The organism is Chitinophaga cymbidii (assembly GCF_007992715.1).
Classification (GTDB): domain Bacteria; phylum Bacteroidota; class Bacteroidia; order Chitinophagales; family Chitinophagaceae; genus Chitinophaga; species Chitinophaga cymbidii.
On sequence record NZ_BKAU01000001.1, the window covers coordinates 173,015 to 288,357 of the forward strand.

General features: G+C 53.8%; 88 protein-coding genes and 2 tRNA genes (2 of these 90 running past the window's edge). 42 read left to right on the top strand and 48 right to left on the bottom strand.

Annotated features, from left to right (window positions below; all coding sequences use genetic code 11):
• The 10 genes from CCY01nite_RS00735 to CCY01nite_RS00780 form a co-directional block, all read right to left on the bottom strand.
• Positions 1–370, bottom strand: partial view of a M20 family metallo-hydrolase gene (locus CCY01nite_RS00735; protein WP_146857392.1) — the 5' end (the start) only. The gene continues 695 nt to the left of window position 1, outside the view; the window shows 370 of its 1,065 coding nt (coding positions 1–370); the start codon lies at positions 368–370; its stop codon lies off the left edge, out of view.
• Between the two features lie 2 nt (positions 371–372).
• Entirely contained in the window at positions 373–1,155 is a 783-nt protein-coding gene (gene argB, locus CCY01nite_RS00740; RefSeq protein ID WP_146857393.1) for an acetylglutamate kinase, read from the bottom strand.
• Complete coding sequence (locus tag CCY01nite_RS00745; RefSeq protein WP_146857394.1) at positions 1,156–2,109, bottom strand: Rossmann-fold NAD(P)-binding domain-containing protein; 954 nt, start codon at positions 2,107–2,109, stop codon at positions 1,156–1,158.
• Positions 2,110–2,116: 7 nt separating this feature from the next.
• Positions 2,117–3,244 (bottom strand): aspartate aminotransferase family protein, encoded by a 1,128-nt coding sequence (locus tag CCY01nite_RS00750; RefSeq protein WP_146857395.1) that lies wholly within the window; start codon positions 3,242–3,244, stop codon positions 2,117–2,119.
• A 23-nt stretch (positions 3,245–3,267) separates the two neighbouring features.
• Complete coding sequence (argC, locus tag CCY01nite_RS00755; RefSeq protein ID WP_146857396.1) at positions 3,268–4,257, bottom strand: N-acetyl-gamma-glutamyl-phosphate reductase; 990 nt, start codon at positions 4,255–4,257, stop codon at positions 3,268–3,270.
• A gap of 15 nt (positions 4,258–4,272) precedes the next feature.
• Complete coding sequence (argG, locus tag CCY01nite_RS00760) at positions 4,273–5,469, bottom strand: argininosuccinate synthase (RefSeq protein ID WP_146857397.1); 1,197 nt, start codon at positions 5,467–5,469, stop codon at positions 4,273–4,275.
• Positions 5,470–5,534: 65 nt separating this feature from the next.
• Complete coding sequence (locus CCY01nite_RS00765) at positions 5,535–6,302, bottom strand: GNAT family N-acetyltransferase (protein ID WP_146857398.1); 768 nt, start codon at positions 6,300–6,302, stop codon at positions 5,535–5,537.
• 482 nt (positions 6,303–6,784) lie between these two features.
• Complete coding sequence (locus tag CCY01nite_RS00770; protein WP_146857399.1) at positions 6,785–8,839, bottom strand: alpha-L-fucosidase; 2,055 nt, start codon at positions 8,837–8,839, stop codon at positions 6,785–6,787.
• 139 nt (positions 8,840–8,978) lie between these two features.
• Complete coding sequence (gene galK / locus CCY01nite_RS00775) at positions 8,979–10,124, bottom strand: galactokinase (RefSeq protein ID WP_146857400.1); 1,146 nt, start codon at positions 10,122–10,124, stop codon at positions 8,979–8,981.
• A 228-nt stretch (positions 10,125–10,352) separates the two neighbouring features.
• Positions 10,353–11,681, bottom strand: coding sequence for a sugar MFS transporter (locus CCY01nite_RS00780; RefSeq protein WP_146857401.1), 1,329 nt, complete (start codon positions 11,679–11,681; stop codon positions 10,353–10,355).
• 187 nt (positions 11,682–11,868) lie between these two features.
• On the opposite strand from CCY01nite_RS00780, the gene CCY01nite_RS00785 reads away from it, so the two are divergent.
• From CCY01nite_RS00785 to CCY01nite_RS00820, 8 genes are all read left to right on the top strand, one after another.
• Positions 11,869–13,500, top strand: a complete 1,632-nt coding sequence (locus CCY01nite_RS00785; protein ID WP_146857402.1) for an MFS transporter — start codon at positions 11,869–11,871, stop codon at positions 13,498–13,500.
• Complete coding sequence (locus tag CCY01nite_RS00790) at positions 13,472–14,437, top strand: ROK family protein (protein ID WP_146857403.1); 966 nt, start codon at positions 13,472–13,474, stop codon at positions 14,435–14,437. The genes CCY01nite_RS00785 and CCY01nite_RS00790 overlap by 29 nt, the downstream gene beginning before the upstream one ends.
• Before the next feature lie 84 nt (positions 14,438–14,521).
• Entirely contained in the window at positions 14,522–15,574 is a 1,053-nt protein-coding gene (locus CCY01nite_RS00795; RefSeq protein WP_146857404.1) for a glycosylasparaginase, read from the top strand.
• A 126-nt stretch (positions 15,575–15,700) separates the two neighbouring features.
• Positions 15,701–16,459: a copper homeostasis protein CutC gene (locus CCY01nite_RS00800; RefSeq protein ID WP_146857405.1), complete on the top strand. Its 759-nt coding sequence runs from the start codon at positions 15,701–15,703 to the stop codon at positions 16,457–16,459.
• Positions 16,460–16,795: 336 nt separating this feature from the next.
• Entirely contained in the window at positions 16,796–17,572 is a 777-nt protein-coding gene (locus CCY01nite_RS00805; protein ID WP_146857406.1) for an endonuclease/exonuclease/phosphatase family protein, read from the top strand.
• Between the two features lie 170 nt (positions 17,573–17,742).
• Positions 17,743–20,640 (top strand): GH92 family glycosyl hydrolase, encoded by a 2,898-nt coding sequence (locus CCY01nite_RS00810; protein WP_146857407.1) that lies wholly within the window; start codon positions 17,743–17,745, stop codon positions 20,638–20,640.
• Positions 20,641–20,668: 28 nt separating this feature from the next.
• Positions 20,669–22,981, top strand: a complete 2,313-nt coding sequence (locus CCY01nite_RS00815; protein ID WP_146857408.1) for a glycoside hydrolase family 20 protein — start codon at positions 20,669–20,671, stop codon at positions 22,979–22,981.
• An 86-nt stretch (positions 22,982–23,067) separates the two neighbouring features.
• Positions 23,068–24,177 carry a glycosyltransferase family 4 protein gene (locus CCY01nite_RS00820; protein ID WP_146857409.1) on the top strand — a complete coding sequence of 370 codons (1,110 nt, stop codon included), beginning with the start codon at positions 23,068–23,070 and terminating at the stop codon, positions 24,175–24,177.
• Here CCY01nite_RS00820 and CCY01nite_RS00825 read toward each other — a convergent pair.
• Both CCY01nite_RS00825 and CCY01nite_RS00830 read right to left on the bottom strand, forming a co-directional pair.
• A complete protein-coding gene (locus tag CCY01nite_RS00825; RefSeq protein WP_146857410.1) occupies positions 24,116–25,177 on the bottom strand; it encodes a glycosyltransferase family 2 protein in 1,062 nt (353 codons plus the stop codon). The genes CCY01nite_RS00820 and CCY01nite_RS00825 overlap by 62 nt on opposite strands.
• A 132-nt stretch (positions 25,178–25,309) precedes the next feature.
• Positions 25,310–25,732 (bottom strand): hypothetical protein, encoded by a 423-nt coding sequence (locus tag CCY01nite_RS00830; protein WP_146857411.1) that lies wholly within the window; start codon positions 25,730–25,732, stop codon positions 25,310–25,312.
• A gap of 170 nt (positions 25,733–25,902) precedes the next feature.
• Here CCY01nite_RS00830 and nagB point away from each other — a divergent pair, with 170 nt between their 5' ends.
• The 4 genes from nagB to CCY01nite_RS00850 all read left to right on the top strand — a co-directional run bounded on the left by nagB (position 25,903) and on the right by CCY01nite_RS00850 (position 30,915).
• The gene (gene nagB / locus CCY01nite_RS00835; protein WP_146857412.1) at positions 25,903–27,828 is read left to right on the top strand and encodes a glucosamine-6-phosphate deaminase; all 1,926 of its coding nucleotides are present in this window, start codon (positions 25,903–25,905) and stop codon (positions 27,826–27,828) included.
• Positions 27,829–27,902: 74 nt separating this feature from the next.
• A complete protein-coding gene (locus CCY01nite_RS00840; protein WP_146857413.1) occupies positions 27,903–29,252 on the top strand; it encodes a DNA recombination protein RmuC in 1,350 nt (449 codons plus the stop codon).
• An 11-nt stretch (positions 29,253–29,263) separates the two neighbouring features.
• Positions 29,264–29,935 (top strand): type 1 glutamine amidotransferase, encoded by a 672-nt coding sequence (locus CCY01nite_RS00845; RefSeq protein WP_146857414.1) that lies wholly within the window; start codon positions 29,264–29,266, stop codon positions 29,933–29,935.
• 8 nt (positions 29,936–29,943) lie between these two features.
• Positions 29,944–30,915, top strand: a complete 972-nt coding sequence (locus CCY01nite_RS00850) for a YpdA family putative bacillithiol disulfide reductase (protein ID WP_146857415.1) — start codon at positions 29,944–29,946, stop codon at positions 30,913–30,915.
• Positions 30,916–30,962: 47 nt separating this feature from the next.
• On the opposite strand, the gene murB is transcribed toward CCY01nite_RS00850, so the two are convergent.
• From murB to CCY01nite_RS00865, 3 genes are read right to left on the bottom strand one after another with little or no spacing between them, the layout of a single operon-like run.
• Positions 30,963–31,979: a UDP-N-acetylmuramate dehydrogenase gene (murB, locus tag CCY01nite_RS00855; RefSeq protein ID WP_146857416.1), complete on the bottom strand. Its 1,017-nt coding sequence runs from the start codon at positions 31,977–31,979 to the stop codon at positions 30,963–30,965.
• Between the two features lie 43 nt (positions 31,980–32,022).
• Positions 32,023–34,467, bottom strand: a complete 2,445-nt coding sequence (gene priA, locus CCY01nite_RS00860) for a replication restart helicase PriA (protein WP_146857417.1) — start codon at positions 34,465–34,467, stop codon at positions 32,023–32,025.
• Positions 34,464–35,228, bottom strand: a complete 765-nt coding sequence (locus tag CCY01nite_RS00865; RefSeq protein ID WP_146857418.1) for a lysophospholipid acyltransferase family protein — start codon at positions 35,226–35,228, stop codon at positions 34,464–34,466. Before CCY01nite_RS00865 ends, priA begins: the two co-directional genes overlap by 4 nt.
• 51 nt (positions 35,229–35,279) lie before the next feature.
• Here CCY01nite_RS00865 and mtaB point away from each other — a divergent pair, with 51 nt between their 5' ends.
• From mtaB to CCY01nite_RS00885, 4 genes are all read left to right on the top strand, one after another.
• On the top strand, positions 35,280–36,557 hold the full coding sequence (gene mtaB, locus CCY01nite_RS00870) for a tRNA (N(6)-L-threonylcarbamoyladenosine(37)-C(2))-methylthiotransferase MtaB (protein ID WP_146857419.1): 1,278 nt from the start codon (positions 35,280–35,282) through the stop codon (positions 36,555–36,557).
• Between the two features lie 85 nt (positions 36,558–36,642).
• Positions 36,643–36,717 (top strand) — tRNA-Val (locus CCY01nite_RS00875).
• Positions 36,718–36,922: 205 nt separating this feature from the next.
• On the top strand, positions 36,923–37,819 hold the full coding sequence (locus tag CCY01nite_RS00880; protein WP_146857420.1) for an NAD(P)-dependent alcohol dehydrogenase: 897 nt from the start codon (positions 36,923–36,925) through the stop codon (positions 37,817–37,819).
• A gap of 13 nt (positions 37,820–37,832) precedes the next feature.
• Entirely contained in the window at positions 37,833–38,843 is a 1,011-nt protein-coding gene (locus CCY01nite_RS00885; protein ID WP_246129813.1) for a PDDEXK nuclease domain-containing protein, read from the top strand.
• A 15-nt stretch (positions 38,844–38,858) separates the two neighbouring features.
• On the opposite strand, the gene CCY01nite_RS00890 is transcribed toward CCY01nite_RS00885, so the two are convergent.
• From CCY01nite_RS00890 to CCY01nite_RS00915, 6 genes are all read right to left on the bottom strand, one after another.
• Positions 38,859–40,166: a cytochrome c gene (locus CCY01nite_RS00890; RefSeq protein ID WP_246129814.1), complete on the bottom strand. Its 1,308-nt coding sequence runs from the start codon at positions 40,164–40,166 to the stop codon at positions 38,859–38,861.
• Positions 40,167–40,172: 6 nt separating this feature from the next.
• Positions 40,173–40,718 (bottom strand): redoxin domain-containing protein, encoded by a 546-nt coding sequence (locus tag CCY01nite_RS00895; RefSeq protein WP_146857421.1) that lies wholly within the window; start codon positions 40,716–40,718, stop codon positions 40,173–40,175.
• Between the two features lie 56 nt (positions 40,719–40,774).
• On the bottom strand, positions 40,775–42,478 hold the full coding sequence (locus CCY01nite_RS00900) for a SusD/RagB family nutrient-binding outer membrane lipoprotein (RefSeq protein WP_146857422.1): 1,704 nt from the start codon (positions 42,476–42,478) through the stop codon (positions 40,775–40,777).
• Between the two features lie 18 nt (positions 42,479–42,496).
• Complete coding sequence (locus tag CCY01nite_RS00905; protein ID WP_186830836.1) at positions 42,497–46,153, bottom strand: SusC/RagA family TonB-linked outer membrane protein; 3,657 nt, start codon at positions 46,151–46,153, stop codon at positions 42,497–42,499.
• Positions 46,154–46,324: 171 nt separating this feature from the next.
• Positions 46,325–47,413: a FecR family protein gene (locus CCY01nite_RS00910; protein WP_146857424.1), complete on the bottom strand. Its 1,089-nt coding sequence runs from the start codon at positions 47,411–47,413 to the stop codon at positions 46,325–46,327.
• Positions 47,414–47,469: 56 nt separating this feature from the next.
• The gene (locus tag CCY01nite_RS00915) at positions 47,470–48,081 is read right to left on the bottom strand and encodes an RNA polymerase sigma factor (RefSeq protein WP_146857425.1); all 612 of its coding nucleotides are present in this window, start codon (positions 48,079–48,081) and stop codon (positions 47,470–47,472) included.
• Between the two features lie 289 nt (positions 48,082–48,370).
• Between CCY01nite_RS00915 and CCY01nite_RS00920 the strand changes: the two genes are divergently transcribed.
• From CCY01nite_RS00920 to CCY01nite_RS00930, 3 genes are all read left to right on the top strand, one after another.
• A tRNA-Val gene (locus CCY01nite_RS00920) sits at positions 48,371–48,445 on the top strand.
• 386 nt (positions 48,446–48,831) lie between these two features.
• On the top strand, positions 48,832–52,065 hold the full coding sequence (locus tag CCY01nite_RS00925) for a SusC/RagA family TonB-linked outer membrane protein (RefSeq protein ID WP_146857426.1): 3,234 nt from the start codon (positions 48,832–48,834) through the stop codon (positions 52,063–52,065).
• Positions 52,066–52,080: 15 nt separating this feature from the next.
• Entirely contained in the window at positions 52,081–53,610 is a 1,530-nt protein-coding gene (locus tag CCY01nite_RS00930; RefSeq protein ID WP_146857427.1) for a RagB/SusD family nutrient uptake outer membrane protein, read from the top strand.
• Positions 53,611–53,668: 58 nt separating this feature from the next.
• Here the strand turns inward: CCY01nite_RS00930 and CCY01nite_RS00935 are convergent, their stop codons facing one another.
• A complete protein-coding gene (locus CCY01nite_RS00935; RefSeq protein WP_146857428.1) occupies positions 53,669–55,846 on the bottom strand; it encodes a cation:proton antiporter in 2,178 nt (725 codons plus the stop codon).
• 164 nt (positions 55,847–56,010) lie between these two features.
• Between CCY01nite_RS00935 and CCY01nite_RS00940 the strand changes: the two genes are divergently transcribed.
• Together CCY01nite_RS00940 and aat are read left to right on the top strand one after the other, a co-directional pair.
• Positions 56,011–56,319, top strand: coding sequence for an ATP-dependent Clp protease adaptor ClpS (locus CCY01nite_RS00940; RefSeq protein ID WP_246129815.1), 309 nt, complete (start codon positions 56,011–56,013; stop codon positions 56,317–56,319).
• Positions 56,320–56,328: 9 nt separating this feature from the next.
• Positions 56,329–56,973, top strand: a complete 645-nt coding sequence (aat, locus tag CCY01nite_RS00945) for a leucyl/phenylalanyl-tRNA--protein transferase (RefSeq protein WP_146857429.1) — start codon at positions 56,329–56,331, stop codon at positions 56,971–56,973.
• A 1-nt stretch (position 56,974) separates the two neighbouring features.
• Here the strand turns inward: aat and CCY01nite_RS00950 are convergent, their stop codons facing one another.
• Entirely contained in the window at positions 56,975–57,892 is a 918-nt protein-coding gene (locus CCY01nite_RS00950) for a hypothetical protein (protein ID WP_146857430.1), read from the bottom strand.
• A gap of 109 nt (positions 57,893–58,001) precedes the next feature.
• Between CCY01nite_RS00950 and CCY01nite_RS00955 the strand changes: the two genes are divergently transcribed.
• The 3 genes from CCY01nite_RS00955 to CCY01nite_RS00965 are packed head-to-tail and all read left to right on the top strand — an operon-like array spanning position 58,002 to position 60,938.
• Positions 58,002–58,658: a metal-dependent transcriptional regulator gene (locus CCY01nite_RS00955; RefSeq protein WP_146857431.1), complete on the top strand. Its 657-nt coding sequence runs from the start codon at positions 58,002–58,004 to the stop codon at positions 58,656–58,658.
• Entirely contained in the window at positions 58,655–60,538 is a 1,884-nt protein-coding gene (locus CCY01nite_RS00960; RefSeq protein ID WP_146857432.1) for an Nramp family divalent metal transporter, read from the top strand. Before CCY01nite_RS00955 ends, CCY01nite_RS00960 begins: the two co-directional genes overlap by 4 nt.
• Positions 60,539–60,548: 10 nt before the next feature.
• Positions 60,549–60,938: a thioesterase family protein gene (locus CCY01nite_RS00965; protein WP_146857433.1), complete on the top strand. Its 390-nt coding sequence runs from the start codon at positions 60,549–60,551 to the stop codon at positions 60,936–60,938.
• Positions 60,939–60,946: 8 nt separating this feature from the next.
• Here CCY01nite_RS00965 and CCY01nite_RS00970 read toward each other — a convergent pair whose 3' ends face one another.
• From CCY01nite_RS00970 to CCY01nite_RS00985, 4 genes are all read right to left on the bottom strand, one after another.
• Positions 60,947–61,684, bottom strand: a complete 738-nt coding sequence (locus tag CCY01nite_RS00970; protein WP_146857434.1) for a LytR/AlgR family response regulator transcription factor — start codon at positions 61,682–61,684, stop codon at positions 60,947–60,949.
• Positions 61,659–62,726 (bottom strand): sensor histidine kinase, encoded by a 1,068-nt coding sequence (locus tag CCY01nite_RS00975; RefSeq protein ID WP_146857435.1) that lies wholly within the window; start codon positions 62,724–62,726, stop codon positions 61,659–61,661. Before CCY01nite_RS00975 ends, CCY01nite_RS00970 begins: the two co-directional genes overlap by 26 nt.
• A gap of 16 nt (positions 62,727–62,742) precedes the next feature.
• Positions 62,743–63,096: a DUF4288 domain-containing protein gene (locus CCY01nite_RS00980; protein ID WP_146857436.1), complete on the bottom strand. Its 354-nt coding sequence runs from the start codon at positions 63,094–63,096 to the stop codon at positions 62,743–62,745.
• Positions 63,097–63,169: 73 nt separating this feature from the next.
• Positions 63,170–63,886, bottom strand: coding sequence for a LiaF transmembrane domain-containing protein (locus CCY01nite_RS00985; protein WP_146857437.1), 717 nt, complete (start codon positions 63,884–63,886; stop codon positions 63,170–63,172).
• Between the two features lie 193 nt (positions 63,887–64,079).
• Between CCY01nite_RS00985 and icd the strand changes: the two genes are divergently transcribed.
• From icd to CCY01nite_RS01000, 3 genes are all read left to right on the top strand, one after another.
• Positions 64,080–65,411 (top strand): NADP-dependent isocitrate dehydrogenase, encoded by a 1,332-nt coding sequence (gene icd, locus CCY01nite_RS00990; protein WP_262713314.1) that lies wholly within the window; start codon positions 64,080–64,082, stop codon positions 65,409–65,411.
• A 76-nt stretch (positions 65,412–65,487) separates the two neighbouring features.
• Positions 65,488–66,720, top strand: a complete 1,233-nt coding sequence (locus CCY01nite_RS00995; RefSeq protein ID WP_146857439.1) for an NADP-dependent isocitrate dehydrogenase — start codon at positions 65,488–65,490, stop codon at positions 66,718–66,720.
• 143 nt (positions 66,721–66,863) lie between these two features.
• Positions 66,864–68,348, top strand: coding sequence for a sulfatase (locus CCY01nite_RS01000; protein WP_146857440.1), 1,485 nt, complete (start codon positions 66,864–66,866; stop codon positions 68,346–68,348).
• Here the strand turns inward: CCY01nite_RS01000 and CCY01nite_RS01005 are convergent.
• From CCY01nite_RS01005 to CCY01nite_RS01020, 4 genes are all read right to left on the bottom strand, one after another.
• Positions 68,287–69,309, bottom strand: coding sequence for a PorP/SprF family type IX secretion system membrane protein (locus CCY01nite_RS01005; RefSeq protein WP_146857441.1), 1,023 nt, complete (start codon positions 69,307–69,309; stop codon positions 68,287–68,289). The two genes, CCY01nite_RS01000 and CCY01nite_RS01005, sit on opposite strands and share 62 nt — an antisense overlap.
• Positions 69,310–69,317: 8 nt before the next feature.
• Complete coding sequence (locus CCY01nite_RS01010) at positions 69,318–73,385, bottom strand: PKD domain-containing protein (protein WP_146857442.1); 4,068 nt, start codon at positions 73,383–73,385, stop codon at positions 69,318–69,320.
• A 54-nt stretch (positions 73,386–73,439) separates the two neighbouring features.
• Positions 73,440–75,101: a L,D-transpeptidase family protein gene (locus CCY01nite_RS01015; protein WP_146857443.1), complete on the bottom strand. Its 1,662-nt coding sequence runs from the start codon at positions 75,099–75,101 to the stop codon at positions 73,440–73,442.
• Positions 75,102–75,170: 69 nt separating this feature from the next.
• Positions 75,171–76,661: a TonB-dependent receptor gene (locus CCY01nite_RS01020; protein ID WP_146857444.1), complete on the bottom strand. Its 1,491-nt coding sequence runs from the start codon at positions 76,659–76,661 to the stop codon at positions 75,171–75,173.
• Between the two features lie 226 nt (positions 76,662–76,887).
• Between CCY01nite_RS01020 and CCY01nite_RS01025 the strand changes: the two genes are divergently transcribed.
• The 10 genes from CCY01nite_RS01025 to CCY01nite_RS01070 all read left to right on the top strand — a co-directional run bounded on the left by CCY01nite_RS01025 (position 76,888) and on the right by CCY01nite_RS01070 (position 88,074).
• Entirely contained in the window at positions 76,888–79,245 is a 2,358-nt protein-coding gene (locus CCY01nite_RS01025) for a heavy metal translocating P-type ATPase (RefSeq protein ID WP_146857445.1), read from the top strand.
• Positions 79,246–79,327: 82 nt separating this feature from the next.
• Positions 79,328–79,480, top strand: a complete 153-nt coding sequence (ccoS, locus tag CCY01nite_RS01030; RefSeq protein ID WP_146857446.1) for a cbb3-type cytochrome oxidase assembly protein CcoS — start codon at positions 79,328–79,330, stop codon at positions 79,478–79,480.
• A gap of 14 nt (positions 79,481–79,494) precedes the next feature.
• Positions 79,495–81,621: a cytochrome-c oxidase, cbb3-type subunit I gene (gene ccoN / locus CCY01nite_RS01035; protein WP_246129816.1), complete on the top strand. Its 2,127-nt coding sequence runs from the start codon at positions 79,495–79,497 to the stop codon at positions 81,619–81,621.
• 3 nt (positions 81,622–81,624) lie between these two features.
• Complete coding sequence (locus CCY01nite_RS01040; protein WP_146857447.1) at positions 81,625–81,804, top strand: CcoQ/FixQ family Cbb3-type cytochrome c oxidase assembly chaperone; 180 nt, start codon at positions 81,625–81,627, stop codon at positions 81,802–81,804.
• A 2-nt stretch (positions 81,805–81,806) separates the two neighbouring features.
• Positions 81,807–82,883, top strand: coding sequence for a cbb3-type cytochrome c oxidase N-terminal domain-containing protein (locus CCY01nite_RS01045; protein WP_186830837.1), 1,077 nt, complete (start codon positions 81,807–81,809; stop codon positions 82,881–82,883).
• Between the two features lie 3 nt (positions 82,884–82,886).
• A complete protein-coding gene (ccoG, locus tag CCY01nite_RS01050) occupies positions 82,887–84,272 on the top strand; it encodes a cytochrome c oxidase accessory protein CcoG (RefSeq protein WP_146857449.1) in 1,386 nt (461 codons plus the stop codon).
• A gap of 10 nt (positions 84,273–84,282) precedes the next feature.
• Entirely contained in the window at positions 84,283–84,720 is a 438-nt protein-coding gene (locus CCY01nite_RS01055) for a FixH family protein (protein WP_146857450.1), read from the top strand.
• On the top strand, positions 84,717–85,415 hold the full coding sequence (locus tag CCY01nite_RS01060; protein WP_186830838.1) for a sulfite exporter TauE/SafE family protein: 699 nt from the start codon (positions 84,717–84,719) through the stop codon (positions 85,413–85,415). The genes CCY01nite_RS01055 and CCY01nite_RS01060 overlap by 4 nt, the downstream gene beginning before the upstream one ends.
• Position 85,416: 1 nt before the next feature.
• Positions 85,417–86,775, top strand: coding sequence for an oxygen-independent coproporphyrinogen III oxidase (gene hemN / locus CCY01nite_RS01065; protein WP_146857452.1), 1,359 nt, complete (start codon positions 85,417–85,419; stop codon positions 86,773–86,775).
• A gap of 78 nt (positions 86,776–86,853) precedes the next feature.
• Entirely contained in the window at positions 86,854–88,074 is a 1,221-nt protein-coding gene (locus tag CCY01nite_RS01070; protein WP_146857453.1) for a thioredoxin family protein, read from the top strand.
• Between the two features lie 61 nt (positions 88,075–88,135).
• Here the strand turns inward: CCY01nite_RS01070 and CCY01nite_RS01075 are convergent, their stop codons facing one another.
• The 12 genes from CCY01nite_RS01075 to CCY01nite_RS01130 all read right to left on the bottom strand — a co-directional run bounded on the left by CCY01nite_RS01075 (position 88,136) and on the right by CCY01nite_RS01130 (position 105,002).
• A complete protein-coding gene (locus tag CCY01nite_RS01075) occupies positions 88,136–90,628 on the bottom strand; it encodes a hypothetical protein (RefSeq protein ID WP_146857454.1) in 2,493 nt (830 codons plus the stop codon).
• 11 nt (positions 90,629–90,639) lie between these two features.
• The gene (locus tag CCY01nite_RS01080) at positions 90,640–92,400 is read right to left on the bottom strand and encodes a metallophosphoesterase (RefSeq protein WP_146857455.1); all 1,761 of its coding nucleotides are present in this window, start codon (positions 92,398–92,400) and stop codon (positions 90,640–90,642) included.
• A gap of 30 nt (positions 92,401–92,430) precedes the next feature.
• On the bottom strand, positions 92,431–94,212 hold the full coding sequence (locus CCY01nite_RS01085) for a RagB/SusD family nutrient uptake outer membrane protein (protein ID WP_146857456.1): 1,782 nt from the start codon (positions 94,210–94,212) through the stop codon (positions 92,431–92,433).
• Positions 94,213–94,236: 24 nt separating this feature from the next.
• On the bottom strand, positions 94,237–97,617 hold the full coding sequence (locus CCY01nite_RS01090; protein WP_146857457.1) for a TonB-dependent receptor: 3,381 nt from the start codon (positions 97,615–97,617) through the stop codon (positions 94,237–94,239).
• A 36-nt stretch (positions 97,618–97,653) separates the two neighbouring features.
• On the bottom strand, positions 97,654–98,829 hold the full coding sequence (locus CCY01nite_RS01095; RefSeq protein WP_146857458.1) for a FecR family protein: 1,176 nt from the start codon (positions 98,827–98,829) through the stop codon (positions 97,654–97,656).
• Between the two features lie 77 nt (positions 98,830–98,906).
• A complete protein-coding gene (locus tag CCY01nite_RS01100; RefSeq protein ID WP_146857459.1) occupies positions 98,907–99,491 on the bottom strand; it encodes an RNA polymerase sigma-70 factor in 585 nt (194 codons plus the stop codon).
• Positions 99,492–99,636: 145 nt separating this feature from the next.
• A complete protein-coding gene (locus CCY01nite_RS01105) occupies positions 99,637–100,209 on the bottom strand; it encodes an AraC family transcriptional regulator (RefSeq protein ID WP_146857460.1) in 573 nt (190 codons plus the stop codon).
• A gap of 1 nt (position 100,210) precedes the next feature.
• Positions 100,211–101,077: a hypothetical protein gene (locus tag CCY01nite_RS01110; RefSeq protein ID WP_146857461.1), complete on the bottom strand. Its 867-nt coding sequence runs from the start codon at positions 101,075–101,077 to the stop codon at positions 100,211–100,213.
• Positions 101,078–101,087: 10 nt separating this feature from the next.
• Entirely contained in the window at positions 101,088–101,642 is a 555-nt protein-coding gene (locus CCY01nite_RS01115; protein WP_146857462.1) for a heavy-metal-associated domain-containing protein, read from the bottom strand.
• A gap of 125 nt (positions 101,643–101,767) precedes the next feature.
• Positions 101,768–102,157: an HYC_CC_PP family protein gene (locus CCY01nite_RS01120; protein WP_146857463.1), complete on the bottom strand. Its 390-nt coding sequence runs from the start codon at positions 102,155–102,157 to the stop codon at positions 101,768–101,770.
• A 19-nt stretch (positions 102,158–102,176) separates the two neighbouring features.
• Positions 102,177–104,159, bottom strand: coding sequence for a putative porin (locus tag CCY01nite_RS01125; protein WP_146857464.1), 1,983 nt, complete (start codon positions 104,157–104,159; stop codon positions 102,177–102,179).
• A gap of 30 nt (positions 104,160–104,189) precedes the next feature.
• Positions 104,190–105,002, bottom strand: coding sequence for a purine-nucleoside phosphorylase (locus tag CCY01nite_RS01130; RefSeq protein ID WP_146857465.1), 813 nt, complete (start codon positions 105,000–105,002; stop codon positions 104,190–104,192).
• Positions 105,003–105,118: 116 nt separating this feature from the next.
• Here CCY01nite_RS01130 and sucC point away from each other — a divergent pair, with 116 nt between their 5' ends.
• The 4 genes from sucC to CCY01nite_RS01150 all read left to right on the top strand — a co-directional run bounded on the left by sucC (position 105,119) and on the right by CCY01nite_RS01150 (position 110,065).
• Entirely contained in the window at positions 105,119–106,333 is a 1,215-nt protein-coding gene (gene sucC, locus CCY01nite_RS01135) for an ADP-forming succinate--CoA ligase subunit beta (RefSeq protein WP_146857466.1), read from the top strand.
• 134 nt (positions 106,334–106,467) lie between these two features.
• Positions 106,468–107,493 (top strand): DUF4407 domain-containing protein, encoded by a 1,026-nt coding sequence (locus tag CCY01nite_RS01140; RefSeq protein WP_146857467.1) that lies wholly within the window; start codon positions 106,468–106,470, stop codon positions 107,491–107,493.
• A gap of 163 nt (positions 107,494–107,656) precedes the next feature.
• Complete coding sequence (locus CCY01nite_RS01145) at positions 107,657–109,567, top strand: DUF4139 domain-containing protein (protein WP_186830839.1); 1,911 nt, start codon at positions 107,657–107,659, stop codon at positions 109,565–109,567.
• Between the two features lie 90 nt (positions 109,568–109,657).
• Positions 109,658–110,065, top strand: a complete 408-nt coding sequence (locus tag CCY01nite_RS01150) for an OsmC family protein (protein WP_146857469.1) — start codon at positions 109,658–109,660, stop codon at positions 110,063–110,065.
• Positions 110,066–110,146: 81 nt separating this feature from the next.
• Here the strand turns inward: CCY01nite_RS01150 and CCY01nite_RS01155 are convergent, their stop codons facing one another.
• From CCY01nite_RS01155 to CCY01nite_RS01175, 5 genes are all read right to left on the bottom strand, one after another.
• Complete coding sequence (locus tag CCY01nite_RS01155) at positions 110,147–110,767, bottom strand: SprT-like domain-containing protein (RefSeq protein ID WP_146857470.1); 621 nt, start codon at positions 110,765–110,767, stop codon at positions 110,147–110,149.
• A 3-nt stretch (positions 110,768–110,770) separates the two neighbouring features.
• The gene (locus CCY01nite_RS01160) at positions 110,771–111,166 is read right to left on the bottom strand and encodes a hypothetical protein (RefSeq protein WP_146857471.1); all 396 of its coding nucleotides are present in this window, start codon (positions 111,164–111,166) and stop codon (positions 110,771–110,773) included.
• The gene (locus CCY01nite_RS01165; protein WP_146857472.1) at positions 111,156–111,383 is read right to left on the bottom strand and encodes an AtpZ/AtpI family protein; all 228 of its coding nucleotides are present in this window, start codon (positions 111,381–111,383) and stop codon (positions 111,156–111,158) included. The genes CCY01nite_RS01160 and CCY01nite_RS01165 overlap by 11 nt, the downstream gene beginning before the upstream one ends.
• Positions 111,346–111,795 (bottom strand): bactofilin family protein, encoded by a 450-nt coding sequence (locus CCY01nite_RS01170; protein WP_222614289.1) that lies wholly within the window; start codon positions 111,793–111,795, stop codon positions 111,346–111,348. The genes CCY01nite_RS01165 and CCY01nite_RS01170 overlap by 38 nt, the downstream gene beginning before the upstream one ends.
• A 95-nt stretch (positions 111,796–111,890) precedes the next feature.
• A complete protein-coding gene (locus tag CCY01nite_RS01175; protein WP_146857473.1) occupies positions 111,891–112,292 on the bottom strand; it encodes a hypothetical protein in 402 nt (133 codons plus the stop codon).
• Positions 112,293–112,502: 210 nt separating this feature from the next.
• Between CCY01nite_RS01175 and porW the strand changes: the two genes are divergently transcribed.
• Positions 112,503–115,343, top strand: partial view of a type IX secretion system periplasmic lipoprotein PorW/SprE gene (gene porW / locus CCY01nite_RS01180; protein ID WP_146857474.1) — the 5' portion only. It continues 180 nt past the right edge of the window; the window shows 2,841 of its 3,021 coding nt (coding positions 1–2,841); its start codon is at positions 112,503–112,505; the stop codon falls past the right edge of the window.

A 115,343-nucleotide genomic window follows, 5' to 3' on the forward strand; every position in this document is an offset into this window, starting at 1 on the left:
TCATTCCTTCCTGTTCATAAAAATGCAGGAAAGCGGCCAGCAGGCTCACCAGGCAACCGCCGGCGTCATTGCTGCCCAGTCCGTATAACTTTCCGTCCACCACATCCGGGGAAAAAGGGTCCCGGGTGTATTGCGGGTTCGGCTTCACCGTGTCGTGATGGGAATTGAGGAGGATGGTGGGCTTTGCGGGATCAAAATGTTTATTGACGGCCCAGATGTTGTTCAGATGTTGTTGATAGGGTACTCCTTTTTCCGCCAGGAACTGGCCCAGGAGCAATGCAGTGCCCTGCTCTTCCTTGCTGAAAGAAGGCGTGGCGATCAGTTGTTTTAAAAGCTGTACTGCATCTTCATAGTGTGCTTGGTTCCACATAGTTAGCATATTAACGTGCCGGCAACGGCATCGGTCGTATTTTTACGCACATCATCGGCATGACCGATCAGCACTTCCTTCACCCCGCTTTCAATGGCGGCAAAAGCGTTTTCCAGCTTCGGCAGGATGCCGTCCGACAGTACGCCTTCCGCCAGCAGGCTTTGGTAGATGCCGCGGTCGATAAGGTTGATCACGGCATTATCATCAGACGCATCCCGTAATACTCCTTTCTTTTCAAAGCAATATATTAAACGGACGGCATAATGAGCGGATAAAGCGATGGCGAGTGATGATGCGATGGTATCCGCATTGGTGTTCAGTATCTGTCCCGCGCCATCATGCGTGAGCGGCGAGAACACCGGCGTGAAGCCCGCGTCCAGCAGGAGTTTCACGGGTGCTGTCTGCACTTGTTCCGTAGTGATGTCGCCTACAAAACCATAGTCGGTCTCTTTCACCGGGCGTTTGGCGGCGGGGATGATATTGGCGTCCGCACCGGTCAACCCAATGGCGTTACAGCCTTTCGCCTGCAGCTTTGCCACGATCTGTTTGTTCACCAGTCCCCCGTACACCATTGTCACCACATCGATCGTTTCCGCGTCAGTGATGCGGCGGCCGTTCACGTACTGCGACTGTATGCCGAGCTTGTCCCCGATGCGGGTAGCGATCTTGCCGCCGCCGTGGATCAGTATCTTCTTTCCGGGGATGGCGGCAAAGTCAGCCAGAAACTGCTCCAGCAGCGCCGGGTTATCGATCACATTACCACCGACCTTGATTACATAAACCATTTAACGATGTTTTAAAATCTCGCTCAGCACCGCCTGCGCCGCCCATACGCGGTTGCCCGCTTCGGGGATCACGATGGACTGCGGCCCGTCGAGCACTTCATCCGCGATCACCACGTTCCTTCTCACCGGCAGGCAGTGCATCACCTGCGCGTTGTTGGTATTTTTCAGCGTTTCGTTCGATACCATCCAGCTCTGGTCCGTGCAGGTGATCTTGCCATAGTCTTTGTAGGAAGACCAGTTTTTCACATACACGAAATCCGCGCCCTCCAATGCTTTGCGCTGATCGTGAATGACCGGCGCCTGGCCGCTGAACTTCGGGTCCAGCTCATATCCTTCGGGATGGGTGATCACAAAATCCACTTCGTCCCATGCGTTCATCCACTGCGCGAAGGAGTTCGGAACAGCCTGCGGCAGCGCTCTTACATGCGGCGCCCAGGTCATTACCACCTTCGGTTTGCGCGGCTGCTGCCAGCGTTCTTTGATCGTGATCACGTCCGTCAGGCTTTGCAGCGGGTGCAGCGTGGCGCTTTCGAGGCTTACCACCGGCACGCCGGCATAGCGGATGAACTGGTTGATATATTTTTCCGTGTAGTCTTCCTCTTTATCTTTCAGGCCCGGAAATGTACGGATGGAAAGAATATCGAAATACTGGCCCATCACCGCGGCGGCTTCCTTCACATGCTCCGTTGTATTGCCGCTCATGATGGCGCCGTCGTTCATTTCCAGCGCCCATCCTTCTTTATCGATATTAAAAACGATCGCTTCCATGCCCAGGTTCTTTGCCGCCACCTGTGTGCTCAGGCGGGTACGGAGACTGGGGTTCAGGAAGATCATTCCAAGCGTTTTGTTTGCGCCAAGCCCTTTGTCTTTAAAGGGATCTTTTTTGTAGTCCAATGCTGTGCCCACGATACGTGGGACACTCGGGACATCCTCCACGGAAATAAATTGTTGCATAAAAATATTAGTTCGCTAGTTCCTGTTTAATGGCAGTCAAGAATTGATCAGCATGTTCCTTCGTCAATGCCAGTGAAGGCAGCAACCGGATCACGTTCGGTTTGGCTTCGCCGGTGAAGATCTTATGCTTGAATAACAATTCCTTTTTTACATGCGCCAGCTCCGCCGGCAATTCAATGCCGATCATCAGGCCCCGGCCTCTCACTTCCTTGATCTTCGGCAGCTTCTTCAGCTCCGTCATCAGGTAATTGCCGATGGCTTCCGCATTGGCGATAAGGTTCTCCTGCGAGATCACTTCCAGCACGGCAAGCGCAGCGGCGCAGGCCAGGTGATTACCGCCGAAAGTGGTGCCCAGCATGCCGTAGCTGGCTTTGAATTTCGGGGAGATAATGATGCCGCCGATGGGGAACCCGTTGCCCATGCCTTTCGCCATGGTGTAGATGTCCGCCTGCACGCCGGCATGGTCGTGGGAAAAGAACTTGCCGCTTCTGCCGTAGCCGCACTGTACGGAATCCGCGATGTACACGGCATTGTGCGCATCGCAAAGGCTTCTGATCTTTTGCAGGAAAGCGGGAGAAGCAACGTTGATGCCGCCTACGCCCTGTATGCCTTCGATGATCACGGCGCAGATCTCGTTCGTTTGAAACGCCACTTCCAGCGCTACCGGGTCTTCCCAGGGCAGGAAGATCACATTGTCCGTTTCATTCACCGGCGCCACGATGGCCGGGTTGTCCGTAGCGGCTACCGCAAGGGAAGTACGCCCGTGAAAGGATTTTTTGAAAGCGATGATCTTTTTATTGCCGTTATGGAAAGAGGCGAGCTTCAGCGCGTTTTCGTTGGCTTCAGCGCCGGAGTTGCAGAGGAACAGCTGGTAATCTTCTTTGCCGGACACCTGGCCCAGGAGCTTCGCCAGTTGCTGTTGCAACGGAATATGAACAGAATTGGAATAAAACCCTACTTTGCCCAGTTGTTCCGTGAGCCGCTTTACGTAGTGCGGGTGCGTGTGACCGATGGAGATCACGGCGTGGCCGCCATAGAGGTCAAGGTATTGCTGTCCTTTATCGTCCCAGACGTAAGAGCCTTCGGCTTTGGTAATGGTGATATCGTTAACCGGGTATACGTTGAATAGTTGCATGTGAGTTGTTGTTAAAAGATGAATTAGAACACGATGGATTTGAGCTTCAACCCGGCTGTTTCATCCAGCCCCAGTATGAGGTTCATATTCTGCACTGCTTGTCCTGATGCACCTTTCAGCAGATTATCCTCTATAGAATGGATCACCAGTTTGCCATCCGTTTTTTCCAGCTGGATGAGGCATTTGTTGGTGTTCACGATCTGTTTCAGATCTATTTGCTTTTGACTCACGTGCGTGAAAGGATGGCCTTCATAGTAGTCCGAGAACAACTTGTTGGCTTCTTCCAGCGTCAGCGCACATTCCAGGTAAGAAGTGATCCAGATGCCACGCGGATAGTCACCGCGTACCGGCACGAAGTTGAGCGCTCCGGAATACGCAGGCTGCAATGCCTGCAGGGTTCGTCGGATCTCTTTCAGATGCTGGTGCGTGAGCACTTTATAGGTAGATACATTATTGGCTCTCCAGGTAAAATGGGAAGTGGATTGCAGGCTCTGGCCCGCGCCGGTGGAGCCGGTGATGCCGGTGGTGTGCACTTCGTTCAGCAGGCCGGCCTTCGCCAGCGGCAGCAGGCCCAGCTGGATGCCGGTCGCAAAACAACCGGGGTTGGCGATGTTCTTTGCTTTGCGGATCGCTTCCCTTTGCAGCTCCGGTAATCCATATACGAATTCCCTTCCATTCACGCTTTCGCCTAAACGAAAATCCTGGCTGAGATCGATGACGCTGATGTGGTCCGGGATGGGCGTGGCTTCCAGGAACTTCCGGGATTCACCGTGCCCGAGGCAGAGGAATATCACGTTCACATCTTCCTGAATTTCTCCCGTAAATGTCAGCGATGTTTCGCCCAGCAGGTCCGCGTGCACGGCATACAAAGGGTTGCCGGCATTGCTCCTGCTGTGTACAAAGGCCAGCTCCACATCGGGGTGGTTCAGCAGCAGCCGGATGGTTTCCCCGCCGGTATATCCTGCCCCGCCGATGATGCCGGCTTTGAATTTCTTATCTGCGTTACCTTTCATCTTAAATTTTTACCCTTATTGCTTGTTATCCTCGTTCACCTGGTGCCAGATCATCGTCTGGTTACCGAAGATCTTGGAGAAGCCCCTTACGTCTTCACCGCTCCAGCCCTGGTTCATTTCGCCGTACTTGCCGAATTTGCTGCTCATCAGGTCGTACGCGGATTCGATGCCGGTCACCTGGAAGCGGTAAGGCAGCAATGTCACAAACACCTTGCCGGTTACGTGCTGCTGGCTGTTTTCCAGGAACGCTTCGATGTCGCGCATCACGGGGTCGAGGATCTGGCCTTCATGCAGCCAGTTGCCGTAGAACTGCGCCAGCTGGTCTTTCCAGCTCAGCTGCCATTTGGTGAGCACGTGTTTTTCCAGGGCGTGATGCGCTTTGAGGATCACCATCGGCGCAGCCGCTTCAAATCCCACACGGCCTTTGATACCGATGATGGTATCGCCTACGTGCACATCGCGGCCAATCGCAAAGGCGCCGGCGATGGATTGCAGGTAGATGATCGCTTCGGCGGGATGGCCGAATGTTTTATCGTTTACACCCTTCAGCTCGCCTTTCTCAAAGGTCAGCGTCACCTGTTCGGGTTGTTGTTTCGTCAGTTGCGTGGGGAACGCCTCTTCCGGCAGGAAGCCGTTGGAGGTGAGCGTTTCCTTGCCGCCCACGGAGGTGCCCCAGATACCCTTGTTGATGGAGTACATCGCTTTTTCAAAGTTCACCTGCACGCCTTTGGACTGCAGGTAGGCGATCTCCTGCTCGCGGCTGAGCTTCATATCACGGATGGGGGTGATGATTTCCACGCCGGGGATCATGATGTGGAAGATCATGTCGAACCGCACCTGGTCGTTACCCGCGCCGGTGCTGCCGTGCGCCACGGCGTCCGCGCCTACTTCCTTCACGTATTCCGCGATGGCCAGCGCCTGGCTCATCCGCTCGGCGCTTACGCTCAGGGGGTAGGTGTTGTTCTTCAGGATGTTGCCGAAAATAAGGTACCGGATCACTTTATCGTAGTAAGAGCGAACCGCATCTACGGTCTTGTGACTTTTCACACCCAGACTGTAGGCGCGTTGCTCGATCTCCTGCAGTTCTTCCGCAGTAAATCCGCCCGTATTCACGATCACGGAATGCACTTCATAGCCTTTCTCTTCTGAAAGATATTTTACGCAGTACGATGTGTCTAAGCCTCCGCTGAATCCCAGTACAACTTTTTTCATCTCTTATATTTGTTTTTTCATTGGTCAGATGAAACGCCCGCGTTCCATCTTATGATAGAATATACTTAAAGTCCCCAGAAGAAGAACCTTTTTTTACTGTTGCCGGCGGCGCCGCTGCTGTTATCTCTCCGCATGCTCTTGAGCAGCACATATTTCTTGTACCGCACCCATCTTTCGAAGAGGGAGAAATTGCCTTTGAACTTCCTTTTCTTCCGCGCTTCCATATTGCCGCCGGAGGTTACTACCAGCTTGTTCTTTTCCGCGGCAGCCTTCTCTTCCGCTTCTTTCGCCTTTTCCACGGGATCGTACAGCATGGCGGTGCAAAGGCAGTTCTTTCTGTTCTTGGCGGTGAGCACGTCAAAGTTAACACAGCTGCGGCAGCCTTTCCAGAATTCTTCGTCGTCCGTCAGTTCCGAATAGGTCACCGGTTCGTAACCGAGGTCGGAGTTGATCTTCATGACGGCGAGGCCGGTGGTGAGGCCGAATATTTTGGCGTCAGGATATTTTTTCCTGGACAGCTCGAATATTTTTTCCTTGATGGCCTTGGCAACGCCGTGGCCTCTGAAGGCGGGGTTCACGATGAGGCCGGAGTTCGCAACGAACTTTTCATGGCCCCAGGCTTCGATATAGCAGAATCCTACCCATTCGCCCGCTTTGGTGAGGGCGATCACGGCCTTCCCTTCGTCCATTTTGAGGGAAACGTAATCGGGAGAACGTTTGGCTATGCCGGTACCGCGTGCTTTCGCGGAAGCCTCCATCTCGTCGGTGATGGTTTTGGCATAATGCTTATCGCCGGCAGTGGCTGCCCGAACGATTATATCTTTATTTTCCAACTTCTTAAAATTGAAAATTGAAAATCAATAAATTGATGGTAAGTGGTCCGTTTCCGGAGAAAACACCCATGAGGGGGTCATGGTGTCAGATAGCGGGTGTTTGAGACGGCGCTATCAAATACGAGGTCGTCGGGAGAGATATCTAAATACAGGGAACCCAATAGCGGTAACACCACCTTCGAAGGAGGGGTGATAAGCAGAGATGTTGGTATGGGTTGAGATGTATTCCAACTTCAGTTCGTCATTAAATTGTTATAAAAAACGGTCTTTATTAGATTAAAGTAGATGCAAAGTTATAACTTATTTGGGAATCCAATCGATTTTTTTTGGGGAAGATAAAAAGGGAGGAAACGCGGACTGGCCTGTGTTTCCTCCCTTTTTTCGGGTGCTGATCATGCGTCTGTGGCGTGCTGCCGGATCATGGCCCCGGGATCATGCTTCCGGCCCGGCTTTTTACCTGCCGGTGCGGCCGTTTACCGGCGTCAGAACACCCCGATCTCCGCCGCCGCCGCTCTTTTCTCCTGCGCGCTGCCGGGAGCTACCGCCACCAGCCTGAAATATTGCGCCTGCACGGATTTCGGCAGCTTTACACGTTGTTTTACAGGGTTGTTCTGGATATTCGCAAAGCTGCCCTGGGCAACCGGCCGGCCCCAGTTTTTCCCATCGGTGCTCACGTAAAAAGCATAGTTGTAAACGATGCCGCGGCTGGGATGCGGAGTGTAGGTAAAGCCGTTAATGGTCGTTACGCCGCCCATATCCACCTGTATCTCATGCGGATATCCGCCGTCCTTGCTGATCCAGCCGGTACGGAGATCCCCGTCGATCGCCTTTTCGCCTTCTCCCCTGTTCTCCTGGCTGCTGACCTGCAGCAGTTTCCAGTTCACGGGCGCCAGGTCAAACTCCGCGGTGACGGTGGCGCTGGACTGCTTACCGTTGTTCACAAAAGCTTTGGCTTTTACCACGCCCGTTCCGGGAAAAGCGAACGGGGTGCCGGTGTATTTCGGGGAGCGCAGGGTGGGCTCGCTGCCGTTTGTTGTGTAATGGAACACCGGGTCCGGCGAAGCCGCGGTGATGCTCACCTGGCCTTCCTTGTTACGGCTGATGCCGGGATCGGCCAATAGTTCGGGGGCTTTGAAGAGCTTTACTTCGCTGATAACGGGACAAGCTTTTGCGTCCAGCAGTTCGATCTTCACAGCGGCCGTGGTGATCGTGGGCAGCCGCAGGATGCGCTTGTACCCGATCGTGGTTTCATTCGCCACCTCGCGGTAGGTGTTGCCTTCCCGCACGCTTACCCTGAAGGATTTCACGCGCTGGCCCAATGCGATGTATTCCTGTATCTGCAGGCGGTTGAACGTCACCGGCCGTTCGAAGCTCAGGGTGATAGTGCCCTGCAGCTCGCCGTCGTTCGTGGCCCAGTAGGTATTCGGATTATTGTCGGTCAGATGCACAGCGCTGCTCAGCATGCTGTTCTTCCGTGTATTGGTCACCGTTGTTCTGGCGCGGATGGCGAGATTGGTTTTAAAAGATTCGTCCAGCACCTTTCTCAGTTCCATCAGCCGCAGTGAATCGTTTTTATGGATGAGGCCCCGGCGGTCTACCGGAACATTCAGGAGCAGGTTGGCGTTGCGGCCCACGGATTTGTAGTAGATGTCCAACAGCCAGGGCAGCGTTTTCACTTTGTCATCCGTAGACGGACTGTAAAACCATCCCGGACGGATGGATACATCCGCTTCACCGGGCACCCAGTGCGTGCCGTCTTCCTGTCCTCTGTTCAGAATATCCTGTATGCCGGGCATGCCGGGGTGAAATTCTTCCCTGTTCAGCGTGCTCCAGTTGGTTTCCCCGGCAAAGCCGTTCTCGTTACCGATCCAGCGGCAACCGGGACCGGCGTCGCTGAAGAAGATCACGTTGGGGTGGATGTCCCGTACGGTCTTGTGGAACAGGTCCCAGTCGTACACCTGCTTCTTGCCGTTCGGCCCTTCGCCGTTCGCGCCATCGAACCACTGCTCAAACACATCGCCATAATTCGTATGCACTTCTTTCAGCTGGTTGGCAAATACCTGGTTATATTCCGGTGTGCCGTACGCGGGATGGTTCCGGTCCCAGGGCGAGAGGTACACCCCGAAAAGCAGTCCCGCTTCCTTACAGGCTTCAGAAAGCTCCTTCAGCACATCGCCTTTCCCGTTCTTCCAGGCGCTTTCGCGCACGGTGTGCTTGCTGTAGGCGCTTGGCCAGAGGCAAAAACCATCGTGGTGCTTGGCGGTGATAATAATGCCTTTCATACCGGCGGCCTTTGCTGTACGTGCCCACTGGCGCGCATCGAGCTGCGTGGGGTTGAAGACCTTCGGGTCCTCGTCCCCATGCCCCCACTCCTTGTCCGTAAAAGTGTTCGGCCCGAAGTGTATGAACATGTAATATTCCAGCTGCTGCCATTTCAGCTGCGCAGCGGACGGCAGGGCGCCGTACGGCTTGATATCCTGCTGCGCCAGCAACCGCGTGGAACCGAGCAGTAAAAAAATGAAAAGTGCTTTTCTCATAGTGCTGTAATTTAACATCCTGCCGGCCATTTCCCGCACATTGGTAAGATCGTGATAAAGAAAGTTAAAATAATATGACGACAAAAAAAGCGATGGTCACCGACCATCGCCCTTTCCTTACCCACTCACATATATCAACCTAATTCATTTTAGTGCCGTCTTCGATAGCCGTCACATATACTTCCGGTATTTTACCAAATTTCTCTTTATAACGTGATTGAATAAACGAAATGAAGCCATCTACCTGATCCGTTTTTACCAGGTTGATGGTGCATCCGCCGAAACCGCCGCCCATCATGCGTGCGCCGGCCACTTCGGTTCTTTCTTTCGCCAGGTCCGCCAGGAAATCCAGTTCCGGACAGCTCACTTCATACAGTTTGCTCAATCCTTCATGCGAAGCATACATCAGCTTCCCCACTTCGTCCAGTTCGTTTTTTTGCAAATGCGCGCAGGCTTTTCCCACCCGTTCGTTTTCCTGGGTAACATACAGACAGCGGTCGTATACTTTCGCGGGCAGTTTGTCCCGGTGCTGCTCCACCTGGGCCGCGGTAAGGTCACGCAGGCTTTTGATGCCGGGGAAATACGCCTTCAACACTTCCACGCCTTCCTCGCACTGCGCGCGGCGTACGTTATATTCGGAAGACGCCAGCGAATGGTGCACCATGGAGTTGCACAACACAATCTTGTAATCTCTGGAAAACTCGAACGGGAAATACTGGTATTCCAGGCTGCGGCAATCCAGCAGCATCACCTGGTCTTTCTTACCGTGCAGGTTCGCGAACTGGTCCATGATACCACATTTCACGCCGGGGAAGGTATGTTCCGCCAGCTGGCCTATTTTGGCCATGTCCATCCGGCAGAGGCCAAAGCCCAGCAGATGGTCCAGCGCCACTACCAGCCCACCTTCCACCGCGGCGGAGCTGCTCATGCCGGCGCCAATGGGAATGTCGCCGGTGATCACGCAATCAAATCCTTTCACTTCAAAACCCCGCTGCTGCAATTGGTATACAACACCCATCAGGTAATTGATCCAGCCGTCCGACGGCTTTACGTCCTTCAGGGAAAAAGAGCGCTGCTCGTTATTAAACAAGGCATAAGCGTTACAGGTATCCGTGCCGTTTAAAGCGATGGCGTAAATGATCTTCTTGTCGATCGCCGCGGGCAGTACAAAGCCCTCATTATAATCCGTATGCTCTCCGATGAGGTTGATCCGGCCGGGCGAACTCACTATAACCGGTTCATTTCCAAATAACTCGTGGAATCTTTCCTTTACTTGCGCAATCATTTAAAGCGTATTTTTTACACCTAAAAGTATAAAAACATACTGGCAAGGCAAAAATCCCGGAAAAAAAATTCTGCTGATAGGATATTACCTCTCTTCTCCATGTGCTCTCCTTGTCTTCTCCTTGTGTTCTCCTTGTCTTGGGGTTGTGGCGAGGGGATTTGTTAAAATAATACCAAAACGGGCATTCCCGCGAGAGAATGCCCGTTATATAAAAAAGGTATGACCGGATCAGACGGGTAAGCCCTTCTTGTGACCCGCGTAAGCGAAATAAAGGATGTAAAGGTAACAGGGGATCATGATCGCGTAAGGCAGTTGACGGTTGTTGTCCATTGCTTCCACGATGAGGCCGTACACGGGCGGCAGGATGGCGCCGCCGGCTATGCCCATGACCATCAGTGCGGAGCCCTGTTTGGTGAAAGGCCCGAGCTTGTTGATCGCCAGCGGCCAGATGCCGGGCCACATCAGCGAATGCGCGAAGCTCATGAGAATGATGAACACGATGGAGGTCATCCCGGTAGTGAGCAGGGCGCCTAAAGTGAATACCACGCCGAGGATGGCGCAGGTGATCAACGCCTTCTTCTGGGTGATGTATTTTGGTACGGCCACCACGCCAATGAGGTAACCGATGGTGAATGCCACCAGGCAATAGATGCTCAGGTTACTGGCCACGTCTTTCGCCAGGCCGTTGTATTCGCCATACAACGCCAGCGTATCGATCGCAAGCACTTCCACGCCTACATATACAAAGATGCAAAGCGCGCCGAGCAGCAGGTAAGGTATCTGGAAAAGGGAAGTGCGGCCATACACGTCCACACCGGGCGCCACAGCAGGCACGGGTTTTCCTTCTTCTACATCCAGCTTCGGCAGCTCGTCTTCTTCCTGGTTGATTTCCGGCAGATGCGCGCGGCGCACGAAGATAGCGAGCAGTACCAGTACCACGGCCATGATGGCGTAAGGCATGATCAGGCGGCTGGCCAGCAGGTCCAGCTCCGCTTCTTTTGCCGCGCCTGTCAGGGAATCGATCTTGTGAGAGATCTCGATGGTGTCGCTGAACAGGAGCTTCACCAGTACAAGGATGCCGATCATCCCGGCGATCTTGTTACAGATGCCCATGATGCTGATGCGTTTGGCGGCGCTTTCGATGGGACCGATGATCGTCACATAGGGATTGGAGGCGGTCTGCAGCAAAGCAAGACCGGTACCCTGCACGAACAGTCCGATCAGGAAAACGGGGTAAGACCGCAGCTGCGCCGCGGGGATGAAGATCAGGGAACCCGCCGCGATCGTCAGCAATCCTACGGACATCCCCCGTGGAAAGCCGATCTTCCGGAGAATAAACGAAGAAGGGTAAGCCATCACGAAATAGGAAATGTAAAAGGCGGTGGCTACCAGGTAGGCCGCGGAATCGCTGAGTTCACAGGCCTGTTTCAGAAAGGGGATCAATACGGAGTTCAGCCAGGTTACGAAACCGAAAATAAAGAATAGCGTGGCAATGATCGCCATTGCCTGTTTGTAGTTACCGCGCGGAGCGGCAACTGTAGCGGACTTATCATTCATCGGACGGTAGGTTGATTAAATAAAGAATAAAGATTGGCACGAACATAAAGAACAATTTGCTAATTTCATAAATATATTAGCTAAAACGTTTGAGCAGTAAAAGAAAATACAACTTTTCTTCGACTTTTTAATCTTTTGTCAAAAAAATATTTATACATTTAGAGCCAATTTTAACAAATTCACGTTTATGTCGCAGCAAAGCAAGCAAGGCACACATCCCACGTTTTTTGTACTGATACTGGTATTTTTCTTCTGGGGATTTGTAGCAGCGTCTAACAGTATTTTCATCCCCTTTTGCAAAGCGCATTTCGATTTGAACCAGATCCAGTCGCAATTGATCGATTTTGCTTTTTACGGGGCGTATTTCATCGGGGCACTCATCTTATACCTGCTTTCAGCGATAAGGGGAGTTGATATATTGAACAAGATCGGGTTCAAGAAAGGCATCATCTACGGCCTGCTGATCTCCGTTGTTGGCGCGGTAGCGCTGATCGGCGCGGTGAATGCGGGCGAAGGGATGGCGGACAAGACCGCGGCCTTTTACCTGATACTCGGCGCCTTTTTTATTGTGGCCCTTGGTTTTTCCCTGCAACAGACCGCGGCGAACCCCTTCGCCATTCTGCTCGGTGATCCCGCAACGGGCTCCCACCGGCTGAACCTCGCGGGCGGCGTGAACTCCTTTGGTACTACTATCGGCCCGCTGATCGTGAGCATGCTGCTATTCGGCAGCGCGAAAGACGGCGGCGCGGCAGTAGATACGGACATCAGCAAGATCAATACCCTTTACCTTCTGCTGATCGGGCTGTTCCTGATCGCAGCGGGCATCTTCGCAGTCACTAAAATGCCAAAAGGCACGGAAGACGAACATTTTGAATCCTCCTCCAAAGCCACCGGCTCACTGGTAGGCATCTCCCTGATGTTCATCCTCATTCTCGCCGGCATCGTGATCGACAAACCGCTGCCTTTCTTCATTGCCGGCATCGTCGGCATCCTCCTGATCCTTTTCTATTCCCAATCCTCCGCGCGCAAAGCCGGCGAAGGCTGGGGAGCGATGAAATATCCGCAGCTGATCATGGGCATGATCGCCATCTTTGTATATGTGGGCGTGGAAGTGAGCGTAGCGAGCAACATGGGCGAGCTGCTGAAAAGACCCGGCTTCCTCACCATGGAGGGACTGAAGGAATCCGAGCTGGATCCCTACATCGCCATCTTCTGGGGCGGTCTGATGATCGGCCGGTGGACGGGCGCCATCACCGTATTCAACATTTCAAAAACAGCCCGCCAGGTATTGTCCGTGGTGGTGCCTTTCATAGCTTATGGCGTGATCCTCGGCGTAAATGCGCTGAAAGGAAATGATGTAAGCAAATTATATCCTTTCGCCATCTGCATCGCCATACAGATCCTGGGCTTCTTCTATGGACAGGAGAAACCGGCCAAAACGCTGATGACGTTCGGCATCATGGGCGTTGCGGCCATGGTCATCGGCCTGTTTACCGAAGGTGAAGTAGCTACTTTTGCTTTCATCAGCGGCGGCCTTTTCTGCTCTGTGATGTGGCCCTGCATTTTTGCATTGTCCATCGCCGGGCTCGGTAAATACACCGGTCAGGGCTCTTCCTTCCTGATCATGATGATCCTCGGCGGCGCGCTGATCCCCCCGGTACAGGGCGGCCTGGCGGACGTTCAGGAAATAGGCATACATATGTCTTACATCGTACCGGTGATCTGTTTTGCATATCTGGCATTTTTTGCCATTCGCGTTAAATCAATTTTAAAATCCCAAGGATTAGACTATGAGTCAGCAATTAGCGGTGGGCATTGATATTGGAGGTACAAATACAAAATTTGGAATCGTAGACCGTCGTGGTAATATTTTATGCCAGGACAGGATGTCAACCAAAGCTCACGAAGAAGTAACGATGTTCCTGGCAGAACTGCACGAACGTTTATCGAAACTGATAGACCAGGTAGGTGGCATCGAGCACATCAAAGGTATTGGCGTAGGTGCGCCGAACGGTAACTATTACACCGGTAATATTGAATATGCGCCGAACCTGCGCTGGAGAGGGATCATTCCCCTGGCGCAGATGCTGCAGGACCTCTTTGGCCTGCCGGCCGTGCTCACCAACGACGCCAATGCGGCGGCGCTCGGTGAAATGACCTACGGGTCCGCACGCGGCATGAAAGATTTTATTACCATCACCCTCGGCACCGGCGTAGGCAGCGGCATTGTGGCAAACGGGCAGCTGATCTATGGTCACGACGGATTTGCCGGCGAACTCGGCCACATCATTGTGGTGCCCGGCGGACGCCTGCATCCCGGCACCGGCATGCACGGCTCGCTGGAAGCCTATGCTTCCGCCACCGGCGTTACCAACACCGCCCTCGAACTGCTGGAAAGCCGTCCCGATGAACCCAGCGTTCTCCGCAACCACAAGAAAGAAGAGATCGATTCCAAAGTGATCTACGAAGCGGCGATCAAAGGCGACAAGCTCGCGATCGAGATATATGAATTTACCGGCAGGATACTGGGCGAAGCCCTTGCCAACTTCGTGATGTTCTCCAGCCCGGAAGCCATCGTGCTTTTCGGCGGCCTCACGCAGGCGGGAGACCTCATCATGCGCCCCGTCCGCCATCATATGGAAAAGAACCTGTTACCCATCTTCCAGAACAAAGTAAAGCTCGTGTTCTCCGAACTGCGGGAAAGCGACGCCGCCATTCTCGGCGCCAGCGCCATGGCCTGGGAGATGAAAGACTAGACAACAACGGAAATAAGACCAGTTCAATATCGCGAATGATCCTTCACCGGATCATTCGTATTTTTAGGCCATAATATTTGAACGATGAGCAGTAGAAGACATTTTTTCAAAACCGCCGCCGCAGGTGCCGCCCTGCTTTCGCTCGACGGGCCTTCCGCATTTGCGCAATCCCGCAAAAGCAGGCGGACCGTTGTAAAAGGCAAGCCCATTGTAGTATCTACCTGGGATTTTGGCGTAGCCGCCAACAAAGCGGCCTGGGAAGTGCTGGAGAAAGGCGGCCGCGCGCTCGACGCCGTGGAAAACGGCGTGCATGTGCCGGAAGCTGATCCGAAGAACACCACCGTGGGATATGGCGGCGCGCCGGACCGCGATGGCCGCGTGACGCTGGACGCCTGTATCATGGACGAATTCGGCAATTGCGGGTCTGTAGCCGCGCTGGAACATATCAAACATCCCATTTCCGTGGCCCGCAAAGTGATGGAGAAAACGCCGCATGTAATGCTCGTAGGCGACGGCGCCCTGCAGTTCGCGCTTGAAAACGGCTTTCAGAAAGAAAACCTGCTGACGCCCGAATCGGAAAAAGCATGGAAAGAGTGGCTGAAAAAAGCGGAATACAAACCGGTCATCAATATCGAAAACCAGTCTTACGAAGGCAAACCCTCCGCCTTCAACCCGCTGCAGCTCCCCGGCAATGTTTACAATCACGATACGATCGGGATGGTGGCGATGGATGCGGAAGGCAACCTCTCCGGCGCCTGCACCACCAGCGGCATGGCGTACAAGCTGCATGGCCGCGTGGGAGATTCCCCGATCATTGGCGCGGGGTTGTACGTGGACAATGAAGTGGGTGCTGCCACGGCTACCGGCGTGGGGGAAGAAGTGATCCGCGTGGTGGGGAGCTTCCTGGTAGTGGAGCTGATGCGGCAGGGATACTCGCCCGAAGCAGCCTGCAAAGAAGCGGTGATGCGCATCGTGCAAAAAAAACCGGCGAAAGCGAAAGAGATACAGATCGGTTTTCTCGCGCTGAACAAAAAAGGGGAACACGGCGCATTCTGCCTGCAGCCCGGCTTCAGCTACGCCGTGAAAAATGCGGATACGGAGAAGGTCGTGAAAGGCAAGTTTTATTTTACGAAATAAGAGAAAACATTTCCTGGAAGCTGTCCGCAGAAGAGAACCACCCGGTTCTATTTTTGCGGACAGTTTTTTTGTCGGCCACCGCTGCTTTTTGGCGGCTCCCGGGAAAGAACCGTACTTTTACACATCATGAAAAAGATCACACTCGAAATATGCGCGGCATCGGTAGCGTCCTGCATCGCCGCGCAGGAAGGCGGGGCGGACAGAATAGAGCTTTGCGACAACCTGCTGGAAGGCGGCACCACACCGGGTTACGCCACGATACTCACCGCGCGGGAAAAAGTGCGCATTGCATTGTACCCCATCATCCGGCCGCGCGGAGGTGATTTTTTGTATGACGATATTGAATTTGCGATCATGAAAAAAGATATCCTGCTTTGCAAACAGGCAGGATGCGACGGCGTGGTGACCGGCCTGCTGACCGCGGACGGAAAAGTGGACAAGGAACGTACGCGCGAGCTGGTGGAGCTGGCATGGCCGATGGGCGTTACGTTTCACCGTGCGTTCGATATGACGGCCAACGCATTCGAAGCACTCGAAGATGTGATTGACGCCGGTTGCGAACGCATTCTCACATCCGGGCAAAAGAACACGGCCCCCGAGGGTGCGCAGCTGCTGGCTGAGCTCGTGAAAAAAGCGGACGGACGTATCATCATCATGGCCGGCTCCGGCGTAAGAGCAAACAATGTAGCGGAACTGGCAAAAACATCCAGCGTTACCGAGTTTCATACCACCGCCAAAACGTATATCGACAGCCGCATGCAATACCGCAACCCCGATGTAAGCATGGGCGGCATTCCCGGCGTGCCGGAATACGGCATCGCCGTGACGCAGGCGGAACAGGTGAAGCTCATCCGCCAGGAAGCGGAATCGGCTCTCAATGCATAAAAAATATTCGCATTGATCCTCACGGCAAAACGCCCGAAACGAAAATTCTCCCCAAATCGTGTATAAAAAATATTTCTTTCATAACTCACTCTGAAAGAATCCTCCATCGTGTTTTCAATATTAAATTTCCGTACGGAACCACCCGCGCATTTGCCAATGCATTAAATAAATTTTAAATTAGTGGCAGATTGAAGAACCAGGATTTCCTTTCGCTTAGTATTGCAGACACAACGACAAGATGCTGATGATGTAGCACGGAAAGGCATGAAAGTTGTATCGGTTTGACGGAACTAACAGTTAATTTCATATATCATCCGGACATCTTAACACATTCATATGCAGCGATCCATTATCATTCTGATGATCGCGCTTCTTCCAGGCGTTCCCGCATGGGCGCAGGTACAGGGGCAGATCATCAAGGTACTTAGCTACAACATCCATCACGGCGAGAACACCAACGGCCAGCAGGATATTGCCGGTATTGCGAACGTGATCCTCGCCACTAATCCAGACCTGGTGGCATTGCAGGAAGTAGACAGCTGCACAAACCGTGTTCAGAAGAAAGATCTGCTCAAAGAACTCGCCGCGCAAACAGGTATGTATATTTATTTCGGCAAGTCCATGAGCCACGATGGCGGCTCTTATGGCAACGGCATCCTCTCCCGCTACCCGATCGAGCACATGTATACCATTCCGCTGCCGGCCAAAGGAGAAGGTGAACCGCGCTGCGCCGCCGTAGTGAAAGTAAAGCTGCCGGGAGACAGCCTGCTGCAATTCGCGAGCACCCATCTCGATCACCTGGAAAATCCCGCGGGCCGTATGGCGCAGGCGGACAAATTGCTGAAACATTTTTCGAAAGACAGCCTGCCGCTGATCCTTGCCGGCGACCTGAATGCGGAACCCTCATCCCCCGAAATTTCCGCATTAACAAGCATTTTCATAGACGCCAGCGAAAAGCTCGGTCCTACCTGGCCCGCAGACACCCCTACACAAAAGTTGGATTACGTGTTGCTGCGGCCATCATCCCAATGGAACGTCGTGAACGCGCTCGTGCTGCAGGAAACGGTTGCCTCCGACCACCGGCCGGTGATTTGTGAGTTGTTGCTGAAATAATGAAACACATACAATTTTCACCCAAAACAATACCCTTTTGCCTCCTTTCACCGGGAGGCTTTTCTTTGCAATCGATTCACCAGTTTTTTCCCGTACTTAAACGTTTTAGCGATCACTTTTTGCCTATTTTAGCTTTTTCTGCAAGTAGCATATTAAACAATACAGTGATGATGAAAAAATGGTTGGCCGCGCTGGCCCTCGGGCTGGCATCCGCCGCGCAGGCGCAGCAAACGGATTATACACAGAAAGTAAACCCCTTTATCGGCACAGGCGGTCACGGGCACACCTATCCCGGCCCCAGCCTGCCCTTCGGCATGGTGCAGTTGAGCCCGGATACAAGACTGAAAGGGTGGGACGGCTGCTCCGGCTATCACTATACAGATTCCGTACTCTACGGCTTTTCGCACACCCATCTCAGCGGAACCGGCATTGAGGATTACTGCGATGTGCTGCTCATGCCCGTAACAGGCCAGCCTTCCTGGAACAACGAAGACTACGCCTCCCCTTTCTCGCACAACAACGAAAAAGCATATCCCGGTTTTTACAGCGTTAAACTCAACAAATACGATATCACCGCATCACTCACCGCTACCAAACGTGTGGGCCTGCACAAATATGAATTTCCCGCTTCGGCCAAAGAAGGACACGTGCTGCTCGATCTTTATCACCGCGACATCGTGATCAACTCCAGCCTGAAAGTGCTGAACGACAGTACCGTCACCGGCATGCGGCGCTCTACCTCCTGGGCGAAAGACCAGGTGTTGTATTTCGCTATGAAATTCTCGCAGCCTTTCACCGCGCATACCGTGGCACTGGGAGATACTACCAAAGGCGCACTGAAAGAAGCCGAAGGCCGCAACATCAAAGCATACTTTACATTCGACGCCAGCCGCCCCGTACTGGTGAAAGTAGCCATCTCCGGCGTCAGCGAAGAAGGCGCGATGAAAAACCTCAACGCCGAAATGCCCGGCTTCGACTTTGAACAAACACTGGCAGCAGCCAGATCCGCCTGGAACAAGGAACTGGGCAAGATCGAAATAAAAGGCGGCACACCCGACCAGCAAACGATCTTCTACAGCGCATTATACCACGCCTGCCTCAATCCCAATCTCTACATGGATGTGGACGGGCAATACCGCGGAACAGACCAGCAGATACACAAAGCCGAAGGGTTCGACAACTACAGCGTGTTCTCCCTCTGGGACACCCACCGCGCCCTGCATCCGCTCATGACCATCATCAACCAGCAAAAAACGAACGACTGGATCAACACCTTCCTGGTGCAATACAAATACGGCGGCATGCTGCCGGTATGGGAGCTGAGCGCCAACGAAACCTTCTGCATGATCGGCTATCACTCCGTGCCGGTGATCGCGGACGCCTACCAGAAAGGCATCCGTGGATACGATGCTAAATACGCGCTGGAAGCCATGCGCAGCTACGCAGAAAGCGACCGCTTCGGCATACAGGATTATATCCGGCAGGGGTACCTCAGCCTTGAAACACAGCCTGAATCGGTATCGCGCACGCTGGAATATGCGTATGACGACTGGTGCATTGCACAGATGGCGCTGTGGCTGGGTGATAAAGCCACCTACGAGCGTTATATGCTGCGGGCGCAATCCTACAAAAACATTTACGACGATTCCACCGGCTTCATGCGCGGCAGGATCGGCGGCAGGTGGATGAGCCCCTTTGATCCCACAGAAGTGAACGGCTTTTTCACCGAAGCCAACTCCTGGCAATACAGCTTCGCCGTGCCGCAGGACGTTAGCGGCCTGATCAAACTGCATGGCGGCACTGCGCAATTCCTGCGGAAGCTGAACGCTTTGTTCACCACGGAAGCAAAGCTCTCCGGCCGCCATCAGTCGGATATCACCGGGCTGATCGGGCAGTATGCGCATGGTAACGAACCGAGCCATCATATCGCCTATCTCTTCAACTACGCCGGCCAGCCGTGGAGAACACAGGAGCTGACACACCAGGTGATGACCACATTGTATCACAATGCGCCGGACGGATTGAGCGGCAACGAAGATTGCGGACAGATGAGCGCCTGGTTCGTGATGAGCGCCATGGGCATCTATCCCGTTACGCCCGGCAGCGGCACCTATGCACTCGGCACACCGTTGTTCGACGAAGTGATCATCCACCTCGAAAATGGAAAACAATTCTCCATCAAAGCAAAAAATCGCACCACCAATAATTTCTATGTGCAGTCTGTACACGTGAACAGCAAACCGCTCAACATCGCGCAGATCGATCACGCCACGATCATGAAAGGCGGTTCCATGATCTTCTCCATGGGCAATCAACCGAACAAAACGTCGGCCACGCAGCAGCCCGTAAGCAGCATCCGCACCACGCCGATCGTCCGCGCACCTTATGTGGAAGCAGCGGCGGATCGCTTCAAAACGCCTATCCACGTAACGCTGAAAGCTGACGCGCCCATTTACTACACGCTCAACGGCGCTACGCCCGACCGCACATCACCCCGCTATACAAAGCCCGTGGAGATAACGGAAACGTGCACACTAAAAGCAATAGCATACAGCAATGGCCGTTACAGCCAGATAGTGGCTACCCCCTTCTACCGCATTCCCACGGACAAAACGGTGCGGGTATTGTCGAAGATCAACCCCGCCTTTGATGCGGGCGGTCCGGATGCGCTGATAGACGGCATCCGCGGCAAGGAGGATTTCCGCCTCGGCGCCTGGCAGAGCCACTACCCCGGCGACCTGGAAGCGATTGTTGACCTGAAGGCGCCGCGGCAGCTGAAAAAACTCGGGCTGGGCGTGCTGCAGGACCTTGGCAGCTGGATATGGTATCCCACGCAGGTGGAATTTCTCGCATCCGAAGATGGTCAGCATTTTACGTCCATCGGCGTGGTCAAGAACACCTTTTCAGACAGGGAATACGGCAGCCACATCCAGGAGCTGACGCTGCCGGTGAACGTCAGAACGCGGTATGTGAAAGTGATCGCGCGCAATCACGGCGTTATCCCGGACTGGCATCCCGGCAAAGGGGAAGCGGCGCATATTTTTGCGGATGAAATCATTATAGAGTAGTATTTTCCGGTAGATAATAAACAAGGACATGACCATCAAAAGCATCTTCCACCTCCTGGCCGGCTGCACCGCACTGGGTTTTGCAGCCTGCACCGGGACCGGCCCCGCTATTGCTCCCAAAGCAAAGGTGAGCATCATCCCGCTGCCCGCCCGGCTGCAGGAAACCAGGGATTCTTTTTTGCTGGACAAACAAACCGTGCTGGTCGCCGCGTCTGAAGAAGACCGGCAGACCGCCGCGCTGTTCAACGCTTACTTTTCCATGTTAAGCGGCTACGATCTCAAAGTGCAGGACAGCGGCACGCATAACGTCATCATCCTGCAAAGCAACCCGAAAGAACAACCGGGCATGGCCGAAACCTACGCGCTGAAAGTGGGTAAAGACCAGGTCACCGTTACCGGCGATGACGCCGCGGGCACGTTCTATGGCATGCAGACGCTGTTGCAGCTGCTTCCCGTGCAGAAAGCGGAAGCTTTCTGGATTGCGGGCGTGGACATCTACGATCATCCCCGCTTCTCCTACCGCGGGCTGCACCTGGATGTAGGCCGGCATTTCTTCCCGGTGGAGTTCATCAAAAAATATATCGACCTGCTGGCGATGCATAAAATGAACACCTTCCACTGGCATCTCACGGAAGACCAGGGCTGGCGCATCGAGATCAAAAAATATCCGCGGCTGCAGGAAGTAGCGTCCCGCCGGAAGGAGTCCATGGTGGGGCATTACAAAGATCAGAAGTTCGATGGAAAGCCTTATGGCGGCTTCTATACACAAGAACAGATCAAGGAGGTGGTGGCCTATGCCGCCGAAAGGCATGTGACCGTGATACCGGAAATAGAATTGCCGGGGCACTCGCTCGCCGCGCTGGCAGCCTATCCGCACCTCGGTTGCTCCGGCGGGCCTTATGAAGTAGGTACCACATGGGGCGTGCTGGATGACATATACTGCGCCGGCAACGATTCCGTGTTTACCTTCCTGCAGGACGTGCTGGATGAAGTGATGATCCTCTTCCCCGGCAAATACATCCACATCGGCGGTGATGAAAGCCCCAAAACCCGCTGGGAAAAATGCCCGAAATGCCAGAAACGGATCAAAGAAAACGGTTTGAAAGACGAGCATGCGCTGCAGAGCTATTTCATTCAGCGCATTGAAAAATACCTGAACAGCAAGGGACGGCAGATCATCGGCTGGGACGAAATACTGGAAGGCGGCCTCGCGCCGAACGCCACCGTGATGAGCTGGCGCGGCATCGAAGGCGGCATTGCCGCGGCCAAACAGCATCACAACGTGATCATGACGCCCGGCAACTATGTGTACCTCGACCATTACCAGTCGCAAGGCAAGAACGAGCCCGTCGCCATCGGCGGCTTCACGCCCGTGAGCAAGGTATATTCCTACGAGCCCGTGCCCGCGGAGCTGAGCGCGGAAGAACGCAAATTCATCCTCGGCGCGCAGGGCAATGTATGGACGGAGTACATCAAGAACGCAGAGCACGTGGAATACATGGTATATCCCCGCGCCACCGCCCTCGCGGAAGTGCTGTGGACGCAACCGGAGAAAAAGAACTACGACAATTTCCTCGAACGGCTTAAATCGCACTTCCGCCGCCTGGAACTGAAAAACGTGAACTACGCAAAGCATGTATTTGAAGTGCGCGGCGTAGTGGAAAGCGGAGAAAACGGCGGCGTGCAGGTGAAGCTGGACAGCAAGCTGGATGGCGGAAAGATATTTTACACGACCGACAGCTCCGCCCCCACCGCGCAATCCACACCCTACACCGCGCCCATCAAAGTAGAACACACCGGCATCATCAGGGGAGCGGTGTTCCAGGGCGACCGGATGTACGGCAATGAATTCCAGCAGGCATTTCAACTCCACAAAGCGGTAGGCAAAACAGTTACACTGGCCCGCCCGCCGCACCAGAACTACGATCCCGGCAGTTCCTTTGTGCTGGTGAACGGCATCCGAGGCGCCGTGGAATTCAACGATAACCAGTGGACCGGCTACAACGGCAGCAACTTTGAAGCGGTAGTGGACCTTGGCGATTCCACAGCGATCAAAACCATCACCATCGGCCTGCTGCAGGCAAAAGACCAATGGATCTATGCCCCGAAGCAGATCGATTTTTATGTTTCGCAGGATGGGAAAACATATAAGAACGTATTCAAGCTGACCGGCCTGAATGAAAGCAATGAAAATGGCATCATGCAGAAAACAGCTGTGCTGGAAAATACAAAAGCACGTTATGTGAAATTCGTGGCACTGAATGCCGGCGTTATCCCGAAAGGCAAGCCCGGCGAAGGAAGCCCGGCCTGGTTGTTTGTGGATGAGCTGATCGTAAACTAGACATATTGCAGACGAAAGCGGAAGCCCTTGCGAAAGCAGGGGCTTTCTGCTTTTTTGGATTAATTTAGCGGCAACACAATACGTTCATGGGAAAGAAAGCCATCGTCATATCATTCAACGGCAAATCAAATGCCGGCGGTGTAGAGCGGGTCGTTTATTATATCGATGCATATTTTAACAGCAGGGGCATCGAAACAAAGATCATCGACGAACGCTTCCTGCTGGGTTCGTTTGTCGGGAAACTGTACGCGCGGCTGTTCAATTACCGCCACTTCAGAAAGCGTAAAAGTATTTACCTCGCCCGCTATGCCTCCGCCTGGCTGTGGATAACGGGGCAATGGCGCAACATCGTGATCTCGCATGGCGAGTCGGCGCCTTTTTTTCCGGTGGATTTTCTTTTCATTCACGGCAGCTACCACGCGATGGAGCTGGCCTACGGCAAGCCGGACGAAAAACTGAGCAGGATGGCGAACCTCCAGCGCCGGGCCTGCCGCTATGCCAAAGCGATCATTGCCGTTTCGGAAAAAGTAAAGCAGGACCTTGCCCGTTACTACGGAACAGATCTGCAAAAAGTACGTGTCCTTAATAACTGCGTGGATACCCAACGTTTTTTCCCCGTTCAAGGAAACAATGATAACGTCACCAGGGTGCTGTTCGTCGGGCGCCTTGAGAACGGAAAAGGGCTGGCTGCCTTACAGCGCCTGGCGGAAATAATAGAGCAGGCGGATAACTGGGAACTGGTCATCGCCTGTAACCATGCGGGAAACAGCGGGCTATTCTCCGCATTCAAACATACTAAGGTGAAAACGGGATTGACGGTGGAGAATATTAACGAGGAGGCTTACACGAAAGCAGACCTGATGTTTTTCCCTTCCCGTTTCGAAGGATTTGAGATGGTCACCCTGGAAGCCCTCGCGGCGGGAATCCCTGTTGCAGCCTATCCCGTAGGCGCGGCGGCAGAGCTGTCCCGGCGGCATTTTCCCGGCGTGCATCTGCTGGAAGCGCTGAACGACGATATCTTATCCCGCTTCACACAGATCATCACCGGCTTCAGGGCATCCATAACTCCACAGGAGCTGCATCAGCGCGTGAAAGACGAGTTCGGGATAGATGTATACATGCAAAAGCTGGACACTATTTTGGGGCCAGCGTTCTTTCATAACGCACAAAAAAACGATGCGCCAACCGCAGGCTGATATCGCTCAGCCACAGCCCCACCTTCAGCATGAACACCCTTTTGCGGTATGCCCTGTACAAACCCTTACGGTGAAATGTAACGTCTTTCCGGTGCATGCGCAGGTGTTCCAGGAACAGGCGGGCAGCGTCATCATCCGCTCCCTTTCCATCCACATACACTTCAAAATATCCACCGTACAATAATACTCTCGCGTTGTGAAAGCGGTAATAGCCGGCACGGTATTGCCCGAATATGTTCTCCCGGATGAGAAAGTCTTTGACCCATGCGTCGGCGGTATAGAATTTCGATATTTTTTCTGCGGAAATGAGGGCGCCTGTGGTAGAGCGTGCCGCCACGCTCTTTTCCCGGATAAAGTATTCGTAGAGGGCGCCGGAGATGCGGGCGATCTTTTTAGCATGGTATGCAGCCTCAAGGAAGAACGGCGTATCTTCAAAAACAGCCAGCCGGAACCGGATGCGATGCTGCTCCAGCAGGGAACGCCGGTAAAGCTTGCCCATCGTGGCCGTATTCAGCTTTTCCTTCCGATGGGAGTTTTCCGCAAAGAAGCTGTCCAGGTGATCGTCCGCAGCAAAACTGCCGGGCTCATATTCAAAGCTGCTGATCGTTTCCAGGTCATTATCGGGCTTTCTTACTTTACGGAACCCGAAGCAAACAATATCCGCGTCCACATCCAGCGCCTGTTTTATACAATCCTCCACGGTGTTCAAAGCGATCCTGTCGTCACCATCCACAAAAATCACATATTCGCCCGAAGCTGTATCCAGCCCATGGTTACGGGCAGCGCCTGCGCCCGCGTTCTCCTGCGTGAGCACCCGGATGCGTTGGTCTCGCTGCGCGGAAGCCTGTAAAACGGCCAGGGAGCCGTCTGTTGATCCGTCATTGACGAAGATGATCTCCGCATGTAACCAGCTTTGATTCACCAGCGAATCAATACAGGCAGGGAGCCAGGGTTCCACGTTATATACAGGTACTATAATGCTGACCAAAGGGTTCTTCATATGCGTCAAAAATAATTCTATTCCCTAAATCTCCGGGAACAAAATGCTTCCCGCAAACACCGGTCTGTTGCCACATAAAAAAACCGGCACAGAAGTGCCGGTCCATCCTATTGTATGCTATTCATGTTTCTTTTACACCTTTTTGTTTACCCATAAGGTCCACTTTGCATCAAACTTGTACCATTCGCCGCCCGGCCCTCTCCATTTCCATTCCGGCACTTCCGAAAAGTTCTTTCCGCCGTCCGTTGTCCACCACAGCTTCCCCTCACCGATCTTTAACCATTTGCCATGCTTGTCCGCCCACATGCCTCCTTCCACAGACACCCACTTTTTTCCGTCTGTGCTCCACCATAATTGCGCGTTTTTGTCCAGCTTGTACCAATACGTTTTCCCGTCTTTCTTTCCCGCCCAAATGCCGGTAGGAGATATTTTCCAGTCTGCGATAGCGGCGGGGATCAACAAACCACTACCGACGGGGTTCACAACCGGCATCGCGGCAGTACCTGCCACACTCATCAGGAAAGCGCCTGAAACCGCTAAAAGCATCTTTCTCATCTATACCTATAATTACGCGGCAGAAAGCATTTTGGATTTTTAGAAGGGTACGGATAACATTTATCCTGTTAATGGGGGTTTTCGATGGCGAAATATAAATTTCCACGCACAATCCCTGTATTTTATTTAATTTTCGGGCTCGTTTTTGAAAACGCATAAAAACTTGAAAAATGACCATTAATCACCAGGAAATTGAACTGATCGACAGTTTCGAACAGATTTCCGTGGAAATCCACCCTACGGCGAAGGAAGGATCGCAAGCCGTAGCGAAGGAAATTGCTACTCTTATTCGCGAAAAACAGGCAGCAAAAGAGCCCGCAGTACTGGGTCTCGCCACAGGATCAACACCCAAATACCTTTACGCAGAGCTGGTACGGCTCCACAAGGAAGAGGGCCTCAGCTTTAAAAACGTGGTTACCTTCAACCTCGACGAGTATTATCCCATTGAGCCGGACGCTTTACAGAGCTACAACCGGTTCATGAAAGAACAGTTATTCAATCACATCGATATTCCGGAAGGCAATTATCACATTCCTGACGGAACCGTGCCCAAGGAGCAGATCAAAGCCTACGCGGAAGCCTACGAGCGCAAGATCGAGGAAGCCGGCGGCATAGACATCCAGATCCTCGGCATCGGCACCAACGGCCACATCGGCTTCAACGAACCGGGCTCCAGCATCAATTCACATACCCGCCTGGTGACGCTGGACAATTCCACCCGCCTGTCCAATGCCTTCGAGTTCTCCAACATGAGCCAGGTACCCCGCCTCGCGGTAACCACCGGCATCAGCACCATCATGAAGGCCAAAAAGGTGATCCTCCTGGCCTGGGGTACCCACAAAGCAAAGATCGTCTGCCGCTCCGTAGAAGGCAACAGCACCGACCAGGTGCCCGCCTCCCTGCTTCAGCAGCACCGCAACTGCAAGTTCGTGGTAGACGAGCAGGCAGCCACCGAGCTGACCCGCAACAAAGAGCCCTGGCTCACCGGCGACTGCGAATGGACGCCCAAGCTGATCCGCAAAGCGGTGACCAGCCTGGCGCTCAAGCTGAACAAGCCCATCCTCATGCTCACGGATAAAGATTATAACAACAACGGCCTGAACGACCTCATCGTACAATACGGCTCCGCCTATGAGCTGAACATCGAAGAGTTCAACGCCATCCGCGATACCATCACCGGCTGGCCCGGCGGCAAACCCGGCGCACAGCTGCCGAACCACCCCGAGCGCTCAAAGCCCGAACACAAACGCGCGCTCATCTTCTCCCCGCACCCGGACGATGACATCATCTCCATGGGCGGCACCTTCATCCGCCTGCACGAGCAGGGGCACGACGTGCACGTAGCTTACCAGACCTCCGGCAACATTGCCGTAACAGACGAGTTCCTGCTGCGCTTTATCGATTTTGCCGTAGGCTTCGAAGGCATGTTCGACATCGACCGCGCCAAAAGCTCCCAGATACTGGAAGACGCCAAGGCATTCATCCAGATCAAAAAGCCAAGCCAGAAAGATACCCCGGAGATCCGCGCCATCAAAGGGCTGATCCGCCGCTGCGAAGCGAAGGCCACCTGCCGCTATGTTGGCATCCCCGAGGAAAACGTGCACTTCCAGAACCTGCCCTTCTACGAAACCGGCCTGGTGGAAAAGAAACCGATGGGCGAAGAGGACATCCAGCTGACGGTAGACCTGCTGCGCCAGATCAAGCCGCACCAGATCTTCTGCGCGGGCGACCTCGCCGATCCGCACGGCACCCACAAGGTATGCCTGGACACCATCTTTGCCGCACTGGAAAGAGTGAAAGGCGACGACTGGGCGAAAGACTGCTGGGTATGGCTCTATAAAGGCGCATGGCAGGAATGGGATATCCACGAGATCGAAATGGCCGTGCCCATGAGCCCCGACCAGGTGATGCAGAAACGCCTCGGCATCTTCATCCACCAGAGCCAGAAAGACGTGGTTCCCTTCCAGGGCACCGACTCCCGCGAGTTCTGGCAGCGCGCCGAAGAACGCAACGCCAACACCGCGGAGCTGTACGACAAACTGGGCCTGCAGAAATACGCCGCCATGGAAGCGTTCGTGCGCTATCACTTTATGTAGAATGTTCGTTTTTATACACCACAAACGGTCCCGGCAACCCCGGGGCCGTTTTGCTTTTTTATGTAACTTTGGACATGAGTGTTTCCCTCCTGGCAGGACTGGTCATAGGGCTGATAGCAGGCAGCCTGGGCAGTTATCTCCTCCTCCGAAAATACTACCTCCCCACTCACCACGCCCTCACACGGCAACAGGTAAACGAAGAATACGTTGTGCGGGACATGTACGACAACCTGCTGTATAACCTCCAGGAAAAAGAAAAAGAGCTCGAAAGCAAAAGGAACGACATTCTCCGCTTCAGCAACGAAGTGTCCGCCCTGCTCAAGGAAAAGGAACAGATGGCGGATTTCGGGCGGGAACTGGCCCGGATACACGAAGCCAACCGCGAACAGTTCCGCAACCTCGCCACAGACATCCTCAGGGAAAAAAGCCGCGACCTGGCGGACAACAACAAGACCACGCTCGATCATATACTCGCCCCGTTGAAAAACGACATCGGGCAATTCAAAAAAACGATCGAGGATACCCGCAAGGAAGATATACAGGACATCACCTCCCTGAAAAAAGAGATCGAATCCTTGCACAGGCTGAACATGCAGCTGAGCGAAGATGCGCAGAAGCTCGCAGGCGCGCTGAAATCGGACGTAAAGGTACAGGGCGGATGGGGGGAAGACCGGCTGAAGCTGATCCTCGAAGCGGAAGGATTGCAGAAGTATATCGATTACACGAGCGAAGAAGTATACCGCGATACGGAAGCGGAAAGAAACCGCCGGCCCGATTTCATCCTGAAGCTGCCGGACGGCAAGCACCTGGTGATAGACAGCAAGGTATCGCTGAATGCCTACGTATCTTATTTCAACGCCAGCGATCCTGAAGAAAAAAGACTGTTCATCAAACAACTCGTGCGCAATATCAACGATCACATCGACGAGCTGTCCGCCAAAAATTATCATTCGCTCGGCAGCCTCCGCACGCCGGATTTCATATTCATGTTCATGCACTTCGAATCCGCGCTCACGCTGGCGCTGAACGAAAACCCGGATATCTTCAACCGCGCCCTGAAAAAGAAGATCGTGCTGATCACGCCGTCCACCCTCGCGGCCACGTTCAAGATCGTAAGGCTGCTGTGGCAGAACGAAAACAGGGTGCGGAACGTGGAAGAGATCTTCCGGCAATGCGGGTTACTGTACGACAAATTCATCCTTTTCCTGGACGAAATGCAGAAGATCGGCCATAACCTCCGGCAGGCCAGCCTTTCGCATGACGAAGCGATGAAAAGACTGAAAGACGGCAAACGGAAAAGCGATACCATCATCGGAAAATTTGAATTGATAAAGGAACTGGACGCAAAGACAGGCAAAAGCCTGCCTGATAATATCACAACGGAAATGGATATACTTTTCCCGGAAAATGACAAGCAGGACTAATCGCTAACTATATGCACATTCATTATCTCCAACATGCGGCTTTTGAGGGCCTCGGCTGTATTGCCGACTGGATCGATGTAAAAGGTCATACCGTGAGCGCGACAAAATGCTATGAAGATGCTTCCTTCCCCGATCCGCAGAACGTGAACATGCTGATCGTTATGGGCGGGCCGATGGGCGTGTACGACGAAAAAACCTATCCCTGGCTGGCCGCGGAAAAAACGTTCATCCGCGCCGCAATTGACGCCGGGAAGCCGGTGTTGGGCATTTGCCTCGGCGCACAGCTGATCGCCGCGGCGCTGGGCGCGCGCGTTTACCGCAACGGGCAAAAGGAGATCGGCTGGTTCCCCGCGCAGCTGAGCGAAGAGCTGGCGCCCGCGGAAGCCACGGTCTTTCACTGGCACGGCGATACTTTCGACCTGCCAGAGAACGCCGTCCACCTGGGATCTACAGCCGTTACGCCCAACCAGGCGTTCCGCATCGGAGAAAAAGTTTTCGCGCTGCAATTCCATTTTGAAGTAACGCCCGCTGCCGTGGAAAGCATGATACAGCATTGCGGGGATGAGCTGACGCCCGGTGAATTTGTGCAACCGGCTGCCGAAATGCGCGCCGGTGCGCATTATTGCGCTGCTACCAATGCGTGGATGTTCGAGCTGCTCAACAGGATGGAAAAATTGGTTTAAATTTAGGGATGGAGAAACACGTAGCATTATTGATCATCGGCGGCGGGCCGATAGGTCTGGCTTGCGCGCTGGCCGCGCAAAAAGAAGGGATTGAATACCTGATCATCGAGCGGGGATGCCTGGTGAATTCGCTGTACCGCTATCCGCTGAATATGACATTTTTCTCCACCAGCGAGCGGCTGGAAATCGGCGGTATTCCTTTCGTGTCCAACAATGCCAAACCCACCCGCCCCGAAGCGCTCGAATATTACCGCCGCGTAGCCACTTCCAAAAACGTCAACATCCATCTTTTTGAAACAGTGGAAGCCGTGAAACCCGAAAACGGCCACTACAAGGTTATCACCAGCAAACAGATATACACCGCGCGCTTCATCGTGATCGCCACCGGTTTTTATGATATTCCCAACCTGCTGAACATCCCCGGCGAACATCTCCCCAAGGTCACCCACTACTATAAAGACCCGCATTTCTACGCCACACAGCGCGTAGTCGTGGTCGGCGCCAACAACTCTTCCGTGGACGCGGCGCTGGAAACCTACCGCAAGGGAGCGGACGTAACCATGGTGATCCGCGAAGGCGAGATCGGGAAACGGGTGAAATACTGGGTGAAGCCGGACATTGAGAACCGCATCAGCGAAGGCAGCATCAAGGCTTATTTTTATTCAACGTTAACGGCTATACGGGAAAATGAAGTGGATATTAAAACGCCGGAGGGAATGGTTACTATCCCGAATGATTTTGTGATCGCGGCCACGGGGTATCAGCCGGATTTCAACTTTTTGGAGAAAACGGGCATCGCATTATCGCCTGATGAAATAAGGTGCCCGACTTACAATCCCGAAACGATGGAAACCAATATGCCCGGCATATTCCTGGCGGGCGTGGTTTGCGGCGGGATGAATACCCACAAGTGGTTCATCGAAAATTCGCGGGAGCATGCGGAGCAGATCATGCGGGCGATCGGGAATTATAAAGCGTAATGGTGTACGCGGCAAAACCGGTGGTTCAGCGCATATGGTTACACCCGTCAAACTATATTCACCTCCCTTTCCAACACCACACCAAACTTTTCCTTCACGCTGTCCACCACTTTCCAGGAAAGCTCCACCAGCTCCTCCCCTTTTGCATTGCCGTAATTGACCAGCACCAGGGCCTGCCGGGCATGCACGCCTGCATCTCCGTTGCGGTATCCCTTCCATCCGCATTGCTCGATCAGCCAGCCTGCCGCCAGCTTGAAGTGATCGCCGGGTAGCGGATAGGCCACGACCTCCGGGAATGCTTCTTTCAGTGCTTCATATTTTTCGCGGGTAACTTCGGGGTTCTTGAAGAAGCTGCCGGCATTCCCGATTTTCGCGGGATCGGGAAGTTTGGAAGAGCGGATGTTGATCACCGCATCACTGATGGCGCGGACGCTCGGTGTAGTAACGCCCATGCGTTCCAGCTCCTGCTCTATCGCTCCGTAGCTGGTATTGAAATACGGTTTTTTATTCAATTTATAAGTGACGTTGAGGATCACGAACTGATCTTTATATTCCCGTTTGAAAACACTTTCGCGGTAGCCGAAAGCGCAGGCTTCCTTATTGAATTTCACCAGCGCGTGATCGGACAGGTGAAAAGCTTCCAGCTCATAAAAGGTATCCTTGATCTCCACGCCATACGCGCCGATGTTCTGCATCGGGCTGGCGCCCACATTGCCGGGGATCAGGGAAAGGTTCTCCAGTCCCGCGAGGCCCTGCGCAATACAATGCATCACAAACCCGTGCCAGTTCTCGCCTGCTCCCGCCTGCACATATACAAACTCCTCATCTTCCCGCACCACACGAATCCCTTTCAATTCATTCTTCAGCACAATGCCATCAAAGTCTTGCGTTAACAGGATGTTGCTGCCACCGCCCAGGATGAGCCTGCGCGCATGTTTCCATTCGGGCGCCGCGAGCACGGTCAGCAATTCTTCCTGTGAGCGGAAAGCGGTGAAATAACGGGCCGAAGCATCAATGCCGAATGTGTTGTAAGGCCGGAGCGAAACGTTTTCCAGTACATTCATGGAGTGATCAGTCTTTTTTAACGGAACAAATATAGTTAACAATCTACACGCAATCCACGTCGGGCGTGATCACCACGGAACGGAACTGCTTTTCGATCAGCAGCTGGGAGAAATATTCCTTCAGCATGTGCTTGATCTGCGCGATCTTTTTGGAGTCTCTCGGCAGCTTGATCAGCATCTCCTGCAGGTAGAATCCCCGCACGCGGCTGACCAGCGGCGCAGCGGGCCCCACCAGCAGCGCCCCCAATTGCGGACGAAGCCAGTTGCCGAGTATCAGGGCCGCCTGCTCCGCAGTCGGCTGCTTCTTGTGCCGCACGGTGATCTTCATCAGCCGGAAAAACGGCGGATAGCCGAATTTCTCCCGCTCGGCGATCTCCCGTTCGTACATTGATTTATAATTATGCGCGGTGACATCGTGCAATACCGGATGCTGCGTGTTGCTGGCCTGGATGATCACCTTTCCCTGCCCATCCCGCCGTCCGGAGCGGCCGCTAACCTGCTCCATCAGCTGAAAAGCGCGTTCGTTCACCCGGAAGTCCGGGTAGCTCAGCAGGCTGTCCGCGCTGATGATGCCCACGAGGTTCACGTTCTCGAAATCCAGTCCCTTCACCACCATCTGCGTGCCCACGAGGATGTCGATCTCCTTCTGTTCCAGCAGCGCGATCATTTTGTTATGGCTGTCCTTGCTGCGGATGGCGTCTATGTCCATGCGCGCGATGCGGGCTTCGGGGAACAGCTGCTGCAAGTCTTCCTCGATCTTTTCCGTTCCGAAGTTCTTTGGTATGAGCGTCTGGCTGCCGCAGGCGGCGCAGGTGTAGATGTAAGGGTAACGGGTGCCGCAATAATGGCAGTGCAGTTTGTCCTGGTGCTTGTGCCAGGTAAGCGACACATCGCACTGTTTGCAGTTGGGTATCCAGCCGCAGGTGGTGCACAGCAGGAAGGGCGCATAGCCGCGGCGGTTCTGGAAAAGGATCACCTGCTTGCCGTCCTGCAGGGACTGCCGGATGCCTTCACGCAATACGGAGGTGAGGTTGTTCACCACTTCCTTCAGCGCCAGTTCCTTTTTCAGGTCCACGATCTCGATCTGCGGCATGGCCGTGCCGCCGAAGCGCTCCTGCAATTCCACCAGCCCGTATTTTCCCTGTTTTGCGTTATGGTAGGATTCGAGGGATGGCGTCGCCGAGCCGAGCAATACTTTTGCCTTGAACAGGGCCGCATAATAGATGGCGGCATCGCGGGCATGGTAGCGCGGAGCCGGGTCCTGCTGCTTGAAGGAGCCATCGTGCTCTTCGTCCAGTATGATCAGCCCCAGGTCGCGGAAAGGCAGCAGGAGGCTGGACCTTGCGCCCAGTACGATCCGTATCTCGCCGCTTTTGACCTTGTTCCATATTTCCACCCGCTCGTTATTGGAAAAGCGGGAATGATAAATGCCGATCTGCCCGCCGAAATGTTTCCGCAGGCGGCGGACGATCTGCGCCGTCAGCGCGATTTCCGGCAGCAGGTACAGTACCTGTTTGCCTGATGCGAGGCTTTCCTCCATCAGCTTAACGTAGAGTTCGGTTTTTCCGCTGGACGTAACCCCGTGCAGCAGCGTCACCTGCTTTTCCGCAAAGCACCGCCGCACCGCCGCCAGCGCGTTTTCCTGCGCGGGGCTGAGGATGAAATCGATCTGCGCTTCCATCTTCCCCATACGGATGCGGTCCACCGTCCGTTTATCGACCTGCAATATCTGCTTATCCACCAGCCCTTTCAACTGTGCGGCCGAAGCGCCGGATTTCTTCAGCAGCTCGCTCTGGATAACGTCGCCCTGCGTTTTCAGCAGATGGAGGTAAGCAAGCAGCAGCTCCATTTGTTTCGGCGCGCGCGCCAGCTCATCGAACAGCGGCGCCAGCTCTTCCTCGTTTTCGTACGCCGGGTTGAGTATGATGTAGTTTTCTTTCTTTTCTTTATACGCCTCCTTCAGTTCTTCATACACCAGGCACACCTGCTTTTCGATCAGCTTCTTGATCACGGAATACACATCAGACCTGTCCAGTATCAGCTGCACCTCCCCGATCCGCAGCTCCTTGCGGATGTTGAGCGCTTCCGCCACGAGGTATTCATGATCGTCCAGCATCGTAAAATCATCCCCGAAAGCATCGTTGAACAGCAGCACTGTTTCGCTGGACAGCTTGAGGTGGGCCGGAAGGGCGGCATTCAGCACATCGCCTTCATTGCACATGTAGTATTGCGCGATCCATTCCCAGAAGGCTAACTGTGTGGGATATACGACAGGTTCTTTGTCCAGCAAATCCATGATAGGTTTCGTCTTGTAAGCGGACGGCGCCTGTTCATGGATCGCCTTTACGATGCCGGCGTATTTCTTCTGCCTGCCGAGCGGCACGGCCACACGGCTGCCCACGCGGATGCTGTCTGCCATTTCCGGCGGCACGGCATACGTGTAGTTCCTGGGCAGCGCCAGGGGTAATATGACATCGGCAAATTTCATATAACCTGCAAGGCAGGATAGTTGCGGTATTTACGTAATTCTTCTTCCATCATCTGCCGTACCTGCTTTTTCAGTTGCGGCACATCTTCCATGGTGAGGCCCGCTACAGGTACGGGCGGCAGGAATACCACGCGGCAGGGGCCGGGGTTCAGTGACATGAACTTTATCTTGGCGAGGCGGGCATGGTTGTCCACGTACAAAACAGGACGTATCTGCGTCTGCGTTTCAACCGCGATGCGGAACGCGCCGCTGTGGAAAGGCAGCAAAGGTTGCTCCGTTTCATTGGTGGTGCCTTCGGGGAAGATCAGCAGGGAAACATTTTTCCGGATCATGTACAGCATGTCGCGCATGCTCTGGGCGCGGCTTTTGGCCGTCTTACGGTCCACCGGCACCACGGAACGGCTGTAGATCAATCCGAATAAAGGGATCTTCGACAATTCACTTTTACCCAGCGGCCGGAAGGGCAAGGGCATTACTTTCACCGCCAGCGCGGCATCCAGGTAGGAAGAGTGATTGGCGAGGTAAATGCAGGGCTCGCTGGTCCTGGGTGACAGCCATTTCTTTTTCACGATGATGCCCACCGCGGGAAACCAGACGTGTGCCCAAAAGCGCAGGAAATAAAATACGATGTTGCCTCCTTTCACCTTTCCCAGGAAGGAGACCAGCACGATCGGCGGCAGGATCAGGAACATGATCGCCAGCCAGATGATCAAAGCGTAGAGGCTGTAGAGCGCCTGTAAACATTTCAGTAACACACCCATAAAACCGGAAAGATAAGGAATTAAACAAAACATCGTAACTTTGCCGTCCTTATGTCACAGGCAAAAACAGTCGCATTTCATACCCTTGGCTGCAAGCTGAATTTCTCGGAAACCTCCACCCTTAGCAGGTTACTGGAAAAGGACGGGTTCGTTAAAAAGGATTTTGACGACGCGGCGGACGTGTATGTGATCAACACCTGTTCTGTGACGGATAATGCGGACAAGGAGTGCCGGCAACTGGTGCGCCGCATCCAGCGCCGCGCGCCGGAAAGCCTGGTAGTGATCACCGGTTGCTACGCGCAGCTGAAGCCGCAGGAGATCGCCAGCATTCCGGGAGTGGACCTGGTACTGGGCGCCGCGGAGAAATTCAATGTGGTAGACCATATCCGGGAGCTGACGAAAGGCGACAGCGCGAAGATCTGCTCCTGTGATATCGAAGATGTGAACACCTTCCACGCTTCCTGGTCCGTGAACGACCGCACCCGTACCTTTCTCAAGGTGCAGGACGGCTGCGACTACAACTGCTCCTTCTGCACCATCCCGATGGCGCGGGGCATCAGCCGCAGCGACAGCATTGCGAACGTGCTGGTGAACGCCCGCGAACTGGCCGCCAGCGGCGTGAAAGAGATCGTGCTCACCGGCGTGAACCTGGGCGATTTCGGGAAAGGATTTGAAGGCGGCAAACGCCGGGAAGAATCTTTCTACGACCTCGTGCGCCAGCTCGACGACATCGAGGGCATCCAGCGGTACCGCATCTCCTCCATCGAACCGAACCTGCTCAGCAACGATATCATCGAATTTGTGGCCAACAGCCGTAAGTTCATGCCGCATTTTCACATCCCGCTGCAAAGCGGCAGTAACGAGATATTGGCCGGCATGCGCCGCCGCTACCGCCGCGAGCTGTATGCCGAAAAAGTGGCCTGCATCAAGCAATTCATGCCGCATTGCGCCATTGGCGTGGACGTGATCGTAGGTTTCCCTTCGGAAAACGAGGCCCATTTCCGCGAAACATATGATTTTCTGCATGAAATGGATATTTCCTATCTGCATGTGTTCACCTACTCCGAGCGGCCCAACACCCATGCGCTGGACATCCGGCCCGTGGTGCCCGTACACGAGCGCCACGAACGGAACAAAGCCCTCCGCAACCTGAGCCATAAAAAAATGCAGTATTTCACGGAACAGCATACCGGCCAGACGCGCAAGGTGCTGTTTGAATCGCATAATAAGGACGGGATGATGGAAGGATACACCGATAATTATATCAAAGTGGTAACGCCGTTCCGGGAAGAGTGGAAAAATGAAGTGATAGATTGGGAATTGCGCTAAATTTTTCAAAAATTATTTGGCAGAATAAAAATAGTTTTTACCTTTGCAATCCCGTTAAACGTAAAGCGTTACGGTAAAACAAAAAGGGAGTTTAGCTCAGTTGGTTCAGAGCATCTGCCTTACAAGCAGAGGGTCGGCGGTTCGACCCCGTCAACTCCCACTAAGCGGGAACATTACAGTAAAATGTATTGTTCCCGTTTTTATTTTCCGCCGAAAAAAGCCTTTTATTTCTTGTCCACGCCATATTAGGGTTTTCCGGGTAATCTTTTGGGCATTTGACTGTTGTTGGCCTTCCAATTGAGGACTTTTATTTTCCCCTGGCGGATCATCCGCTTTTTCTTTAGATTTAATGTAAAATCTACCCTGTGAAAGCCGTTGTTTACGAAAAATACGGACCTCCCGATGTCCTCCAATTAAAAGATATTGCAAAACCGGCCCCGAAAGACAATGAAGTGCTGGTAAAAGTCCACGCCACCACCGTAACGGCAGGCGACTGGCGCATGCGGAAAGCCGATCCGTTTTTAGCAAGATTATTCAACGGCCTGTTCAAACCCCGGCGGGTAAAAATCCTCGGATTTGAACTGGCAGGCGTTGTGGAAGAAGCAGGCAAAACCGTTACCTTATATAAAAAGGGCGATCCTGTTTTTGCCTTCTGCGGGTTTAAATTCGGGGCATACGCTGAATATAAATGCCTCCCGGAGAATGACCTCATTGCCCTGAAGCCTTCCAATATGACATTTGAAGAAGCCGCTACCGTACCCGTTGGCGGCCTCACGGCTTTGCGGTTCCTGAAAAAAGCCGGCGTAAAAGCCGGGGACCAGGTGCTGATATATGGAGCGTCGGGCAGTGTGGGCACGTTTGCCGTGCAGCTTGCCGTGCACTGGGGAGCACTGGTCACGGCAGTATGCAGCACCGCTAACGTCGAACTCGTACGTTCACTGGGCGCCAGCACCGTAGTGGATTATACCCGCGGGGATTTTTCAAAAATCCCGGCACGGTTTGATATTGTTTTTGATGCGGTAGGCAAGGCTTCCGCACGGGCCTGCAAGCACTTGTTGAAGCCGGCGGGGAGGTACGTATCCGTGCGGGGCGCTGCGAAGGCCAACGCCGATGATCTGTCCACGTTAAAGGAACTGATAGAGGCCGGGAAACTGAGCACTGTGATAGATAGCGCATACACGCTGGAACAGATACGGGAAGCGCATGCTTATGTGGAACAATTTCATAAGAGGGGGAATGTGGTGGTGAGGGTAGTCTATTAAAAAATACCTATACTTGCTGCCTGTTTCTTTCATCTGGGTTGACGCTATGGAAATACAAAACAGTCTATTCAATAATATCGCTGAAATCATCAGTGAGGCGAGACAAACAGTTTATCGCAGCAGTAATAGTATTATGCTGCGCATGTACTGGGAAATTGGCAGACTCATAGTAGAGGACGAACAGCAAGGCCGGGAAAAAGCGCAATACGGAAAAGCTACCCTTAAAAATCTGGCCCGGCAGTTAAGCCTGGAATTTGGAAAGGGATTTGACGAAAGAAACCTGAATAATATGCGGGCTTATTACCGCTCGTTTCCAATTTGGAACGCAGTGCGTACCGAATTAAGCTGGACGCACTACCGGCTGATCAGTCGGGTTGAAGACGAAGGCCAGCGCATGCAATATATAGCACTGAGCATTGACAATCAATGGGATACACGCACCCTGCAAAGAAACATTCAAACACAATATCTGAGCCGCACCCTGGCTCCGGCCACAGCTCAACAGTCACCCACTCAATTTATTAAAGACCCTTATATTTTTGAGTTCCTGAATTTACCAACCGATATCCACCAGACAGAAAGTTCCATAGAAACAGCACTCATCAATCACCTCCGTGAGTTTTTAATGGAAATGGGCAAGGGTTTCGCTTTCGTAGCCCGGCAACAGCATATTGTTACCGACACAGCAGACTTTTATATAGACCTAGTATTTTACAATTACTACCTGAAGTGCTTTGTACTAGTAGATCTGAAAACCAATAAACTGGGGCATGCTGATGTCGGGCAGATGGATATGTACGTACGCATGTACAACGATCTGAAAAAGCAGGCAGATGACAATCCCACCATTGGTATTATCCTTTGCACCGAAAAAGACGAAACAATTGTGAAGTATTCGGTGCTGGCCGAAAACGAATATCTCTTTGCCAGCAAGTACAGATTGTATCTGCCCAAGGAAGAAGAATTGGTACAATTAATTGAACAGGATCGTATAAAGTTTGAACTAGATCATGCAAAGGACTAACCTGAATACGTATGTCTATGGAATTTTTTCCTGAAAAACCAGCCGCTCCTCATCCCCTTCCTCATACGGCACAAACAGCATCACCAACGTCAGCATCTCATCCACACTTTTCATATCGCCGCTGGAATAAATGACCCTTGGCGGGTTGAAGGGATTGGCGGGATTGGCCCGTGTGTTGTCGTACACACCTTCTACGGTGAGCACCGAGCCTTTGGGGATCTTCACCGCGCGCCGGAACTTGTAGATCTCCTGCCACTTGAAATCCCACTCCGGAATATGCACCAGCGGAATGGTATCTCCCGCCGGGGTAACGGCCCATGCTTTGAATGTTTTGCCGAGCAGGTGCATATGCGGCCACACATACAGCAGGCTTTGGTCCTGGTGCGGTGTGGTGATCTGCAGGCTGAACTTTTTTATCGTATCCGGCTGGATAAAAAAATACGGCTCGATATCTTTTTCGCCTACGCCTCCGGAACCGACATTGATCACGCTGGCTACCCGTTTTATTTTTTCCTTCCGGAAGAAGAGGTTGATGCCGCAAAGTTCTTCCTCATCCCTGCCGGTGGCGGCGTAATGCACCGTGATCAGCACCACCCCGCGCCGGGGCATCACCCACCCGATGTCCGCCGGATAAGATTCGAAGGAAGCGCCGGGTATCCAACCGCCGTAGTACCGCATGTTTTTCCGCAGCGGCGCGTATTCGTCGTAGCGGGAACGTTCACTGTCCGTTACATTCAGCTGATCTTCTCCCACGTTAATATCAATATCTTCCGCCACATCATATACGGCATAGTTCACATGATGCACCACTTTTTTATTGCTCGATATGAACTCCACAGCCGCTACGTTCATCGAATCTTTCAATGAAAAAGGTACGCGGAAGACCACGAAGCGCTCGGTGTTATCGCCTTTTACGGAGAAAGAATGCAGGGCTTTCAGCGTGAGATCGGGCGGGCGGTGGTACTGCGTGCCGGTAACGGGGTAAGCGGTGGTGGCCGTTTTATTTCCTTTCAGCATTTTAGCGTCTACCCAGTCAGCGATCAACTGTATCTCTCCGGGTTGTAACAAACGTTCGTTGGCATACCTGGCGTAGTGAGGATCAGCTTTCCAGGGAGGCATGTAGCGGGACTGCGTTACCTCTTTGATGAATGTTGCGCGTTTGCTTACATCTTCATAGGTCAGCAATGAGAATGGCGCGGCTTCTCCGGGCCGGTGGCAGGAAGCGCATGCTCTTGCGATGATGGGCGCAATATCCTTGTAATAAGTAGGTTGCTGCGCGAAACATGGCATAGTAACACAAAGCAGGAAAAAGATTTTTCTCATAGCGGTCTATAAATCATTGATCATGCAGCCGATGGCCTGCGTGGTGCGTATGGTATTTTTCTTCATGAGGGCATCGGCCAGGTAGTGCTCCGTGGTAACGGTGCGCCGTTTACCCAGGGCGGCGATGCCGTTGTCTATCAATCCCCGGTACAGTATACCGCCATCCGGCGACAGCACAAATACTTCGGGCGTCACCTGTGCTGCCAGCGAATGGCTGAATGCCAGGCTTTCATCTTTCAGTAACATAAAAGGGATGTTATAATCGCGTTGGTATGCTTTTATTGCTTTCAGGCTGTACGTTTGACCGGGAATGATTCCCACAAACACCGCCTCTCTGCGGAAAGCGCGGCTCACCTCCGCCAGGCGCGGGGCATATCTTTTACACAAAGGGCATTCCGGGGAAAGGAATACCAGCACCAGCATTTTGTTGTCCGGCAACCGAAGATGCTGCTTCACGCCGCTGGTATCGTACAGCGGTGACTTTTGCCAGCCGGACTGCGCTTTCAGGAAACCGAAAGGCGACAGTAAAAAAAGACAAAGCAGGTATCGCATGGGGTGCGCGTTAAATGAAAGGGTTGGCCGTTTTCTTTCCGGCCAGCCCTGATGGTTTATTGTTTATCCCACCACACTCTTCCGCTGATATCATTCGGCAGCCCGAAGCCGGGCTCCTTGATCATTTCTTCGATGGCGGTGGTCTTGTTACTGTAATTAAGATCGCCGGTAAGCGGGTAATTCACCGGGAAGCGGCGCGGCATTGGCAGCACGGCGCCTTCTGTCATAAATGTTTCCAGCGCGAGGATGGTATTACTGTTGGGCATGCCCGTTCTTTTGATCTGCGCCCATCCTTCATTCGGATTTTTGAACTGGTGCAGGTATTGCTGCACAGCGATCTGTTCGAGCGCTTTTGCCGGTTCAAAGGCAATATCAGGCTGGTTCTTGTAAGCGGTGATTTCATCCGCCGTTACCGCTTCATAATCGTGGATCATCGCGATAGCGGCGATCTTGTTGTAGGAATCGATCGACGCATCGATCCCCTTGTAATACCATTCCGATACATTTTCATTTGTGAGGCCCATCGCCGCCAGCTCTGCCCGCATAAAACATACATCGGCATAAGTGAGCAGGTGGAAGGTGGTCATACCGTTGCCGGACTCGTATTCGGACTGGAAAAGGCGCTGCTGGATGGGGGAAGTGGTGTCCAGCGTTACATTGCTGGTACCGTTGGTGATCACGATGCTGGAAAAGAAACGGGCCTTGGCCGGGTCTGAAGTAGCATCCGGACTGCTGTACTGTCCATAATACTGGCGGGCATCCCATACGGCGCCGGCGGGAATTTTACCTTGTTCCTTCGCCGTGTTGAAGTTGGCCTGCGACCAGCTGTTCTTGCGGAAGTACAGGCGGAGGCGCGGGTCCTGTTTGTTCCACATAAAATCGATCACGTTCTTTTCACCGGAGAAACCGGCGTCCGGGTAAGGATTCCAGTTGCCGCCCGCGGTAAAGCTGCGGCCCGCTTTGAACACCCATTCCTCATCCACCGAATTGATCAGACCGGCATTATCCGCCAATACCTCCGCGGCAATGGCCCTTACACGCTCGGGATCTCTTTTGGTCATGCGCATGGCGATCTTCAGGCGCAGCGAATTGGCTACGCGCGTCCATTTACCGATAGCAGTGGTATTATCGTTTCCGAAGTAAAGATCGCTGGTGCCGAACATTTCCTGCGTTACAGGCTGCTGCGTTTTCAGCGTGGCTACGATATTCTTCAGCTCCTGGTCCAGCTGCTCATACAAAGCCGATTGGGTATCATACACCGGCGTGAAGGTGCCGTTAAACCGCGCGGCCACGGCTTCCTTGTAGGGAATGCTGCCCACCACATCGCTGACGTACCAGGCGTAATAGGCTTTCAGGATACCGGGGATCGCGCGCATGTACACATGGCGGGCCTTATCCTCTTCCGGCATCTCGTCTATCATCTTCTCGATCTTTGTCAGATGAGGCGCTACGGACAAATAAAAAGTATTGTAACGGTAATTGATGTTGTTCACCTGTGTGGTGAAAGTAGCGCCGTTGCCGCCTTTCCTGACGAACTGCTGCGCCCAGTTGGATACCGTGCGGATATTATCATAAAATGCCTCGAAGTCATTGTTGTGCATGGCCGTGATGGCAGTAGGCAACAATGATCTTATCGGCGGATCGAGCACGTAGTCCGGCTGCGTATTGTATTCAACGAGCTTATCCTTGTTGCAGGCGGAAGCGATGCCCAGCATGCCGATTAATATCCATGATCTGTATGTCTGCTTGATGTGTTTCATGTTGGATTGATTTGCGTCTTAGAAATTGGCGTTTACGGTGAATGACATGCTGCGCACATAAGGTGTGCCGCCACCCATGAAGGCAGCGCCGGAGCCGCTGCTGGTAAGGTCGTCAGGGTTCAGGTCGATGGGCAGGCTCTTGTAGAGGAAGCCCACGTTCCGGGCGCCCAGCGTCACTCTCAGCGCGTTCATTTTCACTTTGGAAGCGAAGCCCTGCGGCAGGTCGTAGCTGAGCGACACATCGCGCACGCTCACCCATGAGTTCTCGAACGCGGACTGCTCGCGGATACCGTTAAACCAATAGAAAGAGTTATTATAATAGGCCAATGCCCTGATGGGACGCACCCAACCGTTATCATACGCCTCCTGGTAAGTCATGCCGCCCACGCTATGCTGCTGACCGTCCAATCCGTTGATGACGGTACCGGCTGCATACACGCCATCCGGAATGATGCCGTCATCCCTTTTTTGTCCGGCTGCATTAATGTATTCGAGGCCGCCGAGTGCCTTCGTTCTTCCGAAAAGCGTGTTAACGGTCTGCCCAAGCTGCGAGCCGTAGTTATAGCTCGGAGAGTACACCAGTCCCCCGATGCGCGCGTCCAGCATAAAGCTGAAGCTGAACTCCCTGTAATTAAATGTATTCCGCAGGCTGCCGAGGAATTTGGGCAGGGTGCTGCCGAGCACCACTTCGCGCTCAAGTCCCTCCGCATAGTTGGTGGAGCGGATAAAACCGCCGGTGGCGCTTAATACCCGTTTACCATTCATCGGATGGTCTACAGGGTTGCCCTGCGCATCGCGCTCCTGGTAACGGGCAAAACCATACGCCGCGATCATGGTGCCGTAATCTCCGCCAACGTACGCCACGGAACGGATGCCATCGTCACCTTCAAGACCCACTACGGTTACGCCGGGAGCCAGGCTGATGATCTTGTTGCGGTTGCGGGTGTAGTTGAGGTATACGTCCCAGCTGAAATCGCGGGATTTAACGGGCGTGCCGTACATGGCCAGCTCAATGCCCTGGTTCTGTATGTTGCCGGCATTGATCAAAGCGTTCTCCACACCGGATTCGGAGGGCACCTGCAGCGAAACGATCTGCTTTTTGGTGTTCTGCTTGTACCAGGTGAAATCGAAGCCGAGGCGGTTCCGGAAGAATTTCATTTCAGTGCCGAGTTCCAGCTTCTGGCTTTGTTCCGGGTCAAGGTTCAGGTTACCCAATGTGCGGGATTCATACTCATATCTTTCAATCGTCTGCCCGTTCCGGTCAAGATACCCATCGACTGACCGGAAAACACCGGTATTGGTCTTGTACACGCTGGTGCCATTGCCGGCAAGTACATAGGATGCCCTCAACTTGCCATAAGTGAATAAAGACGGGAGCTTGAATGCGTCCGTGAATACCCAGGCAAGGTCTACACCCGGATAGAAATAGGAATAGTTGCCGTGCCCGTCAGGATAGAGCAGGGTGCTGTTCCAGTCGTTACGTCCGTAGACATTCAACGTAAGATGCCCTTTCCAGGTAAGGCTGGTCTGGAAGAAGCCGGACAGTATCTGGTATTTGTTCGGCGTCAGCTCGCCGGCGCCGGGAAGGTCTTTGGAATTGGAAATGCGATAGATGCGGGGAACCTTGAGGCCGCCGCGCGTGTATACATTGGTGCCGGAGCGTTCAGAACTGTTGGTTTCCGCACCCACCTGCGCGAACAATTCAAAATCGTTGATCTTTTTGGAAGCGTTGAAATTGCCTTTCATGCGTGTTTGCAGAATACGGGTAGTGGAAGCGGAGTAGCCACCACCGCCGAAGCCCGGATCGCGGCCCAGCGATCTGCTTTCATAGTTGGTGCTGAAAAGGTTGGCGGTTGTACTCGCCTCAAAAGACAGCCAGTCGGTAATTGTCAGTTTCGCATTGACGCCACCCCGGAAATTATCCTCGATCTGCTCCTGCTGGTCCTCGAAAAGCGTATACCAGAAGCCGCCGGCAGGATCATCCTGGTTCAGGCCGCCTGCTGCCTGGTTGATATAATGATCTTTCCAGTAGGCGGTGTTATAGTTCCGCGGAGAACCGAATGAAAAATTATAGATGATATTATTGCCTCCGCCGGAACGGTTGGGATTCTGTGTATTGCTGCGTACATAAGAAACATTACCGTCCAGCAGCAGGGCGTTGGACATTTTATGCGTAGCGCGGAGATTGAAGCTGTTACGCTTGAAATCATTGCGCGGCGTTACACCGTTGCTGGTGGTATTGGAGTAAGAAAAACGGAAAGTGGTGCGTTCATTGCCACCTTCCACGCCCACGTTGGTATTGACGTAACCGCCCGTCTGGTAAATGCCGAGTACGTCCGCCAGCGATCTGTTCTCGATGATCTCGCCGTTGAGGTCACGCACTTTTTGGCCGTCCAGCGGAGGGCCGAAGCCGAAACCATAAGTAGCCGGGTTGATCTCGGGAATACCGTCCGCCCCCATGATGAAATCTTCCGTTGTCTGCCCCGAGCCGAACTGGTCCTGAAAGGCCATTAGCTTGTAGGCTTTATCGAACGACCGCGTATGAGAGAACGAGATGCCGAGGCCCTTTTGTGAGTATCCTTTTTTGGTGGTGATCAAGATCACGCCGTTAGCGGCCCTGTTACCGTATAGCGCGGTAACCGCGCCTCCTTTCAGCACAGAAATGGACGCAATATCATCGTTATTGATATTCTTGAGAATGTTACCAAAATCCTGTTCACCGCCACGGTTGTGCAGCACCACCTGGTCGTCCATCACAATACCATCTATTACAATGAGCGGCTGGTTGCCGAAAGGATCGAGGGAGGAGCTGCCCCTGATGAGAAATCGCGGCGTGGCCTGCGGGCCGCCCGTGCCCGGCGATACCTGCAATCCGGGCACCATGCCCTGCAATGCTGCGATAGGGTTAACCGCGTTCGTTCTCCGGATATCATCGCCCTGCACTTCCGTAACGGCATACCCCAGTCTGCGTTTATCCCGCTTTTCACCAAAGCCGGTCACCACCACTTCGCTCAGCTGCTTTTCATCCTGCTGCATCCGGATGTTGATCTCCCTTCTGCCGCCTACCTTTACTTCCTGCGGTATGTAGCCGATGGCCGCAAATACCAGCACGGCATCGTCCGGCAGGTTTTTGATGAAATAATTACCATCCCCATCTGTAATGGAGCCTTGCTGGCTGCCTTTTATCCGCACGCTCACGCCGGGAACAGGCTCGCCCTTTTCATCGCGTACGTTGCCGGACACCCCCTCCAGCACAATATTCAATCCGTATACAACCTCGGCGCTTTCCGGGAGAAAATGTTCATCCGCAGAGAGCTGCGGCTTTGATGAGGTGGCTTCTTCGCGCGCCGCCCCGATCCGCGCTGTCAGCAGCACCTGGTCGTCTATTACCTTGTAATTGATGCCGAGCGGCTTCAGCACTTCGTCGAAAAGCTCACCCAGCTTTTGCTGGTTGGCGTCGAATGAAACTTTCCTGCCGATATCGAGTGTATTGGAACTGTAAATGAACTGGACCCCGGTCTGCTTTTCTATTTTCACCAGCACTTTGCGGATCTCCAGTTCATCAGCGGACATCGTGACCTTCTTGTCGAGCAGGCCCTGAGCGCTGGTCTTGTTCCCGAGAGAAGAACCGGCAAAGATGACAACAATAAGTACGGGAAGTAGCGTTATGCGCATGGCGAATAGAATTGAAGCAATTAGTCGCTTTTTTTTCATACCTTGAACTGGTTTTAGTCATTAACGAATAGGTGACAAAATCAGGCCTGCAAAGGTCTTTTTCAAGCTGGCAATGCCCACCATTGCCAGCCTTTTAAACCTTCGGCCGGTTACATTTTTTTGGCTGATATGTTAGTTTTTTATCCTGGTTTCTTTCTCTTTAATAAGAATTTTGGTTCCCACCACCTGGTAGCTGGCGTTCACGGAGGCGCAGACAATATCCAGTTTGGTGTAGAGCGGGTGTTTGCTGATGTTTCCCGTAAAGAGGCAATTGTTCAGTTTATTTGATTCTACTACGATTTCAATACCATAGGTTCTTTTGAGTGTTTCAAGCACATCCGGCAGCGGGGCGTCCTCAAACATAAAGCGGGGCGACGCAACGGGGGCCTGGATGGATTCCGGGGCCAGCGGCACGGGGTCGCTCACCAATGTGGCGGTGAACAATGATTCCGATTCCCGGTACACTACTTTCTGGTTGGGGGTCAGTATCACGCCGTTCACTTTGTTATCCTGCTCCGGCAGCGCCGCCTTGTTCTCGCACACCTGCACCGTTCCTGTAACTACGGTCACCTCCACCTGCTTATGCTGGCGGTTCACTTTTACGTAGAAGCTGGTGCCCAGTACATGGGTAACGAGGTTATGATGATATACGGAAAAAGGCTGTTCCGGATTTTTTGTTACATCGAAAAAAGCTTCGCCATCCAGGTAAACGTCTCTTTTACCGCCTGTAAAATGAGCGGGATAACGCAGCGTCGCTCCGGGCTGCAACGCTACGCTGCTGCCATCTTCCAGTTGCAGTGTTTTAACGGCGGCTGTGCTGTTGACAGTTTCCACAAGGCCATTCTTTTCCGCCAGCACTGCCGGTGAAGCCTGTTTACTGCCGGGGTACAGCCAGTATGCGGCAAGTGCAAGCACGGCCACCACCGCGGCGGCGGCCAGGCGCCGGCGCATCACCTTTTCCTTTCTGAATACGGCCGGTAACAGCCTGGAGGTCCGCTTTTCGGAATGACGGATGTTGTCGATGATCGCCTGCGCCCTTTGCGGATGCAGACCATTGCCGGGAATATCCTGCTGATGGAAGACGCTGTAAAAATGCTCATCCAGCAAATAATCATATTCGCCGGAAGCGATCAGCAGCAACAGCTCGTTGTGCTCGCCCTCCGTAATGGAACTGGCCACATATTTGTCCAGCAGCGACAGAAATTTCTCCGGTTGATGCATTGTTAAGCGGTGTTCTTTAATTAGACAACCGGCAGAAAAGACCGGAGTACAAACGGCTAAAAAATATTTTCCCGGCCCGGGGAGGAAGCCATGATAAAGAGGATGAGCAGTTCTTTGTCGTGCTTCCGCATAAAAGAACGGATGGAAAGAAGGGCGCGGGCCATGTGTGTTTTAACGGTCAGCGGGGAAAGGGAAAGGTCGCCGGCAATGGCCTGGTAGCTGAGCCCTTTTTCCCGGGCGAGGCTATAGACCTTCTGCTGGCGTTCGGGCAGCTGCTCAATGGCTTTGAACAGCAGCTCCCGGTATTCTACGTCGCGTACTTTATGGTCCGCCGTATCTTCATAAGGCGGATGTTCTTCCCCGAAGGAATGCCTGGCCTTCCATTCCCGGGCCATCTTTTTGAGGCAGTTCAGGGAAAAGTTCCGTGTAAGCGTGTACAGCCAGGCTTCGAAAGAAGCGATCGAGCGCAGGTTCTTCCGCTGGAACCAGACCTTCATAAAAACATCCTGCACGATGTCTTCTCCCAGGGAAGGAGATTTTACATACAGCATGGCTACTTTGTACACGTGATCGCGATAACGGTCGAACAACGCCTGGAAGGCGTAGTCGCTGTCCTCATTAAGCAGGGTCAGCAAAGCGTTATCTTCTAAAAAAAATTTCCTCGACATCTGGCGTTACATCTAACGGAAAGACTTTTGGTTGCTTCGGGATATTATATCACTGATATAGTCAGGCTTAACAAACATAAGATTTTCTGTCAAATAAAAAATGCCTGCTGTTACGAACGGTAGGTAACTAGACAAGGATATCGTGATATTCTGCGTATCAGATTATGGCCTGTCCGGTGGACCGTTGCCGGAGCATTTTGCGCTGGAAAACAGTCCTTTAAAAAAACTGCGGCAAAATTTTTTTAAAACAAAAAACGCTATATATTTGCACCCTCGTTACAGCGGGAAAGGGAGTTTAGCTCAGTTGGTTCAGAGCATCTGCCTTACAAGCAGAGGGTCGGCGGTTCGACCCCGTCAACTCCCACAAAAAGGATGTATTTCGACAGATACATCCTTTTTTATTACGGCATGTTCCCCGAACTGCCTATGGTAAACGGTATTTTCGGAAGATAACACCTTCTTGCCATTTTTGGTTTCCCCGGATTTTCCTAGTTTCGCACCATGAATTGCTTATGGTAACAATTTCTATAGTCGAGTAAACGAGTCATCATTAGACGTAATTCCCCAAATCAAAAAAGCAAACTATTAGGGGTTAGTTTAAAATTAAATTGAAATCTGAATCGAGGCTACTATTGCCTTCACATCGAGTTATCCGGACCTGTACATTTCTGAGACCTTACAGCAGTCTTCAGGAGTTGTTGTTTATTATTTAAAATCTAAATCGATTTCTAAACCTAAATCTAAATCTACATGAGGCAAAAATTGCTTGGTATTTTCTTGTTGGGAATACTACAGGTGACCGTAGTATTTGCACAAAGCAAAAAGATCACCGGTACGGTTACGGCTTCCGGCGACGGGACTGGTATTCCCGGTGTTTCCGTGATCATCCAGGGAACTACTTCAGGCACCCAGACGGATGCTGACGGGCGTTACGTGATCAACGTTGCCGTTGGCCAGGTACTCCTTTTCCGTTCCATTGGCTTTGCGGAAAAGAGCGTGACGGTTGGTGCTTCCGACGTTGTGCACATTTCCCTGGAGCCCCAGGCGGACGAGCTGAGCGAAGTGGTGGTGATCGCTTATGGCCGTGCAAAGAAGGAATCCCTGACCGGCGCGGTATCATCCATCACAGCGAAGGATATTGAAAAACGCCCGGTTACCAACGCCGTTGGCGTGCTGGAAGGCAGCGCCGCGGGCATCCAGGTGAACAATACCACCGGTACGCCGGGTGGGGAACCCTCCGTTCGTATCCGCGGCTTTGCTTCCGTGAATGGCAGCAACACCCCGCTCTATGTGATCGACGGTGTGCCTTTTGCCGGGAACTTTTCGGACATCAACCCGAACGACGTGGAGTCCATTACCGTGTTGAAAGACGCTGCCTCAGCAGCGCTCTATGGTGCGAAAGCGACGAACGGCGTGATCATCATCACTACAAAAATGTCTTCCAAATCCGCCGAACCCGGTATTAACGTAACCGTTAACCAAGGGCTTTACACCCGCGGTATCAAAGAATACAAGCGGATGAACGACCGGGAGTTCATGGAAACGATGTGGAAAGGATACAGAAATTACCTGATGTCCAGCGACCCCACTGACTATCCCACAGCAGCGGCTGCCGGCGCAGAAGCCACCAACAGCCTGATCTCCGACTACCTCTATCTGAATATTTATGACAAACCGGACGACCAGTTGTTCGACGCCAACGGCAAGATGCTCGCGGACGCGAAAATGCGGCCCGGTTATGCAGGCGACATGGACTGGTACAAGGATATTGAAACAATGGGGTACCGCCAGGATTATAACATCAGCGGCCGCGCAGGAGGCCCCAAGACGAGCCTGTATTACTCCATTGGTTACCTCGATGAGAAAGGATACATCACCATGACCGACTACAAGCGCTTTACCGGAAGGATCAATGCGGACATCCAGGCGAAAAGCTGGCTGAAATACGGGTTCAACCTCTCCGGCTCTCACCAGATAACCAATAATATTTCCGGCGGAACAGGCAACGCCTCTTCCTTCGTAAACCCGTTCTACTTCTCCCGTCATATGGCGCCGATCTACCCCGTGCACCTGCACGACATGGCAACCGGCGAATATGTGCTGGACGAACAGGGTAACCGGCAATTTGATCCGGGAGATGTAACCCGTAACCAGAACAGAGGCCGTCACGCCATCTGGGAAAATCAACTGGACAGGGACAGAACCTTCCGGAACACGCTAAACGGACAGGCATACCTGGACGTTAAGTTCCTGAAAGACTTCACCTTCACTTTCCGTGGCGACATGAACGTTCGCAGCAGCGACAACCATGTGTACGACAACTCCGTGATCGGGGACGGTTCCGGCCTTGGCCGCGCCTTCCGCGAGAACTACCGGTACAAGACATATACTGTTCAGCAATTGCTGAACTGGAATAAATCTTTCGGTCTGCACAATATTGACGCATTGGCCGCACACGAGTATTTCTACGACAACTTCAACCGTCTGAACGGCGCAAAAACCGGGGAAGTGTTTGCCAATGCCACCGAACTGGTGAACTTCACGAATATTACCGACCTCACGGATTACCAGGATAACTACCGCTCTGAAGGTTACTTGAGCCGTGTGCGTTATAACTATGATGAGAAATACTTCCTTGAAGGTTCTTTCAGAAGGGACGCCTCCTCCAGGTTCCACGAAAGTACCCGCTGGGGCAACTTCTGGTCTTTAGGCGGTAGCTGGCTCCTTTCCCAGGAAGATTTCTTCGCGCCGGTAAAACACATTGTTGACTACGCAAAAGTTCGCGTGTCCTATGGTGAAGTAGGTAACGACGCCAGTGCCGGCAGATATGCGTACATGGCGCTGTTCGCACTGGATCAGAATGCCAATCTGGGCGCAGCTTACAAAAGCCAGAACGAGGCGCTGGACATCCTCTGGGAAACTTCCGGAGCATTCTCCGCCGCCATCGAAACGCGGTTGTTCAACAGGGCTAACCTCGTAGTGGAATACTTCGACAAACGTTCCAAAAACCTGCTCTTTGATGTGAACCTTCCGCTGTCTGCAGGCGCCACTTCTTCCAGTGTTGCCGAATCCGTCGTAACAAGAAACCTCGGGTCCGTTTCCAACAGAGGCCTTGAGTTGAGCTTTGATGTGGATGTTATACAGGCAAAAGACTGGACCTGGAACGTGGGCGCGAACGCCACATGGATGAAGAACAAAATCGTCAGCCTGCCGGAACAGAACAAGGAAAACGGTATCATCAACGGTAACTACAAGTTCCTTGAAGGACATGGTATATATGACTTCTGGACATTCCAGTATGCTGGTGTGGACCAGACGAATGGCCGTGCCCTGTATCTGGCGGATGATGAAAATTTCGACCCGAATGATCAGAACGGCGCGCATCAGGACTATCTCGTGAATATCAACGGCGTGAACTACACGATGCTGAATACTTACGCTAAGCGCGACTGGAGCGGAAGCGCTATCCCCAAACTATTCGGTGCTTTCAATACTTCCCTGAGCTATAAGAACCTTACACTGACAGGTATCTTCACCTACGCAACAGGCAGTAAAGTATACGATGATTCTTATCTGGACCTGATGAGCATGAGCGGTTCTGTGAGCGGACTGCACAAGGACCTGCTGAAAGCATGGGACGGTGCGCCCAAAGACATGACGCCCACTTCTCCGGACCGCATCGATCCGAATGGCATTCCCCTGGTGAACTTCGAACTGAACAGCCAGAGCAACGGCATGTCTACCCGCTTCCTGCAGGACGGCTCCTATTTTGTAATCAAGAACATCGCGTTAAGCTACCGCGTACCTTCATCATTATTGAAAGCAATAGACCTGAACAGCGCAAGTATTACCGCAAGCGTGGAAAACCTGGCAACCTTCACAAAATTGCAGGGCATGAATCCGCAACAGTCATTTAATGGCAGGAGCCTGAATGCTTTCGTAACGCCCCGCGTGATGTCTATTGCTGTAAATATTGGTCTGTAATAAAAAACTAGAGAAATGAAGAACATATTCAATATAGGTTTACTGTCGCTCATACTGCTGGCCACCTCCTGTAAAAAGGACGCCCTCCAGACGACGCCCACCTCTTCGGTAGGTACAGCCACGCTGTTCGAGACAACAAAAAGCGCTTCCCTCGCCATAAACGGTCTCGCAAAAATGATGACCATGCAATACCTGAGTTCCCAGGGTTTCAACGGGGAAGGAACGATCAAGATGCTGTACGGCAACTACCCGGGCAATCACTTTTTTGTGAACCTCTCCGGCTGGGCTGTTATCATCAACAGCGAATACCACGAGAACGTTTCCAGCATCTACCTGTACTATCCCTGGTACTACTATTACAAGCTCATCGGCAACGCCAATATCGTACTGGCGTACATAGACGATGCGGCAGGCCCCGATTCCGAGAAAGAGTTCATCAAAGCCCAGGCATTAACATACCGAGCTTACAGCTTTATGATGCTGGCGCAGCTGTACGGTTTCAGGTGGCAGGACACCAACAACGGCGCGTCAGAAGGCCTTGCATTAAGGACCGACCTGTCCACCGGCGAAATACCGCTGTCCACCATGGCAGAAACGTACAAGCTGATCTATGACGACCTGGACCAGGCTATCGCATTCTACACCAGCTCCGGTAAGACAAGATCTATCAACAGCGAACCGGACATCAACGTAGCATATGCCGTTTACGCCCGCGCCGCACTGAACCGCCAGGACTACCCCACTGCCGAAACTTACGCAGTGAAGGCCAGGGAAGGTTATCCGCTGATGTCCGCGGCCGAATACAAAGCCGGTTTTGCAAATCCTAACTCTGAATGGATATGGAGCAGCCACGGCGGTTCCGATGAAACGCTGTATTACTATTCCTACCAGGCTTACATCGCATACAACTCAAACGCATCGGCGGTAAGAACAACACCGAAATGTATCAGCCGGGAACTGTATAACAAGATCCCCGCTACAGACATCCGCAGGGACCTCTTCCTGGACCCTACCGGTTACACTTACACCACCGCTACAGGTGCAGCCAGCCCCGAGCTTAAAGCAAGGGCTTTTGAGCTGTATCCGGACATATTCGAAACGTCTAACGTCTTCGCCTATATGCAGTTCAAGGTGAAAGCCAATGATCTGCCCGGTGTGGGCCACACCAATCATTTCCGCTCTTCCGAAATGTACCTGATCGAAGCGGAAGCCAAATACTTCCAGAACAAGCCGGCTTCAGAAGTGCAGCAGGTACTGGAAGCGCTGACCGCCGGTTCCGGCCGCGACGCCAGCTATACCTGCACCAAAACAGGCGCCGATCTGCTGAACGAGATCAAGACCTATCGTGCGATTGAATTATGGGGAGAAGGTTTCGACTGGTTCGATATGAAACGCTGGAATGATCCCATCGTCCGGAACACTTACGCGAATGGCGGCAACTTCCTGACCAGCCTCGCTAAGACCATTCAGCCTTCGCAGTTCAACAAATGGACCTGGAAAGTTCCGTTAAAAGAAACTGATTACAACGATGCGATAAAGCAATAAACCGGTACACTTTTTCTTGCCATCAACAAGGCTGCCTTCCATCCGGGAGGCAGCTTTTTTATTCTTCGTTTTCTTCCGTTCTTTTCTCCACTTTTCCGCCCGTGAATATCTTCTTCATCGCCTTGCCGATCTTGTTGATGTTGCGCAATTGTTCCTGTATAGGCATTAGCGTGATATCTCCTTCCTGCATGCCGGGTTCGTTGTTCTCCGCGGTCTGCTGCTCGGGGTAGATCAATATTACATTGTTATCCTTGAAGTGGCGGCCCAGGCGCGCGGGAATATTTTCAAGATAGGGCTGATAAGACAATGTGCCTTTGCGGGCGGACACCACCACCAACAAGTCGTCACGCGAGATGCTGCGGGAAACGATCAGGAAATCGTCGAGATGCTCAAGTTCCCTGAACTCGCATTCCACACTCGATTTCGTTTGCGTGATGTAATGTTCTATAGTGAGTTTCGTATCGTTCCCGCAGTAGATGATGATCCTGGAGCCGGCCTGTTTGCCGAGCTGGATGATCTTTTTGAGATAGTGACTGAAGCCAAGCTCGTACTCCGCATTCTTCGGGAGTATCAGCATGAGTTTCCGGGAAGTATTCAACGGATGGCTGAAAGAGCAGACGTACACGGTTTCCCATACACCTCTCAGTACGTTATCGGTAGTAGTACCGAAAATTGTGCCGAAGAAACGGTCGGTGGTACTGTTCTTGTCGCTCCACGCAAGTATCACATCGGAGATCAGCAGCTCCTTGGTAGCACGTGCGATGCCGTCCGCAATATTCAGGTCTACCCGCGTTACTACTTTTACCTCGCTTTCTGTTACAGCTGCATGGATGATGGCTTTCTCCATCATTTTTTGCGATATGTGAATTTTTTCTTTTGCTTCTTCATCATCCTGCACAATAGCCAGCGGGTAAATGGGCGATGCTGATTTCGCATCTTTTATCATCACGGCAAAGTCCAGCAACGCCTCCATCTTGTCCGGGTCGGCCAGCGGCATGAGGATGCGTTCCGGCTCTTCGGGCATTTCCGGTATTTTGTCGGCTTCAATGATTGCCAGTTTCCGCGATGCATTTTCGGTCACAAACGAGCTGACGAGGCAGGTCAGTAATACGAGGATGATGGTGCCGTTCAGCACATCTTCATCGATGATCCCCATATTGAAACCTACCAGTATCACGGCGATGGTAGCCGCCACGCGCGCGGCGCTGAGGCCGAACAGCACATTCCGCTGCGTATTGGAATACCCGAAGGAAAGCTGTGTAAAGTAAGCTGCCAGCCATTTGCTCAGCAGGGCTATAACCGCCAGTGCGCCGGCGATGAACAATGCCTGCTGCCCCCTGAACAGCACTTTCAGGTCTACCAGCATCCCCACGCTGATCAGGAAAAAAGGAATGAACAAGGCGCTGCCCACAAATTCCAGGCGGCTCATCAACGGTGATGTATGCGGGATCAGGCGGTTCAGCGCCAGACCGGAGAGGAAGGCGCCGATGATGGGTTCCACCCCGGCCAGTTCGGCGAAGAAGGAAGCCAGGAACACCATCGCCAGTACAAAAATAAAATGCGATGTTTTATCGTCCTTGATCTTTTTAAAGAACCACCGGCCAACTATGGGAAAACCGTACATCACCACCGCGGCAAAAATGGTGAAAGAAAGGCCGAGCTTTAACCAGAAGCCGGAGTTCAGGTTGCCGGAAGCCGCGCCCGTAATGATCGCCAGGATCAGCAGTACAGCGGTATCCGTAATGATCGTTCCGCCAACCGCTACGGTCACTACTTCGTTCTTGCCCACGCCCATGCGGCTGGCCAGCGGATAAGCCACCAGCGTATGGGTGGCAAACATGCTGGACACCAATAACGATGGCATCAGGCTGAAATGAAAAACATAGGTGCAGAGCGCATATCCCATGATCATGGGAATAATGAATGTAAAAGCCCCGAAAACCAGGCTCCTGTGGCGGTTCTTCCGGAACTCCGTCATATCCAGCTCCAGCCCCGCCAGGAACATGATATACAATAAACCCGCCTTGCCAAACAGATCGATACTTCCCTGCTCAATGATCTTGAAACCATGATCCCCGATCGCCATGCCCGCCAGGATCAGGCCGATAATGCTCGGTATCCGGAACTTGCGCAGAATGATCGGCGCTAACAGGATGATGAACAATACCAGCGAAAAGATCGGCACCGGGTCCTTCAACGGCAAACTGAAATCCATTAATAAAACAAATCCATTCATCTATTCATTTTTATTTTTTACGGGCTAGATGGAATACTATTTCATCTATTCATTTTTATTTTTACGGAGCCTTCATATCGGCTTCATGGCCGTTAATTTACGATCATTCTCGCAATCCCGACGGCATTCGTAAAAAAATGTAACTTTGCCAAAATATCCGATCGATGATGGGTCATACAGGAACTGGTGTATCCATACAGGAAAAGGAAGATGTGCTGGTTGCGACCGACGAGCAGTTTCCATTCAGCCTTGTAGTATGGAATGATGATGTGAACACATTCGACTGGGTGATCCAGTCGTTAGTAGAAGTGTGCGGCCATACCGAAGAGCAGGCCGAGCAATGCGCCCTGATCATTCACTACAATGGCAAATACGCCGTAAAAGAGGGCGAATACACGGATCTCAAGCCGATGCTCGAAGCCTTGCTGGAAAGAGGTATCAGCGCCACCATCGAGGAAACAGTGGCTTCCTAAAACCACCGCATGCCGGTCTTCTCCATTACCAAAAACGAACTGGCGTTTCCGCCACCCATCCTCGCGGAACCGGACGGCCTGCTGGCCGCCGGCGGCGATCTCAGCATGGAACGCCTCCTCCTCGCCTACCGCTCCGGCATCTTTCCCTGGTATTCCCGCCGCCCCATCCTCTGGTGGTGCCCCGATCCCCGCTTCGTACTTTTCCCGGCCGACCTGAAGGTATCCCACAGCATGAAACAACTGTTGAAAAAAGGTACTTTTCGTATATCCGTTAATGAAGATTTCAAAGGAGTGATCAGCCGTTGCGGCAGCATTCCCCGGGAGGGGCAGGATGGCACCTGGATCACGCGGGATATGATAGATGCCTATACCAAACTGCATGAAGCGGGCTACGCCCTGTCTGTTGAATGCTGGCAGGATAACGAGCTGGCGGGTGGATTGTACGGCGTGAAAATAGGCCGCTGTTTTTTTGGCGAAAGCATGTTCTCCCGGGTGAGCAACGCCTCCAAAGCGGCATTCATCACTTTTGTGCAGCAGTACCGGCAGGAGCTGGCGGTGATCGACTGTCAGGTGCACACCCAGCACCTCGCCTCCCTCGGCGCACGCTTCATCAGCCGCGTGAGCTTCCTGGACATGGTGCGGCGGTATACCTGAATTATTTCTTCTTCCTCGGATAAGACCCTTCAAACATGCAGGTGATCCCCCGGTAAGCCCCGCAGTTCCTTTCGCTGACGGTTACCTTGTTATTGCTGAATTTAAAATCCAGGATGCAGGACGAATTCTTGTCACGGAACTGCCCGGTATTGGCGCCGGTGAATTTCCCTACGCCGTCCAGCTCACCGGTACAGGCGCCCCTGTCCCGCGAAAAATGAATGTAGAACAGGAACTCCTGCGGCGTTTCACCATCGCGGACCGCCAGGAGGTTCATTTCACCCGTGCCGAAGTTGCCGGAATATTTATGCTTGCGCGGGAAAGTATCGATCGGGTTATAGATGATGGGATTGGCAGGCTCGTCGGAATTGGTGAGGATCAGCGCGAGCTGGCCGTCTGTGCCCGCACTATACACGTCTTCCCGGGTGGAAAACTGTCCGGGCGCCCGCCTGGTCTCCGTGGTGATCCTGAAATTATAGCGTGTATCCAGTACCGTGCCCACGGTGGTCCTGCCGCCAGTTCTGGCGATCAGGTGCCTGGTCAGGAAAGTATCCCTTTTATCATACACCAGCACCCAGGCCGCGCTGCCCGATTTGGCGGCGCCTTCCACCACCAGGAACTGCATTTCGTTGAACCGCATGAAGGCCCGTGGAAAGAACTTCGGTTTGTCCGCCGCCTTGAAAACACCGGCAGTCAGCGTATCCGGCAGGAATTGCTTCACCACTTTCGCCTTGAGCGCCAGCGAATCCGGCAACTGCCGCAGGGAATCGGCATTCAGCCGGTATGGAAGGGCAGCCTCGGGAAAATATTCGCGGAAATCGGCAAAGGTCAGCACCCGGTCTTCATCATTCACATCTTTAGGCTTGCTCTTGCAAGCGCCCAACATGCCGATCGCCAGTGCAAGGATCAGAATTCTGCTCATATAGTGTGGTTGTATTGATTGAAAAGGTAATTATAATTCTATATATCTTCCTAATTTTCTAAAATTGAAAATTTTTATTTAGATTTGTCTAAATTATATTTTAGATATCATGAATCTGACGGTTGCAGAGGAGAACTACATCAAGGCCATTTACAAGCTGCAGGACGGCGCGGTGGTCAACACCAATGCCATTGCCTACGAGCTGGATACCAAACCGGCTTCGGTTACAGACATGGCCAAGAAGCTGAAAGAAAAGAAACTGATCGATTACGAAAAATACCAGGGCATCAGTCTCACCGCCGAAGGCCGGAAAATGGCCTTGCAGATCGTGCGGAGGCACCGCCTGTGGGAATGTTTCCTGGTAGACAAGCTGTCCTTCAGCTGGGATGAAGTGCATGAGCTGGCCGAAGAACTGGAGCATGTGAGAAGCGAGAAGCTCATCAGCCGCCTCAGCGAATACCTCGGCAATCCCACTACAGACCCCCACGGCGATCCCATCCCGGACGCGCAGGGGAAGATCAGCAAAACCCGCCAGCTGGTGCCGCTGGACAAAGCAACGGCCAAGCGGCTGGAAGTGGCCGGCGTATCCGACCAGTCCTCCGCCCTGCTGGAATTCCTGCATGCCAAGGGCATCCGTCTCGGCACGCAGATCGATGTGATCGAGCGGTATGAATTTGATAATTCCGTGGAAATAAAGATCCGCAATCAGCCCGCCTTTACGATCAGTGAACAGGTTTCCAAAAGCATTATGGTAAAATCAATATGAAACTCCAGGATTCGGCAACTTCCCTGAGTGAAGTACACCAGAGCATAGATACTACCACAACCCGTCACAAGTCCCGCTGGCGCAGGGCGCTGGCCTTTTTCGGCCCCGCCTACCTGGTCAGCGTGGGATATATGGACCCCGGCAACTGGGCGACGGACCTCGCCGGCGGCAGCAAGTACGGCTACACGCTGATATGGGTTTTATTGATGAGTAACCTGATGGCCCTGCTGCTGCAAAGCCTCAGCGCCCGCCTGGGCATCGTGCGCGGGCGCGACCTGGCGCAGGCCAACCGCGAAACCTACCCCGCCCCCGTCAACTTTATGCTGTACATCCTCGCGGAGATCGCTATTGCGGCAACGGACCTGGCGGAAGTGCTTGGCATGGCTATCGGGATACAGCTGCTGACCGGCCTCCCGCTCATGTGGGGCGTTTCCCTCACCGTACTGGACACTTTTCTGCTGCTGTTGTTACAACGTTACGGCATCCGCAAAATGGAAGCGTTCATCATTGCGCTGGTAGCCATCGTAGGCATCTCCTTCCTCGTTCAGCTGCTGCTGGCGAAGCCGCAAATGAGCGAAGTGGTGCAGGGCTTCGTGCCTTCCCTGCCGGATGACACCGCGTTGTACATCGCCATCGGCATCATCGGCGCTACCGTCATGCCGCACAACCTCTACCTGCATTCAGCATTGGTGCAAACAAGAAAGATCAAAAAAACGGAAAGCGGCATCAAGCGCGCGCTGAAAATAAATTTCCTGGACACGGCCGTGGCGCTGAACCTCGCGTTCTTCGTCAACGCCGCCATCCTCATTCTCGCCGCCTCTGTGTTTTTTAAATCCGGCTATACAGAGATCGCAGACCTGCATGAAGCGCACCGGATGCTGGAACCGCTGCTGGGCGGAAAGCTCGCGCCGATATTGTTTGCGGTGGCGCTTATTGCAGCGGGACAAAGTTCTACGGTCACGGGTACACTGGCGGGACAGATCGTCATGGAAGGTTACCTTCGCCTGCGCATCAACCCCTGGCTGCGGCGGCTGCTGACGCGGCTGGTAGCCATCATTCCCGCGCTCATCGTGATCATGGTGGCGGGGGAGGAAAAAATAGGGGAACTGCTGGTGTTCAGCCAGGTGCTGCTAAGCCTGCAACTGGGTTTCGCCATCATTCCATTGATCCACTTCGTAAGCGACAAACATACCATGGGCAGCTTTGCGATCAAGCCCATTGTAAAGATCGCGGCCTGGCTCATTTCTTCTGTATTGGTGTACCTCAACGTGCGCATGGTGTGGTCGGAAGCCAGCGGTTTCATCAGCGAAGGCCGCAGCGTTTGGGTGGATATCATCATCGTGATGACCGGCCTTGCTTTTCTTACATTGCTGGTGATCACTGTCATCTATCCTTTCCTCAGCCGTTACCGGCAAAAAGGTTCTGCGAGGATGCACCCGGACAAAGTTACGCTCGGCAGCCTCGAAGCGCCGGATTACAAACGCATTGCCATGGCGCTGGATTTTTCGAAGTTCGATGAGCGGATCATCGCGCACGCGCTCGCGCAAGGCAGGCCGGATACCGAGTATCTGCTGATACATATCGTGGAGAGTGCGTCCGCCAGATATTTCGGTAAGGAAGCAGCGGATTTTGAAACACAGAAAGACCAGGAGCAGCTGGACACCTATCTTTCCCTGCTTGCCAGCAAGAACATCCGCGCAAAAGGATTGCTCGGCTACCGCCACCGCGCAAAAGAGATCGCGCGGCTGGTGAAGGAAGAGCAGGCGGACCTGCTGGTGCTCGGCGGGCACGGCCATTCCGGTATCAAGGACTGGTTGTATGGCGAAACCGTGAACCAGGTAAGGCACAAGGTGCATATCCCTGTGCTGGTGGTAGCATAAACTGATTCGTATGAAACAACTTTTTCAACCCGGAGACATCAAGACCTTCTCCCGCCGCGTGCGGGAGGAAGATTGCGCAGCATTCGACAGCGGGCAGGTGCATCCGGTATACGCCACTTTTGCGCTCGCGCGCGATGCGGAATGGTGCTGCCGTTTATTTGTGCTCGATATGAAGGACGCGGACGAAGAAGGCATCGGCACCATGCTTTCCGTGCAGCACCTGTCACCGGCGCCCGCGGGGGCTACCGTGATATTCACCGCCGCGGTAAAAGAAATAAACGGGAACGAGGTGATCTGCCGTTTTGATGCACGTGTAGGCGACAGGGTTATAGCTTCGGGTGAGCAGGGGCAGAAGATATTGAAGAAAGAAAAGCTGGAACAGATCTTCCGGCAGCTGTAACATCAACGCTACAAACCCAACACCTCTTTCAGTTTCGGATAACCCGTTTTGCTCACCATGATCTTGCTGCCGTCCCGCAGGATCGCCAGGTAGGTTTCTTTTTCATACGGGTCGATGCGGGTGATCTGGCTGATGTTGAGGATATAGGAACGGTGCACGCGGATGAACTGCTGCCCGTCCAGCATTTTTTCAAAGAATGCCATCGTTTTATTTTTCAGGAAAGCGCCTTCCGCCGTGATGATCTTCACATAGTCGTCCGCCGCCTCGAGGTAATGGATCTCCTGCACAGGAATGATCTTTATTTTTCCGTTGATCTTCACCACTACCCTGTTGTGCTGCATGGGCAGTTCCCTCGCGGCGGTATCCAGCAGTTCGGCTGTGACCTTTTCGTCCGTACGCCGTTCCAGCATCTTCTGCAACGCTTTGTCGAAACGCTCGCGGGAAAAAGGTTTCAGCAGGTAATCGATCGCATTCACTTCAAATGCGCGGATCGCATATTCTTCAAAAGCGGTCGTAAAGATCACGCAAGGTATCTTGTCCACCAGCTCCAGCATTTCAAAACCGTTGATCTTCGGCATCTGTATATCCAGGAACAACAGGTCGGGCACATGCTGCTGAATGGCCTTCAATCCTTCGAAACCATCATTGCATTCCGCCACAACGCTGATCTCCGGGTATGCCTGCAGGTATTCGCGGACCAGTTCGCGCGCCAGTGGCTCATCATCTATCAGAACTGCTTTTATCATGGAGTTGTGGTACTTTTATAACGGTGGTGAATATATGATCATTTATTTTCGTTTCGAGCAGGTCCTGCCGCCCGAAGAGCAGGTACAGGCGCCTGCTGATGGAGTTGAGGCCGAAGCCGGTGCCCAGCGAGGGCTGTGATTGCAGCGCGGGATCGAACGGGTTGGAAACCGACACCATCAGCACCCCGTTCTCCTGCCATGCCTTTATTTCTATGGTGATGGCCTCCGTAGTATCGTACAGGCCGAACTTGATGGCGTTCTCCACAACAGGCTGCAACAACATCGGCGGTATCTGCATGGGCTGCACATCTTCATCCTGTATAACGTTAGTGGTTAAACGATGACGGAAGCGCACTTTTTCTATGTCGAGGTACAGCTGAAGATACTGCAGCTCTTCCTTCAGCGTGATCCAGAGCTGGTCTTCCTTCTTCAGCGTTCCCCGCAGGAAGTCGCTGAGCTTTTGAATCATCTGCCGCGCTTCTTCCGGGCGGATGGTGACCAGGGCATTGATGGAGTTCAGGCTGTTGAACAGGAAATGCGGCTGCAGCTGCTGGCGGAGCTTGTACAGTTCCGCTTCCCGGGCGAGCTTTTCAGCGGCTTCTTTTCTGGCCAGTGCCTCCTGCTGCTCCTGCATCTCGTACACAAAGAAAACAGCAAACCCGCAGCCGGTGATCACCGTCCAGCCCAGCGCAAAACGGATGGGCGTGGTATCGGAAAGCCATTGCATGTACAGCAGGTTATCGCTGTAGGCCAGTTGCAGTATCCAGATCACGAGGCCGGCCCACAGGAAGCTGATCCCCCCGGTGAAGATCGCTACAAAGGTGTATTTCTCCCTGGCGGGGCGGTAGAAAGCAAGCACCTGCGCTACAATGGCCACTGCCGCGGCCAGCAATATGGTATGCACGGCGCTGTCGATCGCGGATATCACAAAATCGATGCCCAGCCAGCGGTGCAGTACGGTCCGGTGCAGGTTCACAAATACGGCGATCGCGATCAGCAGCGACCATCGGAAAGGATTTGCTTTGAGCAGGTTCTTTGCCATACTTTGTAGCTATGGATTAAACGTTCAGCTCAAAAAGCTTCTGTGACTGCAATTGTGCGGCCTTCATCTGGAGCAGCGCAATGTAATTGCCGGCGTTGTCCGGCTCCTCCACGCGGGAATACAGCTCCATACCGTCTTTCAGTTCATCCAGCGCATGCAGTTCCGGCACATTGATAAAGCGCCATTCTACCAGCTCCTGTTTCTGGTTCCTGAAAGCATACTGCTCCTGCTGCCCGATCTCCTGCGCCTTGCGCCAGGCTTCCTGCCTGCTGACCGCGCTGATGAGGCGCAGCTGCTCATCGAACTGGGGTACATGTTCCCCTTTGCCGCAGATGATTTGGTAAACTATTTTCGCAACAAACCAATACATGTCTTAGTGTTTTCTGGTGAAAGGATGGATGGGGGTAAACAAACAAGGAAGAAAGAATGGCGGAAGGAAAGGATCAATAGCTTTTTATTTCCACGCCTCCGAAGGTGCAGGAACCACGCAGGACAAGCAGCTTACCGGGCATGGGCGTTATACCGATGGAGCGTTTGTCCTCGATGCCCCCGAAGATGGTGTTCACATCCATTTTCACGTCCCAGTTCGCCGGAACGGTCAGCTCCACAGCGCCGAACATGATGGACATGTCCAGCACCACTTCTCCCTGGATGTCCGCCTGCATGAAGTTCAGCTCCACGCCGCCAAAGATGGAGGTAACGCTGCCGCCCTTGAAGTTCTTGGAGAGAACGGTTTTGTTGTTCCCGCTGAAAATGGAGGTCACCTGCAAAACGTCCTCACTGGCCGGCGCGCCGCCTTCAGGCGTTACATATTCCGGGTAGCGCGGCCGGCGGCTGGCGGACCGCCCGATCAGGTAAACACCCAGTACGATCAGCAGTGTGGGCCACATGTAGCGGTCGAGGTGCCAGGAGAACGGCATGATATCGTCCAGCAGAAAGACTGCGCCCACCGCTGTAACAACAAACCAGCCCGCGCCCTGGAACTTGTTCTTGATCCCCATGAGAAAGCCGATCACGATCAGCACCATCTCCCAGGAGAACAGCCAGTCGGGCAGGCTGATGTCCATCCGCCGGAGCAGGAAGAACAGGCCGATGCACAACAGCACCACACCGCCCCAGAGACCATTACCACTATCAGAATGACGATTACACTTGCTCATATATTTTACTGTTTTTGAATTTTATGATACAAATCTACTCCCGCACTGCCGCCGGGACAATACTGCTTAGGCATAAAGGGGGCTTTTGCCGGTAAAATGGGGGAAATAGCCGGTAAAATTGACAGCAGGAGCAGGGAAGCTGCTTTCACCGGCAGATCTGGGCGCCGGGGGCGCTTCTTTTTGGGATTTGATATTGGCTCCGGGCCTCAAATATCTTACCTTTGCGGAGCAAATCAGCAAACAAATAATAATACTACATATGCCGGCAGAAAAAATTCAGATGACGAACGGGCAGATCAAGGTTCCTGCCCACCCGATTATTCCTTTTATCATTGGCGATGGCATCGGTCCGGATATCTGGCGCGCCAGCGTTCGGGTATTTGACGCAGCCGTGGAAAAGGCTTACGGCGGGGAAAGGAAAATTGAATGGAAAGAGGTGCTGGCGGGAGAAAAAGCCCACAATGAAACCGGTGAATGGCTGCCCAAAGAAACACTGGACGCGCTGAAAGAATACCTGGTATCCATCAAAGGCCCGCTGAGCACGCCTGTAGGCGGCGGCATCCGCTCGCTGAACGTAGCCATGCGCCAGGAGCTGGACCTGTACGCCTGCGTACGCCCCGTGCGCTGGTTCAACAAGGTGCCTTCCCCCGTAAAGCGCCCGGACAAGGTGGATATGGTGATCTTCCGCGAGAATACGGAAGATATCTATGCCGGCATTGAATACATGTACGGCACTGAAGATGCCGACAAACTGCTGAACTTCCTGCAGAAAGAGCTGAAAGTGAAAAATATCCGCTTCCCGGAAACATCCTCCTTCGGCATCAAGCCCGTTTCCAAAGAAGGCACGGAAAGACTGGTGCGCGCCGCCATCCAGTATGCGGTGGATCACAAACGCCCCACCGTTAGCCTGGTGCACAAAGGCAACATCATGAAATTCACCGAAGGAGGCTTCAAGAACTGGGGCTACGAGCTGGCCACCAGGGAGTTCGGCGACAAGGTGTACACCTGGGAGCAATGGGAGAAAACAAAGAAAGAAAAAGGTGAAGAAGAAGCCAACCGCGAGCTGAAAGTAGAGCTGGCCCACAATAAAATACTCATCAATGATGTGATCGCCGATAACTTCCTGCAGCAGATACTGCTCGCACCGCAGGACTTCTCCGTGATCGCCACACTGAACCTCAACGGCGACTATATCTCCGACGCCCTGGCGGCAGCCGTAGGCGGCATCGGCATTGCGCCCGGCGCCAATATCAACTACGCTACCGGCCACGCTGTATTTGAAGCCACGCACGGCACCGCACCCCGCTTCGCGAACACCGATACCATGAACCCCTCCTCCGTTATACTCAGCGGCGTGATGATGCTGGAATACATGGGCTGGAAAGAAGCAGCGGACCTCATCGTACATGGCCTCAGCACCGCCATCATGCGCAAGCGCGTGACCATCGACTTCTACAAGCTGATGGACGACGCCACCCTCGTGAAATGCAGCGAGTTCGCGGACGAGATCATCAAACAGCTTTAACTATAATTGACAATTCACAATTGATTTGTATATTTCGTGCGATAAACCACGAACATATTTTAAAAAACATTAATCGATGTCTCAGAAAATTAAAGTTGCAAACCCTGTAGTAGAGCTGGATGGCGACGAAATGACACGGATCATCTGGAAGTTCATTAAAGACAAACTGATCATTCCATATCTTGACCTGGATATTAAGTACTTTGACCTTGGCATGGAGCACCGCGATGCTACCAACGACCAGGTAACCATAGATGCGGCCAATGCCATCAAACAATACAACGTTGGCATCAAATGCGCTACCATCACGCCGGATGAGCAACGTGTGGAGGAATTCAAGCTGAAGCAAATGTGGAAATCCCCCAACGGCACCATCCGTAACATCCTCGATGGCACCGTGTTCCGCGAGCCGATCGTTATGAAGAACGTTCCGCGCCTCGTGCCCAACTGGACCGCTCCCATCTGCATCGGCCGTCACGCTTTCGGCGACCAGTACCGCGCCACCGACTTCGTTGTAAAAGGCAAAGGCAAGCTCACCATTAAGTTTGAAGGAGAGAACGGCGAAGTGATCGAACATGAAGTATACCAGTTCAAAGGCGACGGCGTTGCGCTCGCTATGTACAATACAGACGAGTCCATCCGCGGTTTCGCACGCGCATGCTTCAACCAGGCTATCATCAAAAAATGGCCGCTGTACCTCAGCACCAAGAACACCATCCTGAAAAAATACGATGGCCGTTTCAAAGATATTTTCGAAGAAACTTACCAGAAAGAATTCAAAGCTGAATTCGACAAGCTGGGCCTCACCTACGAACATCGCCTGATCGATGACATGGTGGCCTCCGCGCTGAAATGGCACGGCAATTTTGTATGGGCTTGTAAGAACTATGATGGCGACGTACAATCCGATACCGTTGCGCAAGGCTTCGGTTCCCTCGGCCTGATGACCTCCACACTGGTTACGCCGGACGGCAAGACCATGGAAGCGGAAGCCGCGCACGGCACCGTAACCCGCCACTACCGCGACCACCAGGCTGGCAAACCCACTTCCACCAACCCCATCGCCTCCATCTTCGCATGGACACGCGGCCTGGAATTCCGTGGCAAGCTGGATAACAACCAGGAGCTGATCAACTTCGCACAGGCGCTGGAACAGGTTTGTATCGAAACCGTTGAAAGCGGCAAGATGACCAAAGACCTCGCTGTTTGTATCCACGGCAACAAAGTGGAACACGGCAAACACTACCTCTACACTGAAGAGTTCCTTCAGGAGCTGGACACAGCGCTGAAAGCGAAACTCGGCAAATAGATCATGAAAAATCCCGGACCATCATCCGGGATTTTTTTTACCTCGATCATCGGTATTTTTTCCCAGATCATCCATTTAAGTTTCCTTTTTAATACCCGATCCCTACCTTTATCCCGCATTTTTCCACGTCATCTTTCATCATCATGAAAATCTCCATCATCCTCGTTCTCTCCGCAGCGCTTGCAACCGCATTTTCGTTTGACGACCGCCAGCCGCAAAAGCCCAACGTGCTTTTCATTGCGGTAGACGACCTGAACGACTGGATCACCCTCTTTGATCCCGCCAATCCCATCAAAACGCCCAACCTGCAAAGGCTGGCCGCCAAAGGTGTGTTCTTCCCGCGCGCCTACTGCTCCTCCCCTTCCTGCAATCCTTCGCGCACTTCTGTGTTGACCGGCACCCGCACCCACAAAAACGGCGTTTACGGTAATAAGTCCGACTGGCGGAAAGCCCTGCCCGAAGCAGAAACCATCCAGCAATATTTCATGAAGAACGCCTATTACTCCGCCGGCGCCGGCAAAATATTTCATCACCACTGGGATGGCGCCTTCCACGATGCCGCCTCTTTCCACGATTTTCAGCAGCTGCCGGATTCCTATCCGGACGCTCCTATCCCTCCAAAAAAACTGAACGGCCTGGAGCAATACGGCAGCAAAAATTCAGACTGGGGCGCATGGCCGCCGGATGAAAAAGATGCGCTGGACTACAGGACCGCCAGCTACGCCGAAGCCTTCCTGCGCCAGCCTTCCCGCAAACCGTTCTTTTTGAGCATCGGCATATTCAGGCCGCATATGCCTTTTTATGCGCCGCAGTCATACCGGGACAACTATCCCGTGCAAAACGCCGTGATGCCGGCAACGAAAAAAGACGACTGGAACGATCTTCCCGCCGGTGCTGATTCGCTGATGAAATCCACCAAATGGTTCTGGAGAGGCATTGAACGCGCCATGAAGAAAGACCCGCAAACATGGGCCGATATGGTGGTTTCCTACCAGGCCGCGGCTTCGTTTGCGGATGCGCAGATCGGGCGTGTGCTGGATGCGCTTGAAAAAAGCGAATATGCCAATAACACCATCATCGTACTATGGAGCGATCATGGTTATCACCTCGGGGAAAAACAGCATATCGAAAAGTTCGCGCTGTGGGAGAAAACCACCCATATTCCGTTCATACTCGTGGCGCCCGGGCAGATATCACCGGGAACAAGGATCAACACACCGGTTGATCTCACCACTATCTATCCAACTCTGACAGACCTCTGCGGACTGAACAAAAAAAGCGGGCTGGACGGGCTTTCGCTGGTACCCTTACTGAAAGATCCCTCCACACCGTTCCCGCCCGCGCTGATGACTTACATGAAAGGAAATCACGCCGTACGCACCGCGCAATGGCGGTATATCCAGTACGCGGACGGTACGGAGGAACTGTATGATCACTCGAAAGATGAGGCGGAATGGAACAATCTCGCGGGCAATAGCGGATACAAACAGGTGCTGGACAGCCTCCGGCAATTCATCCCGCGCGAGAATGCGGACGCGGTGCCCGATATGAAGAAGCCGCCGAACGTTACCAGTTCTGGCGCGGCGCGTAATCCCCGCCCCGGTTCCTCAGCATCAGGCCGATCGTAATTTCGTGCGTGCCCTTGCTGACAAAGTTCAGTGAAGATGCCGTATAGTCATAAGCGTAGCCGATATTCAGCATGGGGGTGATGTATACGCCCAGCATGCCCGCAAATCCATCGTCAACACGATAATTTACACCGGCCCACAAGCGGTCGCGGTACAGGAGCTTTGCATTTGCGTCGATGCCGAGCGGGGCCGGCGCGATGGACTTCAGCATGATGGAAGGCAGCACGGTGAAATCGTTATTGAGCCACAGGCGGTAACCTGCGGTGATGAAAATATGCGGCGTCAGTCCATCCCGTTCAGCATCGGTCACAACGCCCCCTTCGTCATACGTCAGCTCCTGCGGAATGATATTCTGCACAGACACGCCGCCGAAAAAATCCGCGGAATACAGCCAGACGCCCGCCGTAACATCAGGTTTCCATCTTTTCATCAACCCAACGCCCGCCACGGTCGGATCACCGGGATCGGCGAATTGCAGTTTGTCCGCATCCAGGCTGTACGTTTGCATGCCCGCGCCAATACCCGCGCTGATGCTGGTTCTCGGCCCGAGGCCAATGTGATGCGCATACGCGGCATTCACGGCAAAGCGGCGTATAGGCCCGGTGACATCGCTCAGGACGGTCAGGCCCACACCAGGATGTGAGGGCGGAGCGGTATAGTCGTCCCAATACGATTTATCACGGGAATGATAACGCATATCCGTTGGCGTTACATTCTGCCGCGCATATTTGCCTACAGGCCCGTGGGCGGACAAATAGCTGGTGACCGGCGCATCCTGCAGGCCGGCCCACTGATGGCGGTGACTGGCCCTTACATCCCAGTAGCTTTCAATTCCCGCCAGCGCGGGGTTGATGATAAAGGGATTCATGAGATACTGCGTATAATGAGGCTGCTGCTGCGCGATGGCTGCCGGCGTGAACGCCAGCAACAGCAGGACCGTGCGAAATATTGATCTGATCATAACAAACATTATTTAAGGATGGTAACGGAACCTGAAACGGGTTTTTCTCCTGCCCCCGGTTGTATGACGTAATAGTAGGTACCGATGGGCAATGCCGATCCGCGGTACTTACCGTCCCAGGCAGTGCCATAGCCCGCCGAGCGGAACAGGCGCTGACCATAGCGGTTAAATACTTCCACGATGCAGTCGGGATAATGCACCAGCTCCCGGATCACCCAGGTATCGTTGATATTATCACCATTCGGCGAGAAGACGTTCGGCGGTTTGATCGCTTTGATGACCGTTACGGTGACGTTATCGCTGGCCGTACAGTTCCGGCCGCTGGTGGCGGTCAGTGTGTACACCGCATCCCGTGTGGCTACCAGCGATGCGCGCAGCACATTGGGATCGATAAAATCACCCGCCGGCGACCACTGGAAAGTTACCTGCGTGGAATCGTTCGCGGACGGTTGTAGCTGTACCTGAGCGCCCTGCCTTACCGTAATGGCAGGCCCCGCATCGATGACAGGCAATACCATAGCAACGACAGGAATACTGAAAGGTTCGGACACACAGCCTGCCGCATCCGTTACCTGTAGCCGCACATCAAAGTCGCCCGATGCATTGAAACGCCTGGAGGGGTTCGCGGTGGATGCGGTGCCGCCGTCCCCGAAATTCCAGTTCCATGCGCTGACACCGCCCGTGCTCATGTCTGTGAACGTAACAGATCCGCCCTGGCATATGGAATCAGCGGAAGCAACGAAGCTGGCTACCGGCCGCGGATTGACGGTGATGCTGCTGCTTGCGGAATCCACACATCCTTCGGAAGTGGTAAAAATATATTTGACGGCATGCGTACCAACGCCCGCCACTGCCGGATCAAAACTACCGGTACCGCTAACGCCGGTACCGCTGTAGATGCCATTTCCCGCCAGGTTGTTCTCCACGCTGGCAGTCGCCACCGTTACCGGACCGGGTTGTGAAGCGCATACCGGCGGAATTACGCCATAAGCAAGTTCCGGCAGCATGCCGAGTTCCACCCGCACCGTTGTATCATTCGTACATCCGTTTACGGTAGTTGCTGTGTACACTACATCATATTCACCGGGTTGCGCGTAGTGATGCACCGGATCTTTTGTGGTGGACAGCGCCGAGCCGTCCCCGAAATTCCACTGGTAACCGCTGATCGTTTGTCCGTCAACGGTAGCAGCTTCACCGGTGAAAGACGCTTCGCCGTTTACAGGAAGGCAGCCGGAAGGCAATGTGAGCGTCAGCGCGGGGCTGGCCCGCACAGTGAACGTAGTTGTGACCGAATCTTTACATCCTTCGGAAGTAGTGAATACATATTTGGCGGTGTGCATGCCGGCGCCTGCAATGGCCGGGGACAAGCTGCCTGCCGCATCAATACCGGGGCCGCTATAAATGCCGCTGCCGGTGGCGCCGTTCAGCACGGTGGCCAATGCCGCGGAAACAGGGCCGGTGGCATTTTCACAAACCGGCGGCACTACGGAATAGCTCAATTCCGGCTTGGCAGAAACTGCCACATCGAATGTAGAATCACTTGAACATCCGTTGCTCGTGGTTACGGTATAATGCACCGGGTAGGTGCTGTCTTTTGCATACTGGTAAACGGCGTCTTTTGTAGCAGCGGTGCCGCTGCCATCTCCGAAATCCCATTGGTAACCGCTGATCGTTTGTCCGTCAGGGGTAGCAGGGCTGCTGGTGAAAGCAGCGCTTCTGTCCGTGGGCAGGCAATCATCCGGTGCGGTCAATGTGATGACAGGATTGGCATGCACGGTCACTGTTGTGCTGGCGGTATCGCTGATGCAAAGTGCGCTGAATTTTGTTACCAGCTTTACAGTATAAGTACCATAAGTCTGATAAGTTGCGGATGACGTTGTGATCGAATCGATCAGTTGTGCGCCATTGCCGAAATCCCATGAACGGGTAAGATTATGCGGACTGCCGGCGTAAGCGGACGTATCGGTAAACGTCAGCGCCCCGGTTTCGCATACGGCCGGCACAGCGCTGGTGAAGCCCGCCGTAGGGCGGTCATGTATCTCGATCGATGCGGAATCCAGGCTGACGCAGCCTTCGGTAGATATCGCCTGTAATTTTGCCTGCTGCGTGCCGGGAAGGAAAAGCGCCTTTGCTTCTCTCGTGTTGGCGGTGCTGCCGTCCGGGAAAGTCCACGTCCATTTATCGAATGTAAAACCGCCGTTCGTTTCGGCTGCGGAAAGATATACCGTATCCAGCGTGCAGGCCGTAACGTTAGTCATAGTGAAGGATATATCCGGAGAAGGTTTTACTGTTACCGGGATGATGGTGGTATCAGCCTGCTGGCATGTAGTTATAGCGGGATTGAGGGATACCACGGGAATGTAATAATCTCCTTCCTGCGAAAAGGTATAATCCTGCGGCAGCGTGTATTGATAATAGGTAGCGCCGTCCACCACCTGCGTCCCGGTATGGGCCGGCGCGTTCTGAACAACATCGGCGGCCGGTGCAACAGTGGCGCCAACGCTGCTGATCTTCCACGTCAACGTAACAGGTTGATAAGGTAACAATACGGATAGCTTGACGGGAGTCCCTTTACAGGAGAAGTCATTGCTGGGGGCGGCGCCTTCGCTGTTCTTTATCTGCCCGATGCCGGTAAGGTCATTCAGGCTCAGGCCCACGTTATAACCATAGCTTTCCACGATTCCCATACCGTAGGTGATGCCGGTGAAAGGCTGATCGCAGGTGATCATGCCCTGTGCAACAGCGGCATTGTACCGCTTGACGACCACGGTGTATTCCGGCAGCCGGGGATGCGGATAGGTATGTTCAAAGCTGTTGCTTCCGTCAATTAAAAGGGAAGACAAGGCGGCCGTCGGAACGATCAGCGTTACGTAGTTGACAGTTATGTTTTCACTTGTACTGCGGTAGAAAGCCGTTTTCTTTACCCCCTGCCCCAACGGGCTCAAATAGATCATTTCCGGATCACCCGGACCTGAAGCGTCCGGACAACCGCCGCTGGACGACATGTATTGCGCTACCAGCACAGCTTTGTCTGCCTCGATCAGGTCTGCCGTGTTGCTGACGAACTCGTAATAGGCATTATTCGTTAACCCGGTGAGCGTCGTACCATTTCTTTTCACCTCCGTAGCCGGATCTGTCACCAGTACGCGGTAAAGACCGGTCCGCATATCCGTTGCAGCATCGCCGTTGGAAAAAGGCGCTGTGAGGTAACGGCGGCCCCAGGTTTGCTCCGGCAGCAATTGCTGGATAATATTATCCCCGCCACCCGGCGAGCCGGAGGGGCAGGTGATATAAGTACGGCTGCTTCCGGAAAAGGCGCCGATAGGATGACAAATGCCGGAACTATTAGGGATCGAGCGGACCTTTGTGCCGGTAAGATCATGTCCCCACCCACCTCCGATCGCGGCTCCTACCACCTGGTAGATATCCCCTTTGTTCATGGTCACAGTGAAAGGAACACCCGGCGGCCTCCCGTTACGTGTCGGCGCGGATGGCGTGATCTCGAATGTGGTATTGTCTTCCTTTGCCACCACATACATCCATGAAAAACAGTTGTCCTGGTAATACTGCTGGCTGTTCAGCGAGGTATAATTATATCCCCAGGTTGCAGTAGGCATCAGCATCGTAGCGCCGCTGGAAGCACTTCCAAAAATATGCGCATTGGCTACTATCGGCACATTACTCACAATGTGAATGCCTTTATTGGAAAAGATGCCTTCACTGCCTGTACCCCCGAAATCCGGCGGCACAGAATATAAGCGGGTATCATAAAAGCCGGCTTTGGGAATAAATTCAGTGGTGATGGAAGTATTGGCGGGAATATTGTAAGTCCGCGTCCAGGCCGTACCGTCAATGGTAACGGTCACATTGGCCGGCTGCTCTGCGCTGAGGTAGAGCACCATTTCCTGTGTGTTGCCCATGCCGGGTTCCATGAACTGGTGGTGCCCATACCCGACCCAGAAGTCAGTGCCGGTATTGGATTTATTTTGTGCGAAAACAGCAGGCTGTATCAATAGCGTACAGGCAACAAGCAATAGGGCGCGCAGGTTGAATACGCGGAACATCCATGATTTCATTGTAGTGGTTTAAAGCACAGGGTTATGGTTACAAATCATCACCAAGATAGAGAACTATTTATCAAAAGTGAAATATTGCCGCAGCGCCTTATCCTCCCCGTAAATGTCCTCATAGAACTGCATTCTGCCATACCGTACCTCCGCCGTGAAGTATCTCACATAAATGGGTAACCGTTTAACAAGATTATACTGCCGCTTTTCCTCGCGTTCCAGCCAGGTGCGCACACTGTCCCGCATAGCGGGATCGGGATCTTCCCGCACCATGTACATCGCCAGGCTGTCCCACTGCTGCACCCGTACGCAGCCATGGCTTAACGCACGGTTGGAGTTGCTGAAGAGGGTGCGGTTATTGGTATCGTGCAGGTAGACGCTGTATTTGTTGAAGAAGTTGAATTTCATGATGCCGAGGGAGTTGTCCAGCCCGTCCATCTGGCGCAGCACATAAGGGAAGTACTTGCGGCCCAGCTTGTTCCAGTCGATAGAATCGGGATTTACCACTTCTCCCTGGTGGTTCACCACTTCCAGGTTCTTTTCCACAAGGTAATAAGGGTCTTTCCTGATCTGGGGCAGCATTTCCTTAAAAACGATGCTGTAGGGCACGCGCCAATAGGGGTAAAGAATGAAGTTGGTCATCACCGAATTGAGCACCGGCGTGCGGGTGCGCGGGGCGCCTACGATCACGCGGGAATCGAGCACGGTATCTTCATTTTCCAGCACGGTCATCCGGAAAGCCGGGATGTTCACGATCAGGTAGCGTTCCGGCAGGGTATCCGGCAGCTTCCGCCAGCGGTCCAGGTTGAGCGCCGCCTGCAGCAGCCAGTCCGAAGGCTGCTTGTTGAGGAGTTGCACGGTTTGTTTGCCGGCTACGCCGTCCGGGTAGATATTGAATTCGCGTTGAAAGTTCCTGACCGCGTTGCGGAGTGTGGCCGGGTCCGTTACGAGGGAAGAATCGAGGTGGCCGCTTTGTACAAGGCGGATGGCCAGCTGTTGCTGGAAGAGCGGTGTATCGGTGTATTGCTGGGGCAGTGTGTCCCAGCGTTTGTTGCCGTATTGTTGTTTGAACTGCTGTACGCCCTCTTTCAGCGCGGCATAACCGGCGTGGCCCGGCTCCTGGCGCTGCATCACGGAGGAAACGTCCCCCAGCCCCAGCGCATCCTGCATCAGCCCGGTAAGCACTTCATCCGTCAACAATGAATCCTTGCGCAACGTGATGCTGTCCCGCGGCGCAACGCCGTAATGCAGCTGGTAAGCCATTTTCAGGAAGGCGTCTGTCAGCAGTACGTCCACCCGCGCCCACAGCGCCGCGTCCCTGCCGGCGGCGGCATCTGTTTCCAGCTGAAGGGCAGCGGCGGACAGCGCTTTTACATGCAGCAGGCCGGGTACCAGCCCATAGTCGTCCGCCGTTTTGATCCACCGCATCATGGAAGCGGCAGCGGGATGTTCCTTTCCGTTCCGGGACCAGATAGCGGCGCCCCTGTTCACCTGGTAGGCATGCGTTAACGCGGAAAGACGGAAGACGGCAATGCTGTCTTCCATCGCACCCTCATTGCCGGCAATATAATCCAGCCGCTCCGCGATCTGCTCAGGCACTACCTCGTCCAGTTGCCGGATATCCTTCACGATCTCCTTTTGCTGCGGTTGTCCCTTTCTATGCCCACATGCGGCGATGATAATGACGATCACCGGCCATATCCAGCCTTTCGTTAATTGATCCATCAGGTTAACAGCGATATTTCAACGAAAATAGCAAAAAGCGGGTAGACCGGTATCGAATTAAAGTGTGATTTAGCGGTGCAATGCCGGGCTTATCCGCAGGTATACCTGCGCGCTCAGCGGGTTCTTTCCGTATATGCCGTACAGGGCTTTATCCTCCACATTTACAGTGCCCTGCGTACCGATGGACAGGTTGGTGTTCCAGACCGTGGCGAGGATGCGCGCGTATCCCAACGTAAAAGCATGTACGTTGTATTTACCGTGGCCCAGCTGATCTTCGAGTTGCAGCTCGTGTGTGGATTTTTCCACGAACTCGTAGCGGCCGTAGACAGCGTTCCGCTGCAACTGCAGGTTGCTTTCCGCCAGGAAGGAATGTTCGTTGCCGCCGTGGCTTTTGCTGTTGAGGCCCCATACCGCCGCGGAAGCCACAAAGCTGCCGGGCTTGCGAAGCTGCACGGTATGGATGGCGGAAGCAGTGGTGCGGGTGACGTTTTCATCCGGTTCCAGCGCTTCGGGGCTGTGCACGAAGGCTTGTGAGAACTGCAAGGCCCATTGTTTTGAGGGATTGTAACTGAGGCGGTAAGCATAGCTGTCGAACAGCGGTTTGTCGAAGTTATAACGGTCTTCATCCGGTTCGCGGCCGGTGAAGGAAGAGAACTCCGCTTTCAGCTGCTTGTAACGGAAGCCGAGGGTACCCACGCCGAAGGTGATGTGCGTGGCGTCCTGCCAGTGGTGGCCGAGCGGCGCATCCGGGTTGTTCATGGCGGAGATGCGGTGCATAAAGGCCGGGGCGCTGATGGTGGGCTCTCCGGGGTAGCCGAGGTAAGCATACACGTCCATGTTCTTGTTAATGGCATGTGTATACCCCACGCTCAGCGCGGCCAGCAGGTCGTGCGGATGCTGCCGGTCTACCAGCGCCTTGCCTTCCCAGGTTTCGCCGGACTGAAAAAGCAGCGGATAGCCGTTCCCGCCCATGGTCAGCCGGTCGAAGCTCAGCATGACGGTAGCGTTCAGCAATCCTCTTTTGCCTACCTGGTGGTTCATCATGCCCATGAACCAGTTCGGCGCATCCAGCTTTGCCGCGCCGCGGCTGCCTTTTGCCGTGAGGTCGGTGGAGGTGTAACGCAAAAAAATATTGCCGTGGAACATGAAAGAGGTCTTTCCTTTTTGCGCCATGTACATGTACATCGGGCTGGCGTCCGGCAGCCAGCTGGTGCCGGAGCCGTTGCGGCTCATGGGGAGGTTTCGGGAGTAGGCGTGGGTCATGTTGCTCATGTCGTGGCCGGCGTGATTGTTCATGTGCTGATCCACGTGGCCGTGATGCGCACCGGCCGTGTCCGGCTGATGCTGGTCATCCATTTTCATATCATGCTGATGATGTTTCGCCGGAACGGTATCTTTTTTCGTATGCTGATGATGTTTTGCCGGCGTCGTATCCGTTTTCGTATGCTGATGCTGCCGCTCCTCCGGCACCGTATCCTTTTTCTTCTCATGATGCTCATGCTGCGCCTTCGCCGCCGCAAAGCTGCCCGACAATAATATCGCTAAAACTATCCTTTTCATATCTCCTGTTTTATTTACAACAATTCTTTGTGAACAACGACCGGATAAACCGGCATATGCGGATGATCATCTTTTGCATGATACAAAGGTAGGCCACCCCAACACGGTGATCGTTATACAATTATGGCAATCTGTTACACATTCCCGGCGCCCTCCCTGACCACAATCAGTTTTTCCCGTAACGGCCATCATCGCCCGGGGAAGCGGCGCCAGATACTTTTACACCATGGATACACAGGTACAGCAGTTATGCGCACACTGCGGAGAACCCAGCCCCGGGGGCGCCCGGTTCTGCTGCAGCGGCTGTAAAATGGTCTATGAGCTGTTGAACGAAAACGGCCTGTGCGCCTACTATGAAATGAATGAAAGGCCGGGCATGGCGCAGCGCGTGCCCGTGCGGAAAGACAAATTCGCTTTCCTGGAAGACGACAAAGTGCAACAGCAGCTGATCCATTTCCAGGACCATCAGCAAACGCACGTTACCTTTTATATTCCGCATATCCATTGCAGTTCCTGCCTGTGGCTGCTGGAAAACCTCCACCACCTGGACCCCGGCATCCAGCAGGTAAACGTCAACTTCACCAGGAAGGAAGCCCGCATCATCTTCCATCAGCAACAGACTTCCCTGCGCAAAGTGGCCGAAACGCTGACCAGCATCGGCTACGAACCCTACATCAGCCTGCAGGACCTCGGGAATAAAAAGCCCGCCGTCAGCCGCCGCCTGATCTATCAGCTCGGCGTAGCCGGGTTCTGTTTCGCCAATATCATGCTGCTCAGCTTCCCGGAGTACTTTTCCAGCGATCATATGGAAACCGGCATGAGCCAGGCTTTCCGCTATCTGAACCTCGCGCTTTCCCTCCCTGTTTTCCTCTTCAGCGCACAGGCGTTCTACGCATCCGCCTGGAAAGGATTGAAGCACGGTTTTCTGAACATCGACATACCCATCGTACTGGCGATCGTTGTCACCTTCGTGCGCAGCCTGGTGGACGTGCTCTCCGGCGCCGGCGCGGGATATTTTGATTCGATGACGGGCATCGTGCTGTTCATGCTGATTGGCAGGATATTGCAGGATAAAACATACCAGGGTCTTTCATTCGACCGCGACTACACCGCCTATTTTCCCATAGCCGTCAGCGTGATAAAAGACAACAAGGAAATTCCCACCGTTCTGCCGGACGTGAAAGCCGGCGATACGCTGCTGGTGCATCACCAGGAACTCGTGCCGGCGGACGGCATCCTCGTGAAAGGCAAGGCCATGATCGACTACAGCTTCGTTACCGGTGAATCACAGCCCGTAACAAAGAACATGGGCGAACTGATATACGCCGGCGGACGCCAGCTGGAAGGGAACATCGAGATACTGACCATCCGCGAAGTGGCGCAAAGCTACCTGACCAGCCTCTGGAACCGCGACGAACTGAAAGGGGATAAAAAGCAGAAGGCTTCTTTTATCCATCTCGCCGGGCAATACTTTACCTGGGTGGTGCTGTGCATTGCAGCTATCACCACTATTTACTGGGGCATTTTCGATCCTTCGAAGATCTGGCCCGCCGTTACGGCGATATTGATCATAGCCTGCCCATGCGCCCTGCTGCTGGCGGCATCCTTCACCAACGGCCACATCCTGCGTATCCTCAGCCGTCATCATTTATACCTGCGCAATGCGCAAGCCATCGAAAGCCTCGCCACCACCACGCATATCGTATTCGATAAAACAGGCACGCTCACCTCCCGCGGGGAAGCGCAGGTAACATGGCACGGGCGGCCGCTTTCGCTGCCGGAGAAAGACGCCATCGCTACACTGACGGGGCAGTCCCAACACCCCGCCAGCAAAGTGATACAATCCTTCCTCGGCCAGCCGTTCTCTAGCACCGTGGCGCACTTTACGGAACAAACGGGGCAAGGCATCGAGGGTACCGCGCATCATTTGCGCATACGCATCGGCAATGCGGGATGGACGGGCATGCAGGACCCGGCAGATCAACAGGGCAGCATTGTGCATGTGAAGATCAACCGGCAGCCGGCCGGGTACTTTTGCATTCGCAACAGCTACCGCGAAGGCATCGAAAACATGCTGCAAAAGCTGAAATACCCGCTCACCGTGCTTTCCGGCGACCATGCCGGAGAAGAACGCGCACTGCACGCCATGATGCCGGACGCCACCCTGCATTTCCGCCAGCAACCGGACGACAAGCTCAACTATATACTTCACCTCCAACAGCAAGGCAAACGTGTATTGATGATCGGTGACGGGCTGAACGATGCCGGGGCGCTGAAACAAAGCGATACCGGCATCTCCCTCACCGAGCACAACAACAACTTCACCCCCGCCAGCGACGGCATCCTGGAAGGATCGCAGCTGGAAAAGCTGCCGGCGTTCATCCGCTTTTGCAAAATGAACAAACGCATCATTCTCTTCAGCTTCGCTTATTCCACCATCTATAATATCACCGGCCTGTACTTCGCGGTGCAGGGCATCCTTTCACCGCTCACCGCGGCGGTCCTGATGCCCTCCAGCTCCATCAGCCTGATCCTGATCACCTATGGCATCAGCGAATGGGCCGGAAAACGCCTTTTACGCTGATGACGGTCATCACCGCATTTGACGGGCATCATCAGCCGGATGCAGGCGTCAGCCTACTTTTACACCATCAAAACAACCAGTTATGAGTGTGATATTCCTGCTGCTCGGCGCCAGCCTCTCCGTTGCGCTGTTCTTCCTGGTAGCCTTCATCTGGTCGGTAAAAGACGGACAGTATGAAGATGACTACTCACCCGCTCACCGCATGCTTTTCGATGAAAAGATCAACAACGACTAATCTGAAACAATACCATGATGTCTTCTCTGGAAAAATTCTCTTACGACAACCGCACGGTGAAATGGTTTGCCTGGGCTACCCTGTTCTGGGGGCTGATCGGTATGCTGGCCGGCCTCTGGGCGGCTACGGCGCTTGTTTATCCCGACCTGAACCTTGGCTACGCGCCTACTACCTTCGGCCGTTTGCGGCCGGTGCACACCAATGCGGTGGTTTTCGCATTTGTGGGCAACGGCATTTTCATGGGCGTGTATTACTCCCTGCAAAGGCTGTGTAAAGCCCGCATGTTCAGCGACCTGTTGAGCAAAATACATTTCTGGGGATGGCAGGCCATCATCGCCGGAGGTGCGTTAACGTTATTCATGGGTTATACCACGGGTAAGGAATATGCGGAGCTGGAATGGCCTTTCGACATTGCCATCACATTGATATGGCTGGTGTTCGGTGCCAACATGCTCGGCACGATCCTCAGACGGCGGGTATCCCATCTCTATGTAGCGATCTGGTTCTACATCGGCACCTGGGTGGCCATTGCGATGCTGCACATCGTGAACTCCTTCGAGATGCCGCTGTCCCTTTTCAAAAGCTATTCCTGGTACGCCGGCGTGCAGGACGCCCTGGTGCAATGGTGGTACGGTCACAATGCCGTGGCCTTCTTCCTCACCACACCTTATCTCGGATTGATGTATTACTTCGTGCCGAAAGCGGCCAACCGCCCGGTGTATTCCTACCGCTGGTCTATCATCCACTTCTGGGCGCTGATCTTCATTTACATCTGGGCAGGCCCGCACCACTTGCTCTACACCGCATTGCCGGAATGGGCGCAATCCCTCGGCACCGTATTCTCCATCATGCTCATCGCACCCTCCTGGGGCGGCATGCTGAACGGCCTGCTCACCCTGCGCGGCGCGTGGGACCGCGTGCGGGAAGACGCCATCCTGAAATTCTTCGTGGTAGCGCTCACCGCCTACGGCATGGCCACCTTTGAAGGCCCCATGCTGTCATTAAAAAATGTAAACGCCATTTCTCACTATACGGACTGGACCATCGCACACGTGCACGTTGGCGCGCTCGGATGGAACGGCTTCCTCACCTTCGGCATTCTTTACTGGATGATACCGCGGCTGTTCAACACCACGCTGTACTCCAAAAAATGGGCGAACACCCACTTCTGGATCGGCACGCTCGGCATCATCTTCTACGCCGTACCACTGTACTGGGCCGCTTTCACACAAAGCATGATGTGGAAACAGTTCACCGAAGAAGGCCAGCTGAAATTCCAGTTCCTCGAAACCGTGACTACCATTGTTCCGATGTATGCGCTGCGGGCTGTAGGCGGATTGTTATACGTAAGCGGATTGATACTGATGATCGTGAACATCGTGAAGACGGTACGCAAGGGCAGCTTCGTGGCGAATGAAGCGGCGGAAGCGGCGCCGCTGGTGAAAGATGCGGTAACGCACGGTAAATCGTACTGGCATAACTGGATCGAGAAAAGACCCGTGCAGATGGTGGTGTTCAGCCTGATCGTAGTCGGCATTGGCGGGATACTGGAAATGGTGCCCACCTTCCTCATCCGCAGCAACATCCCCACCATCAGCACCGTAAAACCTTACACGCCGCTGGAACTGCATGGCCGGGACATCTACATCCGCGAAGGATGTTACACCTGCCACTCCCAGATGGTGCGCCCCTTCCGCGATGAAGTGGCGCGGTACGGCGAATATTCAAAGGCCGGGGAATTTATTTACGACCACCCCTTCCAGTGGGGCTCCAAACGCACGGGGCCGGACCTGGCAAGGCTCGGCGGCAAGTACCCGGACTCCTGGCACTATAACCACATGCTCGATCCTACCTCCATGTCGCCCGGCAGCATCATGCCTACGTATCCCTGGCTGTTCGACAACCGCGTGGATAAAAGCAAAACACCGGCGATGATCAACGTGATGCGCAAGCTCGGCGTGCCTTACGAGCACGGATATGAAATGCAGGCCATCGCGGATTACGACAAGCAGGCCGCACAGATCACCGCCAGCCTGCAACGCGACAAACTGGAAGTGGGCGCGGACCGGGAGATCGTGGCGCTGATCGCGTACATGCAAAGACTCGGCACAGACATCAAGGTTTCATCCGGAAAAAATTAAGCCATGAAATTCATCAAATACCTGGAAAGCATTGCAGGCATCAGCATCTACCCGATGGCCTCGCTGTTGATATTCTCCATCTTCTTTCTGCTGGCCGCCTTCTGGGCATTCCGGGCAGACAGGAAGATGATGGACCAGATCAGTCACATCCCTTTAGACAACGACGAACCTAAAAATCCATGACCATGCGCCGTACGACCAAACGATCATTGACCCTGCTGCTGTTGCTGAGCAGCCTCACCGCATCCGCGCAAGGTCCCGCCACCTCTCCTTTCGCCGGGCTCGACCACCCCGTAGCTTTGCTGCTGCTGTGCGTCGCCATCGGCCTGATGATCGCCATCCTTATACTTGGCTATACCGTACTGGGTGCGATGGACATCTACCGGGAAAGGATCAAAAAAGAAAAGATACTGCCGGTAGTGCTCCTGCTGCTCGTCAGCAGCGCGGCGCAGGCGCAGGATACAACATCATCCGCCAGCAGTATCGTGCAGGGCATGTCAGACACCGTCTTCACCTTGCTCACGCTGGTGATCGGCGTGGAGCTGCTGGTGATCATGATGCTCATCAGCGCGCTGCGGATACTGGCCGGCATTCAACGTAAAAGCGCTCCCCGTACCAAAAAAGCACCGGCGCCCGGCAAGCCGCGCATCAACTGGCTGGAAAAGCTCAACCGCACCAGAAGCCTGGACGCCGCCACCGAAGCGGAAGCAGACATGGGGCATGATTACGACGGCATCCGCGAGCTGAACAATCCCACGCCGCCCTGGTGGCGCTACAGCTTCTATTTCAGCATCCTGTTCGGCGTTGTGTACCTCTGGCGTTATCATGTTTCGCAAGCGGCGCCCCTGCAGCTCGAAGAGCTGCAGATAGCGGAAGCCAAAGCGGCCGAGGCAAAGGAAGCATATCTTAAAAATGCCGCCAACAACATCGATGAGAACAACGTCACGCTGTTGAAAGATCCGTCAGACATCGAAGCGGGAAAAAAACTGTTCATCACCAACTGCGCCGCCTGCCACGGGCCGGAAGGACAGGGCGTTGTGGGCCCCAACCTCACGGACAGCTATTGGATGCACGGCGGCAAAGTGAGTGAAATATTCGCGACGATCAAATACGGCGTACCCGAGAAAGGCATGAAATCCTGGAAAGAGGACTTTTCACCCAAACAACTGGCACAGCTGACAGGTTACATCAAATCCATTCACGGCACCAATCCCGCCAATCCGAAAGAGCAGCAGGGAACATTGTACACTGAAGCGCAATAACGTATGGAAGAGGACGAGTTATTCAGGGACAGCATCGCAACGGTTACCAAACAGGGCAAACGCAGATGGATCTATGCCAAACGACCTAAGGGCAGGCTTTTTAACATCAGAAGCATAGTCAGTTATATTTACTTCATCGCGTTTTTCAGCCTGCCGTTCATACAAGTGAACGGCAGGCCCCTGTTTCTTTTCGATGTTACGCAGGGGCGGTTCATCCTCTTCGGCGCGATCTTCTGGCCGCAGGATTTTTTCATTTTCGGACTGGCGATGCTGGGCTTCATTCTCTTCATCGTGCTGTTCACCATGGCTTTCGGGCGGCTCTTCTGTGGATGGGTCTGCCCGCAAACCATTTTTATGGAGATGCTGTTCCGCAAGATCGAATACTGGATAGAAGGAGATGCGCCCGCGCAGAAGATGCTGCAAAAAGCACCGTGGAGCGCGGAAAAGATCAGGAAGAAAACCATCAAACACCTGCTCTTCTTTTTACTGTCTGTGCTGATCGCCAATACTTTTCTCGCCTACATCATCGGCATACAAGAGCTGCGGTCCATTGTCACCGATCCGCTTTCCAGGCACATGGGCGGCTTTATGGCGATGCTGGCGTTCTCCGGCGTATTCTACGCCGTGTTCGCCTTCTTCCGCGAGCAGGTATGCACGGTGGTTTGTCCGTATGGCAGGCTGCAAAGCGTACTGCTGGACAAAGATTCTGTAGTAGTGGCGTACGATTATGTGCGGGGCGAGCCGCGCGGCAAATACAAAAAAGACGCGCCGGAACTGGGAGATTGCATCGACTGCATGCAATGCGTGCACGTTTGTCCCACCGGCATAGACATCCGCAACGGCACACAGCTGGAATGCGTGAACTGCACCGCCTGCATCGACGCCTGTAATTTCATGATGGAGAAAGTGGGGAGAGCCACCGGCCTGATACGCTATGCTTCGGAGAACGGCATCGCGCAGAAGAAACCGCTGCGTTTCACACCGCGGTTAAAGTTCTACAGCACCATACTCCTCCTCATCACCGGCGCGCTCGTATTCCTGCTGATCAGCCGCAAACCCGTCAGCGGCACTATCATCCGCACAGCGGGCATGCTGTACCAGGAGCGGGGAACAGACAGCATCAGCAATCTCTACCGCATCAAGCTCGTCAATAAAACCACCGATGCCATACCGCTGACCCTGCGGCTGGAAAAAACGCCGGGGCAGGTAGAAACCATCGGGCAGCCGGAGATACACATCAAGGCGGAGGGACAGGGAGAAGGCACCTTCTTCGTGGTGCTGCCGCGAACGGCCATCAAAAAAAGAAAATCTGTTCTAACGATCGGGTTATACCGGAACGGTCAGTTGATCACTACGCAACAGACCACATTCCTGGGCCCGGCAAAATAAAATAGCAGTCATGAACTGGGGACACAAGATCATCATCGTATTCATCCTTGGCGCCGCAGGCATCGTCACCCTCGTGGTCAAAAGCATGCGCACGCGCATAGACATGGTGACGGGCGACTATTATGCGGAAGAACTGAAGTATCAGCAGAACATAGACGCGCAGAAAAACGCGCATCGTTTAACCGACCCCGTTGTGATCGCGCAAACCAGCGATTCCGTGGAGATCATCTTCCCGCGGGAATGCCTTGACGCGGAACTGAAAGGCGAGATCACCTTTTACCGCCCTTCCGATTCCCGCAGGGATTTTTCGGTGCCGGTGCAGCCGGATGAATATGGTAAAGTATTGGTACACCGGCAGCGCCTGGACCGTGGCAACTACCGCATCAAGGTGCAATGGGAGCTGGACGGCACACCTTATTTCCTGGAAAAACAATTCTTTGTACAATGATCGCGGCCATCCTGCTCGGCTTCCTCGGAAGTTTCCACTGCATCGGCATGTGCGGGCCCATCGCGCTGACGCTGCCTGTACATCACCTGCAAGGTGGTAAAAAGATGGGCGGCATATTATTGTACAATGCGGGCCGCGTAGCGGCGTATATGCTGATGGGCTTGTTGTTCGGATGGCTGGGGCGGCAGTTCTACATCGGCGGATGGCAGCAGGGGTTGTCCATCGCGCTGGGCGTGCTGCTGCTGGCTTCGGTGATCTTTCACCGGTATTTCCGCCGCCTGCCGCGCTTCACCATCTGGCAGGGAAAGATCAAAACGATACTGGGCCGCCTGCTCGCGAAGCAGCAGTTCCGCACGCTGGCGGCCATCGGGTTTTTCAATGGCTTTTTACCATGTGGGCTGGTATACCTCGGCATTGCGGGGGCGCTGGCTACAGGCGACATACTACAGGGCGCGTTGTTCATGGGCGCGTTTGGTGCGGGAACATTGCCGGCGATGGTGGCGGTGAGCTGGTTCGGGCAGCTGATCACGCTGCAATGGCGCACCCGCATCCGCCGCCTGATACCGGTGATGGTAAGCATGATGGCCGTGCTGCTCATCCTGCGCGGGCTGAATCTCGGCATCCCTTATATCAGCCCGGCCATGCAGCATACGGAAGAAAAAGTAACTGTCAACTGTTGTCATAAACCGGCATGATATGAACCTGCTTCAGAAATACAATGTGGCCGCGCCGCGCTACACCAGCTATCCCGCGGTGCCTTTATGGGATGAAGAAAGCTTCGGCGGGGCGGACTGGAAAGCGTCGCTGCAAAAGTCCTTCGCGGAGCTGAATCCGGAAAGCGGCATCAGCCTTTACCTGCATCTTCCCTTTTGCGAAAGCCTTTGCACTTACTGCGGCTGCAACAAGCACATCACGGTGAACCACGGGCATGAGGAGCCTTACATCCACACATTGCTGCAGGAATGGGGGATGTACCTCCAACTGTTCGAAGAGCGGCCGCGTTTGCGCGAGGTGCACCTGGGCGGGGGAACGCCTACGTTCTTCAGTCCCGAGAATCTGCACGGGCTGCTCACCCGCCTATTCTCCGGCTGCGAAATATTGCCGGATGCGTCCTTCAGCTTTGAAGGGCATCCGAACAACACCACACGGGAACATATGCAGGTGCTGTACGACCTTGGTTTCCGCCGCATGAGCCTGGGCATACAGGACTTCGACCCGGTCGTGCAAAAGGTCATCCACCGCATACAACCCGTTGAAACAGTGGCCCGCGTGGTAAAAGAAGCGCGGGAAATCGGTTACACCTCCATCAATTTCGACCTGATCTACGGCCTCCCGCTGCAAACGCCCCGCAGCATTCATGATACGATCAGCAAGGTGGTGCGGCTTTTGCCGGAACGCATATCGTTTTACAGCTACGCCCACGTACCCTGGATACCGGGCAACGGCCAGCGGTCCTTCTCCGAAAAAGACCTGCCGCAGGACGATGAAAAACAGGCGCTGTACGAATTGGGCAGGTCGTTGTTGCAGGAACATGCTTACCAGGAGATCGGGATGGACCACTTCGCCCTGCCGGACGATGAACTGTCCATTGCCCGGAAAGAAGGGCGGCTGCACCGCAACTTCATGGGATATACCACCACGCATACGGAATTGCTCATTGGCCTCGGCGTTTCCGCCATCGGCGATCACCGGGATGCCTATGTGCAAAACGAGAAAAACCTCGCCGCCTACCAGGAGCGGGTGCGGGAAGGGCGGTTCCCCGTTTCCAAAGGGCACCTGTTAAGCAGGGAAGACCTGCTGCTCCGCCGCCATATCCAGGCGCTGATGTGCCATTTTTCCACCCGCTGGAAGCGGCAGGACGTGAACTGCGACGCGGTGGTGGACGGCCTGCAACGCTTGCAGGAGCTGGAACGGGACGGCCTCGTGCGGGTGGAACCCGCCGGCATAACGGTCACCGCACAGGGCAGGCCCTTCATCCGCAATATCTGCATGGCTTTCGACGCCCGGCTGTGGAAAAAGAAACCCGGCACGAGGATATTCAGCTCATCCATTTAAAATACCGGCCATGGAACGGAAACCGTTCATATGAAATAAATGCCTACCTTCAGAAGGTAAATCTAAACCGCCGTAAAAATGAGAAAACTGTTCATCCTGCTGATGCTGGTGCCGTTCCTTGGCTTCGCACAGCAAAAAGGTATCCGCTTTGAAAACGACCTCTCCTGGGCACAGATCAAAGCCAAGGCAAAAGCCGAAAACAAATTCATCTTCGTAGACTGTTTCACCACCTGGTGCGGCCCCTGCAAGTACATGTCCAACACCATCTTCCCGCAGGAGATCATGGGCAATTACTTCAATGACAAGTTCATCAACGTACAGGTGCAGATGGACAAAACGGACAAGGACAATGAATATGTAAAAAGCTGGTATGAAGATGCGGCCAGCATCGAAAAAGATTATGCCATCCGCGCCTATCCCACCTTCCTGTATTTTTCTCCCGATGGTGAAATTGTGCACCGCGTAGTAGGCGGCGGCGAAGCGGAAGAGTTTATTGCCCGCTCCTCCAAAGCTCTCAGCCCGGAAACACAATACTACAGCCTGCTGGGGAAATACAAGGAAGGAAACAAAACGCCTGACCATCTCCGCAAAACCGCACTGGCTGCGCGCGATGCGGGCGACATGCAAAATGGCGGCGCTATTTTCAACGAGTACCTCGCCACACAAAAAGACCTTTACACCAAAGAAAACATCGAGCTGCTGAACAGCTTCACCTCCAGCAGCAAAGACAAAGGCTTTTCCATTTTCCTCAACGACAGCAAAAAAGTAGATGCTGTACTGGGCGAAGGCAAGGCGATGGACCGGGTAAAGAACATCGTAGCCAACGAAGAGATCTATTCCAAAATGTTCCGCCGCGATGCTACGGGCGACTGGGCGCCGGTGGAAGCCAGCATGAAGAGCAAATATCCGCAGATCGCGGACGAAATGCTGGCGCAGACCAAAGCGCAGTATTACATGTTCAAACAGGATTGGCCTAACTTCCAGACACAGGTGGTGGCCTACATGAAAAAATACGGCCAGAAAGCATCCCCGGAACAGCTGAACCAGTTCGCATGGACCGTGTTTGAAAACTGCCCGGACATGAGCTGCGTGAAGGAAGCGCTGGAATGGAGCAAACGCTCGCTGGAAGGAAAAGAAAACCCGATGTTCATGGATACTTATGCGAACATTCTGTACCGGCTCGGCCGGAAAGACGAGGCCATCGCCATGCAGGAAAAAGCGGTAAAACTGTCCAATGGCGACAAAGAGCTGAACGCTACGCTCACCAGGATGAAAAACGGGGAAAAGACCTGGAAATAATCATCGCTATACTAAAAGAAAGAAGCTGTACCGGTTATCGATACAGCTTCTTTTTTTATGCTCAATACTTCGTCTGCAAATAATCCTCCACATTTTCGCGCTCCGTATTGGTGAGCGCCCTGTTGTAAAAGATGATCTCGGCTACATCCGCTTTCAGGGTATTGGTGTTGGTCGCTCCGATCATGAAGCCCGTCCATGCCACCGGTGTCTGCGACAATACGCCCGATGCCACTTCCACGCCATTCCTGTGCAGGCGCGATGTGCCGCTGGTGCCGGGGAAAGTAAAGGCGAATACCTGCGTGGCGGCGTCCGTCAGCGTGCCGGACGGCGTGCTCAGCCTGCCGGGTACGCCGGTGCCGCAATAGATGGTGCCATTGGCGGAACCGTGGAAGAGGAACTGCCCCCAGCCACCGAGCGCCCCGAGGCTCTGGTTGTAGTCCGCCAGCCCGTCCGGTTTAAGCACCAGAAAAAACGTATAGGCGGGCTGGTTACCTTTCAGTTCCGCAATGTCCAGCCGGTCGTCTACCCCGTCGAAGCGCAGGGCTGGTTTGCCATTGATCGCATTGGCTACATACAGCGGCTTGTACAGCTGATTGGTTTGCGTGGCGGTATTGGTGTACCCGGAACCATCGCCCCAGGTGTTCACGTAGTTATTGATATCCTTCACGATAGCACCGTCCGGCGCATCGCCTTTCAGCCACAATCGCAATCCCGCGATGGGAATGGGCGGTGTGGGCGGAGGCGGTGGAACCGGCATGGGGTCGATCAGTTTGATATCCTGGTAAGCGGGCTGGATGCCGGCATTGTTGATAATGGCGGTATCGTGCACGGGATTGGTGCCGAGCGTATTATAGGCTTCGGTGCCGTTGAAGTTCACCCGCCATCTGCTGATGTTATTGTCCACGCAATTCTGATCGATGGTGAAGCCGCTGCTGCCCTGATCGAGATAGATGGACGCTACGGGATAGGTCAGCGTCAGCGGTGTGGTGGCCCAGATGCTTCTGTATGTGCTGTCGATATAATTGTATTTGATGGTGGAAGCGGGGCCCTGGTTGCTGAGGGTGTATATTCCGCCGCCATCGCATAACAGCTGCACCACGTTGTAGATGCGGTTGTATTCGATATGATTGTTGCTCATGGCATTGGTATTGAACGTCCAGCCCCATCCGCTGTTGATGCCGGTATACGGCAGCGCCGTCACTTCATTGTGGATGATGCTGGTGTTCCGGATATACCCGGCGGCAATGCCGTTCCCGCAGTAATAATCCAGGGCGCAGCTGTAGATAAAATTATTCGCCACCACATTTTCATTGCAATACTCGCGGGTGTCCGCAGGGTCGTACAGCCCGGCGATGGGCATGTCCGCTTCGGAAAATTTGCCGATCTGCATGGCGTTGCCGGCGATGTTATGGAACACATTGCCTTCTACTACGATGTTCTGGGTGCTGGTATAGAGATCCAGCCCCGTGGAGCCGCAGAACCTGAAAACGTTGCGCGTGAGGCGCATATGGTCCGCATTTTTGATGTAGAAAGCAGCGGCCGGCCTGTCCGTCCGGTCATTACCGATGCTGAACTGCTGCGACTGCAAACCGATGTTCCCGTTGAAGGTGGGGCGCGTCCAGTTGGCATACTGGAATGTGATGCCTTCAAACACCATATGATGCGCATGCGTGCCGAGGCCGGAGCCGGTCACTTTGATGAGCGTATCGATGGTGGGCGCCACCACGGTGGCGTTAGCCATGTTCTCGCCGGGAAGCGGCTTGTAGTACACGTAGCGGGGAGATACATTGTTGTCCAGGTACCACTCCCCTCCTTCATCTATAAAATCGCGGCTGTTCTCGAAGTGGTAAGCCTGGTCGTTCGATTTCTGCGGCCATGCGCGTTCGAACACGATATCTTTTTCCGTTGTGTTCACGGTGATATCCTTGTACGAGCCATTGGTGGCTACGGACGCGATGCGCATGATGCTTTCGGCCCAGTATTGCTGCACGATCATCTCCACTTTGCCGTTGGCAAGGTTCTGCGGGTTGCCGAGCTGCGTGGCGGGAATGTTGATGGTGTTGGCCGGCGTATTCCAGGACGTGAGCCGGTTATACGTGCCTTTGTTGGGCGTGCGCGCCCGCACGGCTCTTTTGCCGTTCACGTACAGCTGCCGGAATTCCTGCGAGCCGCAGGCGGCGCGGTAGATACCGTTCTGCCAGAGTGACCAGCCGGTGATCTGCGTACCGCCGCTGATGATGGGCCTTTCGTTCGTGTATGCCTGGTATGCTACATAGTGGCCGTCTTTTCCGGCGTCGGTTTCTGTAAATTCGAGCGCGCTGGTGAACGTGTAAGTGCCGCCGCGCAGCCATACGTAGATGTCACCCGTCCAGGCGCCGGGCCTGGCACGGATCACATCTCTTGCCTTTTTAATTGTTTTGAAGGGTTGCGCCTCCGTGCCGGGATTGCTGTCGTTTCCCGCGGGAGATACGTAATAGCTGGCCATGATCTGCGCCTGCGCATGCATGGCCAGTAGTACGCATACGATGATCGTCAGGATTTTTTTCAGGAACATAGGTATAGGGTTTAATCAACCATCAGTCTTTTGGATGCCAGGTGTTTATCGCCGGATGATATCTTTAAAACATAGACACCGTGCGGAAGCCCGCCCAGCGGGATGTTGAGGGAACCGCCCCAGGTCTTCCATTCCTTCAGCGGCCGTCCGCTCATGTCAAACATCACCACATGATATTCCTGCTTGCCGGCCGGCATTTTTAAAGTAGCCTGTCCTTTCGCGGGATTCGGGAAAAGCGTATAATCCTTGTCCGCTTCTTCCAATCCTTCGTTCACCGCGGTTTTCGCCATGGCGGACAGCAGGCCGGGAACTGCATCTACGCGCACTTTCCGCGTGGCGCCGTTCCCGATGGACGTTTCCACATACACCACCGTATAGTCGGAGAACTGGCGGCAGAAAGTGGGGATATTCACGCCGGTAGCGGAATCTACGGCCTGGTACACGGCATTGGCGTTGGACAGTTTGAACTTCAGGCGTACATACGGTAACGCATATCCGCTGCACGTGATCGTTGCGCGGCCCTGCGTTTGGGTAGCGCCGTTCTGCGTGTAGTTCACGGCGAGGTCCAGGTTGTCCGCCAGGATGTAATCTTCCGTGATGGTGCCGTTATTTACATTTACCAGCGAAAAGCCGGGAGAGTTGCCCGCGCCGGTGTTGTCGCCATTGGCTACCCCGGTGCGCAGGAAAGGAATGCCGGAGGGACTGTCCGTACCGGTGCCGTAGGTATGCGCATGCCCGAAGATCATATAATCCACATTGCCGTCCTCATACAACGCCCGCGCATTCGCTACCGTATTATGGTCCGGAATGAACATGCTGAAACCGTGGTGGGTCACGGAAATACGTGCCGCGGCCGTTTGATTGGCCGCCAATGCATCCTCCGTAAAATCCGAGATGGCCACTCCTACCGAATCGTTATTATCAAACCGCAGGTAAGCATTCGGTGTGCATCCACCGAAATAATGGCGGGAGTTCCAGTTGGGCATGTCGTAGTAGAAACGGTTGATCAGGAAGTGAATGCCGCCGCCGGTGTAAGTGGGATGCACGGTGAAGCTGTATTCGGTGGCGCCCATGTATTTGCGCCACAGGCGTTCGCCCTGCCCGTAGTTGGAATCGTCCAGCGCCTGCCAGCCGCCGCGGGTGATGTCGTGGTTGCCGAGCGCTTCAAATACCGGTGTAGGATAGTTGGCAAACAGCGCCAGGTAATCCTGGTAGATCTGATCGGTCACGGGTTGCGCGGGACTCTGGTTGCCGCAGCCAATGCAGCCGCCATCGTCGCCATGCTGCACACAATCACCGGCGGCCACGGACAGTACGGGATTGATCAGCGCGGATTTGGCGAGCAGCCGCTGGAAACGGGTGGGCCTGTGCTGACTGTCGCCCCAGGCGACAAAATAGAAATTCCAGGGCGTGAGGTACCAGGGATTGATCCAGATGGTCTGCACCAGACCTGCTGTGATCGACCAGGTGAAGGTAAGTGTGTTCGTTCCTTTCGCGGTGATGGTGCCCGCATTCAGGAACACAAAATCAGGATCAACATTTTTGATCACCACGGTGTAGGTCTTTGCGGAACCGCCGGTGTTGTTGACCTGGATAGAGCCGTGAAGGCCGTTCATCCGGACCGCGAGATTATTGGTGGCATGATTGGTGCCTACCACTTCCGCGCATTGATAAAAGGTAAACGCCTGGGAGAAGACGTTTACCTGGGCTGACAGCATCAGCAAAACAATAAAGAGCGCTGTGCGGATGATTTTTCTGGATAGCTTTTTCATACGGGAAAAGGGTTTATGGGTGAATGGATTTTATTGGTAACCGGGATTTTCGTCCAGGTTGGGATTATTACCTCTACGGGCATTTGTAATGGGCAGATAGTAGTTGCGTTCGTAAAACACGGGGTCTGAGCTGGTGCCGTCTATCTGGTCGATGATCTCCAGTTTATATTTTCCGGTCGTATAGTCAAGTATGTAGCGCATGCCGCTGTGCGGGCCGGTAAGCACGTCTTCAGCGGTTCTCCAGCGGCGGAGGTCCCAGTAGCGGTGCCCTTCAAAAGCCAGCTCCACTTTTCTTTCGTGGCGTATTTTTTCCATATCGATGGAAGTATGTTCGCGTATGCCTGCCCTTTCGCGGATGTCGTTGATGGCGGACAGGGCTTCGGGCGCATGATTGAGTTCGAAGGCGGCTTCCGCATAGTTCAGCAACACTTCCGCGTAGCGGAATATCTGCCAATCCGTGCCGGATGTAGCGCGTTCTCCCATATTGTCTTTCGTTTCTTCCAGGTATTTCATCACACCGAAACCCGGACCGAAACTGTTATCTACCATCTGATCGCCTTTTGCGGGCACGTTCTGGTAAGAGCCGCTGGTCTGGATAGTACCGTCCGGCAGCTGCAGGCCGTTGTGGAAGTCTACGCGGCCGCCTTTCCAGGGCGTGTTCTGCGTATAAATGGAGGCATAGAAACGGGGGTCTTTATCTCCCCATAACTCTTCCATGCTCCACACGCCCTGCTGAACGGCCGTTCTGTTCAGCGTACCGGGCGTACCGCCTACATGCTCGAATTCCTCCGCCATTTCAAGGTAAGGCGCATTCTGGTTGCCGGCGTTCCAGGCATGCGGCTTCGGCGCCTGGAAGAAATCCCACACCCATCCGTTCCCGCCGAGGTTCCGCTGCGTGTAATCATGCTGCTTCGCCCAGATCACTTCAATGTTGTTCTCTTTCAGGAAAACGTTTTTGAAGTTGGTCACTTTGTCCGCATCCACATCATAAAGATCATACTGTCCGCTTTTCATGATATCGTCCGCCGCATCAAAAGCCTGCTGGTAATATCCGTCGGGAGCCGCGGCAATGCCCACGAGCCCGTCCAGCTGCACGGTGCCGTACTTCGCGATGCTGGCGGCGTAGAGGGCCGCTCTTGATTTCAGCGCGAGCGCGGTGTAGCGGGAAGGCCGGCCGTATTCCGTTTCGCCTCTTTCGGGCAGATCGGGAATGGCGGCATCCAGCTCGGCGAGAATGAAATCATACACCTGTTGTTCCTTGTCGCGCTTGCGGTACAGCTCTTCATAAGATGCATTGATGTCCTGCGGTTCGGTGATCAGCGGCACGCCGCCATAGCGCTTTACCATGGAGAAGTAGCTGAAAGCCCGCAGGAACCTTGCTTCCGCGGTGCGCACCTTGCGGAAGTTTTCATCCACCGGCGCTTCCGGCACCCGCTTGATGAACTCGTTCAGCGTACGGATGGCGGAGTAGGAAGATTCCCACCAGTCCAGCACACCGCCTGAAATAGTGATGGCGTACATCTTCGCCTGCGATTGCCCGTAAATCCAGTTACGCATGCATTCATCGCTCAGCTCGTTGATGATAAAAGGGCCGTTCCAGTCGTCGCTGGCAGATCCGCTCGCATCGGGCGTTTCATTGGTGAGGATGGTGAATTGAAGATATACCTGTGTGAGATAGGCATTGATCAGCGCCTGGTCGTTCCACACCACCGCGTCCGTGATGGTATCGAGCGGTTGCTTGTCCAGCGCGTCTTTCAAACAGGACGAGCATACCAGTGAGAAGATCAGGAGTATATGTATAGTGCGTTTCATGTTCGGTATTTTTCGTGTATGCTGTTAAAAGGAGAGGTTGGCGCCAAAGGAGATCGTTTTCTGCTGCGGATAGTACCTTCCGCTTTCGCTGGTGGGCGCTTCCGGATCTATGTCATACTTTTTGAGCCGGTTGATGGTGAGGATGTTGGTGGCCGCTACGTAAAACCTTACCTGCACTATTTTCAGCCTGTTCAGCAAAGGTTTGGGAAGACTGTAACCCAGCGCTACGGTTTTCAGTCTTACGTAACCGGCTTTCTTGTAGCGGTTATCCGTGTAGAAGTTGTTGGTACCCGCACCGCCGAGACGCGGTATCAGCGCATTCGGATCGTTGTTTTCTTCCGTCCATCTTTCTTCGTAGACATAAGACGGGAAGTTGGCGCCTTGTGAAAAAGTGATATAGGTATGATGCCCCATCGCGCCCTGGATCAATGCGGAGAAGTCGAAGTTCCTGTACCGCAGGTCCGTATTCAGGCCCATCATCCAGTGCGGCCGGGTGCCCTTGCCGATCTCCACCTGATCTTTCCAGTCCAGCGTACCGTCGCCGTTTACGTCCACCAGGCGCTGGTCCCCGATGCGGAGCGTGGTATTGCCGCGCAGGTCCTGGTCGAAGGGAAGATCGTCAATTTCTTTCTGCGAAGTGAAGAGGCCGTCCGCCAGGTAACCGAACTGGCGGTCCGCCCATTTGCCGGACCTTTCATTGATCCTTTTCTGATCGGGATCTTCGTAATCCGGTTCCTCGTAATGGTCCCATTTGGACCTTGACCAGGAAACATTACCGGACACGTTGTACGTAAATTCGCCCACCTTGCCGGCCGTACCGATGTTCATTTCAAAGCCGCGGTCGTTCAGGCTGTTGAGGTTTTCCAGCGGGAGCGCCGAGCCGAAGGAAGACGGAATGGTGGTGGCCCTGCTGGCGAGAATGCCGGAGCGCTTGCGGTAAAAAACGTCCAGTTCACCGTAGAGCTTTCTGTTCATGAGCGAGAAATCAACACCGCCATTGTACGTGCTGATCTTTTCCCAGGTCATGTAAGGATTGGGCAGCCCTTTGGATACAAGTCCGAACTGCGGTTCGGGGCCCAGGATGTAAGTGTACTGCGAGAGCTGGTAGCCGGACAAATACTGGAAGTTGCCGATGGCATCATTGCCGGCTTCGCCATAGCTGGCTCTCAATTTCAGATGGTCTACAAAATGTACGTTCCGCATAAATCCTTCTTCAGACATCCGCCAGCCGAGCGACACACTGGGGAAGTAACCCCATCTTGAACTGGCGGGGAATTTGGCGGATGCGTCCGCACGGAAAATGGATTCAAGCAGGTATTTATCGCGGAAGGAATAATTCAGACGGCCGACATAACTTTTTCTGCCCATTTCGCTGGCGCTGCCGTTGTTAGACATGCCTACGGTGCTGCCGCCGAACAGCTGGTCGATGGAAGCGGTGAGAAAGTTGTTCCTGCCGGCGCTGATCCAGTCGCCTTTAAAGTCGATCGCTTCGTAGAGCGCGAGGGCGGTCACGCGGTGGTCCGCGGCGAAGGTCCTTTCATAATTGAGCGAGTATTGTACGGTGAGCGTCCTGTTCTTGTCGTCGCGCGTGCTCAGCGTACCCTTGCCGCCATAAGAGCCGGCCACCGTATATACATCACTGGTAGGATCATAGGTGTACGCGAGCAGGGGTTTCACAAAAACGCGGTTGGCCACGTAGTTGGATGCATAGTTACCAAAAGCCCGCGCGGAAAGCCCTTTGATGAATTTAAACTGGTAGTTCAACGCCAGCGAGCCGCGGAGGCTTTGCCCGTCTGTATTGTTGTAGCCGGACAACTCGCTGTTGCTGACGATATGCGCGCCGCCGGTGCCGTTGCCATGCGCGAAAGGTACTTTGGCAGGGTCGGGCAAACGCGCGGGATAAATCGGCAGCGTATTCCACAGGTATCCCCATGCGCTGGCTTCGCCGGACTGAATGGAGGTTTGCGGAAAGTTCCGGTCTTCGATGATATTGGCAACGGTCAGCTCCAGCGAAAGGTTGTCGAGTATTTTCGCATCGATGTTCGACTGGAAATTGTAGCGTTTATAATCACCGCCATTATTCCGGAACACCGTTTCCTGGTCCAGGAAACCGATGAAACCATAATAGCGGATGGCGTCGTTACCGCCGCGCACGGAAAGGTTGTGCTGCTGCTGTGGCGCCCAGGGGCGGATCAGCTCTTTATACCAGTCCGTGTTCGGGAACAGGGGATCATTGCCTTCATAATATTTTTGTACTTCATCCTCGGTGAAAGGGGCGGTGGCTTCCGGCAAGCCGGCCTGCAAATGTTCTTCGCGGGAAAGTTCCGCGAACTGCCCGGCGGTTACCGGCTTCGGCATCACGGTGATGCCTTGCAGCGTTTGCGAGGTATTGAACGTAAATACAGGCTTGCCGCTGTTGCCGCGTTTGGTGGTCACGAGTATAACGCCGTTGCCTGCACGGGAACCGTAGATGGAAGCGGAAGCATCTTTCAGAATGGAGATGGATTCTATCTGGTTCGCATCAATAAAACGGAAATCCATTTCAATACCGTCTACGATCACCAGCGCATCACCGAAGCCGCGGATGCTTAACTGCGCCGCATCGGAGCCGGGCGTGCCGTTGGACTGCAAGGAGATCAGTCCCGGCAAACGGCCGGCCAGTGCGTTCGTTGGACTGGCAACGGGCGCTTTGGTGATGGCATCGGAAGAAACCGTAGCGATGGAACCGGTGATGTTCCCTTTCCGCTGGGTGCCATATCCCACTACTACTGCCTCATTCAGATCGGCCACGGCTTCCGCCAGCGTTACATTGATGGCGCCGGGTTCTTTCACGGCGATCTCCTGCGGCGTGAAGCCCATATAGGTGAACACCAGGATGCTGCCGGCATCCGCTACGGTGATCCTGAAGCGGCCGTCCGCATCCGTAGCGGTGCCGGTGTTGGTGCCTTTGATCTTGATGCTGACGCCGGGCAGCGGTTCGCCTTTTTTGTCTGTTACGGTGCCGGTTACAACAATGTCCGCCGGCACTGCGGGCGCGGGTTTGGCCGCTTCCTTCCGGGTCACCACGATGGTGTTGCGGCGGATGGTGTATGCCAGCGGTTTGCCTTCAAAACATTTCTGCAATACGGTTTCCACTTTGGCGTTGCTGAAGCGCAGCGCTGCAACAGGCGTCTGTACAATGTCCCCGTCACAAAGCACATTGTATCCCGCCTGTTTCCTGATCTCCAGGAATACCTCTTCAAGGGTGGCTTTTTCTACGGATAAGGTGATGCCCTGCGCATAACAGCGGGCATTTACATCCAGCAAGCTGGCGAACATCAAGAGTAGCGTCAAAGGCAGGCATAGCAGGAAGCTATGGGACGCACCGGTCTGTTTCCTGTTTGGAACGGGAAAGGAAAATTTCATAACTGGGAATGATTGAAGTTTACTGAGTTGTTACTGCTATTTTTGTGATACGATGACTTTTCGGCCTTCCATGCTGAAGTGCATTGTTCCTGTCAGCTCCAGCATCTGTAGTACTTCGGTGATATTCTCGAACCGGGAAATGGTGCCCCACAGGGCTTTTTGGTTGACATTGCCCCGGTATTCGACTTCCACGTCGTACCAGCGGGCGATCTTTCTCATCACACTTTGAATGCTTTCATCGGTAAATTTAAAGTAGCTGTTCTTCCATGCCACCGCGCCTTCCACATCGCCCGGCGTTACTTTCAGGTCTTTCGTTCGGTGGTTGAAAAGTGCCTGCTGCCCTACGTTCAGCAGTACTTCCTTATTCCTGTTCAGCACTTTTACGGCGCCTTCCAGGAGGGTGGTGGTCACGTGGCTTTCATCGGCATAGGCCATGATATTAAAATGCGTGCCGAGCACGGCTACTTCCATATCGTTATTCACCTTTACTTTAAAAGGCATGTTCATATCTTTTGCGATCTCGAAGTAGGCTTCTCCTTTCAGCTCCACGATCCTTTCGCTGCCGGAAAAAGTTGTGGGGAAACGCAGGGATGAAGAGGCGTTCAGCCATATCCGCGACCCGTCCGGCAGCGTCAGCTGGTACTGCCCGCCGGTGGGCGTTGTGAGAATGTTGTAGCTGGTGGTGGCCTGCCTGCCGCTGGCGGCATATTCCAGCGCGCCGGCGTTCTGACGGATGGTGGCAACGCCTTGCTGTATCACCCGGTTGCCGGAACTGTCCAGCGTAATGGTGCTGCCGTCCGCCAGCGTGAGCACGGCTTTGGTGCTGCCGGGCGTTACGCTGGCCGTTTGGGTGGGTATTCCCTGTTGCAGCGTTTTTTCATTTCTGAAAACGCCGGTGAACAGCGCACCGCCCAGTAACAATACAACGGCCGCTGCCGCCGCTGCCCAGGGCCATGTTCTGCGAACAGGCATCCTGCGTACCCGCGCCTCTTCCCGTATCTTCGCTTCAATGGCCGTTTTAATGCGGTCCGCCACTTCGGGATATTGCTCCCCGCCCGCGGCGGAGGCTTCCAGTTGCCGGTCCATCACCTGTTCCAGCTCCCGCACATACCGGGGATCATCCAGCAGCTTGCGCAGTGCCGCCTTGCCCTCATCGTTCAGGGTTCCCGATATATACTGATCGATCAGCTTTTTGAAGTTGTCAGTGTCCATACGTATGCTCGCAATTAAATAGACGCAGAAAAAAAGACCGCAATAGGGTGCGCCGGCAAATTTTTTTAAAAAAAGTGCTAAAGCGGGGCGGATAATAAAAAAGAAAGGGAGAGAACGGTGCCCATATGGCTTTTCAGGTAAGACCGCAGAAAGAGCAGCGCCTGCACCATGTGCTCATTCACCGTGCCTTTGGAGATACCTAACTCATTGGCGATGCGGTCGTAGCTCATGCCTTCGAAACGGCTCATGCGGAATACCTGTTTCCGGCGCGGCGGCAATAGTTCTATTCCCCGCAACAGTACGTCCGACAGCTGCCGGTATTCCAGTTGCCGCAAAGGCGTCAGCGTATCCTTCTCCGCATCTTCCGCCGACCCGCCAAGGCGTTCCAGCTTTTTACGCAATTCGGAAATGGTGCGGTTGCGGGTGACGATGTGCAGGTATCCCGGGAAATTCACGATCCCCGGAAGATCCTGCCGGTGATGCCATATCTGTAAAAATATATCCTGGGTGATCTCTTCGGAAAGCGGGGCGTTCTTGATATAGGTCAATACATGGGCATAGATCCTGGAGGAATATGCAGCTACCAGCGTGGTAAATGCCTGCTGTTCTCCGGCGGCTACCTGGCAAAGCAGTTCTCTTTCGTTATGTAGAATATCCTGCATTTTCCTGAAAAGCCTTCGCTTGTTGGCCCGGCTAAAATTAGCAAAAAAGCGGAGATTATACAGGCGATTACAAAAAGGTAACGGCCGGTTTGAAAAAGATTTTTTCCATTCCGGCCGTTATTGGTATTTTCTTATTACATACTGATCATATCTTGTCCAGCGGCTTGCGCTTTTCTTCTTTCACCGCCTTGAAATGACTGGGCGTAAGGCCGGTGACTTTCTTGAACTGCCCGGATAAATGCGCTACGCTGCTGTATCCCAGCTTATAAGCGATCTCGCTCAACGTCAGCTCATTATATACCAGCAGCTCTTTCACCCTTTCTATTTTTTGCTGGATCACATATTGCTCGATGGTGGTATGCTCCGTTTCAGAGAACAGCTTGCTCAGCTGCTGATAGTCTTTCTGCAAATGCTGGGACAGCAGGGTGGAGAAGTTCTCGTTCAGCTCGTCCAGCTCACCGTAATGCACCGTTTCTATCACAAAGTTCTTGATGCTTTCCACGGTTTGCAGCCGGCGGTCGTCCAGCAAGGTGAAGCCTTCTTCTTCCAGCGCTTTGGCAATGCGCCCTATTTGTTCCGCATCGGGCGCGCCTTCCACGATCGCTTTACCGAGGCTGACATCCACCACGGCCAGCTCCTGGTGCTCCAGCACATAGCGCACCATCTTGATGCAGCGCGGGCAAACCATGTTCTTGATATGTAATACCGTTGTGTTCATGTCACCTGTTTCTGACGTTAAAGATATTATGTTCTATCCTTACCAGGAAACTGCGGTCCGTATTGCGCGCCATGTCTCCGAACAGCTGCGTGCGGTAGGAAAGGTCCAGCCGCGTGGTGCTGTTAAAGATGAACTGGATGGCGGGCGCCACATCCACATAATAGCCTGCCCGGTACTGGTCCATATTGGATTTGCCGAGCAGCTCCACGTAGAGGTTCAGGTTCGTTTGCTCGTAGCTTTTGTATTGCACGGGCAGCAGCAGGTAGCCGGCGGACAGGCTGTAGTTGGCGACGTTGCGCGAAAAGAACAGCGGTATTTCATCCTTCATGTTCTTCATGAAACGGTTATAGCCCAACGTGGCGGACACCGCGAATTTGTGCACCAGCTGCGTGGCGATGATACCGCCGCCAACACCGGAGCTCATGCCTTCGAGGTCCAGCTCCTCATTGCTGTAAGGCTTTGCGGTATGATCGTGCTCCTCTCCCATCACCGGGTAATACGGATTGTCGATCAGCGAGCCTTTCACATAAGCGGCCATGCGGAAGTGGGAATGCACGTCGTCGTTGGACAAAAAGCGGTACTTCGCGTAAACGCCGGCGCCTTCAAAACGTACGTCGCGCTGCATGTTGTTGGAGGCATATCCCAGCACATGCACCATCAGTCTTTTTGTGAAGCCGAACATGACTTCCGGCTCAAAGCGCATGCCGGTGCCGCTTTCGTGCTTCATGTTGAAAAATTTGTTCGTCAGGCGGATGCCGAGGGAATTGGTGGCCATATTGCTGGCGGGCTCGCTGTTCACATACAGTTCCTGCGCCTGCGCGGCAGAAGCGGTGCAGACGAACACCAGCAAGGTCAATAGTTTTTGCATGTTGCGGTGTTTAGATGGTCACGTGATAAACCCGTTTGTCCGACGCCGCGCCATTGGCGGGCTTGCAGCAATCCGCCATGGTACCTGTTTTGTAGCAGGGCATAGATGTTTTTGCGCTGTAGCTTTTAAAGGATTTGGCGGAGATGAAATCCTTGTCGATCACAGTGATGTCCTTGTCGCCCTGCAATACCTGCGGCTGTACGTTCATGAAATGCAGCGTCTGGCCGGCAAAGTTGATGTGCGCATCGTTTTCGATCTTCACTTTATCGAAGCTGGCGGTAACGGTGAGCTTTGCCACGGAGAAGCCTGCATTTTCCACCTTGCTCTTGATCTGGTCCAGGTTAACGGCGGAGCCGGGCTTGAAGTGCAGCACAAAGGTGGTGTTATTGAGGTCCGTATCGATCCTGTCTACAAAAGGAAGTGTTTTCAGCGCTTTGAACGTTGCGTTGGAACACATGGCGCAGGTAAGGCCGGCGGCCTGTAATGCAGCTTTTTTATATTGTTGTGCGGATGCTGAAAACTGGATACCGGCCAGTAATGACAGCGCAATGATAATAGCTTTCATCTGATAAGATTTGATTTTTTAGCGGCAGATGACATCAGAGATGCATCGAAACCTAAAGAATTTAACATGACCGGGATAACCTCGCATGAGCAAGCCCGGTTTCAAATGCGGGTATTATTCCGGTATCAGATCAGGAAAGTGCAATGGCGGGTAAAAAGGGGAACAGCGGTGCCCGGCGGTGGCGCGTGATGCGGCGCCCAGGCCTGCAATGCCGGTTGAACAGGAGCGGTTTGCAGCCATGCGGGCTGCAGCGTAACAGGAATGGCGGTGATGGAATGGGTAAGCCCGGCAAAAGCCTTGGCGGCCATTTGGGAATCATCCACCTTCAGCCATTTGGCCTCATCCTGGCAGCAATCCCCCTTTACCGGCATGCCGCATTTGCCGCAGCTGTTATCATGGGAATCGTGCAGATCGATGGAAGCCAGCTCACCCATGCAATAATGCACATTCACTGTGAACCCGCTGGTTATCAGCGTGTACAGCACAGCAAAACATATGGTGAGCATTTTCTTCATCTTTACAAAATTAGGCTTTTTAGTTTATATACCACCACCGCAGCCCTACCCGCAGCGCAAAATTGTTGGAAGGGTACGAGGGCGCGTAGAAATTCCGGTCGAGCACAAAAATGTTCAGGTTCTCCGCGCGTACGTATGCGGTGAAGGATTTGATCCGGAAGTGAACGAATGCCGCAACTTCCGGATAGTTGGAAAACTGCTCTGTATTCTGATAAAAATACTGGCCGAGCACCGGCGAATAGTCATCCGCGTAAAAAGGCGTATTGTATTTGGCTTCGATGCCGGTATAGAGGTTCAGGTTTTTGTACAGCTGCCCGTTGTAGGCAAAACGGTGGCGCGTCCAGATCGTTGGAATGTTGATGGGCGCGTTGCCGGCGATCTGCTGGAAGGCAAAGTCCGCATCCCAGAAAAAGCTGCCTACGTTCACACGTTTATGAAAGATGATCTGCAGCATGTTAAACAGACCGGTGAACTGCTCGCTTTCGGAAAAGCTCTTGAAATAGGTGTATTTGTTGAACAGGTAGTAGTTCGCCTGGAGGTTGTATTGCAGCCGCCGGTTATCGGCCCTGAACTGCAGCTGGGTGATGTTTTCCTTGCCGATGTCCGCATTGCGGTACACCTTGCCGTGATTCAGCTCAAAATACCGGTAGATGTAAGACGGTTCCTTGTTCACGTTCTTCGCCATGAGGCTCACGTTGCCGAACAGATCGTTGATATACCTGCTCAGTGTTCCCATCGCCATGTAATCGCCGGCGTTTTCGCCGAGCAGGTACAGTTCGCCGCGGCCCTGCAGGTCCCATTTGCCGTTCTTCGTTTTGTTCCGGTATTCGCCGTGAATGTGCAGGTTCTGGAAGGTGACGCTGCTGCGCATGAATTCCCCGATGATATTATCGAAGCCTGCTCCTACCCGGATGAAGTGCGCCATGTTTCCCCGCACGGGAAACTGCATGAGCGACAGGTCGTTGGAGAGGATGCGCCATTGGTGGCGGGACAGCACGGAATCGTTGCCGAGGTTGGCGGGCAGGATGTTGAAGCCGTACCGCGAGGGATAATAAGTGGAATCCGGTTCCGTATCCATATAGCGGTAGGTGTTCTGGGTGTAGGTGAAGGTATGTTCCACCCTGAACACCGGATCGAACTTGTAATATTCCGTAGTGTCATTCACGTGCACGGTGTCGCCGCGGCCCCAGTCGTACTGCTGACGCAGCAAAAAGCTGGCTTCCTGGTAAGCGTTCTTCACGGGGATGACGGTATTGAAAAAAGTGGCGGTTTCTGTGGCATCCCCGCCGAGCTTGGTGGGAATGAGGCGCAGCCGGTCGTATTCGGGTTTGTGCAGGAACGAGTCTGCGCGGATGCCGCCGTTCTCCCCGCCGTTGAACTTGTTCAGGTAATAGCTCATCAGGATGTGGTACCGTTTGTTCTGGCTGTTGTAATTGGCCGTTACGCGGTAGGTATCGTGATTGGTGTTCTGGTTCAGGTAAAATCCGGGGGAGTTCACTTTCCGGTAATCGAACGAGAAATTGAACTTCTGGCCGCGGTTCTGGGTGTGCATGAGGTTGATCATCTGCTCCTGCTGGCCGCCGATGAGGTAGCCCAGCTCGGAATACGGGCGGGTGGTGGTGTAGAAGCGGGCATTCTGATGATTGAAACCGTAAATATCGAAGGCGTGAAAGCCGGGGTCGAAGCCGGCCTGCATGCGGGGTGTGAAGATGAGGTTGCGGGCCGCGGTGCCGTTGTTGCCGAGGGTGGAATAGCTGGCGGGAACGCGGAGGTAGTTCAGGTTAAAGTCGTAGATGGAGGAGTCCAGCATAAAGTCAGTGGGCTCGTCCAGGTAGCGGTAGCGGAGGGTGAGCGTATCCGGCTCGTGTTCGTGCTTGGTGGTATCCCGCTGCATGGAGCCGCCGCCACCCCCTCCCACCGGGAGGCGGCTGGTGTTAAATTGCGCCTGTACGGCGGCGCCGGTGCCTGTCAGCAAAAGAAAAAAGATGATGAACTGCCTCATTCTGATGATTCGTGTAGGGCCCGCAATTCCTTACAATTGTTGGACCAGTTCGCTGAAAATATATGTTAAATGTGGTTCCGCCGCCCTGGCCGCGGCCAGTACTTCTTCGTGGGTGATCACATTGTCTTCTTCCCGGATGCCCATGTCCGTGATCACGCTCATGGCGAACACTTTCAGGCCGCTGTGAATGGCTACGATCACTTCGGGCACGGTGCTCATGCCCACGGCATCTCCCCCGATGATGTGCATGAACCTGTATTCGGCGCGGGTTTCAAAGGTCGGGCCTTGTACGCCTACATAAACGCCGGTGTGTAAAGGTATGTTTTTGCGCGCTGCGATGGATTTTACTTTTGCGATGAGCGTTTTGGCGTAGGGCTCGCTCATGTCAGGGAAGCGGGGGCCCAGCTCGTCGATGTTCTTTCCGCGCAGCGGGTGCTCCGGCTGAAGGTTGATATGATCGGTGATGATCATCAGATCGCCTACTTTGAATTGGCTGTTCATGCCGCCCGCGGCGTTCGAGATCAGCAGGGTATGAATGCCCAGGGCCTTCATCACCCGCACGGGAAACGTCACCTGCTGCATACTCAGCCCTTCGTAATAATGAAAACGGCCGGCCATGGCCACAATGGGGCGGCCGCCCAGCTTCCCTAGGATCAGCCGGCCGGAATGGCCCTCCACCGTTGCGGGCGGAAAGTGCGGGATATCGTTGTAGGATATTTCCGTGCTGTCCGTAATCTCCGCGGCGAGGTTGCCCAGGCCGCTGCCCAGGATAATGCCGGCCTGCGGCGGCTCCGTAACGAACTGTTGTATGTAAGCCGTAGCTTCCTTGATCTGTGTCAGCATACCCCTTATTTGTGCCCGGCAAAGTTAATTCTATAATGAATACTATCAGCTTCCTTCAAAGAAATCACCTATCTAAAACATAAATTGACTAAATTAGCGGCCAAAATTAAATACCGATGAATTTACACGAGTACCAGGCTAAGGAACTGTTGAAAAAATATAACGTACCGGTACAGGAAGGTATCCCGGTAGATACTCCCGAAGCAGCGGCGGAAGCTTACAAGCAACTGAAAGTGCAGTTTGGCAACGAGTTCGCTGTTGTTAAAGCGCAAATCCACGCCGGTGGCCGTGGTAAAGGCAAGGTGAATGGTACTGAGCAGCGCGGTGTGGCGGTAGGAAAAAATTCAGAAGACGTAAAAACCATTGCCGGCAACATCCTTGGCGGCACACTGGTGACCATACAAACAGGCCCGGCGGGTAAAGTAGTGAACAAGGTGCTGGTAGCACAGGACGTTTACTATCCCGGCCCCAATCCTGTAAAGGAATTCTACCTTTCCATCCTGCTGGACAGGGCGAAAGGCCAGAACGTGATCATGTACTCCACCGAAGGCGGTATGGACATTGAAGAAGTGGCCCATAACACGCCGGACAAGATATTTAAGGAACTGGTACATCCCGGCGGCCCGCTGCAGGGATTCCAGGCGCGGAAGATCGCTTTCAACTTCGGCCTGAAAGGCGAAGCGTTCAAAAACATGGTAAAATTCGTGACCAACCTGTACAATGCGTACGTGGGCCTCGATGCCGCCATGCTCGAGATCAACCCGCTGTTCAAGACCAGCGACGAAAAGATCATCGCGGTAGACTGTAAAATGAACCTGGACGATAACGCCCTGCTCCGCCACCCCGACCTGGTAGCGCTGCGCGACGTGACCGAAGAAGATCCCACGGAAGTGGAAGCAGGCAAACACAACCTGAACTTCGTGAAACTCGACGGTAACGTGGGCTGTATGGTGAACGGCGCCGGCCTGGCCATGGCCACGATGGACATGATCAAGCTGAGCGGCGGCGAACCCGCCAACTTCCTGGACGTAGGCGGCACCGCCAATGCCCAGACCGTAGAAGCCGGCTTCCGCATCATCCTGAAAGATCCGAAAGTAAAAGCCATCCTGATCAATATCTTCGGCGGTATTGTGCGTTGCGACAGGGTTGCGCAGGGTGTGATCGACGCCTATAATTCCATCGGCACCATCAACGTACCCATCATCGTACGTTTGCAGGGCACCAATGCCGAGGAAGCCAAACAGCTCATCGAAGACAGCGGCCTGAAAGTGCAGTCCGCCATCCTGCTGAGCGAAGCCGCTACACTGGTGAACAAAGCCGTGAGCGCATAACAATTGAGAAAATGTTACCCGATAAAAAAGGCTGGCCTGATAGGTCGGCCTTTTGCTTTTTGGGGGTAAATCCCCTACCTTTATTCCTCCATCCTTATAATCTGAACATGCATTGGGTCGTTTAATCCGATAGTATGTTACGTATTCGCCAATTCTTCCTTATCTGCTCCGGCGCACATCTGCCGATGCTGCGGCGCGCTCCCGCTGAAATGAATAAATACGCGGGGATCGGCGCCACCATTTTCTTTACGGGCCTGCTGGCCGCGCTCTCGGGCGGATATGCCCTGTGGACGGTTTTCCAGGAACCCTGGGCCGCCGTGCTCTTCGCGCTCGTTTGGGGATTGATGATCTTCAACCTGGACCGTTACATTGTGTCCAGCATGAAAAAGCGGGACAAATTCGGGCAGGAGCTGTGGATGGCGCTGCCGCGGGTCGTTCTGGCCGTGCTGATCGCCGTGGTGATCTCCAAGCCGCTGGAACTCAGGGTCTTCGACAAGGAGATACAGGCGGAGCTGGTGATCATGGAACAGCAAAAGTTCAGGACGCAGGAAGAAAAGGTGCAGGAACGTTACCAGGCCCGGAGCCTTGAGATCAAAAACCGGATACAGGCCCTGCAGGCGGAGATCGACCGGCAGGCGGCCCGCCGGGATACATTGATGCTCATCGCGCAGCAGGAAGCGGACGGCACCGGCGGCTCCCGCATCCGCAACCTCGGCCCCATCTATAAAGCTAAAAAGGCGGACGCGGACAGCGCGGGCGCCGCACTGGCGGCCTTGCAGCAGCGCCACCGGGCGCTCAGCCGGGAACTGGCGCAGGTGGATTCTACGGTTACCGCCGGCATCACCCAGCTGAAACGCGGCAGCATCGACGGGTTCGCGTCCCGCCTCGATGCGCTCGGCACATTGACGAAAAACAGCGCGCCCATCCGCTGGGCCAACTGGTTCATCATGCTCCTGTTCGTGGCTATTGAAACAGCGCCGGTGTTCGTGAAGCTCATTTCGCCGAGGGGGCCGTATGACGATCTGCTGGAACAGCATGAATACAGCTTCATCATGCATAAAAAGGAAAGGAAAGCCATGCTCACCATGGAAACGGACGAGCGCATCGCGAAAAAGACAGCGGAAAGCGAAGCGAGGCTGAAGCGCACGGTTTATACGTGAGAAAGGGCATTCGTTGAGCATCTGCAATGTTTGCCGAAGCGCACGGCTTTGTGATACCCCGTCCGCATGAACCCCAGCAAGCGCACAGCGCTTACATGAATTTTTTTTTCAGGGATTTATGGAATCAGGAAAAAACCAGCATCCTGCCCATAAATCCCTTTGTATGAAAATATATCTCTCCTTACTGCTATCCATTACCTGCTTTTACGCTAACGCACAAACGAAAAAGCAAACGGTACAGTCGAAGATCGACAAAGTAACCGTGTTCATGCAGGGCGCGCAGGTGATGCGCTCCGCCACCACATCCATCCCCGCGGGCACCACCACCCTCGTATTCCCGCAGATATCGCCCGAACTGGAAGAGAAAAGCATACAGGTGCGGGGCCAGGGGCCGTTCACCATCCTGTCCGTTTCCCGCGAAAGGAATTACCTGCGCGGACAGGCGCCCATCGAAGAGATCGAAAAACTGCAACAGCAGCAAGAAGCGCTGGAAGAAAAGGTGACACATGAAAAAGCGCGCCAGAAAGTATTTGCGCAGGAAGAGGCGATGCTTGCAAAAAACCAGGACCTCCGCGGCACCACTACCGGCCTCAAAACACAGGACCTCCGCGAGGCGCTGGACTTCCAGCGAGCAAGGCTCTCCGAAGTGCTGGAACAGCAGATCAGCATCGAAAAAAATATCACGCAGCTCAATGAAAGCATCAGCCGCCTGATCGCCCAGCAACAAGCCCTGATGGCTGCGAAAGATACTTCCACCAGCGACCTGCTCATCACCGTATCCTCCAAAGAAAATATCAACGGCCAGCTCACGCTCAGCTATATGGTGAAGAACGCCGGCTGGTACCCGAGCTACGACCTGCGTGTGGAAAGCATCAGCCAGCCGATGGCCCTCGCCTATAAAGCGAATGTGTTCCAGCAATGCGGCGAAGAATGGAAGAACGTGAAGCTGAGCCTTTCCAGCGGCAATCCCTCCGAAAGCGGCCTGAAACCCGAACTGCAACCCTGGCTGATGCGCGCCTTTTACAGCCGCCAGGAAATGATGGCCGCGCGGATACAGCAAGGCAGCGTGGGGAAAAATGAAGCACGTGGACGGATATACGATGAAAGCGGGCGGCCGCTGCCCCATGTGAGCATCACCATCCCCGGCCGCACCATCGGCACCGTAACAAACGAAAAAGGTGAATTCAGCCTTCAGCTGCCGCCGGACGCAACAGCGCTGAAGATCAGCTACATTGGCTACATGCAGCGGGAGATCAGCCTGAACGGGAAATACCTCGAAGTATATATGCAGCCGGATGCGAAATTGATGGAAGAAGTAGTGGTAGTGGGTTACGGCGCACAGGAAAAAAAATCATTGTTGACCGGCGCCGCATCCGGTGTGATGATCAGGGGCGTTTCCTCCGCACCAGCGCCGCGCACGCAAAAGCAATCGGAGATACCGCTGGAAGTGGGCACCACTTTCCACAGCACCAGCGTTCACTTCGATATCGCCACCGCCTATACCGTTCCGTCTGACGGCAAGCCCTACACGGTGAACATCCGCGAAATGGAAGTGCCCGCCTCATATGAATATCATGCCGCGCCGAAACTGGACCTTTCCGCTTACCTGCTCGCGGGCATCACGGACTGGCAGCAGCTGAACCTGCTGGAAGGCGAGACCAGCATCTATTTTGAAGGCACTTACCTCGGCAAGTCCCTGCTCAACCTGCAAACCGCTTCAGACACGCTGTTCGTTTCCCTCGGAAAAGACAAAGGCATCGTGCTCAACCGCAAGCTGCAAAAGGCATTTTCAAAAAGCCAGTACCTCGGCAGCAACCAGGTGGTGACCCGCCACTGGGAGATCAGCGTGCGCAACAACAAACGCGAGCCGGTGCGCCTGCTCCTGGAAGACCAGCTGCCGGTGTCCGTGCAACGGGAAATAGAGATCAGCAAAATGGAGCATCCGGGTGCGAAGCTGGACGAAAACACGCAGAAACTGACCTGGGACCTGAGCATCGCGCCGAAGGAAGAGAAGAAGACACAATTGCAATACACCGTGAAGTATCCAAAAGACCGCGTGGTAAACCTGGATTGATACGGTCTCCGTCCGTTTATCCGCAAGCCTCCCGTCGTCCGGCGGGAGGTTTTTGTTTATCCCCCCAAGTTTGCGTACATTAAACATGCTATGCAAATACATATCAAAACAATCCACGACAGCAGTGCGGCGGCGGGATGGGCTGGGCCGCGCAGCCTGGTGATAGACCGTACGCCCCGCGCCGGCGGGCTCGGCATCGGTTTCAGCGGGGAAGAACTGTTCATGATGTCTATCGGCGCAAGTATCTGTAACGACCTGTATCGCGAAGCGGCCAACCTGGAGCTGGAGATCAGCGATGTGGAGATCGTGATTAACGGCGACTGGAGCGGGGAACCGGCGCATGCGCGCAACATCCGGTATGATGTCCGGGTAAAGTCGTCCGCGCCGCGGGAAAAGATCGAGGAAATGATACGGTTCATTGACCAGGTGGCGGAGATCCCGCATTCGCTGAGAACGGGCACGCCGGTGAAGCTCAACCAGATCGAGGTCACCCGCTGACCTACAACGCTCTGGCAGAGCCCTTCAGATCAGGGTCACCCGCTGATCAGCAACGCTCCGGCACAGGCCCCCGGATCGAGGTCACTCGCTGACCAGCTCCACTTCATACACGGGGCTGAAAAGATAGATCCTTTTAGACGGCACCTCCTCGCAGCGGAAACGCTTGCGGATACGCTCGCCTTTACGGAAAACGCGCCCGTCCTTTGTTTTGAACAGCTGGCCGAACGGCAGTTGCTCCACCAGGTAATGATTCTCCCGCTGCCGGTCATACCGCTTCAAAACGCGCATCAGCGCTTCATCCGCACAGGAGCTTGCGGCGGGGTTATGCAGGCTGTCCCGCACAGCGCTCTCCACATCATGCGGCATATATTCCTTTCCTACAAATTCCCGCAGTATCAGGCTGTACTCGTGCTTCCATTCTTTGCCATGAGCGGAAACGCTGTGGCCGTATTTCATGAAAGTGACAAGATGAGCGATCTCGTGCAGCAGCGTCAGCAGGAAAGCATATTTGTTCAGCCCGCCGTTGATGCTGATGCGGTGCCCCTTGTTCTCGTAAGGATGCCGGTAATCGCCGAGCACGCTCTGCCGTTCGCGGGTAATGGTCAGGTGCACCTTATATTGGGTAATATAGGTGATCACCTGCTCAAAGGTGCCTTCGGGCAGATAGCCGGCCAATGCCTGTAAAGGAGCTTCCTGCTTCAATGTTTACGGTTTCTTTTGCTTGATGCTGATACGGTACAGGTGCATGGTCTCGAACACGGTGTACACGAGGTAAAAGAACATTAACAGAAAAACGGTGGCTTTGCTCACCGTACTGCGGTTCATCAATACATAGATGATAATGCCGATGGCGCACAGCATCAGCTTGGCCAGGGTGGAGGCATATACCGAGCGCACGAAAACGTTCGGGTTCTCTGCCTTCATGCCTTTACGGTTGAGGGAATAGCTGATGAGGGTGATCAGGGCCATCGCGATGTTTCCTGTCACCAGTACCTCAAAGTGCACACCCAGGGTCTGCACCAACCAGCCTTGAAGAGAAAAGAGGGCGGCAGTGACCAGTATAAAAACTGCTGCCAGCCAGAGAATGAATTTATCGGTCATGCTTACTGGTGTCTTTAACAATTTGCCACAAAAGTAGCGCTAAAGCCAGTAAAGAAAAAATGATCATGAAAAGCGGGAAACGCATGCCGAGCCAGTCGTCCAGCAGGTGGCCCAGCCATAAGGACACACCTATGGCCGCCAGCATCTGGAACGCCAGGCCGGTATACCGCCAGAGCAGGTTATACGGTCTCTTCTTCCTGGACGAGGGATCTGTCATGTCTGGTATCAGCATGTTTGTCTGCCGAGCTGCCGGGTGCTGGCGCATCCGCAGGGTCCATGTAGCAGCGGCCATTGAATTTCACCGTAGGCTCCATTTCAAAATGCGCCGTGTATATATCGCCTTTGATCGCTGCATTGCCTTTCAGGAACAGCAGATCGTCTACTTTAATGATCCCTGTCACCTTGCCCAGGATGTCAGCGCTCTGGCATACGAGGTCGCCGGTGATCTCTCCTTCCGGACCAACCACGATCTTCGCTTTGGTTGACACCAGGCCGTTCACCTGCCCGTCTATGCGGATGTCTCCCTCACATACAATATCTCCCTGGATGGATGTGCCGTTACCGATGAGATTAATGTTGGACGTAGGCATGATGCCCTTGCTTTCGCTTTTCTTGTTCTGGTTAAACATAGGTGAAAAGGTTTTTCAGTTTTGAAAGATACGGTTCTAAGATAGTAAAAAAATAGAATATATGTTATTTGTTCATTAATTATTTGGTTGCCTGCTCAATACGTGCTGTTGTCTACCTTCGGCACTTTCAGCATGTTCGTATCCAGCTTGATGTTGCCGCCGATCACGTTCTTCAGGTTGTCCAGGTACCGGTCGCGGGTAGAAATGGCGCGTTCCAGCGAATCTGCCTTCATCCGCAGCTGCATGAATTCCTTCCGCTGCTTCAGGTCGCCATAACCGGGAATGTAATACCGCAGCGGCGTAAATACTACGGTTGCTACCGTAATGGCCACCAGCAGCACGAACAGGGTGCTCAACGCCACGTATACGCTCATGCGGGACAAACGGAAAGCCGTTACTTCCTCGTACGTATCGTCATTCATGATCACCAGCCTGTACTTGTGATTCAGCCGGTCAAGATTCCTGCCGCCCCCTTTGTTTCTGTCGTCTGAAGCCATTACACGTTAAAATTACGATTGGAATGTAAAGATTAAAGAAATTATGCAATTATCCGTCAAAAATTCGTAATTGATTTCAAAAAATCCTTATTTCGCATTCAATTTCAAGCTTTCCTATTACGTCCGGCTAAGAAAAAAATTATCCTATCTTTAAAATATTTATTTCGATTATATAGTTAATATAGTAGTTTTTATTGACCCTGGCTTTACATGAATCATTATAGATCCTTATTGATGCGTGCCTATGTGGTGATGTTGATAATATGTTCGGGAGCGATGGCCGCATACGGGCAGAACCAGCCGGCCACGCCTAAGCCGGCCAAAGTTGAGGACCGCCGCCCGCCTTCCGAAAAAATGGCCGAAAAACGATGGACCATCAAGCGAAAGCTGGTGCAGAACACGGTTACCCGCTATAACTACTACTATCATGCAAAGATGAAGCTGGAAGCAGTGCTCAAAGCCATCAACACCCAGCGCCAGGACAACTACAACGTGTTTCTCCCCTTTTACCCTTTTACGATAGACAAGCTGAACCTGGATATGAATGAGCTGGACTCGGTGATAGACAAGGCTTCAGTGGCCGTGCAGATCCACGACCCCCGCGGGCGCTGGATAGACGATTCCTACCTGCTCGTAGGCAAAGCCTATTATTATAAAGGTGACATGGAGAATGCCACCAAAACTTTCCAGTACATCAACGCCGCCTTCGCACCGAAAGAAAAGAAAGAATACAATACCGTCGTGGGCAAAAGCGAAGACGACCGCCTGTCCATCGCCACGGAGGAAAAGCACAAGACCTGGTTCAGCCGCTTCCGGCACAAAGCCGCGCGGAACGACGCCTTTCTCTGGCAGGCGCGCACCTTCCTGGAACAAAAGAAACATGACGAGGCCCAGTCCCTGCTCAATATCCTGGAAGGCGACCCTAACTTTCCCGCCCGCCTGGACGGACAGCTCGCCGAATTGCAGGCATACCGGTTCTACAAGCAGGGCATGTATGCGGAAACGATCGATCCCCTGCGCGAAGCCATCCGCAAAAGCCGCGGCAACCGCGACCAGAAGGCCCGCATGAGCTTTATCCTCGGGCAGCTGTACGCCTCGCAGAACAAGCTGGATTCCGCCATAGCAGCCTTCCGCGACGTGATCGCCTTCAAGCCGGACGCGCTGATGGACTTCAATGCCCGCGTGCAGATCGCCCGCGCAAATGTGAAAGCCAGCGGCGGCGGGCTGGACCAAAGCCTGGCCGCATTGCAGAAAATGCTGCGCCGCGAGCGCTTCATCCCTTTCCGCGACGCCATTTACTATAACATGGCCGTGATCAGCGCCAATGAAAGGCCCGATCAGGCGCTTGAATACCTGCACAAAGCCCTGAAGGTGGAAAACCCCAACATGCTGCAAAAAACACTCACCTTCAAAGGCATCGCCGATATTCACTATTTCAGAAAAGAATATCTCACCGCACAGCAGTATTACGACAGCACCGCCGCTATCATGGGACCTGAATTTGAAGATGCGGAAATAGTGAACACCCGCAAGGAGGTGCTGACGGAAGTAGCCGCCAAAATAGCGCTGATCCGCCAGGAAGACAGCCTGCAACGCATCGCCGCACTCCCGCCCGCGGAGCGGGATTCACTCCTGTCCAGACAGGCCGAAGCCCTGCGTATCGCCAAAACGATGCCCGAAGAAAAAGGTAAAAAAGGCGAAAGCAGCCGGTACCAGCCCTTTTCCAACAATAACAATGATCCACTCGCCGCCAACAGAAGAGAAGAAGAAAGCGGCGGACAATGGTATTTCTATAACGCCGCCAGCAAGTCCACCGGATTCTCCGAATTCCGGCGCCGCTGGGGAAACCGGCAGCTGACGGACAACTGGCGCAGAAGCCAGGGCGCGCCTATCGGCCAGATCAACGATCAACCGGCTCCCACAGAAGAGGCCCCCGTGGAAGACGTGGCCGCGGCCATCGAACGCCTGCCGGCAGACAGCATCAACACCGCCGTGCTCGCGGAAAACCTGCCCCTCACGCCGGAAAAGCTGGCAGAATCCCGCAACAAGCAAATGGATGCATGGTTCGATCTCGGCAAGCTGTATAACGACAAACTGGAAACTACACGCGACGCCATTTCCGCCTACGATACGCTGCTGGACCGCTTTCCGCAGAATCCGCGCAAAGCAGAGGTGATCTACTCCCTGTACGTGTGGCACGACAAACTCAACCACACACAGCAGGCAGCCCGGTACAAGCAGATCATGCTCACGCAGTTCGCCGGCACCAACTACGCCAGCATCCTGGAACATGGCGCACTGAAAGATGAAAGCGCGGAAAGGAAAAATGCCGTGAGCACCCTCTACGATTCTGCTTACATCGCTTATCTCACCGGGCGTTACGATACGGTTTTCACGCTGAAGCACCAGGCGGACTCCGCATTCGGATACACCTCCCTGCAACCGCGCTTCGATCTGCTGGAAGCAATGACCATCATCAAAACAAGGTCTGACGAAGAAGGCAAAGCCGCCATTGAAGCGGTCATCAAAAAATATCCCGGCGAAGAAGCGATCCTTGCGCAGGCCACCGCTATCCGCGACGTGCTGAACAACAAACAGCAGATCGTGGACTACCTCGGCAACCTGGAAATAACAAAGGAAAATACTTACGTAGCGAAGGTCGACGAAAACGTGTCTATCCGCTATCCCTGGCAGCGCCAACAGCAGCAGCTCCCGGACTCCGCTGCCGTAGCGGTAAACAAGCCCGCCACAGATTCCGCTGCCACAGCAGTGAACGCTCCTGCCACGGATTCCGCCAATGTGGCCGCCGCGCCGCCGCCACCGCCTCCCCCACCGCCCACACCGTACAAACTGGGCGATGAAAAGGCCGCCATCCCGCATTTTGTGGTGATGTATTTCAACCGCGTATCCAAAGTACTGCTGGACGAAGCCGTTGCGCAGTTCTCGAAATATAACGCTGAAAAACACACGGCCGACAAAGTGGAAACCAGCAGCTTCGCGCTCACGCCCACGGAGATCATGGTGATCTTCCGGCTGTTCCCGACTGAAGAA

Coding starts and splice junctions, on each gene's coding strand:
- argB (WP_146857393.1), bottom strand. CDS start 1,155: ATGGTTTATGTAATCAAGGTCGGTGGTAATGTGATCGATAACCCGGCG.
- CCY01nite_RS00745 (WP_146857394.1), bottom strand. CDS start 2,109: ATGCAACAATTTATTTCCGTGGAGGATGTCCCGAGTGTCCCACGTATC.
- CCY01nite_RS00750 (WP_146857395.1), bottom strand. CDS start 3,244: ATGCAACTATTCAACGTATACCCGGTTAACGATATCACCATTACCAAA.
- argC (WP_146857396.1), bottom strand. CDS start 4,257: ATGAAAGGTAACGCAGATAAGAAATTCAAAGCCGGCATCATCGGCGGG.
- argG (WP_146857397.1), bottom strand. CDS start 5,469: ATGAAAAAAGTTGTACTGGGATTCAGCGGAGGCTTAGACACATCGTAC.
- CCY01nite_RS00770 (WP_146857399.1), bottom strand. CDS start 8,839: ATGAGAAAAGCACTTTTCATTTTTTTACTGCTCGGTTCCACGCGGTTG.
- galK (WP_146857400.1), bottom strand. CDS start 10,124: ATGATTGCGCAAGTAAAGGAAAGATTCCACGAGTTATTTGGAAATGAA.
- CCY01nite_RS00780 (WP_146857401.1), bottom strand. CDS start 11,681: ATGAATGATAAGTCCGCTACAGTTGCCGCTCCGCGCGGTAACTACAAA.
- CCY01nite_RS00785 (WP_146857402.1), top strand. CDS start 11,869: ATGTCGCAGCAAAGCAAGCAAGGCACACATCCCACGTTTTTTGTACTG.
- CCY01nite_RS00790 (WP_146857403.1), top strand. CDS start 13,472: ATGAGTCAGCAATTAGCGGTGGGCATTGATATTGGAGGTACAAATACA.
- CCY01nite_RS00795 (WP_146857404.1), top strand. CDS start 14,522: ATGAGCAGTAGAAGACATTTTTTCAAAACCGCCGCCGCAGGTGCCGCC.
- CCY01nite_RS00800 (WP_146857405.1), top strand. CDS start 15,701: ATGAAAAAGATCACACTCGAAATATGCGCGGCATCGGTAGCGTCCTGC.
- CCY01nite_RS00805 (WP_146857406.1), top strand. CDS start 16,796: ATGCAGCGATCCATTATCATTCTGATGATCGCGCTTCTTCCAGGCGTT.
- CCY01nite_RS00810 (WP_146857407.1), top strand. CDS start 17,743: ATGAAAAAATGGTTGGCCGCGCTGGCCCTCGGGCTGGCATCCGCCGCG.
- CCY01nite_RS00815 (WP_146857408.1), top strand. CDS start 20,669: ATGACCATCAAAAGCATCTTCCACCTCCTGGCCGGCTGCACCGCACTG.
- CCY01nite_RS00820 (WP_146857409.1), top strand. CDS start 23,068: ATGGGAAAGAAAGCCATCGTCATATCATTCAACGGCAAATCAAATGCC.
- CCY01nite_RS00825 (WP_146857410.1), bottom strand. CDS start 25,177: ATGAAGAACCCTTTGGTCAGCATTATAGTACCTGTATATAACGTGGAA.
- CCY01nite_RS00830 (WP_146857411.1), bottom strand. CDS start 25,732: ATGAGAAAGATGCTTTTAGCGGTTTCAGGCGCTTTCCTGATGAGTGTG.
- nagB (WP_146857412.1), top strand. CDS start 25,903: ATGACCATTAATCACCAGGAAATTGAACTGATCGACAGTTTCGAACAG.
- CCY01nite_RS00840 (WP_146857413.1), top strand. CDS start 27,903: ATGAGTGTTTCCCTCCTGGCAGGACTGGTCATAGGGCTGATAGCAGGC.
- CCY01nite_RS00845 (WP_146857414.1), top strand. CDS start 29,264: ATGCACATTCATTATCTCCAACATGCGGCTTTTGAGGGCCTCGGCTGT.
- CCY01nite_RS00850 (WP_146857415.1), top strand. CDS start 29,944: ATGGAGAAACACGTAGCATTATTGATCATCGGCGGCGGGCCGATAGGT.
- murB (WP_146857416.1), bottom strand. CDS start 31,979: ATGAATGTACTGGAAAACGTTTCGCTCCGGCCTTACAACACATTCGGC.
- priA (WP_146857417.1), bottom strand. CDS start 34,467: ATGAAATTTGCCGATGTCATATTACCCCTGGCGCTGCCCAGGAACTAC.
- CCY01nite_RS00865 (WP_146857418.1), bottom strand. CDS start 35,228: ATGGGTGTGTTACTGAAATGTTTACAGGCGCTCTACAGCCTCTACGCT.
- mtaB (WP_146857419.1), top strand. CDS start 35,280: ATGTCACAGGCAAAAACAGTCGCATTTCATACCCTTGGCTGCAAGCTG.
- CCY01nite_RS00890 (WP_246129814.1), bottom strand. CDS start 40,166: ATGAGAAAAATCTTTTTCCTGCTTTGTGTTACTATGCCATGTTTCGCG.
- CCY01nite_RS00895 (WP_146857421.1), bottom strand. CDS start 40,718: ATGCGATACCTGCTTTGTCTTTTTTTACTGTCGCCTTTCGGTTTCCTG.
- CCY01nite_RS00900 (WP_146857422.1), bottom strand. CDS start 42,478: ATGAAACACATCAAGCAGACATACAGATCATGGATATTAATCGGCATG.
- CCY01nite_RS00905 (WP_186830836.1), bottom strand. CDS start 46,153: ATGCGCATAACGCTACTTCCCGTACTTATTGTTGTCATCTTTGCCGGT.
- CCY01nite_RS00910 (WP_146857424.1), bottom strand. CDS start 47,413: ATGCATCAACCGGAGAAATTTCTGTCGCTGCTGGACAAATATGTGGCC.
- CCY01nite_RS00915 (WP_146857425.1), bottom strand. CDS start 48,081: ATGTCGAGGAAATTTTTTTTAGAAGATAACGCTTTGCTGACCCTGCTT.
- CCY01nite_RS00925 (WP_146857426.1), top strand. CDS start 48,832: ATGAGGCAAAAATTGCTTGGTATTTTCTTGTTGGGAATACTACAGGTG.
- CCY01nite_RS00930 (WP_146857427.1), top strand. CDS start 52,081: ATGAAGAACATATTCAATATAGGTTTACTGTCGCTCATACTGCTGGCC.
- CCY01nite_RS00935 (WP_146857428.1), bottom strand. CDS start 55,846: ATGAATGGATTTGTTTTATTAATGGATTTCAGTTTGCCGTTGAAGGAC.
- CCY01nite_RS00940 (WP_246129815.1), top strand. CDS start 56,011: ATGATGGGTCATACAGGAACTGGTGTATCCATACAGGAAAAGGAAGAT.
- aat (WP_146857429.1), top strand. CDS start 56,329: ATGCCGGTCTTCTCCATTACCAAAAACGAACTGGCGTTTCCGCCACCC.
- CCY01nite_RS00950 (WP_146857430.1), bottom strand. CDS start 57,892: ATGAGCAGAATTCTGATCCTTGCACTGGCGATCGGCATGTTGGGCGCT.
- CCY01nite_RS00955 (WP_146857431.1), top strand. CDS start 58,002: ATGAATCTGACGGTTGCAGAGGAGAACTACATCAAGGCCATTTACAAG.
- CCY01nite_RS00960 (WP_146857432.1), top strand. CDS start 58,655: ATGAAACTCCAGGATTCGGCAACTTCCCTGAGTGAAGTACACCAGAGC.
- CCY01nite_RS00965 (WP_146857433.1), top strand. CDS start 60,549: ATGAAACAACTTTTTCAACCCGGAGACATCAAGACCTTCTCCCGCCGC.
- CCY01nite_RS00970 (WP_146857434.1), bottom strand. CDS start 61,684: ATGATAAAAGCAGTTCTGATAGATGATGAGCCACTGGCGCGCGAACTG.
- CCY01nite_RS00975 (WP_146857435.1), bottom strand. CDS start 62,726: ATGGCAAAGAACCTGCTCAAAGCAAATCCTTTCCGATGGTCGCTGCTG.
- CCY01nite_RS00980 (WP_146857436.1), bottom strand. CDS start 63,096: ATGTATTGGTTTGTTGCGAAAATAGTTTACCAAATCATCTGCGGCAAA.
- CCY01nite_RS00985 (WP_146857437.1), bottom strand. CDS start 63,886: ATGAGCAAGTGTAATCGTCATTCTGATAGTGGTAATGGTCTCTGGGGC.
- CCY01nite_RS00995 (WP_146857439.1), top strand. CDS start 65,488: ATGTCTCAGAAAATTAAAGTTGCAAACCCTGTAGTAGAGCTGGATGGC.
- CCY01nite_RS01000 (WP_146857440.1), top strand. CDS start 66,864: ATGAAAATCTCCATCATCCTCGTTCTCTCCGCAGCGCTTGCAACCGCA.
- CCY01nite_RS01005 (WP_146857441.1), bottom strand. CDS start 69,309: ATGATCAGATCAATATTTCGCACGGTCCTGCTGTTGCTGGCGTTCACG.
- CCY01nite_RS01010 (WP_146857442.1), bottom strand. CDS start 73,385: ATGAAATCATGGATGTTCCGCGTATTCAACCTGCGCGCCCTATTGCTT.
- CCY01nite_RS01015 (WP_146857443.1), bottom strand. CDS start 75,101: ATGGATCAATTAACGAAAGGCTGGATATGGCCGGTGATCGTCATTATC.
- CCY01nite_RS01020 (WP_146857444.1), bottom strand. CDS start 76,661: ATGAAAAGGATAGTTTTAGCGATATTATTGTCGGGCAGCTTTGCGGCG.
- CCY01nite_RS01025 (WP_146857445.1), top strand. CDS start 76,888: ATGGATACACAGGTACAGCAGTTATGCGCACACTGCGGAGAACCCAGC.
- ccoS (WP_146857446.1), top strand. CDS start 79,328: ATGAGTGTGATATTCCTGCTGCTCGGCGCCAGCCTCTCCGTTGCGCTG.
- ccoN (WP_246129816.1), top strand. CDS start 79,495: ATGATGTCTTCTCTGGAAAAATTCTCTTACGACAACCGCACGGTGAAA.
- CCY01nite_RS01040 (WP_146857447.1), top strand. CDS start 81,625: ATGAAATTCATCAAATACCTGGAAAGCATTGCAGGCATCAGCATCTAC.
- CCY01nite_RS01045 (WP_186830837.1), top strand. CDS start 81,807: ATGCGCCGTACGACCAAACGATCATTGACCCTGCTGCTGTTGCTGAGC.
- ccoG (WP_146857449.1), top strand. CDS start 82,887: ATGGAAGAGGACGAGTTATTCAGGGACAGCATCGCAACGGTTACCAAA.
- CCY01nite_RS01055 (WP_146857450.1), top strand. CDS start 84,283: ATGAACTGGGGACACAAGATCATCATCGTATTCATCCTTGGCGCCGCA.
- CCY01nite_RS01060 (WP_186830838.1), top strand. CDS start 84,717: ATGATCGCGGCCATCCTGCTCGGCTTCCTCGGAAGTTTCCACTGCATC.
- hemN (WP_146857452.1), top strand. CDS start 85,417: ATGAACCTGCTTCAGAAATACAATGTGGCCGCGCCGCGCTACACCAGC.
- CCY01nite_RS01070 (WP_146857453.1), top strand. CDS start 86,854: ATGAGAAAACTGTTCATCCTGCTGATGCTGGTGCCGTTCCTTGGCTTC.
- CCY01nite_RS01075 (WP_146857454.1), bottom strand. CDS start 90,628: ATGTTCCTGAAAAAAATCCTGACGATCATCGTATGCGTACTACTGGCC.
- CCY01nite_RS01080 (WP_146857455.1), bottom strand. CDS start 92,400: ATGAAAAAGCTATCCAGAAAAATCATCCGCACAGCGCTCTTTATTGTT.
- CCY01nite_RS01085 (WP_146857456.1), bottom strand. CDS start 94,212: ATGAAACGCACTATACATATACTCCTGATCTTCTCACTGGTATGCTCG.
- CCY01nite_RS01090 (WP_146857457.1), bottom strand. CDS start 97,617: ATGAAATTTTCCTTTCCCGTTCCAAACAGGAAACAGACCGGTGCGTCC.
- CCY01nite_RS01095 (WP_146857458.1), bottom strand. CDS start 98,829: ATGGACACTGACAACTTCAAAAAGCTGATCGATCAGTATATATCGGGA.
- CCY01nite_RS01100 (WP_146857459.1), bottom strand. CDS start 99,491: ATGCAGGATATTCTACATAACGAAAGAGAACTGCTTTGCCAGGTAGCC.
- CCY01nite_RS01105 (WP_146857460.1), bottom strand. CDS start 100,209: ATGAACACAACGGTATTACATATCAAGAACATGGTTTGCCCGCGCTGC.
- CCY01nite_RS01110 (WP_146857461.1), bottom strand. CDS start 101,077: ATGCAAAAACTATTGACCTTGCTGGTGTTCGTCTGCACCGCTTCTGCC.
- CCY01nite_RS01115 (WP_146857462.1), bottom strand. CDS start 101,642: ATGAAAGCTATTATCATTGCGCTGTCATTACTGGCCGGTATCCAGTTT.
- CCY01nite_RS01120 (WP_146857463.1), bottom strand. CDS start 102,157: ATGAAGAAAATGCTCACCATATGTTTTGCTGTGCTGTACACGCTGATA.
- CCY01nite_RS01125 (WP_146857464.1), bottom strand. CDS start 104,159: ATGAGGCAGTTCATCATCTTTTTTCTTTTGCTGACAGGCACCGGCGCC.
- CCY01nite_RS01130 (WP_146857465.1), bottom strand. CDS start 105,002: ATGCTGACACAGATCAAGGAAGCTACGGCTTACATACAACAGTTCGTT.
- sucC (WP_146857466.1), top strand. CDS start 105,119: ATGAATTTACACGAGTACCAGGCTAAGGAACTGTTGAAAAAATATAAC.
- CCY01nite_RS01140 (WP_146857467.1), top strand. CDS start 106,468: ATGTTACGTATTCGCCAATTCTTCCTTATCTGCTCCGGCGCACATCTG.
- CCY01nite_RS01145 (WP_186830839.1), top strand. CDS start 107,657: ATGAAAATATATCTCTCCTTACTGCTATCCATTACCTGCTTTTACGCT.
- CCY01nite_RS01150 (WP_146857469.1), top strand. CDS start 109,658: ATGCAAATACATATCAAAACAATCCACGACAGCAGTGCGGCGGCGGGA.
- CCY01nite_RS01160 (WP_146857471.1), bottom strand. CDS start 111,166: ATGACCGATAAATTCATTCTCTGGCTGGCAGCAGTTTTTATACTGGTC.
- CCY01nite_RS01165 (WP_146857472.1), bottom strand. CDS start 111,383: ATGACAGATCCCTCGTCCAGGAAGAAGAGACCGTATAACCTGCTCTGG.
- CCY01nite_RS01170 (WP_222614289.1), bottom strand. CDS start 111,795: ATGTTTAACCAGAACAAGAAAAGCGAAAGCAAGGGCATCATGCCTACG.
- CCY01nite_RS01175 (WP_146857473.1), bottom strand. CDS start 112,292: ATGGCTTCAGACGACAGAAACAAAGGGGGCGGCAGGAATCTTGACCGG.